This window comes from Lactobacillus sp. PV012 (assembly GCF_014522325.1).
GTDB lineage: Bacteria > Bacillota > Bacilli > Lactobacillales > Lactobacillaceae > Lactobacillus.
In genome coordinates, this window is record NZ_CP041983.1 from 1326446 (window position 1) to 1441788 (window position 115343).

At 33.0% G+C, this 115343-nt stretch carries 106 protein-coding genes, 1 tRNA gene, 3 rRNA genes, 6 pseudogenes and 1 other annotated feature (2 of these 117 running past the window's edge); of the genes and pseudogenes, 23 read left to right on the forward strand and 93 right to left on the reverse strand.

Features of this window, described 5'->3' with window-relative positions; genetic code table 11:
* From FP433_RS06450 to FP433_RS06475, 6 genes are all read right to left on the reverse strand, one after another.
* Positions 1-275: the 5' portion of a hypothetical protein gene (locus FP433_RS06450; RefSeq protein WP_265483986.1), read on the reverse strand. Its footprint begins 121 nt before the window's first position; 275 of the gene's 396 nt are visible here — the first part of the coding sequence; the start codon lies at positions 273-275; its stop codon lies beyond the left edge, outside the window.
* 8 nt (positions 276-283) lie between these two features.
* Positions 284-490 carry a hypothetical protein gene (locus FP433_RS06455; RefSeq protein WP_265483985.1) on the reverse strand — a complete coding sequence of 69 codons (207 nt, stop codon included), beginning with the start codon at positions 488-490 and terminating at the stop codon, positions 284-286.
* 64 nt (positions 491-554) lie between these two features.
* Complete coding sequence (locus FP433_RS06460; RefSeq protein WP_265483984.1) at positions 555-758, reverse strand: hypothetical protein; 204 nt, start codon at positions 756-758, stop codon at positions 555-557.
* 184 nt (positions 759-942) lie between these two features.
* Positions 943-1746, reverse strand: coding sequence for a CPBP family intramembrane glutamic endopeptidase (locus tag FP433_RS06465; protein WP_265483983.1), 804 nt, complete (start codon positions 1744-1746; stop codon positions 943-945).
* A 176-nt stretch (positions 1747-1922) separates the two neighbouring features.
* Positions 1923-2717 carry a LytR/AlgR family response regulator transcription factor gene (locus FP433_RS06470; protein ID WP_265483982.1) on the reverse strand — a complete coding sequence of 265 codons (795 nt, stop codon included), beginning with the start codon at positions 2715-2717 and terminating at the stop codon, positions 1923-1925.
* Between the two features lies 1 nt (position 2718).
* The gene (locus tag FP433_RS06475; protein WP_265483981.1) at positions 2719-4107 is read right to left on the reverse strand and encodes a GHKL domain-containing protein; all 1389 of its coding nucleotides are present in this window, start codon (positions 4105-4107) and stop codon (positions 2719-2721) included.
* A 319-nt stretch (positions 4108-4426) separates the two neighbouring features.
* Here FP433_RS06475 and FP433_RS06480 point away from each other — a divergent pair, with 319 nt between their 5' ends.
* From FP433_RS06480 to FP433_RS06495, 4 genes are all read left to right on the forward strand, one after another.
* Complete coding sequence (locus tag FP433_RS06480) at positions 4427-5581, forward strand: matrixin family metalloprotease (RefSeq protein WP_265483980.1); 1155 nt, start codon at positions 4427-4429, stop codon at positions 5579-5581.
* A gap of 159 nt (positions 5582-5740) precedes the next feature.
* Entirely contained in the window at positions 5741-6352 is a 612-nt protein-coding gene (locus tag FP433_RS06485; protein ID WP_265483979.1) for a peptidoglycan-binding protein LysM, read from the forward strand.
* A gap of 120 nt (positions 6353-6472) precedes the next feature.
* Positions 6473-6820: a hypothetical protein gene (locus tag FP433_RS06490; RefSeq protein ID WP_265486618.1), complete on the forward strand. Its 348-nt coding sequence runs from the start codon at positions 6473-6475 to the stop codon at positions 6818-6820.
* 110 nt (positions 6821-6930) lie between these two features.
* Positions 6931-7122, forward strand: a complete 192-nt coding sequence (locus FP433_RS06495; RefSeq protein ID WP_265483977.1) for a hypothetical protein — start codon at positions 6931-6933, stop codon at positions 7120-7122.
* 58 nt (positions 7123-7180) lie between these two features.
* Here FP433_RS06495 and FP433_RS06500 read toward each other — a convergent pair whose 3' ends face one another.
* The 10 genes from FP433_RS06500 to FP433_RS06545 all read right to left on the reverse strand — a co-directional run bounded on the left by FP433_RS06500 (position 7181) and on the right by FP433_RS06545 (position 16015).
* A complete protein-coding gene (locus FP433_RS06500) occupies positions 7181-8425 on the reverse strand; it encodes a NupC/NupG family nucleoside CNT transporter (protein ID WP_265483976.1) in 1245 nt (414 codons plus the stop codon).
* A 154-nt stretch (positions 8426-8579) separates the two neighbouring features.
* Complete coding sequence (locus FP433_RS06505) at positions 8580-9293, reverse strand: hypothetical protein (protein ID WP_416202985.1); 714 nt, start codon at positions 9291-9293, stop codon at positions 8580-8582.
* A 296-nt stretch (positions 9294-9589) separates the two neighbouring features.
* On the reverse strand, positions 9590-10168 hold the full coding sequence (locus tag FP433_RS06510; protein ID WP_265486619.1) for a histidine phosphatase family protein: 579 nt from the start codon (positions 10166-10168) through the stop codon (positions 9590-9592).
* Between the two features lie 274 nt (positions 10169-10442).
* Positions 10443-10934, reverse strand: coding sequence for a winged helix DNA-binding protein (locus tag FP433_RS06515; protein WP_265483974.1), 492 nt, complete (start codon positions 10932-10934; stop codon positions 10443-10445).
* 111 nt (positions 10935-11045) lie between these two features.
* On the reverse strand, positions 11046-11687 hold the full coding sequence (locus FP433_RS06520; RefSeq protein ID WP_265483973.1) for an FMN-dependent NADH-azoreductase: 642 nt from the start codon (positions 11685-11687) through the stop codon (positions 11046-11048).
* A 127-nt stretch (positions 11688-11814) separates the two neighbouring features.
* The gene (locus FP433_RS06525) at positions 11815-12330 is read right to left on the reverse strand and encodes a YbhB/YbcL family Raf kinase inhibitor-like protein (protein WP_265483972.1); all 516 of its coding nucleotides are present in this window, start codon (positions 12328-12330) and stop codon (positions 11815-11817) included.
* A 93-nt stretch (positions 12331-12423) separates the two neighbouring features.
* Positions 12424-12496 (reverse strand) — tRNA-Thr (locus FP433_RS06530).
* Between the two features lie 50 nt (positions 12497-12546).
* Positions 12547-13305, reverse strand: coding sequence for an NADPH-dependent oxidoreductase (locus FP433_RS06535; RefSeq protein WP_265483971.1), 759 nt, complete (start codon positions 13303-13305; stop codon positions 12547-12549).
* Positions 13306-13368: 63 nt separating this feature from the next.
* Positions 13369-14835: a UDP-glucose--hexose-1-phosphate uridylyltransferase gene (locus FP433_RS06540; RefSeq protein WP_265483970.1), complete on the reverse strand. Its 1467-nt coding sequence runs from the start codon at positions 14833-14835 to the stop codon at positions 13369-13371.
* 7 nt (positions 14836-14842) lie between these two features.
* Complete coding sequence (locus tag FP433_RS06545) at positions 14843-16015, reverse strand: galactokinase (RefSeq protein ID WP_265483969.1); 1173 nt, start codon at positions 16013-16015, stop codon at positions 14843-14845.
* Between the two features lie 147 nt (positions 16016-16162).
* On the opposite strand from FP433_RS06545, the gene galE reads away from it, so the two are divergent.
* From galE to FP433_RS06560, 3 genes are all read left to right on the forward strand, one after another.
* Positions 16163-17155, forward strand: coding sequence for a UDP-glucose 4-epimerase GalE (gene galE / locus FP433_RS06550; protein ID WP_265483968.1), 993 nt, complete (start codon positions 16163-16165; stop codon positions 17153-17155).
* A 41-nt stretch (positions 17156-17196) separates the two neighbouring features.
* Positions 17197-17478 (forward strand): hypothetical protein, encoded by a 282-nt coding sequence (locus FP433_RS06555; protein WP_265483967.1) that lies wholly within the window; start codon positions 17197-17199, stop codon positions 17476-17478.
* Positions 17479-17608: 130 nt separating this feature from the next.
* Positions 17609-18013 (forward strand): hypothetical protein, encoded by a 405-nt coding sequence (locus FP433_RS06560; RefSeq protein ID WP_265483966.1) that lies wholly within the window; start codon positions 17609-17611, stop codon positions 18011-18013.
* Between the two features lie 105 nt (positions 18014-18118).
* Here the strand turns inward: FP433_RS06560 and FP433_RS06565 are convergent.
* A pseudogene (locus FP433_RS06565) lies at positions 18119-19450 on the reverse strand (aldehyde dehydrogenase family protein); the annotation flags it as partial.
* Between the two features lie 200 nt (positions 19451-19650).
* On the opposite strand from FP433_RS06565, the gene FP433_RS06570 reads away from it, so the two are divergent.
* The gene (locus FP433_RS06570; RefSeq protein WP_265483965.1) at positions 19651-21051 is read left to right on the forward strand and encodes an amino acid permease; all 1401 of its coding nucleotides are present in this window, start codon (positions 19651-19653) and stop codon (positions 21049-21051) included.
* Between the two features lie 96 nt (positions 21052-21147).
* Here the strand turns inward: FP433_RS06570 and FP433_RS06575 are convergent, their stop codons facing one another.
* The 13 genes from FP433_RS06575 to FP433_RS06635 form a co-directional block, all read right to left on the reverse strand.
* Positions 21148-21978, reverse strand: coding sequence for an exodeoxyribonuclease III (locus tag FP433_RS06575; RefSeq protein ID WP_265483964.1), 831 nt, complete (start codon positions 21976-21978; stop codon positions 21148-21150).
* 164 nt (positions 21979-22142) lie between these two features.
* A 5S ribosomal RNA gene (gene rrf / locus FP433_RS06580) occupies positions 22143-22259 on the reverse strand.
* A 59-nt stretch (positions 22260-22318) separates the two neighbouring features.
* A 23S ribosomal RNA gene (locus FP433_RS06585) occupies positions 22319-25225 on the reverse strand.
* Between the two features lie 229 nt (positions 25226-25454).
* Positions 25455-27025: ribosomal RNA gene (locus FP433_RS06590) — 16S ribosomal RNA — on the reverse strand.
* The 16S, 23S and 5S rRNA genes sit together here, the layout of an rRNA operon.
* 354 nt (positions 27026-27379) lie before the next feature.
* Positions 27380-27655: a hypothetical protein gene (locus tag FP433_RS06595; RefSeq protein WP_265483963.1), complete on the reverse strand. Its 276-nt coding sequence runs from the start codon at positions 27653-27655 to the stop codon at positions 27380-27382.
* A gap of 58 nt (positions 27656-27713) precedes the next feature.
* Positions 27714-29024 (reverse strand): serine--tRNA ligase, encoded by a 1311-nt coding sequence (serS, locus tag FP433_RS06600; RefSeq protein WP_265483962.1) that lies wholly within the window; start codon positions 29022-29024, stop codon positions 27714-27716.
* A gap of 246 nt (positions 29025-29270) precedes the next feature.
* Complete coding sequence (locus tag FP433_RS06605) at positions 29271-29768, reverse strand: GNAT family N-acetyltransferase (RefSeq protein WP_265483961.1); 498 nt, start codon at positions 29766-29768, stop codon at positions 29271-29273.
* On the reverse strand, positions 29768-30367 hold the full coding sequence (locus FP433_RS06610; RefSeq protein WP_265483960.1) for a TVP38/TMEM64 family protein: 600 nt from the start codon (positions 30365-30367) through the stop codon (positions 29768-29770). The genes FP433_RS06605 and FP433_RS06610 overlap by 1 nt, the downstream gene beginning before the upstream one ends.
* Positions 30368-30470: 103 nt before the next feature.
* Complete coding sequence (locus tag FP433_RS06615) at positions 30471-31466, reverse strand: zinc ribbon domain-containing protein (protein ID WP_265486620.1); 996 nt, start codon at positions 31464-31466, stop codon at positions 30471-30473.
* A gap of 11 nt (positions 31467-31477) precedes the next feature.
* Positions 31478-32164 (reverse strand): TVP38/TMEM64 family protein, encoded by a 687-nt coding sequence (locus tag FP433_RS06620; protein ID WP_265483958.1) that lies wholly within the window; start codon positions 32162-32164, stop codon positions 31478-31480.
* A gap of 119 nt (positions 32165-32283) precedes the next feature.
* A complete protein-coding gene (locus tag FP433_RS06625; protein ID WP_265486621.1) occupies positions 32284-35301 on the reverse strand; it encodes an MMPL family transporter in 3018 nt (1005 codons plus the stop codon).
* A 22-nt stretch (positions 35302-35323) separates the two neighbouring features.
* Positions 35324-35890, reverse strand: a complete 567-nt coding sequence (locus tag FP433_RS06630; protein WP_416202986.1) for a TetR/AcrR family transcriptional regulator — start codon at positions 35888-35890, stop codon at positions 35324-35326.
* Between the two features lie 111 nt (positions 35891-36001).
* Positions 36002-36967, reverse strand: a complete 966-nt coding sequence (locus FP433_RS06635) for a serine hydrolase (RefSeq protein ID WP_265483955.1) — start codon at positions 36965-36967, stop codon at positions 36002-36004.
* 162 nt (positions 36968-37129) lie between these two features.
* Between FP433_RS06635 and FP433_RS06640 the strand changes: the two genes are divergently transcribed.
* Complete coding sequence (locus tag FP433_RS06640; RefSeq protein ID WP_265483954.1) at positions 37130-38053, forward strand: N-acetylglucosamine kinase; 924 nt, start codon at positions 37130-37132, stop codon at positions 38051-38053.
* Positions 38054-38176: 123 nt separating this feature from the next.
* A complete protein-coding gene (locus FP433_RS06645) occupies positions 38177-38548 on the forward strand; it encodes a DUF1304 domain-containing protein (RefSeq protein WP_265483953.1) in 372 nt (123 codons plus the stop codon).
* A 29-nt stretch (positions 38549-38577) separates the two neighbouring features.
* Here FP433_RS06645 and FP433_RS06650 read toward each other — a convergent pair whose 3' ends face one another.
* The gene (locus tag FP433_RS06650; RefSeq protein WP_265483952.1) at positions 38578-39411 is read right to left on the reverse strand and encodes a DNA/RNA non-specific endonuclease; all 834 of its coding nucleotides are present in this window, start codon (positions 39409-39411) and stop codon (positions 38578-38580) included.
* A gap of 96 nt (positions 39412-39507) precedes the next feature.
* On the opposite strand from FP433_RS06650, the gene FP433_RS06655 reads away from it, so the two are divergent.
* Positions 39508-40329 carry an aldo/keto reductase gene (locus tag FP433_RS06655; RefSeq protein WP_265486623.1) on the forward strand — a complete coding sequence of 274 codons (822 nt, stop codon included), beginning with the start codon at positions 39508-39510 and terminating at the stop codon, positions 40327-40329.
* A gap of 32 nt (positions 40330-40361) precedes the next feature.
* Here the strand turns inward: FP433_RS06655 and FP433_RS06660 are convergent, their stop codons facing one another.
* From FP433_RS06660 to pnuC, 3 genes are all read right to left on the reverse strand, one after another.
* Positions 40362-41324 carry an exonuclease domain-containing protein gene (locus tag FP433_RS06660; RefSeq protein ID WP_265483950.1) on the reverse strand — a complete coding sequence of 321 codons (963 nt, stop codon included), beginning with the start codon at positions 41322-41324 and terminating at the stop codon, positions 40362-40364.
* 21 nt (positions 41325-41345) lie between these two features.
* Positions 41346-41870 carry a PAS domain-containing protein gene (locus FP433_RS06665; protein WP_265483949.1) on the reverse strand — a complete coding sequence of 175 codons (525 nt, stop codon included), beginning with the start codon at positions 41868-41870 and terminating at the stop codon, positions 41346-41348.
* Between the two features lie 72 nt (positions 41871-41942).
* The gene (gene pnuC / locus FP433_RS06670; RefSeq protein WP_265483948.1) at positions 41943-42713 is read right to left on the reverse strand and encodes a nicotinamide riboside transporter PnuC; all 771 of its coding nucleotides are present in this window, start codon (positions 42711-42713) and stop codon (positions 41943-41945) included.
* Between the two features lie 263 nt (positions 42714-42976).
* Here pnuC and mscL point away from each other — a divergent pair, with 263 nt between their 5' ends.
* Positions 42977-43363, forward strand: a complete 387-nt coding sequence (gene mscL / locus FP433_RS06675) for a large-conductance mechanosensitive channel protein MscL (protein WP_265483947.1) — start codon at positions 42977-42979, stop codon at positions 43361-43363.
* A gap of 39 nt (positions 43364-43402) precedes the next feature.
* Here the strand turns inward: mscL and FP433_RS06680 are convergent, their stop codons facing one another.
* Positions 43403-44359 carry a zinc-binding alcohol dehydrogenase family protein gene (locus FP433_RS06680; protein WP_265486624.1) on the reverse strand — a complete coding sequence of 319 codons (957 nt, stop codon included), beginning with the start codon at positions 44357-44359 and terminating at the stop codon, positions 43403-43405.
* Entirely contained in the window at positions 44359-45141 is a 783-nt protein-coding gene (gene coaA, locus FP433_RS06685; protein WP_265486625.1) for a type I pantothenate kinase, read from the reverse strand. Before coaA ends, FP433_RS06680 begins: the two co-directional genes overlap by 1 nt.
* A gap of 94 nt (positions 45142-45235) precedes the next feature.
* On the opposite strand from coaA, the gene FP433_RS06690 reads away from it, so the two are divergent.
* Positions 45236-45796, forward strand: coding sequence for an SGNH/GDSL hydrolase family protein (locus tag FP433_RS06690; protein ID WP_265483944.1), 561 nt, complete (start codon positions 45236-45238; stop codon positions 45794-45796).
* Positions 45797-45805: 9 nt separating this feature from the next.
* Here the strand turns inward: FP433_RS06690 and helD are convergent, their stop codons facing one another.
* The gene (helD, locus tag FP433_RS06695) at positions 45806-48103 is read right to left on the reverse strand and encodes an RNA polymerase recycling motor HelD (protein WP_265486626.1); all 2298 of its coding nucleotides are present in this window, start codon (positions 48101-48103) and stop codon (positions 45806-45808) included.
* 205 nt (positions 48104-48308) lie between these two features.
* Here helD and FP433_RS06700 point away from each other — a divergent pair, with 205 nt between their 5' ends.
* Complete coding sequence (locus tag FP433_RS06700; protein WP_265486627.1) at positions 48309-48980, forward strand: matrixin family metalloprotease; 672 nt, start codon at positions 48309-48311, stop codon at positions 48978-48980.
* Between the two features lie 3 nt (positions 48981-48983).
* On the opposite strand, the gene FP433_RS06705 is transcribed toward FP433_RS06700, so the two are convergent.
* The 5 genes from FP433_RS06705 to FP433_RS06725 all read right to left on the reverse strand — a co-directional run bounded on the left by FP433_RS06705 (position 48984) and on the right by FP433_RS06725 (position 52003).
* Positions 48984-49415: a hypothetical protein gene (locus FP433_RS06705; protein WP_265486628.1), complete on the reverse strand. Its 432-nt coding sequence runs from the start codon at positions 49413-49415 to the stop codon at positions 48984-48986.
* Positions 49416-49463: 48 nt separating this feature from the next.
* Positions 49464-50267, reverse strand: coding sequence for an amino acid ABC transporter substrate-binding protein (locus FP433_RS06710; protein ID WP_265486629.1), 804 nt, complete (start codon positions 50265-50267; stop codon positions 49464-49466).
* Entirely contained in the window at positions 50254-50898 is a 645-nt protein-coding gene (locus FP433_RS06715) for an amino acid ABC transporter ATP-binding protein (protein WP_265483939.1), read from the reverse strand. Before FP433_RS06715 ends, FP433_RS06710 begins: the two co-directional genes overlap by 14 nt.
* A gap of 11 nt (positions 50899-50909) precedes the next feature.
* Positions 50910-51557, reverse strand: coding sequence for an amino acid ABC transporter permease (locus tag FP433_RS06720; protein WP_265483937.1), 648 nt, complete (start codon positions 51555-51557; stop codon positions 50910-50912).
* A gap of 46 nt (positions 51558-51603) precedes the next feature.
* Positions 51604-51827: a binding site (T-box leader), on the reverse strand.
* 2 nt (positions 51828-51829) lie between these two features.
* Positions 51830-52003, reverse strand: a complete 174-nt coding sequence (locus tag FP433_RS06725; RefSeq protein ID WP_265486630.1) for a hypothetical protein — start codon at positions 52001-52003, stop codon at positions 51830-51832.
* A gap of 147 nt (positions 52004-52150) precedes the next feature.
* Between FP433_RS06725 and FP433_RS06730 the strand changes: the two genes are divergently transcribed.
* Positions 52151-52840 carry an N-acetylmannosamine-6-phosphate 2-epimerase gene (locus FP433_RS06730; RefSeq protein WP_265486631.1) on the forward strand — a complete coding sequence of 230 codons (690 nt, stop codon included), beginning with the start codon at positions 52151-52153 and terminating at the stop codon, positions 52838-52840.
* Between the two features lie 67 nt (positions 52841-52907).
* Here the strand turns inward: FP433_RS06730 and FP433_RS06735 are convergent, their stop codons facing one another.
* Positions 52908-53669 (reverse strand): exodeoxyribonuclease III, encoded by a 762-nt coding sequence (locus tag FP433_RS06735; protein ID WP_265486632.1) that lies wholly within the window; start codon positions 53667-53669, stop codon positions 52908-52910.
* A 200-nt stretch (positions 53670-53869) separates the two neighbouring features.
* Here FP433_RS06735 and FP433_RS06740 point away from each other — a divergent pair, with 200 nt between their 5' ends.
* Complete coding sequence (locus tag FP433_RS06740) at positions 53870-54442, forward strand: cation-transporting P-type ATPase (protein WP_265483932.1); 573 nt, start codon at positions 53870-53872, stop codon at positions 54440-54442.
* Positions 54443-54501: 59 nt separating this feature from the next.
* Here the strand turns inward: FP433_RS06740 and FP433_RS06745 are convergent, their stop codons facing one another.
* The 17 genes and pseudogenes from FP433_RS06745 to FP433_RS06825 all read right to left on the reverse strand — a co-directional run bounded on the left by FP433_RS06745 (position 54502) and on the right by FP433_RS06825 (position 70110).
* Complete coding sequence (locus tag FP433_RS06745; protein WP_265483931.1) at positions 54502-55068, reverse strand: hypothetical protein; 567 nt, start codon at positions 55066-55068, stop codon at positions 54502-54504.
* A gap of 98 nt (positions 55069-55166) precedes the next feature.
* The gene (locus FP433_RS06750) at positions 55167-55631 is read right to left on the reverse strand and encodes a hypothetical protein (RefSeq protein WP_265483930.1); all 465 of its coding nucleotides are present in this window, start codon (positions 55629-55631) and stop codon (positions 55167-55169) included.
* A gap of 18 nt (positions 55632-55649) precedes the next feature.
* Positions 55650-56714, reverse strand: a complete 1065-nt coding sequence (locus FP433_RS06755; protein ID WP_265483929.1) for a LysM peptidoglycan-binding domain-containing protein — start codon at positions 56712-56714, stop codon at positions 55650-55652.
* A gap of 372 nt (positions 56715-57086) precedes the next feature.
* Positions 57087-58388, reverse strand: coding sequence for an Lreu_0056 family protein (locus tag FP433_RS06760; RefSeq protein ID WP_322555910.1), 1302 nt, complete (start codon positions 58386-58388; stop codon positions 57087-57089).
* Positions 58389-58644: 256 nt separating this feature from the next.
* Positions 58645-58899 (reverse strand): Txe/YoeB family addiction module toxin, encoded by a 255-nt coding sequence (locus FP433_RS06765; RefSeq protein ID WP_416202972.1) that lies wholly within the window; start codon positions 58897-58899, stop codon positions 58645-58647.
* Positions 58899-59168 (reverse strand): type II toxin-antitoxin system Phd/YefM family antitoxin, encoded by a 270-nt coding sequence (locus tag FP433_RS06770; protein WP_265483928.1) that lies wholly within the window; start codon positions 59166-59168, stop codon positions 58899-58901. Before FP433_RS06770 ends, FP433_RS06765 begins: the two co-directional genes overlap by 1 nt.
* A 227-nt stretch (positions 59169-59395) precedes the next feature.
* A pseudogene (locus tag FP433_RS06775) lies at positions 59396-59533 on the reverse strand (dTDP-4-dehydrorhamnose reductase); the annotation flags it as partial.
* 12 nt (positions 59534-59545) lie between these two features.
* Positions 59546-59626: pseudogene (locus FP433_RS06780) on the reverse strand (MerR family DNA-binding transcriptional regulator); the annotation flags it as partial.
* A gap of 401 nt (positions 59627-60027) precedes the next feature.
* The gene (locus FP433_RS06785; RefSeq protein ID WP_265483926.1) at positions 60028-60258 is read right to left on the reverse strand and encodes a DUF6290 family protein; all 231 of its coding nucleotides are present in this window, start codon (positions 60256-60258) and stop codon (positions 60028-60030) included.
* 247 nt (positions 60259-60505) lie between these two features.
* Complete coding sequence (gene rfbD, locus FP433_RS06790; RefSeq protein ID WP_265483924.1) at positions 60506-61492, reverse strand: dTDP-4-dehydrorhamnose reductase; 987 nt, start codon at positions 61490-61492, stop codon at positions 60506-60508.
* A 16-nt stretch (positions 61493-61508) separates the two neighbouring features.
* Complete coding sequence (rfbC, locus tag FP433_RS06795) at positions 61509-62117, reverse strand: dTDP-4-dehydrorhamnose 3,5-epimerase (RefSeq protein ID WP_265483923.1); 609 nt, start codon at positions 62115-62117, stop codon at positions 61509-61511.
* Between the two features lie 24 nt (positions 62118-62141).
* Positions 62142-63026 (reverse strand): glucose-1-phosphate thymidylyltransferase RfbA, encoded by an 885-nt coding sequence (gene rfbA, locus FP433_RS06800; protein WP_265486633.1) that lies wholly within the window; start codon positions 63024-63026, stop codon positions 62142-62144.
* Positions 63026-64069, reverse strand: coding sequence for a dTDP-glucose 4,6-dehydratase (rfbB, locus tag FP433_RS06805; RefSeq protein ID WP_265486634.1), 1044 nt, complete (start codon positions 64067-64069; stop codon positions 63026-63028). The genes rfbA and rfbB overlap by 1 nt, the downstream gene beginning before the upstream one ends.
* 78 nt (positions 64070-64147) lie before the next feature.
* The gene (locus FP433_RS06810) at positions 64148-65323 is read right to left on the reverse strand and encodes a MerR family transcriptional regulator (protein WP_265486635.1); all 1176 of its coding nucleotides are present in this window, start codon (positions 65321-65323) and stop codon (positions 64148-64150) included.
* Between the two features lie 93 nt (positions 65324-65416).
* A complete protein-coding gene (locus FP433_RS06815; protein WP_265486636.1) occupies positions 65417-66739 on the reverse strand; it encodes an ATP-binding protein in 1323 nt (440 codons plus the stop codon).
* Between the two features lie 496 nt (positions 66740-67235).
* Positions 67236-68366, reverse strand: a complete 1131-nt coding sequence (locus FP433_RS06820; protein ID WP_265486637.1) for a hypothetical protein — start codon at positions 68364-68366, stop codon at positions 67236-67238.
* A 262-nt stretch (positions 68367-68628) separates the two neighbouring features.
* The gene (locus FP433_RS06825; RefSeq protein WP_265486638.1) at positions 68629-70110 is read right to left on the reverse strand and encodes a DUF4041 domain-containing protein; all 1482 of its coding nucleotides are present in this window, start codon (positions 70108-70110) and stop codon (positions 68629-68631) included.
* 414 nt (positions 70111-70524) lie between these two features.
* Here FP433_RS06825 and FP433_RS06830 point away from each other — a divergent pair.
* Positions 70525-71656: pseudogene (locus FP433_RS06830) on the forward strand (IS256 family transposase).
* 284 nt (positions 71657-71940) lie between these two features.
* Here FP433_RS06830 and FP433_RS06835 read toward each other — a convergent pair.
* From FP433_RS06835 to FP433_RS06950, 24 genes and pseudogenes are all read right to left on the reverse strand, one after another.
* The gene (locus tag FP433_RS06835) at positions 71941-72849 is read right to left on the reverse strand and encodes a hypothetical protein (RefSeq protein WP_265486639.1); all 909 of its coding nucleotides are present in this window, start codon (positions 72847-72849) and stop codon (positions 71941-71943) included.
* 284 nt (positions 72850-73133) lie between these two features.
* Positions 73134-74264 (reverse strand): annotated as a pseudogene (locus FP433_RS06840) (IS256 family transposase).
* Between the two features lie 480 nt (positions 74265-74744).
* The gene (locus FP433_RS06845) at positions 74745-77684 is read right to left on the reverse strand and encodes an SIR2 family protein (protein WP_265486640.1); all 2940 of its coding nucleotides are present in this window, start codon (positions 77682-77684) and stop codon (positions 74745-74747) included.
* A gap of 316 nt (positions 77685-78000) precedes the next feature.
* The gene (locus FP433_RS06850; RefSeq protein ID WP_265486641.1) at positions 78001-78264 is read right to left on the reverse strand and encodes a hypothetical protein; all 264 of its coding nucleotides are present in this window, start codon (positions 78262-78264) and stop codon (positions 78001-78003) included.
* Positions 78265-78468: 204 nt separating this feature from the next.
* The gene (locus FP433_RS06855) at positions 78469-79875 is read right to left on the reverse strand and encodes an AbiH family protein (RefSeq protein ID WP_265486642.1); all 1407 of its coding nucleotides are present in this window, start codon (positions 79873-79875) and stop codon (positions 78469-78471) included.
* Between the two features lie 236 nt (positions 79876-80111).
* Positions 80112-80405, reverse strand: a complete 294-nt coding sequence (locus tag FP433_RS06860) for a hypothetical protein (protein ID WP_265486643.1) — start codon at positions 80403-80405, stop codon at positions 80112-80114.
* 323 nt (positions 80406-80728) lie between these two features.
* Positions 80729-80977: a hypothetical protein gene (locus FP433_RS06865; protein ID WP_265486644.1), complete on the reverse strand. Its 249-nt coding sequence runs from the start codon at positions 80975-80977 to the stop codon at positions 80729-80731.
* A 15-nt stretch (positions 80978-80992) separates the two neighbouring features.
* Positions 80993-81202, reverse strand: a complete 210-nt coding sequence (locus FP433_RS06870) for a hypothetical protein (protein ID WP_265486645.1) — start codon at positions 81200-81202, stop codon at positions 80993-80995.
* Positions 81199-81495 (reverse strand): hypothetical protein, encoded by a 297-nt coding sequence (locus tag FP433_RS06875; protein ID WP_265486646.1) that lies wholly within the window; start codon positions 81493-81495, stop codon positions 81199-81201. Before FP433_RS06875 ends, FP433_RS06870 begins: the two co-directional genes overlap by 4 nt.
* Positions 81496-81587: 92 nt before the next feature.
* The gene (locus FP433_RS06880) at positions 81588-82091 is read right to left on the reverse strand and encodes a hypothetical protein (RefSeq protein ID WP_265486647.1); all 504 of its coding nucleotides are present in this window, start codon (positions 82089-82091) and stop codon (positions 81588-81590) included.
* Positions 82092-82412: 321 nt separating this feature from the next.
* Entirely contained in the window at positions 82413-83870 is a 1458-nt protein-coding gene (locus FP433_RS06885; protein WP_265486648.1) for a flippase, read from the reverse strand.
* Positions 83871-83916: 46 nt separating this feature from the next.
* Positions 83917-85164, reverse strand: a complete 1248-nt coding sequence (locus FP433_RS06890) for a nucleotide sugar dehydrogenase (RefSeq protein ID WP_265486649.1) — start codon at positions 85162-85164, stop codon at positions 83917-83919.
* Entirely contained in the window at positions 85151-86212 is a 1062-nt protein-coding gene (locus FP433_RS06895) for a hypothetical protein (RefSeq protein WP_265486650.1), read from the reverse strand. The genes FP433_RS06890 and FP433_RS06895 overlap by 14 nt, the downstream gene beginning before the upstream one ends.
* 65 nt (positions 86213-86277) lie before the next feature.
* A complete protein-coding gene (locus tag FP433_RS06900; RefSeq protein WP_265486651.1) occupies positions 86278-87336 on the reverse strand; it encodes a glycoside hydrolase family 99-like domain-containing protein in 1059 nt (352 codons plus the stop codon).
* 26 nt (positions 87337-87362) lie between these two features.
* Positions 87363-88664, reverse strand: coding sequence for an O-antigen ligase family protein (locus tag FP433_RS06905; RefSeq protein ID WP_265486652.1), 1302 nt, complete (start codon positions 88662-88664; stop codon positions 87363-87365).
* Positions 88665-88701: 37 nt separating this feature from the next.
* The gene (locus FP433_RS06910) at positions 88702-89847 is read right to left on the reverse strand and encodes a glycosyltransferase family 4 protein (RefSeq protein ID WP_265486653.1); all 1146 of its coding nucleotides are present in this window, start codon (positions 89845-89847) and stop codon (positions 88702-88704) included.
* 3 nt (positions 89848-89850) lie between these two features.
* The gene (gene cps2T / locus FP433_RS06915) at positions 89851-91017 is read right to left on the reverse strand and encodes a beta 1-4 rhamnosyltransferase Cps2T (protein ID WP_265486654.1); all 1167 of its coding nucleotides are present in this window, start codon (positions 91015-91017) and stop codon (positions 89851-89853) included.
* Complete coding sequence (locus FP433_RS06920) at positions 91011-91946, reverse strand: glycosyltransferase family 2 protein (protein WP_265486655.1); 936 nt, start codon at positions 91944-91946, stop codon at positions 91011-91013. Before FP433_RS06920 ends, cps2T begins: the two co-directional genes overlap by 7 nt.
* 43 nt (positions 91947-91989) lie before the next feature.
* Positions 91990-92808: a glycosyltransferase gene (locus tag FP433_RS06925; protein WP_265486656.1), complete on the reverse strand. Its 819-nt coding sequence runs from the start codon at positions 92806-92808 to the stop codon at positions 91990-91992.
* A 12-nt stretch (positions 92809-92820) separates the two neighbouring features.
* Positions 92821-93480: a sugar transferase gene (locus FP433_RS06930; RefSeq protein WP_265487265.1), complete on the reverse strand. Its 660-nt coding sequence runs from the start codon at positions 93478-93480 to the stop codon at positions 92821-92823.
* Between the two features lie 11 nt (positions 93481-93491).
* Positions 93492-94262: a tyrosine-protein phosphatase gene (locus FP433_RS06935; protein WP_265487267.1), complete on the reverse strand. Its 771-nt coding sequence runs from the start codon at positions 94260-94262 to the stop codon at positions 93492-93494.
* A 1-nt stretch (position 94263) separates the two neighbouring features.
* The gene (locus tag FP433_RS06940; protein WP_265483900.1) at positions 94264-95004 is read right to left on the reverse strand and encodes a CpsD/CapB family tyrosine-protein kinase; all 741 of its coding nucleotides are present in this window, start codon (positions 95002-95004) and stop codon (positions 94264-94266) included.
* An 11-nt stretch (positions 95005-95015) separates the two neighbouring features.
* Positions 95016-95876, reverse strand: a complete 861-nt coding sequence (locus FP433_RS06945; protein WP_265486657.1) for a YveK family protein — start codon at positions 95874-95876, stop codon at positions 95016-95018.
* A gap of 3 nt (positions 95877-95879) precedes the next feature.
* Positions 95880-96917: an LCP family protein gene (locus tag FP433_RS06950; protein ID WP_265486658.1), complete on the reverse strand. Its 1038-nt coding sequence runs from the start codon at positions 96915-96917 to the stop codon at positions 95880-95882.
* Positions 96918-97120: 203 nt separating this feature from the next.
* On the opposite strand from FP433_RS06950, the gene FP433_RS06955 reads away from it, so the two are divergent.
* Positions 97121-97780, forward strand: coding sequence for a histidine phosphatase family protein (locus FP433_RS06955; protein ID WP_265486659.1), 660 nt, complete (start codon positions 97121-97123; stop codon positions 97778-97780).
* A gap of 80 nt (positions 97781-97860) precedes the next feature.
* Here FP433_RS06955 and FP433_RS06960 read toward each other — a convergent pair whose 3' ends face one another.
* Both FP433_RS06960 and FP433_RS06965 read right to left on the reverse strand, forming a co-directional pair.
* Positions 97861-98940, reverse strand: a complete 1080-nt coding sequence (locus FP433_RS06960; protein WP_265486660.1) for a P-loop NTPase fold protein — start codon at positions 98938-98940, stop codon at positions 97861-97863.
* 141 nt (positions 98941-99081) lie between these two features.
* Positions 99082-100536, reverse strand: a complete 1455-nt coding sequence (locus FP433_RS06965) for an APC family permease (RefSeq protein WP_265483895.1) — start codon at positions 100534-100536, stop codon at positions 99082-99084.
* 216 nt (positions 100537-100752) lie between these two features.
* On the opposite strand from FP433_RS06965, the gene FP433_RS06970 reads away from it, so the two are divergent.
* Together FP433_RS06970 and FP433_RS06975 are read left to right on the forward strand one after the other, a co-directional pair.
* Positions 100753-102852, forward strand: coding sequence for a putative ornithine decarboxylase (locus tag FP433_RS06970; protein WP_265486661.1), 2100 nt, complete (start codon positions 100753-100755; stop codon positions 102850-102852).
* 16 nt (positions 102853-102868) lie between these two features.
* The gene (locus FP433_RS06975; RefSeq protein WP_265486662.1) at positions 102869-104134 is read left to right on the forward strand and encodes an aminotransferase class I/II-fold pyridoxal phosphate-dependent enzyme; all 1266 of its coding nucleotides are present in this window, start codon (positions 102869-102871) and stop codon (positions 104132-104134) included.
* Between the two features lie 340 nt (positions 104135-104474).
* Here the strand turns inward: FP433_RS06975 and FP433_RS06980 are convergent, their stop codons facing one another.
* Both FP433_RS06980 and FP433_RS06985 read right to left on the reverse strand, forming a co-directional pair.
* A complete protein-coding gene (locus FP433_RS06980) occupies positions 104475-106313 on the reverse strand; it encodes an FtsX-like permease family protein (protein WP_265486663.1) in 1839 nt (612 codons plus the stop codon).
* A gap of 15 nt (positions 106314-106328) precedes the next feature.
* Positions 106329-107075: an ABC transporter ATP-binding protein gene (locus FP433_RS06985; protein WP_265483891.1), complete on the reverse strand. Its 747-nt coding sequence runs from the start codon at positions 107073-107075 to the stop codon at positions 106329-106331.
* Between the two features lie 596 nt (positions 107076-107671).
* Here FP433_RS06985 and hflX point away from each other — a divergent pair.
* Positions 107672-108919, forward strand: a complete 1248-nt coding sequence (gene hflX / locus FP433_RS06990; protein ID WP_416202987.1) for a GTPase HflX — start codon at positions 107672-107674, stop codon at positions 108917-108919.
* 10 nt (positions 108920-108929) lie between these two features.
* Here hflX and FP433_RS06995 read toward each other — a convergent pair whose 3' ends face one another.
* The 4 genes and pseudogenes from FP433_RS06995 to FP433_RS07015 all read right to left on the reverse strand — a co-directional run bounded on the left by FP433_RS06995 (position 108930) and on the right by FP433_RS07015 (position 112371).
* The gene (locus FP433_RS06995) at positions 108930-109487 is read right to left on the reverse strand and encodes a hypothetical protein (protein ID WP_265486665.1); all 558 of its coding nucleotides are present in this window, start codon (positions 109485-109487) and stop codon (positions 108930-108932) included.
* 51 nt (positions 109488-109538) lie between these two features.
* Positions 109539-110728, reverse strand: a pseudogene (locus FP433_RS07000) (L,D-transpeptidase family protein).
* A gap of 177 nt (positions 110729-110905) precedes the next feature.
* Entirely contained in the window at positions 110906-111634 is a 729-nt protein-coding gene (locus FP433_RS07010; RefSeq protein WP_265486668.1) for a C40 family peptidase, read from the reverse strand.
* Positions 111635-111807: 173 nt separating this feature from the next.
* Positions 111808-112371: a guanylate kinase gene (locus tag FP433_RS07015; RefSeq protein WP_265483886.1), complete on the reverse strand. Its 564-nt coding sequence runs from the start codon at positions 112369-112371 to the stop codon at positions 111808-111810.
* Between the two features lie 92 nt (positions 112372-112463).
* Here FP433_RS07015 and FP433_RS07020 point away from each other — a divergent pair, with 92 nt between their 5' ends.
* Together FP433_RS07020 and FP433_RS07025 are read left to right on the forward strand one after the other, a co-directional pair.
* A complete protein-coding gene (locus FP433_RS07020) occupies positions 112464-112754 on the forward strand; it encodes a DUF2187 domain-containing protein (protein WP_265483885.1) in 291 nt (96 codons plus the stop codon).
* A 53-nt stretch (positions 112755-112807) separates the two neighbouring features.
* Positions 112808-114334 carry an O-antigen ligase family protein gene (locus FP433_RS07025; RefSeq protein WP_265486669.1) on the forward strand — a complete coding sequence of 509 codons (1527 nt, stop codon included), beginning with the start codon at positions 112808-112810 and terminating at the stop codon, positions 114332-114334.
* 34 nt (positions 114335-114368) lie between these two features.
* Here the strand turns inward: FP433_RS07025 and FP433_RS07030 are convergent.
* Positions 114369-115343 (reverse strand): IS3 family transposase gene (locus tag FP433_RS07030; protein WP_265486670.1). Its coding sequence is split into 2 segments (ribosomal slippage): positions 114369-115294 and positions 115294-115343, totalling 1407 coding nucleotides (it continues 431 nt past the right edge of the window); the frame shifts between segments, so codons are not numbered across the junction.

The following is a 115343-nucleotide window of genomic DNA, read 5'->3' on the forward strand; positions in this document are numbered from 1 at the left end:
TTAGCAGAAATGAATACTTTTAAGTGGGAAGACTTTGCTTTCTTAGAGAGAATGGTTTTTCCATTATAAGAAAACACTACTTTGGCCTTCTTTGCTACTTGTAATTTATAGGTGATTCCTTTTTTAGTATGGCTAATATAATTAACCGAAGGAATTTGACTCATTCTTTCAGCCTTAGTAGTCTTAGCACTAACTTGAGTAGTATTATTAGCCATAATACTGCCTGCACCTAATAATGCTATGCTTGCTGTTATAACTAATAGATTCTTTTTCATAATTTTCCTCACTTATTGCAGGATTTGGAGTCTACTGTTAAGTTGAATTTTTCAGCTACAGCATCCCCAATTGCCAGCACATAAAAAATGGCCATTACAATGTAGATTGTACCCATAATATACATCTCTAATCTTGTATCTGGGTAATTAAGTAAACTAATCACTGTTAAAATTAGCGCAATAGCTAATTCGATCTTTACTTTTTTCAACATCATAATGACCTCCTTCTTTAATTAACTTTAGTATAGTTTATTCCACCTAAATCAGTTAAAATTTTGCTTACTGGTCTGATGGATTAGACTTTCTTTTTCTTAACATCCAACGAGTAATTGAAATAATGTAATATGCTATTACAATTACCCAGGCAATTCCCATAATGGTTCTGAGAATTGCGCTTTGGGGATGCCAAAAGATATTGAGTAAAAAGAAAATTATTGCTATTAAATTAAAAGACTTTTCTCTAAAATTAGGTTTATTTTCCATGTTTTCCTCCTTTGTGAGATGACTTCATTATATATAAGTTTTATTAAAGATGAACAACTTTTCCTAAGTGGTCGTTTTTCTTTCTTATTCTGCTAATAAAAAAGAAGATTACTCTTCTCTTTAAAAATTACTTTCCACCAACTGTATTAATTGTACTTCAGACTTCAACTTAATTTTTCTACTACTAAGTTAAAGATTTATCTAATTTCCTCAAATACATATTTAACTTTTTATTATAAGAAAACATCGCCCAACACATAATTAAAAAAATTATTAAATATATTCCTACAAATAACCAAATGGTATTCGGAGCAGTTGGCTGGACCAATTGCAACGACATATCATGCCAAGCATGTAAAACTATGCACCAAGACAAGTTATTCGTTACCATGTGAATATAAGCGTAGAGTATTCCCAAATCTGCTGCCATTATAATTTGAATAGCGGTAGTTGATGCAGGTTGCACAAATAAATTGAACCCATGACCAATCCCAAAAATAATTGCAGAGCAGACTCCTGCTAAAAAAAGAATATTTTTACTTTTAAAAAATAAGGCTATTAAAGCATTAAATATAACTCCTCGGAAAATAAACTCTTCAATAAAGGCAATTACAATCGCCGTAATTATAATTTTAGTTAATTGTTCACCTGGTATCTTAAATAAGGCTAACTTACCACTTGAAGCTAGCAATATTTCTAAAACTAAAAATATTCCAAAAACTATGCTGGAAAATTGATGATGAAATTTAATTTTTTCTAAAAAAACACGTACTGTTTTCATCACCCCATAAGATACACCACAAATTACTATTGCTCCAAATAGTAACACGGCTATTTTAAAGCTTTCGTTTTTGGGGAATACCTCACTTACCAAAGGATAGACCTCATAGAATGCTATTAATGAAATCGCTGTACCAATTAAAAAGATAAAAGTCTTTCTTCGTAATTTAGGATTTTTTAGATTAAATTTTAATGCCATTGCTAACATAATATCTCTCTACTCCTTATAAAAATAGGTCAAGAAAAATCTTGACCTCTTAAGTGAACTAAAGCAAGATTGGATCCATATGATTTTAAATTATCGCTAAACATGCTACTCTACAATCAATTTTATCCAATTGTTATACCTATACTTTTTATGCTTTTTTCCATCTTTTTCCTCACTTAATTTACTTCAAGCCAACTTTCTTTATAATTAAATTTATTTAGCAATTCTTTCATTTCTTTTTTCTTAGTACGTGAATATGGCTCTATATCACCATTTACAAACTCAACAAGTTTATTTTTCAAATCGATTGTCTTAATATTTTGCGGATTAACAAGACATGACTGACTTATTTTAACTAACATTGGATTTTCTTTTTCATACTGGTTAATTGTTCCAATGAAATCTGCCTTTCCCATAGTTTTCTTTAACAACAAACGATGGGGCAAATCAGACGTTACAATACAAATAACATCATCAATTCGAATATTATTAATACGACGTCCTACTTTATAAGAAAAAGTATATCTTTTAATTTTATTAAATTGATCTAAATTTGCCATCGCCTTCTTTAAAGCTTTCATGATTCTTTTCTTTAATTTCTGCGTATCAGAAGTCTTAATAATATAATCAACTGGCCCTAAATATCTTTCAAAAGTAATCAGAGACAAATCTTCATGGCTAGTCACAAATATAATTTGCGCTCTTTCATCACGTTTTTTAATCAATTCTGCTAAGTCAAATCCTGTATTAGAATCTGTCTTATTTTCTAATTCAACATCTAAAAAATAGATTCCACTACTAATTCTTCCTTCAGTAATTCCCTCCATTGCTCCTTGATAAGACTCATAAGTGATTAAATTGAATTTTACTTCTTTTTCATCAGAAAGATACATCTCTGCAACTTCCATAATATTCTTAAGATTAGTAATTTGTTCTTGCTCATCATCGCAAATAAATACTGAATATTTCATTTTAATTCTCACTTTCTTGCCAATCCTTAAATGGTACAATTACTAAATTAAAGATAAAATAGTCTTCATTATACCCATAATCAATCAATACATTTTTACGATACTTTTTGGCAATTTCTTTCACATTAGCTAACCCAATTCCTAAATGATCTTTTTTAGTTGTGTAACCTTTTTGACTAATTTTTTTAGTATTTTCTTGACTAAGAACTTTATTTCTTATTTCAAATTCAAACGTCCCATCTTCTTCAAGATACATTGCGGCTACAAAAGGTTTTTGATTCTTATTACGCATTTCTAAACTTGCTTCAATCGCATTATCAAAAGCAATTCCAATTATTCTAGTAATATCTAGTTCGTTAACACCTTTCGGCAAGTTTGTAACATCCTTTACACAATCAAAGCTATAATCAATCTTCAAATTATAAAGCTTCGCAAGCTTTGCAATAGCGATGCTTTTTAATCCCTCAGCCTTTACATGATTAATTCCTTTATATTTTCGCAGAGCTTTATTATTAATCTGAGAATTTGTATATTGATCTAATTTTTTAATTAGTTCATTTGCATTATCATTTTCCGCACTTACTCGCAAACTATTTAAAATATTTTGATAATCATGTTTGAACTTACGCAATTCATCTTCATTCTTATCAAGATATTCTGCATATTCTTTCAGTTTTGCATATTCTTCATTAATTTTCTGATTTTCAATTTTTAGTTGTTTAAGTTGTGCTTCTTTTTGTTCCTGTTTTGCTTTATTAAGGATATTCTTTCGAGTCCTTACAGCTACAATATACATTCCTATTAAGAAAATTAATTGGACTAAAAATATAAAAGTAGACAGCTTTGCACTTTCAGATAGATTATTTAATTTTAGGATATTTTGATATATAAAACTTACTGTAATATAAATATATAAATTTAACAGTAAAAATAAATACTTATTTTGATTTGTAACCAAATTATTCAAATAATTCTTAAATTTTAATATGAGTGTTAGAACTATTAAAGCTACTATTATTACATCTATATCAAAAAATGATTCTTTCAGTGGAATAATATCATCAATTATATTTCCTATTATTGATATTCCCAAATCAATGTTACTTACTAAGAGCAAGGTATTAATTAAATCAACCTTTGAAAAATATTTTTTGTAAAAGAAAAAATATAACCCCCAGCTTATCATTTCAATTGTATTATCTAAATAATCATTTCCTCCATGATAAAATTGCCACAACGATAAACCGCTTAAAAGCAAAATAATAATGCCAATTGACAGAAGGTCTCTTTTATCAACTCTTATTTTTAAAATAGTTGCTATAGAAATAAAATCTAAACATATTATAAAAATAGGCTGCAACCAGAATAAAATCAAGATATAATTTTTCAATTACCTCCCCCCAAAGAACATTCTCTTTTTCTTTCTATTATTAATAACCGCAAAACTATTAATAAATCCTAAATTCATAAATAAATTAAAAATAAGCATCTTTTTCTCCTTTTTTCAGACTAATTTTCATTAAACTTCTTTAATATATCTTACCGTATCTTTACTTTAATATACTTAATTTTTCTTAAATGGTCATTTTTTCATCTTATTTGTTATAGTTACTAATTAAGACACAAAATTAACCTCTTAAGAAAACTTTCCCCATTCGAAACATTCTTCACTATACTTAATTTGTAATTGATTTTTTAAGGAGATTTTTATGAAAAAGAAAACAACTATCGGAATGCTAACAGCCATAACAAGTACTTTATTACTCGGTTTTAATAAACCTCTTTCAGTTAAAGCTACCACTTGGAATCCTACTCCTATTACAAATTATCGATATCAAAAAGCAACGGCCTACTATCTCGATAAATCTACTTCTTCCCATTACAAAGAAGTTTGGCAAAAAGCTGTTAATGGATGGAAAGCCAACGGATTTAATTGGAAAGCCGCTTCTTCTCATTCTAAAACTACATTAAGCAGTTATAACGGAACTGATAATCTTAATGTAGCAGGTTATGACAATGTAGATTATGATTCATCTACAGGGCAAATTATTTCAAACGATGTTCGAATAAATCGCGCTGTATTCAATAAATATGGCTACACTTTAGACCAACAAGTTAATGTTGCAGAACACGAACTGGGACATGCGCTTGGATTAAATCATAATGCCTCTAATAGTATTTCTGTAATGAATCCCGCTAATCGGTACTACAATATTAAGAGTGTAGATGTTAATGGCATGAAAAAACGCTATTCTACTCAAGCATCGTTTGACAGTGTACCAGGTACCCCTCAAATTGTTCATCTTCACATTGTAGATTTAGTTACTCCAACCATTAACCGTATTTCTTACCACTATGATTCAAAATCAAAAGCCATTATAATTTCAGGAAAAGCTATTAATGTAAAAAAAGTAGCTATTCTTTACAACAATAAGACTGTCAAACAGATAGTTCCTAAATCTAATGGCGATTTTTCAGCAAAGATTTCTTTTAAAGGCTATAAAAACTTTAAACTTCTTGGCTTAGATAAACATGACCAGAAAGTAACTTCTACTAAAACTTTTACTGCAGATGATTACGCAGCAAAAAAACCTGAGATTACTAAAATCTCTCACACAAACAAAGGGATTACCTATAAACTCAGTACCCTACCAAAGTCTTCATTAACTTTTTACTACCAAGGGAAAAAATTCCTTACTCAAAAAACTTCCTCTACTGAGACTACTGTTTTTATTTCAAAAAGTAAATTAAAGGGGAAGAAAAATTACTTTATTATCAAACAAACTTCAAAAAATAAAAAACAAAGTCAAGGAATTAAAGGAAAAATTATTAAGCAAGGAACCATTACAGAAAAAATATTCTAATTTATTCCTTTTTTACAAAAAATGGTACTTTCGTTATTTCTTTATAATGGTATCGACTTCTTTCTGTAATCTTTCTGCAACATTCCCCCTGTAATATATAACTTGTCAATTAAAGAACAAGTAATTAATTTTTATTAAATTTACAAGGAGAGAAAAGTTTTGAATCAGTTTAAGTCAGTATTAGTTAAATTATCAGCCGGTGTTGCTCTTACAATTGGTTTAGGTGCAGCAGTTACTGCAACTCAACCTGCAACTAACGCTCAAGCAGCTACTACTCTTAAAACAGTTGGAACTATCAAGATTTCTAACAAGAATGGTACGCAAATTTGGACTAACTACCAAGGCGGTAAGACTACTGGTTCAAAAGCTCTTTACAATGCTAAGTACAAAGTTACTGGTACTGCCACTGATCAACAAGGTCGTAGCTGGTACGCAATCGGCACTAATCAATGGATTTTAGCTTCTAATACTAAGAAAGTCACTAAAAAGACTCCTAAGAAAGCTAAGACTACCACTACAAAGAAGACCGTTTCTCAAGCACCTTCAAATGCAGAAACTGCAGCTAAAAACTGGATTGCAATGCGTGAATCTGGTGGTTCATACAGCGCACGTAATGGTCAATACATTGGTAAATATCAATTAGCTGCAAGTTACCTACACGGCGACTACTCTGCTGCAAACCAAGAACGCGTTGCTAACAACTATGTAAAATCCCGTTACGGTTCTTGGGTAAATGCTAAGAACTTCTGGGTTAGCCACGGTTGGTACTAAAAACAACAATAAAAAAGATGCCCTAGGGCATCTTTTTTATCTTTTAGACTTATTTTTGTAATTCTTTCGCAATATTTTTCTTGTATTATGTATTCAACAATTATTTAAAGGAGAGATTATTTGAATCGTTTCAACTCACTATTAGTTAAAGTATCAGCAGGTATTATGCTTAGTGCTACTGGGATTATTTCTACCCAAGCACTTACTTTCCCTCAAGTTAAAGCTGCTACAACTTCTAGAATAACTATTTCCAATAAGGATGGAGCTGAAATTTGGACTAACTATCAAGCTGGAAACAATACTGGTTTAAAAGCTTTTTATCACGCAAAATATAAAATTATTGGAACAGCTACTGACCAAGAGGGCCGTCAATGGTACGCAATTGGTTATAAGCAATGGATTTTAGCTTCTGATACTAAAAAATTTCTTCTAGCTCAACTACGTCTTATGACTTTAATATCAAGCTAGATTCTACTACTTCTTCATCTAGCTCAACTAAAAAATCCACTTCTTCTACTAATTCTAGTTATACTTCAAATCTTTCAAGGAGTGAAGCAGCTGCTAAAGCATGGATTGCGATGCATGAATCAAGTAATTCTTACACTGCTAAAAATGGTAAATATATTGGTAAATATCAACTAGATTCAAGCTACTTAAATGGTGACTACTCAGCTGCCAATCAAGAACGTGTAGCTGATAATTATGTTAAATCTCGCTATGGTTCTTGGGTAAATGCCAAGAAATTCTGGGAAAATCATAATTGGTATTAATTTAGCAAAAGAAAAAGGCATTGTGTTATTTAAAACGCAATGCCTTTTTTCTTACTTTCTACCAAACAAATAATCCAATCATTGAGGCTGAAAGAAGTGATACTAAAATTCCTGAAAGAAGTAAATAAGTTACGTTCTTAGAAATTAAAGTACTCTTTTCTTTGTCAACTAATCCCTTAAATGCCCCAATAATCATTCCAATAGTAGAGAAGTTTGCAAAACTTGTTAAGAAGGCTGTTAACACAGCTTGATAGTGGGGACTGTAATGGGCAATCTTCTTAGTAACTTGCCCCATTACCACAAATTCATTTGTTACAAGCTTAGTACCCATATTCTGAGCAAAATCAAATGCTTGATCAAATGGTAGTCCCATTAACCAGGCAAATGGATACATAATAATCCCTAATAAGTGCTCTAAAGAAAGCCATGGATTAACAAATCCTAATATCTTATTAATTAAATCTGCTAAAGCTACAAATGCAATAACATTAGCAGTAATAATCAAGATTAATTTTCCTGCTCCAATAATTGAATCACCTAAGAAGGAGAAGAAAGGTTCTTTTTCCGGCTTGCCTTCTTTATTAACATCCCCAATTTCTTCTTCAGCTACTGCTGAACTACTACTCATTGTTTCAATAGTATCTTCTTTAGGGCTTACATTAATTGGATTTAGCATTGCCGTAACAATTAACGCATTGATTACATTAACTGGTACAGCTGTCAAAATATATTGTGCTGGCATCATTTCAGTATAAGATCCGATAATTGAAGCTGTTACACAACTCATTGACATCATTGCTAAAGTTAAATTACGTTGTGCACTAATCTTTTTTAATTGAAGAGATGATACAGCCAGTGCTTCTGTATTTCCTAAAAACATCATTTCTACTGAGAAAAATGATTCAAACTTTGGCTGTCCGGTTAATTTGGATAATCCTTTTCCAATCCACTTAATAACCCATGGTAATACCCCAATATATGTCAAAATATCAAATAATGGAACAACCATTAAAATTGGCATCAATACTTGGAAGAACCAATCGACTGACTTATTATTGATTTGATTTGGGAAGGCAAACTTGATTCCTTCATAAGCAACATCCATTAAGCCGTTAAACCCTGCCGCTGCTCCACTAACAATTGCTCTTCCGACTGAAAAACTTGTCAAAAACCAAGCCAAAACTAAGTTGAAAATTACCATCGTGATAATTCCACGCCACTTAATTTCTTTTCGATTTTTTGAACATAGCCAACCAATTAGTAAAAATATTGCAACTCCTAAAATATTAATGGCTAAATACACTGGTTCCACCTCTCTAGTTAATCTACAACTGTTAAACCTTTTTAAAAAATATAACCTTTTTTCTATCAGATTTCAATATTAGTTTTAAAAAATAATTATTATTTTTTCTACAAAAAAATCGTCCTCAAATAAGGACGATTTATAATATTAAATTTTAGTACCAACCGTTTGCTTGCCAGAAACTTTGTGCTGCAGTCCATGAGCCGTAACGTGACTTAACATAGTTATCAGCAACACGTTCTTGGTTTGCGGCAGAGTAGTCACCATTTAAGTAACTTGCAGATAATTGGTATTTACCAACGTATTGACCATTAGTTGCAGAGTATGAACCACCAGATTCACGATTTGCAATCCAAGCCTTAGCAGCTGCTTCACTGCCACTTACACTTGAAGTGTATGAACTTGATGAAGTTGAAGTAGTTGCATTGTTTGATGAACTTGCATTTGAAGTGTAAGTTGAAGTTGAGTAGTTACTTGTAGATGCGTTATTAGCGTTAGTATTAGTAGAAGTTGTGTGCTTAGAAGCTGCTTTGTAACTACCTACAATGTGGTAACCAGCAACAGTTTCTGAAGCTTTAACCCATTGGTTAAGACCTAAGTCATACCATTTATTTCCTTGTGCATCATATGCGGAATCAATAACTTTCCATGAAGTAGCATGTGCTAAAATTTGACCAGTTGAAGCTGAGTAATCTGAAGCACTACGCTTAACAGTTGCACCTTTAGCAACGTTGATAGTTACAACACTAGGATCGTTTGCAGTTACTGCAGCTTGAGCATGGTTATTAGTACTTGTAGCTACAAGAGTAAGTCCTGCTGCTACCATACCTGCAGCAAAAGGTTTAGATAGGATAGATTTAAAATTGATGGATTTAAAATTCTTCAAAATAAAAAGTCTCCTTTAAAATTAATTCCTATTTCAATTCTTGAATCAACATAGTTTAATAATTAATTGATTTTTGTTTTGCGTTGATTCATTTGACATCGTCTATAATACATAGTTCATGTTGCACCAACGTGACACAATCACGTTTTAATATTAAGGAAACGCATGTTTTTGTTACATTGGTGTAACATTATATTTTCTTGTAATGTTATAGTAATATTGTTACAATTCTGTAATAATTCATATAGAAAAAAGAAGGATATTACTATCCTTCTTGCTTAATGTATATTTTCTGCTGGCCAACCTGCTTCTTCAATCCTAATTTTTCCATTTTCTTCACTCATTTTTACATAAGCACAATTCTTAAATCCAGAAAATTCTAGCTCTTCTTTATACTTTCTGACATATTGTCCCAAAATATCACCATGTCCCACTACTAAAACCGTTTCTCCGTCCCTAGTTTGACTAAATACTTCTTGCATCCCTCTTTCCATCCGCTCTACTACCGCACTATCTTTTTCCATAGTTGGTTCAAAATCTCTCTCTAAGCCGCGATTCCAAGGTAATAAAAATTCATCTTGGCCTTCATAAATACCATAATCTTTTTCACGCAGATTTTTTAAACGCTTGTAAGGTAAGGAATTATGAGTAATAAGTTCTAAAGTATCATTTGCACGTTCTTGCGTAGAAGTGAAAGCTCGATCAAATTTTATATTATTTTCTTCAAAAAACTTTCCTGCTGCTAAAGCTTGTCTTTTTCCTAATTCTGTTAATGGTGAATCTATTCGCCCTTGCGTTTTGTGCCGAAAATTAAAAAGAGTTTGTCCGTGTCTCACTAAATAGATAGTTTTTACCATAATTTATCCTCATTTCATTATCTTTTCAATTAATCTTACCGACAAAAAATACTCCAAGCAAGTTTTTTCAGATTGTGGTATATTTAACTAAGAATATTAGAAAAAGAGGGAAAGTTATGACTAAATATACTGTAGAATTAACTGAAGAAGATATTCAAATGATTAAGGATTGTCACTCCAAGAATCCTTCAATCATGAAGGCCATGCAAGAAGCTAAAGAAGTTAAATAATCAAAAAAGTCGTGTCTATTAAATAAATAGCACGACCTTTTAATTTATTCATCATTCAATTTTTGCTCAAATTCAAGTGCATCTCTCAAAAAGCTGCTAACTAATTCCAATTGCTTAGGAGTATATTTATCAGTAAACTTCTTCATCATCTGTGTCTGCATTTTGCAATGCAACTCATCGTGAGCTTGAGCCACTTCTCGTCCCTTATCTGTAAGTGTGTAGTAAATATTTTTTTTATTTCCATTTTTTTTACAAGTAGTAATTAAATCATACTCACATAATTTCTTACTAGCACGACTTACTCCACCACGTGTTAAATTTAGACTGCAAGCTAGATCATTTCCCGTCTTAGATCCCTCTTCTAAGTCTGATAAAATATGCAACGCTCCTATAGAAAGCTTACTAATTGGCTCTTTTAGTTCACATCTATTCAAATGATTAGCAATCCAGGTTTGCTCCTGAGTACTATGAGTATTATCCCTAGTTAAGCGAATGTTCTTTATTGCATCATACACATCTTTTTCTGGGCTAGACATTTTCAACACCCTTTCTAATTCTTACTTCCTACTTAATAATATTTTATCAGATTAGACAGGAAAACCCATTTGTATTCCAAATGGGTTCGAAGAAAGATTCATTTTATTAGGCTAGAACATTTTTGCCTTTTCATCTGCTTCTTTCAAAGCAGCATCTAAGATGTCTTGGCGCTTATCAGGCATCATATCAGCACCTTCAATAAAGATGTGATTTACATCAGTAATGCCATAGAAGTTCATTTCATAATCAAGGTAGTTAGTACCAAAGTCGTCTTTAGCTGCTGGATCATCAAAACCATTTGCATGGTATAAACCACCAGCTGCTTGAATGTGCATAACTTTCTTTTCAGGTAATAAACCAATTACACTACCATCTGGAGCATATTTGAAAGTCTTGTGAGTAACAGCAGTTACATCAAGATAAGCCTTCATTTGTGCTGGCATAAAGTGATTCCACATTGGATTAATGAAAACATATTTATCTGCATTCACGAATTCATCAAGCCATGCGTTATGACGAGTAAGAACATCCTTTTCTTCATCATTTAATGGCATACCGTTCTTTTCTTTCTTCCAAGCTGCGAAAGTCACATCGTTTAATGGTGGAACTTCTTCACCATCAAATAAGTCACGAATCACTACTTCATCATCTGGATGACTTTCTTGATACTTCTTGATAAATTCGTCACCTACTGTCAAAGATAAACTATCATCAGTATGTGGATGTGCCTTAATAACTAATACTTTACTCATTGGAATCAATTCCTTTCTCTATTTATTAATCTCTTTTTTGTTGCTTATCAACATTACAATACTTATTATATTCCTTTATTGTTGCTTGTCAACAATAAAAGCCAAAAAAATAAAAAGATTTCTCTTTTTATCCTTGTGTAGCAGAAAAAGGTAAGTCAATTACTGCTTCTTCTAAAATATGACCCTTACTTTTATATAAAAATTCATTTAGCCAGTACGCATGTGGTAGATCTAACTTAGAATCTAAGGCATAGACTCTTAAAGTATATTTATGAACTCCTGATGGTGGTTGTGGGCCAGTATAACCAACTGGTGAACCAGAATTTAATGGTAAAAACTTACTTCGATTACTATTAGAACCTTGCACCATTTCAAAAGGTTCCTTTCGACTGGCATCTGCGGGAATTTCTCTAACATCACCTGGGATGTTTGCGGCTAACCAGTGAATCCAAGCAAAGCCACAAACAGGCACAGAATCAAAGTCGTTCATAAAAATTGCAAACGTCTTGGTTCCCGCAGGAACATCGCTAATCTTAATTGGAAATGATTTTGCAGGCTTGCCATTAATACGATCTTCTTCAGGAGCAAAAGAACCGTACTCACCTGCTAATAAACCATTAACTAAAGGTACTTGAATTTTCATATTTTTCCTTCTTTCTAATCTTATAGTAGAAAAAGGAAAATATTTTTTCAAATAAAAAACTCCTAGCTAGTTGCTAGAAGTTTTAGAGCTAAATGCTGAATGCCAGGATCGAACTGGCGACCTCTTCTTTACGAGGGAAGCGCTCTACCAACTGAGCTAATTCAGCGAATTATCGTTAAAATTATAGCAAAAGTTGGTAGAAGATTCAATTACTTTCTACTTCCAATCTAAGCAAAGCTTTTGCTTATGAAGAGCTTCAGGAATTTGATCCCGATCTGTTTGATGGTTGTCTAATTTTTTACCGGCAATTTGCTTAGTAAATGAATCCACACGACGATTAGTATCACGTAAATCATAGTAAGTCTCTACAATTTCATCATAGCCTTTTAAATCACTAATCTTAAAATCTTTAGGATACTCATTTTCAAAACAAGTAAATTCAAGTGGTAAGCGCGGTTTTAATTGGGGATCTTGATCTGGACGTCCCACCTGCATCCCTATCACTGGAAAAGTTAGTTCTGGTAAATCTAGAGTTTTAATCATTTCCAAGGGATGATCAATTACGGTACCTAGGGGTACATATCCTAATCCCATACTTTCAGCTGCATTTCCCATATTTTGTACAGCCAAAACTGTATCTTGAAGAACTTGTAAGAAAATATCTGTGGTATGTACTCGTCCATCATCTGTCCCCATTTGCTGACGAATTTGTTGATTACGATGCAAGTCTGCTAAAAAGATGAATAAATCTCCATTAGCTCCTACATATTCTTGATTACATAATTCTCTAATTCTTTTTTTCTTTGCTTCATCAGTAATATGTAAAATAGAAAATCCTTGTAAAAACATACTAGTTGGAGTGTGTTGCGCTACAGTTAATAAGGTAGCTAATTCTTCTTTAGATAAAATTTGATCTTTAAATTTTCGAATGGAGCGATGATTTACTTGTTCATCAATCGTGTTAGTGTGAATCATAAAATTCTTCTTTCTTTTAATAAGTAACACTTCCACACTATCATTTTTTAAACTACTGTGCAACTAAGCCAAATTTTGTTTTAAAGCAACTAAAAATCTTTCCCAACCTTCTTGACCAGCTTTATTATCTTTAAACACACCACTATCTGTTAGCACCTGTTCAAAAACATCTGCTAACGCCTGCTGCATTACTTGGTCTACATTATCAGCTGTAATTGTTTCTTCTTGCTTTATCTTTTCAGCCCAAGCTAAATGTGAAGCAGCAATCTCATTATTTTGATTTAACCAATACTTTTTTACTTCTTCCAATTCCTTCTTTAACCGTCCTGGCAAAATTGCCCGTCCCATTACTTCAATTAAACCAATATTTTCTTTTTTAATATGCCAAAGTTCTTGATGAGGATGAAAAATTCCTAAGGGATATTCTTTACTAGTATTATTATCTCTTAATACCAAATCAAGAATAAATTTTTCTCCTTGTCGGTGCATGATCGGGGTTACTGTATGGTGAAGCTCAGTATCATCCTTTGCCTTTATCTTAAGTGCTGGATCACTATATTTTTTCCAAAAACTAATGATCTTACTTCCCAAATCAATTAAACTAAGTGAATTACTACTTTCAAGACGCAAATCACTCATTGGCCAATCAACAATTCCAGCTGCTACTTCAGGATAGGCTGGAAAATTAATCTTTTGCTTTAACTTTGCTTTCATCATTGGAAAAACATGTCGCCCGCCCTGATAGTGTTCATGAGACAAAAGGGATCCACCTACTATCGGTAAGTCAGCATTAGATCCCACAAAATAATCAGGGAAGATTTTTTCAATTTCTACTAAATTAATTAATGTTTGCTGATTAATAACCATTGGGGTATGGACAAAATCTAAAAAAATACAATGCTCATTAAAATAAGCATAGGGGGAATACTGAAAGCCCCACTTTTTCCCTCCCAGCATTAAACGGATAATTCTTAAATTACTTCTAGCATTTTCTCCATAGCCACCAACGTATCCTTCATTTTCTGCACATAATGCACACTGAGGATATTTCTTGCTAGAGCTTTTAGCTGCTGCTGCAATTGCCTTGGGATCTTTTTCCGGCTTAGAGAGATTAATCGTAATTTCTAAATCATGTCCATTTTTTCCTTTACCGGTAAACACAATATTTTTTGCAATTGCTTCTTTTTTTACATAATTTCCTTTTACACATAAATTGTAAAACCAGTCAGTAGCTTGTTGAGAACTCTTTTGCATCTTTTCCCAAAACTGGGCATTAATTTGTGAGGGAAGGGGCATCAACAAATCATAGAGTTCATCATTTAAGACTTCTCTTGATGTAAGATCATCTGGAATTTTTTTATTATCTACGGCTATCTCTACCAACTGTTTTACTACTGGTTCAGTTTCTTGATAATTCTTATCTGTCTTTCCAACTAGCGCATAAATTTTGTTAGTGAGATAGATATCATCTATTTCTTGAAAACGTCCACTTTTAACCGCTTCACTAACAAATTTTTCAATAACTTTCATTACTCTTTTATCCCTCAATTTTCTTAGTTCCGTCTACTATTTCTGCATCATAAAAACTAGCTTCATAGCCAATCTTTTTCGCATAAATTTCTCCAACATTGTGCTTAAAAACTTCGGCTTTATCTTTTTTCACAATTGCAATGGCGCTGCCGCCAAATCCTCCGCCAATCATTCTAGCACCTACTACTCCTTCTTGTTGCCAAGCAGCTTGTACCAAAGTATCTAATTCTTTGCCTGTAACTTCGTAATCATAGTGTAAAGAAATATGCGAAGCATTTAGCAAACGCCCCAATCTAGCTAAGTCTCCTTCTTCCATTACTTTCGTAGCCCGCAAGGCTCTCTCATTTTCACTAATTGCATGACGAGCTCTTCTTAGGAGTTTGTCATCATTAATTAAGTAAGAATACTCTTCTAAAGTTTCTGTATCTAATTCCCCTAGTGAATTAATCTCTAATTTATTTTTTAATAACTTTAATGCTTCTTCGCATTCTCTAACTCGATCATTGTAAGCAGAATCTGCTAAAGTATGTTCTTTATTAGTACTCATAATTACAATTTCATAATCAGATAATTCTAGGGGCTTGTATTCATACTCCATAGTATTACAGTCTAGAAAAATTGCACTATCTTTTTTACCCATAATACATGCAAATTGATCCATAATTCCTGAATTTAGACCGACAAATTCATTTTCCGTTTTTTGTCCTAGACGTGCTAATTTTTCCCTTGAAATGTCTAACCCAAATTCTTCTTTTAAAATTATTCCCATCAGCATTTCAATGGCAGCTGAAGAAGATAAACCAGAACCTGATGGTAAATCTGCTTCAAGATATAAGTTAAAACCTTGCTTAATTTGAGTTGGAAATAGCTCTCTCAAATAAGTTAACATCCCTTTTAAGTAATTTGTCCAAAATCGATCCTTTTGTTCTACACTTGAATCTTCTAAATCAAAAGCAACTACTTCTCCTTCAATATTTCCAGAGTAAAGTTTAACTTGTTGATCACTACGTTTTCCAAAAACACCGTATACTCCTAAACTAATCGCTGCTGGAAAAACATGACCCCCATTATAGTCTGTGTGTTCCCCAATTACATTAATTCTACCTGGTGAAAAATATACTGCCTCACCTTTTTCTTTAAATATATCTTGATATTTATCTAATAGTTCACTCTTTTTCATCTTTTTCTCCTCCATTTTTTGGTAACCGCTTACAAAATTAGTATAATAGTTTTGGAGACAATTTTAAAGCTTAAGGATTTTTCAGAAAATTATTTTCTTATGCTAGAATAAAACTATAAATTATTATGTTACACAAAGGAGTTAACTATGCGTATTTTAGTTATTGGTGGAGCTGGGTATATTGGTTCCCATGCTGTTAGGAAATTAATTGAGAATGGTGATGATGTTGTCGTTTTAGATGCATTATACACTGGACATAAGAAGGCAGTTGATAAGCGTGCTACTTTTTATCAAGGTGACATCGAAGATACTTTCTTAGTAAATAAAATTTTACGTGAAGAAAAAATTGACGCTGTTATGCACTTTGCTGCCTATTCTTTAGTTGGGGAATCTGTCCAAAATCCGCTCAAATATTATGATAATAATGTAACTGGAATGATTTCCTTACTACAAGCAATGCAAGATGCTGGAGTAAAACATTTAGTCTTTTCTTCTTCAGCAGCTACATATGGTATTCCTAAGAAATTGCCAATTACTGAAGATACTCCTCTTGATCCAATTAACCCTTATGGTGAAACAAAAATGATGATGGAAAAAATTATGCACTGGGCTGATAAAGCCAATGGTATCAAGTCAATTGCCTTACGTTACTTTAATGTAGCAGGCGCTGCAAGTGATGGAACAATTGGTGAAGATCACGGACCTGAAAGTCACTTAGTGCCTAATATTTTGAAGAGTGCGCTTGCCGGTGACGGAAACTTTACTATCTTCGGTGATGATTATGATACCAAAGATGGAACCAACGTACGTGATTATGTTCAGGTAGAAGATTTAATTGATGCTCACATTCTTGCTTTACAACACCTCATCAAAACTAATAAATCTGATATTTTCAATTTAGGGACTGCTCAAGGATACTCTAACTTAGAAATTTTAGAGAGTGCAAAAAAAGTTACTGGAATTGATATTCCTTATAAAATCGGCCCTCGTCGTGGTGGAGACCCTGACAGTTTAGTGGCTGATTCTACTAAAGCTCGAACTATTTTGGGCTGGAAGCCAAAACATGAAAATGTTGATGAAGTAATTGCTACAGCTTGGAAATGGCATCAAACTCATCCAAATGGTTATGCAGATAAATAAGTTAAAAATAGAGATCAAAGCAAAAATTTGATCTCTATTTTTTGATAAAATTTATCAGTGAACCTACTAACTTATTAACCGCAGTTAGTGGGTTATATCTAGGACTGACTCTCTTTTATATTGGAATATTAATTGCCAATTATTATAATCAAGAAAAATTTAAGATTCAATTTAAAAATATCTTTGCAATTTTTTGTCTTTTAATAATTGGATATATTACTACCTTATTCTTTGATACATTTGCTGTAATTACTGTTACAACAATGATTGTGATAATTTTAATTGCCAGTATTTATGTGCAAATTTTAATGAAAAATCATTAATTTAAATTTTTTTAAATTTTCGAGGCTTTTTCTTTGCTTTTTAAAAGAGGTAATCATAAACTATAAGTGTATTAAGAAAAAGATATATCAATTCAAAGAAATCGATATATTATTTTAGGAGGTATATATTATGGCTGATTACGAAAAAAGAGAATTGAAAGCATTGGACAGAATTGCTAAGAAGATTGCTGATGCAGAAGCTCACTTAACTAAGATTGAAGAAAGTGAACCTGACAAGCGTCACCGCACTGCTCAACACGAAACTATTAAGGACATCAAGTCAATCTTAAAGCACGCTAAGAAGATTGGTGAAGATGAAGTTAAAGATGCTGAAAAAGGTGACGAAGACAAAGGTGCTCGTTACGATGCAGCTGAAGAATCAACTATCAAAGAATTAAAGAGTGCATTCAAGGAATTAGACGAAGAATTAAGTCACTTGAAGGATGAAGATGGTTACGACATTAAGCGTTACCGTTCAGAACACCACTCATTAGAAAAGGCTAAGGAAATCCTTAAGAAAGCCGGCAAACTTTAAAAAGAAGTTTGAGATTAAAAAAACTACCTCGTTTGAGGTAGTTTTTTTGTATGAAAATTTTTGTAAAAAGAAAAGCCGTTTAGGCTTTTACTAATATTACTTCATTCGATAAGCAATTGTTTTAATATTTAAGAGATCTCTTGCAGATACATTATGAGAAATAGAATTTTCCCCATAAGATCCTGCTCCTAAGGTTAATGATGGCATTAAGTTATTATACATTCCACCAATTCCCCCCATTGCCGCTGGAGTATTTACTAAAATTCGGCATGCTGACATTGCAAGGGCAAAGTCTTTTACTAATTCTTTATCAGTCGTATGGATACCTGCAGTATGGCCTCGCCCACCATAATTTACTAAAGCACTACAAATTTCAAAAGCTTCTTCTTGAGAGTTAGCCTTGTAAAGTGTAAAAACTGGTGAAAGTTTTTCTGCAGATAAAGGATGCTGACGACCTACTCCTTGATATTCAGCAACTATTACTTGAGTATCAGCAGGAACATCTACTCCACACAAGCGTGCAATTTCTACTGCTGACTTCCCTGCAATTGGTCCAGCCACTGTTCCACGCTTGGGATCAATGAAGTTCTCTTCAAATTTCTTAATCTCTTCATCATTTAAAAAGTAACAATGTAAGTCTTCAAATTTACTCTTAACTTCATCATATACATCTTTATCAACCACTACAGAATTTTCAGATGCGCAAATCATCCCATTATCAAAAGTTTTTGAAGCTACAATATCTTTAACTGCCTGATCAAGATCGGCTGTTTTTTCAATATAGGATGGTCCATTACCAGGTCCTACTCCCAAGGCTGGTTTCCCTGAAGAATATGCAGCCTTTACCATGCCAGGACCACCTGTTGCCAAAATTGTTTGAATACCATCATGATTGATTAAAGTATTAGTAGCTTCTAAACTAGGTTCTTCAATCCATTGAATGGCGTTCGCAGGACCGCCCGCTGCCTCAATTGCTGCTTGCAGCACTTCAGCTGCTCTCTTACTAGCCTGTTGGGCTTGCGGATGAAAAGCAAAGACAATTGCATTACGTGTCTTTAAAGCAATCAAACTTTTAAAAATTACAGTAGAAGTAGGATTTGTGACTGGAGTAATTCCCACAATCACACCTACCGGTTCAGCAATTTCCGTCAAACCTTGTTTGGAATCTTCTTTAATGATTCCAACTGTTTTTTCATTTTTAATAGAATTCCAGACTGTTTGGCTCGCAAAAATATTCTTTTCTACTTTGTCTGCTACTTTTCCTCTTTTTGTTTCTTCTACAGCTAATTCTGCTAACTCTTCTTTATGAGCTAAAGCAGCTTCTACCATTGCCTCACATATTTTATCAACCTGCTCTTGAGAATACTCAGCCATTTGATCTAAGGCTTTATGGGCATTTTCGACATATTTATTGATTGTCTCTTTTAATTCAGCCATAACTTTCTCCCTTCATAAACAAGCTTTTTATATGTTTAGTATACAACAATTTGTGAATAAAATCACATTTATATAATGAAGCTAAATTGTGTTCTAATGATTTTTTTTGATAAAATATAGAAGATGATTAAAAAATGTAATAATATATTTTAATAATTTATGATAAAATTTTATTACATTTAGAAAGGATGAGAATATTCATGACAGAAAAAAACTCTGCTCCCAAAAAAGAAAATAATGGGCAAATGAAGCGGAGCTTAACTAATACTCACATCCAGCTGATTGCTCTTGGAGGAACAATTGGGACTGGACTATTCTTAGGAGTAGGTAACAGTATCAAATTAGCTGGGCCTTCAGTGATTATCATCTACGCATTAGTTGGATTTTTCCTTTTTCTATTAATGCGCGCTTTAGGAGAACTTGTTCTCTCCGATTTAAATAAGCATACTTATATTGATTTTATTACTCAATATTTAGGAAAAAACATTGGGTTTGTTACTGGCTACCTTTACTGGATCAGTTGGCTAACCTTAGCTATGGCTGAACTTACAGCCTTAGGTATTTATTTCCAATATTGGTGGCCTAAACTTCATCCCTGGATTCCCGCGGTTATTACCTTAGTAGTTTTATTGGGTATTAATTTAATTTCTGCTCGAGTTTTCGGAAATCTTGAATTCAGTTTTGCAATTATTAAAATTTTAACAGTTATTATTTTCGTAATCTTAATTTTCTATCTAATGATTACTGGAAAAAGTACCCATTATGGTGCTATAGGATGGGGGAATTTTATTACCGATGGTGGCTTCTTCCCTAAGGGAGGCAAAGGGTTCCTGATGGGATTCCAGATGGTTATCTTCTCTTTCATTGGAGTAGAGCTGATCTGTTTAACTGCTGCCGAAGCCCAAAATCCTAAAAAGACTTTACGTCGAGCAATTGAACAACTACCTGTAAGAATCATCTTATTCTATGTTTTAGCTATTGTTGCAATTTTGTTAATTATTCCATGGGATAAAGTTTCTACAAGTAGTTCCCCATTCGTTCAAGCCCTTGCTGCTACTGGAATTAAAAATGCTGGTTCTATTATTAACTTTGTTGTTATTAGTGCCGCTGTTTCTTCAACTAATAGTTTCATCTATAGTGCAGGTCGTCTACTATTTTCTATTAATTACAATGGAAAAAATAAATGGAGTAAGACTTTTGGTAAGTTAAATCGTCGTCAACTACCAGAAAATGCTTTAATTTTTTCTACACTAGTTATTGCTTTAGCACCAATTTTGAACTACTTTTTAGGAGACGCATTTGAATTTATTTCATCTACTTCTACAAGTATGTTCTTGATAATCTGGTGCCTAATGATCTTTACTCACCTTCGTTATCGAGCACAAACTCCTAAAGATCAATTGCCAGATTTCAAGATGCCTCTTTCTCCATGGACCGACTATCTAGATTTAATTTTCTTCATTGCCATGATTATTGTTCTATTGATTTTCCCAGATCACCGTATTCCAATGTTAACAGCAATTATTGTTTTCTTAGTCTTAATTGCTTTAACTAAGTTTATCCGTGAAGAACAAGAAATTAAGGAAGAAAATAATCAATAAGAAAAACTGAAAACATCAATAAAATCTAAAATAAAATCGTCCCTCTATCAAGGCCTTCTCAACCGTGAAATAGGGACGATTTTTTGTAATTAAAATTTACTTCTTTAGATCAATCTCTAAAAGTATTGGAGCATGATCTTTACGAGGTGTATCACTAAAAATTTTTAGATCTTTGATTTCTTTTTTCAAATCATCGGAAACCAAAAAATAGTCTATTCTCCATCCTAAATTATATTGTTTACTCGTTGGTACACGCTGATCCCACCAAGTATAGTCTTTTCCATCAGGGTTTAAATAGCGATAAACATCAATAAACCCAGCTTTTAATATTTCACTAAATCCTGCCCTTTCTTCGGGAGTATACCCTGCCTTCTTTTCCATGCGTTCGGGATGCTTCAAATCCAGTGAGGATGCAGCCACATTGAAGTCGCCACAAACAATTACCGGCTTCTTTTTCTTTAAATTTTTTAAATACTCACAATACTTTTTATCCCATACTTCCCTATCTTCTAACCGAAGAAGATTATTTCCAGAATTTGGAGTATAGACTTGAGTGATGTAAAAACCTTCAAATTCTAAGGTTAAGATGCGTCCCTCAAAATCCATGGGAACGGGGGCAAAAATAACTGGATATTCCACAGCAGGATGATAGTTTTCTTTGATTAAAAACATTGTACCGGCATAACTTTTACGTGCTGGCTCATCAGAGGAACGCCAAATTACCCGATAATCTGGGAAAAATTCATTTAACTTTGAAAGATGGGTGGCTGTAGGGCCACTTGCTCTTAATTTGGTCTCTTGAAAAGCAATTACATCAGGAGCTTCGTGGCGAATTTTAAGTAGTAAATTTCTAGTTTCCTGAGCACGTGAAGACTCACTAGTCAAAGCAGCATTTAAAGAATCAATATTCCAAGAAATAATTTTCATTTTTTGCACCCCTTTAACATTATTTTAAACCAAATAAACAAAATCAAATAAAAAAAGACTCTATAATATAGAATCTTTTCAGAGAAGTAATGTTTAAAATAAATTTTACTAAAAGAAGGAGATACAAAAGCATATCTTTTCTTAAAAATTATACAGAAGAAAAAGCATAGCAACTACCTATCCTTGCAGGCAGTTTCCCACCAACTACTTTCGGCGTTAAGAAGCTTAACTTCTGTGTTCGGCATGGGAACAGGTGTTTCCTTCTTGCTATCGTTACTATACTTTCTTTGAGCTTTTACACTCAAAACTGAATATAATCTAAAGCCTAAAACCTAGAGCTTTGGTCAAGTGCTCGACTGATTAGTACTAGTCCGCTTCACTCATCACTGAGCTTACACTCCTAGCCTATCTACCTCATCGTCTTTAAGGTGTCTTACTGCTTTCGCATCGGAAATCTCATCTTGAGGGGGGCTTCGCACTTAGATGCTTTCAGCGCTTATCCCGTCCATACATAGCTACCCAGCGATGCCGAAGGCTCGACAACTGGTACACCAGCGGTATGTCCATCCCGGTCCTCTCGTACTAAGGACAGCTCCTCTCAAATTTCCTACGCCCACGACGGATAGGGACCGAACTGTCTCACGACGTTCTGAACCCAGCTCGCGTGCCGCTTTAATGGGCGAACAGCCCAACCCTTGGGACCGACTTCAGCCCCAGGATGCGACGAGCCGACATCGAGGTGCCAAACCTCCCCGTCGATGTGAACTCTTGGGGGAGATAAGCCTGTTATCCCCAGGGTAGCTTTTATCCGTTGAGTGATGGCCTTTCCATACAGTACCACCAGATCACTAAGCCCGACTTTCGTCCCTGCTCGAGTTGTAGCTCTCGCAGTCAAGCTCCCTTATACCTTTACACTCTGCGAATGATTTCCAACCATTCTGAGGGAACCTTTGGGCGCCTCCGTTACACTTTAGGAGGCGACCGCCCCAGTCAAACTGCCCACCTGACACTGTCCTCGACCGCGCTTAGCGATCTGAGTTAGAGGATCCATCAAACAAGGGTAGTATCCCAACATTGCCTCCGATAAAACTAGCGTCCTATCTTCTCTGGCTCCTACCTATCCTGTACATGTTTAACAAATACTCAATATCAAGCTACAGTAAAGCTCCATGGGGTCTTTCCGTCCTGTCGCGGGTAACCCGCATCTTCACGGGTATTATAATTTCACCGAGTCTCTCGTTGAGACAGTGCCCAAATCATTACACCTTTCGTGCAGGTCGGAACTTACCCGACAAGGAATTTCGCTACCTTAGGACCGTTATAGTTACGGCCGCCGTTTACTGGGGCTTCAATTCAAACCTTCGCTTGCGCTAAGCTTTCCTCTTAACCTTCCAGCACCGGGCAGGTGTCAGCACCTATACGTCATCTTACGATTTTGCAGATACCTGTGTTTTTGATAAACAGTTGTTTGGGCCTCTTCACTGCGGCTGATCTTTTACAATCAGCACCCCTTCTTCCGAAGTTACGGGGTCATTTTGCCGAGTTCCTTAACGAGAGTTCTCTCGCTCACCTGAGGATACTCTCCTCGACTACCTGTGTCGGTTTGCGGTACGGGTAAAACTACTCTGGCTAGAAGCTTTTCTTGGCAGTGTGACATCATGACCTTCGCTACTTAACTTCACTACGCATCACGTCTCAAGCTTTTAAAGACAAGCATTTGACTCATCTTAACTCTTAACGCTTGCACATGGATATCCAACACCATGCGTCATTAGCCTCCTGCGTCCCTCCATTGCTCATAACAAGCAGTTTCAGTACAGGAATTTCTACCTGTTGTCCATCGGCTACGCCTCTCGGCCTTACCTTAGGTCCCGACTTACCCTGGGCGGACGAGCCTGCCCCAGGAAACCTTAGTCTTACGGCGGATAGGATTCTCACCTATCTTTCGCTACTCATACCGGCATTCTCACTTCTAAGCGCTCCATTAGTCCTCTCGATCTAACTTCACCGCACTTAGAACGCTCTCCTACCACACATATAATATATGCATCCACAGTTTCGGTACTATGCTTAGCCCCGGTAAATTTTCGGCGCAGCGTCACTCGACTAGTGAGCTATTACGCACTCTTTAAATGATGGCTGCTTCTAAGCCAACATCCTAGTTGTCTACGCAACTCCACATCCTTTTCCACTTAGCATAGATTTGGGGACCTTAACTGGTGATCTGGGCTGTTTCCCTTTCGACTACGGATCTTATCACTCGCAGTCTGACTCCCGTGCATTGATATCTGGCATTCGAAGTTTATCTGGATTCAGTAACCCATGACGGGCCCCTAGTCCAAACAGCGCTCTACCTCCATTATCATTCACACGAGGCTAGCCCTAAAGCTATTTCGGAGAGAACCAGCTATCTCCAAGTTCGTTTGGAATTTCACCGCTACCCACAACTCATCCCCGCGATTTTTAACTCACGTGGGTTCGGTCCTCCAGTGTGTTTTACCACACCTTCAACCTGGTCATGGGTAGGTCACTTGGTTTCGGGTCTACGTCACATTACTCTTTCGCCCTATTCAGACTCGCTTTCGCTACGGCTCCGTCTTTTCTGACTTAACCTTGCAACATAACGTAACTCGCCGGTTCATTCTACAAAAGGCACGCCATTACACTTTAATGTGCTCTGACTACTTGTAGGCACACGGTTTCAGGTTCTATTTCACTCCCCTCCCGGGGTTCTTTTCACCTTTCCCTCACGGTACTGGTTCACTATCGGTCACTAGTTAGTATTTAGCCTTACGAGATGGTCCTCGCGGATTCAATCGGGATTCCTCGTGTCCCGACCTACTCAGGATCCTGCTAAGTCTTGTCGCAATTTCGCTTACGGGGCTATCACCCTCTCTGGCTTATCTTTCCAGATAATTCTGCTATCACTTCAAGTACTACATCGCAGTCCTTCAACCCCAACTGGCAAGCCAGTTGGTTTGGGCTCTTTCCTGTTCGCTCGCCGCTACTTAGGAAATCGATTTTTCTTTCTCTTCCTGCAGCTACTTAGATGTTTCAGTTCACTGCGTCTTCCTTCGTATAACTATTTATTCATCATACGATAATACCTCTCGGTATTGGGTTCCCCCATTCGGATATCTCCGGATCATCGCTTACTTACTGCTCCCCGAAGCCTTTCGTGGTTCGTCACGTCCTTCATCGGCTTCTAGTGCCAAGGCATTCACCATGCGCCCTTTTCTACTTGACCTATTTCAAGTTTGAGTTTCTCTCTTCTTCTCGGTCGCTCTTCAATCTGTTTCTCTTTCGATTGTCTCGGTTTTTTGCTTTGATTATATTCAGTTTTCAATGTACTAACTCTTGAGAACTTCTTTACTGCCCTCAAAACTAAACAAAAATTCTTCTGTGTGCCTTTTTCTTGTTTGGCTTTCTGACTTCTTTTAGTGTCTTCACACTCTCCATCAGTTGCCCTTCCTTAGAAAGGAGGTGATCCAGCCGCAGGTTCTCCTACGGCTACCTTGTTACGACTTCACCCTAATCATCTGTCCTACCTTAGACGGCTGACTCCTTAAAGGTTATCTCACCGGCTTTGGGTGTTACAGACTCTCATGGTGTGACGGGCGGTGTGTACAAGGCCCGGGAACGTATTCACCGCGGCGTGCTGATCCGCGATTACTAGCGATTCCAGCTTCATGTAGGCGAGTTGCAGCCTACAATCCGAACTGAGAACGGCTTTCAGAGATCCGCTTGCCTTCACAGGTTCGCTTCTCGTTGTACCGTCCATTGTAGCACGTGTGTAGCCCAGGTCATAAGGGGCATGATGACTTGACGTCATCCCCACCTTCCTCCGGTTTGTCACCGGCAGTCTCATTAGAGTGCCCAACTTAATGATGGCAACTAATGACAAGGGTTGCGCTCGTTGCGGGACTTAACCCAACATCTCACGACACGAGCTGACGACAGCCATGCACCACCTGTCTCAATGTCCCCGAAGGGAAAGCCTAATCTCTTAGGTTGTCATTGGATGTCAAGACCTGGTAAGGTTCTTCGCGTTGCTTCGAATTAAACCACATGCTCCACCGCTTGTGCGGGCCCCCGTCAATTCCTTTGAGTTTCAACCTTGCGGTCGTACTCCCCAGGCGGAGTGCTTAATGCGTTAGCTGCAGCACTGAGAGGCGGAAACCTCCCAACACTTAGCACTCATCGTTTACGGCATGGACTACCAGGGTATCTAATCCTGTTCGCTACCCATGCTTTCGAGCCTCAGCGTCAGTTGCAGACCAGAGAGCCGCCTTCGCCACTGGTGTTCTTCCATATATCTACGCATTCCACCGCTACACATGGAGTTCCACTCTCCTCTTCTGCACTCAAGTTTAACAGTTTCTGATGCAGTTCTTCGGTTGAGCCGAAGGCTTTCACATCAGACTTATTAAACCGCCTGCACTCGCTTTACGCCCAATAAATCCGGACAACGCTTGCCACCTACGTATTACCGCGGCTGCTGGCACGTAGTTAGCCGTGACTTTCTAGTTGATTACCGTCGAATAAAGGCCAGTTACTACCTCTATCTTTCTTCACCAACAACAGAGCTTTACGAGCCGAAACCCTTCTTCACTCACGCGGCGTTGCTCCATCAGACTTTCGTCCATTGTGGAAGATTCCCTACTGCTGCCTCCCGTAGGAGTTTGGGCCGTGTCTCAGTCCCAATGTGGCCGATCAGTCTCTCAACTCGGCTATGCATCATTGCCTTGGTAAGCCGTTACCTTACCAACTAGCTAATGCACCGCAGGTCCATCCAAGAGTGATAGAAATCCATCTTTCAAACTCTAGACATGCGTCTAGTGTTGTTATCCGGTATTAGCATCTGTTTCCAGGTGTTATCCCAGTCTCTTGGGCAGGTTACCCACGTGTTACTCACCCGTTCGCCGCTAGCTTGTATCTAGTTTCATGAAATGCAAGCATTTCAATCATCTAGGCAAGCTCGCTCGACTTGCATGTATTAGGCACGCCGCCAGCGTTCGTCCTGAGCCAGGATCAAACTCTCATTTCCTTTTTGAAATGAGCTTTTCTTAGCTCTTAACGTTTTTTTGATTTGTTATCTCAAATTTATTGCTTGCGAATTGACTTCGCTTTGTTTGGGGTTTATTTCCCCCGCACACTTACGAATTTTTGTTCAGTTTTCAAGGTACTAAAGCGTCGGTTGACTACTTATCTATTATATCATACTTGTTTTTTACTTGCAAGAGATAATTTTATTTTTCACTCTCTAAAAATATTCTTTTTCAGACAGCTATAATATCATATTACATCTCTCAAATAAATGCAAGAGTTTTTTTGATATTTTTCTCTTCGTGAGAAGCATATTATAATTTACACTCTTTTTATTAGTTCGTCAAGTACTTTTTTATATTTTTTCAAAAATACTTATTCCTACCTTTAAATTCCTTTCCTTGTTATTCTTTACCCTTACTTTATACCACCCATTCCCCTTTAATCTTATCCACTTATTTCCTTGTATTACCAACCTTTTGATTACCCCACCATTTTTAATTAATTCCATTTTCACTCTTTGCCTTTCTTGCTGGGTAATGTGAATCCAACATTCATTTTTTATACCTACTTCATTACTTTCTGCTTTTGCCATTCCATTATATATTCCACCTTCACCTATTAATTTCATTTATCTTTTCCTTTCAAAAAAAGGAACTTCTCTCGTAAGAGAAAGTTCCTCAGTTAATTTATTCACCAAGTGGTGCTTCTTTAGTAATTACCTTCATACCATGCATATATGGCTGTAAAGCTTCCGGAACATTTACAGTTCCATCTTCATTTTGGTAATTTTCCAAAATTGCTGCTACTGTTCTACCTACAGCTAAACCTGATCCATTTAAAGTATGAGCTAAATGAAGCTTACCATCTGCATCCCGGTAACGAATTTGGGCACGACGAGCTTGGAAATCAGTACAATTTGAACAACTTGAAATTTCACGATACTTGTCTTGAGCTGGCATCCATACTTCCAGGTCATAAGTTCTAGCACTAGTGAAACTAGCATCCCCAGTTGAAAGTGCAACTACATGATATGGTAAGCCAAGTTTTTGAAGTAAGTCTTCAGCATTGTGAGTTAATTTATCCAATTCATCCCATGAGCTGTCTTCATCAACAATTTTTACCATTTCTACTTTTCTAAATTCGTGCATTCTAATTAATCCACGTGTATCACGACCAGCTGAACCCGCTTCACTTCTAAAAGCAGGTGAAAAAGCAGTAACATTTACTGGCAATTTCTCTCCATTTAAAATCTTTCCACGGAAGTAGTTTACTAAAGGTACTTCTGCTGTAGGAATTAAAGTTAATTCACGAGGCTTATCTGGATCATCATTATCTACAATTGTGTAAACATCTTCAGTAAACTTAGGGAATTGGCCAGTTCCTTGCATTGATTCTCTATTTACCATGTAAGGTGGAATAATTTCTGTGTAACCAGCCTTCATGTTTTGGTCTAAGAAAAAGTTTGAAACTGCTCTTTCAAGCATGGCACCTGCACCTTTGTAGTAAACAAATCGTGCACCAGTTACTTTACCAGCTGTATCCCAATCTAAAATATCCAAATCTGTTCCAATTTCCCAGTGAGGCTTAGGGGTAAAATCAAACTTAGTTGGTTCATTCCATTTTCTAACTTCTTCATTGTAGCTTTCATCTGGTCCTACTGGCACACCATCTGCTGGAAAGTTAGGTAAACGAAGTAAAATGTAATTTTGCTTTTCAGTTAGTTCATCTACTTCTTTATCTAAGTCTTTAATTTCTTTTCCTACTTCACGCATTGCCTTAATTGCTTGGCTTGCATCTTCTTTGTTACGCTTAGCTTGGGCAATTTGATCTGAAACTTCATTACGTTTTTGTTTTAAAGTTTCACTTTTAGTTAAAGCTTCACGGCGCTTTTTATCAATTTCAACTAGTTCATCAAGCTCTTTTGCTTCAACACCTCTAGTTGCTAATTTTTCTTTTGCCCAATCAAGGTTTTCTCTAATTACCTTAATATCTAACATTAGTATGTTCCTCCTTAAAATAAAAAAAGCCGACTCATCCCCAATTGGGACGAATCGACTTCACGGCTCGCGGTACCACCCAGCTTCAGTGTATATTTACACCACACTTTATAGCAATAACGGCGCTAACCGTGTAGAATTACCTACCCACTCTTAAAATCTGGAAATGACGTTCACTTACTCTCACCAACCGTAAGCTCTCTGAAGTTGTCTTAGGATTTCGTGTTTAATTAGATTATACCATTATTATTTTTTTAGGACAAAAAACTTTCTTCTTTTTTCCATTTCACCCAAAGCATACATCTGTTTGAAACCTAATTTTTCTAGTAATTTCTCAGAAGCCAAATTACTACCAATTATCTCTGCCCATAAGACATCTTGATTCAATTGTTGAAAGGCATAATTTACTAACAACTTCATTGCCTCAAAGCCATAGCCCTTTCGCCAATAATTCTTATCTATTAAAAAACCTAAGGATTTCGCCCGCATAATTCCAGCAGCAATATCGATTGTTTGGTCATATAATTCAGCTAATCCAATCATTTCATTCGTTTCTTTTAATACAATGGCGTAACTCCATGGCCTTTCAGCATAAACTTTCGCTGCACGCTGTGCTTGGGCTAAGTTTTTAAATTTTTCAAAACCAGCTAATTGATGGTAAATCTCATCTTGGCCCCACTTATATAATGTTGGGGCATCAGCTGGGGTAACTTTTCTTAATTCTACTTTTGTTCCATTTAACATTACTTGCCTACAATCTGTAATAACCATTTTGCACCGTAAACCAGTCCTAAACTGTATGCAGCAATTGTCCAAGGTTTACCAAGTATGATAATCCAAAAGTAAGTTGAAAATTTCATCTCGGTTAAACCAGAAATCATACATAATACATCATCAGGTGCGGCAGGTGCAACAATACATATCGCAAAGATCCAATTATAGCGTTTTTGATTTTTGGTCCACTTAATGTACTTATTATAAGTTTCCTCTGAAACCAAATGCAAAATAAATGGTTTTCCATAATATCGTGCTAAAAAGAAGATAATAATCGACCCAATACAAATTCCAACATAATTATAAATAAATCCCCAAATTGGCCCAAAGAAAACCACTCCACCTAAAAGTGAAATTCCTCCTGGAATAATTGGAATTACTACTTGTACAATTTGAATTAATATAAAAATTAAGGGTCCGATAATTTTTTTATCAGCTAAATATGCATGCATTTTTTCCTGACTAGTAAAGATTCCCAATCGATACCAATAAATTGTTAACAAAATAAGTAAAATTGTACATACAATTGTCCCAATATTTATTAATCGTCGCGTAGTTTTAGTCGACATACCTGCCCCTCCTTAGTTTTATATTAATCATACCAAATTTTTCTCTTACATTATTTAATATTCGCTAAAAAATTGCTTCAAAAAAAGAGGATTTAAATTCCTCTTATTTTTCTTTTCGCCATTGTAAACTTTTACTAGCTAAAATTGTGGTTAAAATACTAGAAATAAATAGCAGATACGATGAAATTCCAAATGAAATAGCATTTTCTAGCATTTGATGTAGCTTCAAATTATTAGCGACAGTGGTAGTAATCCCCAGCTTATGGCCAGCATTCAAGAAAATTAATTCAAAAGCATAAATAAACAAAACGATTGTTTCTGCCAGTGACAGAATAAAAGCAATTTGCTGGTTATGTTTTTTATTTTTAACTGTGACTACAATTATCGCAATTGGGACTGCAACAATTATCACCCATAAACTATAGCCAATTAAACTATATTTTCCATCCATCCCTGCAATAGAGAGTAAAGTAGTTGAAATTGAATGTTTATGGAAGCTACCAGAACTTGCTGCAGAAAAAGGGCCAAAAAATACTACTATCAGACTTAACAGCGCCATCAAAACTAATCCCCATTGGGCAGTAGTATGACTTTTTCTAGATAAATTTTCTTCATGTTCTGGGGTTTTTCGCCTTCTATACTCTCTTACTTTATTTTCTTTATCCTGAATTTCATTGACAACATTGGAACTTACTTGATTTACCTTCTGTGTCAATCTTTTATCAGCAAAATATTGTTCAGGATTTTGATTTTTATCACAAACAATAAATAGCCAAATCATTAAAGCCAAAAATGTAAACCAGCCTAGTGGGCGAGAGATGCTCATTAAAATTAATAATAAAACTCCCACGCAAAAGACAATCATTGAATTTACTTTAATCCATTTAATCATTGCTTCAATTGTTGAATTAGGCTTTTTAGGTTGATAATTTTTAGCAAGAGCTTCTCTTCTAGTTTTAGTAGTACGGGCAGATACTCCCTCTGTTTGAGAACGATTTTTACTAAAAAATTCACTGCGAAACTTTTTTAAGTTAAAGCCACAATTAGAACAACTTTCATCAGTTTCTTTTACGGGATGATTACAATTTGGACAATTCATAATAACTTTCCTTAATTCTTAGATTTTCTACGGCTACTATCAGCTAGCTTGACCACTAATAGCGCCATCACTAATAAAACAAAAATTCCTACAGCTAGCCCAATTAACTTTTTGGCATCCCCTGAAAAAATTGCATCTCCACCAAATGCATAAAGATACGAAGTCGGTAACATACCAATAACTACCATTGGAAAATATTGTTTCCAAGTAATATTCAATCTGGCAGCTGCATAATTTACTAATACACTTGGAATAAAAGGTATCATAAATCCAATCGTTAGTCCAACTCGTGGATGGTTTTGGTTCATTAAGTAAGTAAGAATTTTATTTTTCTTAAAATGTTTAGAAAAATCTATCTTTCTAATAAGGGCTACTACAATTACATTGCCCAAGATATTTCCTAACCAATTAATTCCTAAACCAAGCCATGCTCCATAACATAGACCAGATAAAACGCAAAGTAGAGAATTTGATAGTCCTGGAATGGCATTTAAAATAGCAATTAAACATAATAAAAAAATACTGTCTCTTACTGCATGTTCACGTAACAAAATTAATAATTTTTCCTTTGTATCTGATGTTGGATGTAATAAAAGATTAATTTCAGGACGATAATCCCGATAAAGTAAATATGCTAAACAGATAGCCAAGATAACGCCCAAACTTATTAATAATATTTTTCGTAGATTTTTTCTCATCGATCTAATCTTTCTCTTGCTAAAACTATTTAATTTTAGTTTAGCATGTTAAGTTAGCATTTTTCCATTAGAAAAAAGCTCGCAATTTTCACTGCGAGCTCTTAGCTAAGAAAAATCTTTTAGTTATTTTGCTTATTTTTCTTTCCAAAATTGAAGTTAAGTCCTTCGTACGTAATCTTCATTGCTGCCGACATAATGATGGGCAAGAAGAATACTAGTAGTAATAACCCAATAATTACAGTTAAAGCAACTTCAATTAATGTTGGAACTCCTGATGGAATTAATGCTGCAAAAGTACCACCTAAAATAATAGCTGCACTAATTACAACTACCCCAATGTTAGCACAAGCTTGTAAAATTCTTTCACTTGGACTAAATTTAGGATTTTCAATACCTAGTTCTCGGTATCTCATCATTAAGAAGATACTGTAGTCAACTCCTAAAGCAATGATCATGATGAAACTGAAGAATGGTGTATTCCAAGCTACCATTGAACGGTGCATGATAGATTTTACAATCATTTCATTAAGAGATAATGCAGTAAAGTAAGCTGCTAATAATGTTCCTAAAATAAATACTGGTTGAAGTACTGAACGGGTAATAATGATTAAAGCAATTCCGATACCAATCAACATAATTGCAGCTGTTCTAGTAAAGTCTTGACTAGCAACTTTTTGTGTATCGTAAATCTTTTCAGATTGACCACCCATCGCAACTGTTGCTTTATCTAAATTAGTTCCTTGAAGACTCATCTTCGACATTTGTCCTAATTCATTTGCTACCTTTGCATTCTTTAATGAACTTGGATTTCCTTTTAAGATGATAATCAACTTTGTAGTCTTCTTATCTTGACTTAAGTAAGTATCAAGTGCTGGTTTAAAAGTTGAGGATTTTAGGCTCTCGCTTGGAATATAGAAAGTATCGGCAGCTGCTGACTTACTTAAAGGATTAGTGTAATCTTCAATCTTACCAAGTCCTTTATTTACCTTCTTTATTCCCTTAGTTAAACTTGGAGCTTGATCATAAAGTTTCTTTGCTCCATCACTTAATTGACTTGCGGCAGGAGCAGCTTGATTTACAGCTGTTTGAACTTGCGTTAAGCCGGAATTCATCTGTTCAATTGCACTTACGGCACCTGGAAGTGCTACATTTGAAGATTGAGCTAATTGTCCAAAGGAACTTCTTAATGTAGACATTTGACTCATTGTTCCTTGCAAACCTTGCATTGTGTTTGCCACACTCGCCATTGAATTTCCAAGTGAGCGGTTAGCAATTCCAGCAGCTTGCAAGCTTCCAGCTACTTGCTGCAATTGACGACCAGCGGCTGCTTGCTGACTATTTACGGCAGCAGTTTGTAAACTTTGTAATCCTGCACCAGCAGTAGTTAAATTAGTACCAATATTTTGTGCTTGTGTACCAATATTATTTAAGTTTGAAGAAAGAGCAGCAGTATCAGGAACAGATGAACTTTGCAATTGCCCGTTAATTTGCTGAATACCATCATTAATTTGCGGTAAACCACTTTGTAATTGCGCAATTTGTTGAGAACTACCTGAAAGTTGTTCAGTCAATTGGTCATTCATCGTACTTAAGCCATCACTAAGTTGCTTAGTTCCATCACTAACTTGACCAATTCCATTAGTTAATTGAACAGAACCTTTATCTAATTTCTTAAGACCACTCCGTGCACTAGATAAACCATCATTGACAGTTTTTAACTGATTTTTAAGATACAATTTACTTACTGGCTTACCCGTTGGTTGAGTAACTGAGTAAACTGATTTTACACGTTTATCATTTTTGATCTTTTTAGTTAAGGTATCTATTTCTTTAAGATATTCTTCTTTATTTAATTTCTTTTTATTTTGAATATAAAGAGTTGAATATTCAGCTGTACCTTTAGAAAAATGATCTTGAATTACTAATAAACCTGCCTTAGCTGGATCAGAATTTGGTAATTCATCAGCATCATCATAGTTTAATTGATTTGAATTAAGTAAAGCAACTGGAGTAATAACTGCTGCTAATACTACTAAGAAAATAACAGGATATTTTAATGAGTACTTAGAAAGGAATGTCCAAAGCTTAGAATTTGAGTCACCGTCAAAATTCTTCACTGGCCAAAACATTCTTTCCCCTAAAACCACCATGAAAAATGGATTCAAAGTCAACAAGACAATTAATAAAACTGCTACCCCAATTGCTACTCCAACAGCTGATTGGTAAATTGAAAACTTCGCCAAGCCTAAGGCACTAAAACCAATTAAAATTGATGAGCCAGAAAACAGAATGGTTTTTCCAGCCTTTTTGATGGCATCTTTCGTTGCTGCGTACTTGTCCATCCCTTTACCAAGGTTTTCCTTGAACTTATCATACAGCAAAATATTATAGTCAGTTCCCACCCCAAATAATACGATTACCATAAATACTTGAGTAAAGTTTGAAAATGGGAAATTCGAACTTTTTACTAAATTAGTTACTAATGAAAATGATGTAATAAATGAAACACCAACTGTTAAAAGTGAAATTAATGGAACAATTGGTGAGCGGAATACTAAAACTAAAACAATAAAGATAAAGATAATAGAAATTACCTCAGTCTTTTTGATTCCTTGTTGAATCTGATTTGAAAAATCATCTTGTAGAATCTTGACCCCAGTTACATAAGTAGCTAGACCTTTAGTTTTAATAGCACGTTGAAGAGCTTTCGTAGTATCAGTAACAGTTGAATGGTTATTTGGAATGTAGACTTGAATCATTTCTGTTGTCTTATCTTTAGACAAAAGCAATGATTTTGCTCCTTCATTGTCATTAACTGTTGTCATACTCTTAATACCCAAACTCTTTTTGTTATCATTCAAGTATTGAATAGTATTATTAATTTCGGCTTGATCTTCTTCGTTGATCTTACCTTTCTTCTTATTAAATACAAGTCCCACCATGTACGTATTATCTTGTCCGTGGCCCCAATGTTTTTCAATTCGAGTAGCCACTTCGGTTTCAACGTTTTTAGGTAGAGTAATATCTGAGTGCTCACGTGTCAAAGCACTGACGTTTGGAAGAGTAACTATCGCAATAATCACAATAGCAATCCAAGCAATTAACGCACCTACATGGTTTTTGAGAAAGTTCTTCATTAACCCTTTTTCCGTTCCTTTCCTAATTTTGGTTAGTTTTTACTTTTGGCCCCACTAACTGCAAAAGTAATTGATGATAATTATTATTTACCGTTCTTTCATCTTCGTCGCTAAATAGTTGAGCACGATCCAAAAATACATATCCTATTACTGCAGCCAATAAACTTTGCAAAGACACGATATTTTTTTGATCTACTTCTAATTTTTCCCCTAATTCAACTATTTCACTAATTTCTTTGTGCACTCGCGTATCTTGCCCAATTTCTTCTACATTATAAAAAATACTTGATACGGCATAATCATTTAGCAAAAAATTTCTAATAACATCCGCAAAAGTAAATACTGCTTCTGAACCTGAAAGGCCAATTAACTTGTGAATTAATTCTTCCTTCAGAATTGCAAGTCTCCTCGCACAGATTATTGATAATAACTCGCGCCGATTTGCTACATAATGATAAAGAGATTGTGAGCGAATATTTAAAAACTTTGCCAGTCGTGGCATGGTTAAGGCTCTCAATCCTTCTTTATTGATAATTTCTGTAGATTTTTGAATGACCTTATCTAAGTCAAGTGTCCGGTGTTTCTTAATAATTATCACTTCCTTTTTACTATACTTAGACAGTATATCACTTAAGATTATAGATTACAATCTACAATTTGTAGATTCTTTTCTACTTTTTGAAGTCTAAACCAATAATTACTATTTGTGAACCACTTGGTTAATACTTTTTCCTAAATCACCAAAATTATATCCTTCTTTTTCATTAATTACTGCCATTACATAGTTCTTACCCCTAGTTTCAACTAAGGCTACACTACCAAAACTTCCACTCATCTTATAAGAAGTTCCACTAATTTGGGAGCTTAATCCTTTATTAGTATCGTTAAACATATAACCAATTATTTGGGTATCATGTGTTACTCCTAAAACTTTTCCTTGGTATAAGTTTTTAATGACTGTGGTAAAATCAGCTGCGCTTGAACTACCCTCTAATTTATTATCTACTTTTTCAACAGTTGTATTTTCTGCCCCAAATTTTTTAGCAACTGCGTTAATATTATGAAGTCCTAGCTTATTTACCAAAATCATTGCAGCTGTTGTACTATCATGTCGAACCATCATATCTCGAATATAGGCATAACTGTAGTTAATTCCTGTTTTTAACATTGGATCAGTTTTTCCTACTTGATCAGATTTTTTAATTTTATAAGAGGAAGCTGAATGTAATTTATTATTTTTTACTGCACTTTGATAAGCAAGCAAAACATAAAAGCGTAAGCTTGATTTAAGTGGTAGAGCTGTTTGATTAGTATTAGTAACTTGAGCATATTTCCCAGTATTTAAATCTACATAGCTAACTTGATATGGTTGACTTTGATTTGCAAGGGTCTTTTTAATTTCCTGGGCAATTTTTTGCGTACTTCCTTTAGCAATTTTTACATTTGTTGCTGAAGAACTTGTCTTTTTTGCTACCTTTTTTGAAGTCTGAGTTGAGCTAGTACCTGAAGAAGTTTGAGAACTTTGACTACTCTTTTTTACAATTTTTGTTGATTGTCCTTGATAAACTTGGACCTCTTGTTTATTTAAATGATTAATACTTACTAAATAAAAAGCTAAACTACAAAATGCTACTAGTGCCGATATAAAAAACACCTTATTTTTCATTCCTTCTAATTTCCTCCTTTATTTTTAATTATATCTAAAATTGTCAATTTAATCTCTCTTAGTTTGTACCTTGTCTATTATAATATAATTAAAACGTTCACATTCTTAGGAATTTAAGGTAAACTAATAAAATAAAACGTTTAAAGAGGTATTAAATTACAGATGATTAAATATATGATTGGTATTGATGCAGGTGGTACACACTCAACTGCAATCGCATATGATGAAAATGGTAAAGAATTAGGTCGTGCAGAAAGCGGTCCAGGTCAAATCAACAATGATTACGAACTTGGTCTCAAAAATATTGCAGCCGCAATTAATGAATTACGCGACAAAATTGAAGGAGATCCAATGAAAGTTTTAGCCGGAATTGCTGGCTTATCTGTTGTTGGAAATGCTCCAGAAGTTGCTGCAACTATTTCTTCAATGGTAGGAAATATTCCTACTCGGGCAATTACTGACTCACTTTTAGCTCTATACAATGGTTTAGAAGGTGCAGATGGTGCTTTAGTTATTGCAGGAACTGGTTCTGTGGTTAATGGACGTCAAGATGGTTCATTAATTACTGCTGGTGGATATGGTTCCTTATTGGGAGATGAAGGTAGTGGTTACGCCATCACCAAAGCTGCTCTACAAGCTGCTCTCTTAAAATGGGATAAACGTGAAGATAGTTCCTTAGTAGATCTTTTTGTAGATATGTGGGATCTTGATTCACTTAATGATGCATCTGCTAAGTTTTACAAGATGACTAGTCCAGAAGTTGCTTCTTATGCGGTCAAAATTGCCAAACTTGCTGATTCTGGTGATGAAGAAGCACGTAAGATTATTCAAGAACAAGCTCATTTATTAGCTCGCGATATTCTTATGGTATTAGATCGCTACGAAGATCCTAAACCTATGCGTGTCGCTTTAACTGGTTCTGTTCTTTCTAATAACGCAATGATGCGTTCATTTATGGAAGATGAGGTAAAAGAAAAATACCCTGACGTAGTCTTCAGCGTTTCAAACGGTGAAAATGCTCGTGGTGTATTATTTGATAAAAGTAAGGACTATCGTTACTTCACTAATCACAATGAAAATGAATAAAATTAAAAGCTCTGAGTCTACTCAGGGCTTTTAATTTGAATTTTTTAGATAAAATATTTTAGTTTCTTTTTTAGTTTCTTTTCCGTATACTTAAATTGAATAATTTTAGAGGAGGGATGATTGTTGAATACACTTCAAATTATAGGAATAGTGTTGACAATTGCTGTAGGAATCGAACATATTGGAATTGGTTTTCTAGAAATTTTCGGTAAGCCTGCAACTCAAGCAAAAGCTTTTGATATGAGCATAGAATATGTTGAGCAAAAAGAAGCTCGCGTTTCAATGGCTAACCAAGGTATTTACAATGCCATGATTGGATTACTAATTACAGTTGCTTACTTTATGTTCCCAGTCAAATGGCTTTTTCCATTTTGGTACTTAATGTTAGCTTTAATTGTAGTAGTAGCATTATTTGGTGGCTTTACTGCAACTAAAAAAATCTTTTTAGTACAGATGCTACCTGCTCTAGTTGCTTTATTTTTCTTATTCATTTAAAAAGATCGTCCTTCTACGGGACGATCTTTTTATTCTTCTACCCTCATCGAGCGATCTCTTTGTGCTCGCCCGTTATTATAGTTAAAAACATAACCTGGTTGCACATTATAAATATAAACATTGAAATCTAAATCACCACTAGTTGAGATTGCTTGTAAATTAATACCACGTGCCATCAATTCATCCCCTCTAAAAATTGGTGTTGCTTGATAAATCACCTTTTCATTTTTTCTTAGTGCTTGACGAACTTTACTTTCATAAATAGTTTGAATTTTTTGATTGGTAAAAGCACTTTGGGTGAAGAGATTTTTAGGATTATTTTGGTCTCCTGACTTATTTCCTGGGTTATATTGCCCATCTTGATCAATCCCGGCAGAAATTGAATAAGCAATTAAGTGACCACGATTATAAATTTGAACACCATTTCTCTTATTAGAATGCCAAGCTGTAGGATTTACAAATTGCCGCACCCTTAAACTTTGATCTGCGACATTTCTTTTTTCTAAGAAAGCAGTATTAGAATTTGAAGTTCTATTTAGATTATCTAAGTTAGAATAAATAACCTTATTAACTTTCCAGGCATTTTTAATTAAGGTAGACTTATCATCATTTACATAAACATAAGCCTTGTCCCCACTTTTAAAATTTAAATTAGCTAACTTTTGATAATCTTGTTTGGATAATCCTCCATAACTAGTTTGCGCCTGATTAGCTTTTTGAATTACATTAGCTGAGTTATTACTAGTTGAAGTTCTATTCTTGCCTGTTCGCTGATAAATTACAAAGACTATTACTAAAAAAATAATAATAAAAGATAGAATTCTTTGTCCTTGGCTGTTTTTATTTTTTCGACGTGATGCCATAATCATGCCCTTTCTAAAAAAGTTTCCAATCTATTATAACCGAAAGTTCTACTTTTTTGCGCTACAATTAAAGGTGAAAGAAAGGAGATTTTTAAATTGAAATATTTCGAATTAAATGATGGCAATCGCATCCCTCAACTAGGATTTGGAACTTATCGTCTCAATGGGAGTCATGCAGTTAGTGTGATTGATAACGCCATTAATCTTGGCTACCGCCTAATAGATAGCGCTGTTTTATACGAAAATGAAGGTGCAGTTGGGCGTGCAATTGAAAATAGTAGCATTGGACGTGATCAACTATTTGTCACTTCTAAATTACCCGGTCGACATCAAGCTTACAAAGAAGCAATTACACAAATTCAAGAATCACTTTATAGTGCTCATCTAGATTACTATGATCTCTATCTTATCCATTGGCCTAATCCTAAGAAAGATCAATATTTAGAAGCTTGGCAAGCATTAATTGACGCTAAAAAATTTGGTCTTATTCGCTCAATCGGTGTTTCTAATTTTGAACCAGAGCATATTCAACGTCTAATTGAGGAAACTGGTGTTACTCCAGCAGTTAATCAAGTAGAACTTCATCCATATTGGTCTTCTAAAAAAGTCCGAGAATTTGATGATAAACACAGAATTATTACTGAAGCTTGGAGTCCACTCCAACGAGCAGGCTATGCGATGAAAGAGGACTTAATCTTACAATTAGCGAAAAAATATAATAAAACTCCTGCACAAATTATTCTTCGCTGGGAAACCCAGATTAATGTTCTTCCTATTCCAAAAGCAACTTCTATCGCCCACCAAGAAGCAAATCTTGAAATTTTTGATTTCGAACTTACACCTAAAGAAGTTACTGCACTCACCAATTTAGATAAAGATGATGGCCGCAGACTAGATCCTTATACAATGGAAGGCTAAAAAAGGTACGCTACATGTAACGTACCTTTTTACTAAGAACGAGCCCAATTATCTAAGGCATTTAAAAAATACTTTTCTGTCCATAAATGAATTTTACTTCCTTGATCTTTTAACAACTTTGCCTTATTTAATTCTGTTAAATCTGTTCTGAAGCGATCATTATCCCCGATCAGTAAATAGTCGCTATCTTCATTTATTTTTTCTTGAAGTTGACCGCCTAGATTACGAAGTGCTTGTGCAACTTCGGTTGTATTCAAATCCCAGTCTCCAGTAATAGTAATATTTTTATTTTTAAAAGGACTTCTAAAATTATAGGTCTGTTTTACAAAATCTGGCCATTCATTAGTAAGATCTACCGACTTAATCATTTCATGCGCTCTTAACAGATGATCTTGTTTAAATTGGCGATGTAATTCATCAAACACTGCTTTAGTGTCAATTGTATCTTGCAGGCCGCGATGATCTTGAGTTTGGGCAATACCCAGACGATTCAAGCAATCAATCAAACGATTGTGACGCTGGTCCGGGTAAAAACTTCGTGCTAATCGATAAACATCCACGTAATCATTACTCAAGACTGGTAAATCATACTTTGCTATTAAATCGTAAACAAAATTCAAATCAAAATTAACATTATATCCCACAATCGGATCACTACCAATGAAATAGCGAAACTTCTTAATTGCTTCGTCTACTGGCATCCCCTCAGCTTCAATTTTTGCTTCATCAATTCCGTTCAACTTACTAATATAAGCGGGAACCTTATTTGAATCAGGAAACTTCACTAATTCTGAAAAAGTTTGAATCACTTTGCCTCGTCTAACTTTTAATCCACCCATCTCCGTAATTCGACTATAAGTTGGATTAAGACCCGTGGTTTCGACATCAATTAATGTATAATTCTCAGGAAAACCTGGCTTTTCCATTCCTTTCGCACGAATTTTGTGTTGCGCACCTGGAATATTTAAAACACCCTGCATAATTGAAATGCTCATCAATCTGCTTCCTTTCTAATATTACGTCCACATTTCGCTAGCTCCAGTATCAGCATCTGTTTCTGGAAGTGAATTGGGATTATTTTCATCATCAACTAACTTTTGGCCTGTCTTTTGCAAATATAGCTGCACTAAAGGATAAATATCTTCTCTTTCTTCTAAAATTCCATTAAACTTGCCCTCTTTAGTCTTACTTGCTTGATAACGAGAAACAATAAACTGCGTTTTAGTATTATCTTCGTCTGCTAGTAATATTTCATCCTGAGGATTACTTTCTAATTGCTCAAACATTTCCTGGTACATACCTTGCAATTTAGAATCTTCAAGATAACTACCCCATGTTTCCCCTAGCTGGGGTGGGGTATAAACAAGTTTGCGATTTTGACGATAAAAAATTAACTTTTTATCTTTATTGATAAAAGAATTTAAATGCGAACTGGCTAAAAAATCTTGTAATTCACTAATTTTCACAATTCCAGCATGAAGTTTAAGATAATCTTTTTTATTTGCAAAAGTTAATTCACTTTGTTTTTCAAATCTCTCCATTTTTACCTCTTTTCTTAATTTTATCGCAGAAAAAAAGTGGACCCAAGTTTTCTGACTTAGATCCGCTTTTTCTTAATCATTTAATATTCTTAATCCTTCACGTTTACGTCCACGATTAAACCATGGTGATACAGTAAAGGCTAATACATCATTTACAATATAAATTAAACTATTTACTGCCATTGCCAAACTTGCATCCCCTTGTGCATAAGTAATTGCCCAAAGAATCAATTGGAAGACCCCACTTGCAGTCCACCAGAAGTATTGATTATTATAACGCAAGAAGCACATAATTCCTGCAGTAAGAGAAATTGAAAAACTTAAAGCATCAATCCAAGGACGAGGATCATTAGTAAACTTTCCAATTAAAAAGCCAGAAATTGCATAAACAGCAAGAGTACCTAAAATTGCAATAATCCATTCTTTAGTACAAAATTTACGCAAATGATTTTTTGTATCATCATTCCAAGAATTTACTGCCAATAAAATTGGTAAGTCTAAAGTCAAAATATAAGCAATTTGTTCAAAAATTGATAAGTAATTTTTGGCAATTAATCCTACATAAATAAAACAAGCTGCTGAAACTAACCCTAACCAGCCATTAATTGCCTTAGTAGCATTAATTGCTAAAACACAAAGTGTCCCTAGCAAAGTTCCAAAAAAGGTTACGATTGAAATAAGCGTAATCTTTCCTTCAATCAAAATTGCTAATTGGAAACCAAAAGCAAAAAACCAAAGCATATAGTTTTGGATAGGCCACCCCTGAAGTTGCTTAAACAACCATACAAAATAATTGTCTTTTTTGGTAGACTTTGAACCTTTAATTGATGTTAAATTTTCCATTCAATTTCTCTCCTTCTTTTTGATAGGTCACAAGCTTATTTCTATATCTTGTGCCTTGTCCGAATTTCTTTTTGAAAAACATCAATATCTAGTATACGGGCCAATTTTTTTAATACAAGGGTTGACTTTAAAAGGCATTTTCCAAGCCTTCAAGAAATCGGTTTCTTTCTTTAAAAAAATTTTATATTTTCTTCATAAAGTGTTCAAATAATTATTTGTATAATATTAAATATAAAATATGAACAAAAAAGGAGATGGAATTAATGATCAAAGAATTCAAAGAGTTTATTGCTCGTGGCGATGTAATGGACCTAGCTGTTGGGGTAATTATTGGGGCTGCATTTACAGCAATTGTTAACTCACTGGTAACTAACATAATTAATCCTTTAATTGGACTATTTATTGGTCAAATAGACCTCTCAAACTTGAAGTTAACCATTGGTGAAGCTACTTTTAAATATGGAGCATTTATAAATTCAATAATTAATTTCTTAATCATTGCTTTTATCGTCTTCTTATTGATGAAAATTGTTAATAAAATTACCCGTCGCAACAAAGCAAAAGCTGACGAAGAAGAAAAAGAGCTTACCCAAGAACAAGCATACCTCAAAGAAATTAGAGATTTACTTGCACAAAAGAATAGTAATTAAAAACTTAGCGAGATGCTAAGTTTTTTTCTTTATGAAATATTATTTTTCTACTACTACGACTTTTCCAAAACTATGTGATCCTTCTAGATAACGATGAGCATCTGCCACATGTTCTAAATCAAATACTTTTTCTGGTTTTACCTTAATATCGTGTTTTTCAACAAACTGCAATAATTGCTCAATCTTCTTCTGATCAACATTAGCTGAATAAAAACTCGTCAAATACCCATTTGGCGCAATATCAGTTATGGGGTCAAAATCTTTTAAATACCATTCATTGCCTAATTGTCCTGTAGAACACACAATACCGTATTCGCAGGTATGCTGAAAACTATTTTTAATAGTTTTGGGGCCAATTAATTCAAGAATTTTATTAAATTTCTGATCAGTTTTTAGCTTTCCATTTTCGTCAACTATAACCTCATCATAACCAGCTACTTTCATCTCTTTCTCTTTTCTTAAAGACCTACTAGTTCCAGCCACAAAAATATCAGGATACTTGCCTTTAATTAACTGCACAAAAGCAATCCCTACGCCACTAGTACCCCCACGCACTAAAACTTTATCAGAAGGAGCAATTTTTAAATTAAGTAAAGAGCCATAAGCAGTATAGTAAGTTTCTGGCAAAGCAGCTAAAGTAGTCCAGTCTAGATAAGTTTCAATAGGATAAAGTTGATCATTTGGAATTAAAGCATATTCTGCATAAGAACCATCAAAATCTCGTCCCATTTCTCCCATTAGTGAAATCACTTTTTGACCAACTGGTAATCTTTTTGGGTCTGTCGTTTCAGCGATAATTCCTACACATTCAATTCCAAGAATGCGAGGAAATTTAACTGTAGGAGATAATCCCTTTCTAGTAAAAATTTCTGAATGATTAATTCCAAAACCTTTTATCTTTACTAGAGACCATCCAGGTTTTAAATCTGGTTTTGGTACGTCTTGATAGATAAGCTTTTCTGGTCCTCCTGCTTCTTTTATTACTACTGCTTTCATTACTTTTCCTCTTTTCTTTTAATCATTATCTCTTTAATCTGGTGATTTTTTTCTTTTTTTACAATCACATCTGCTCTCTTTTTAGTTGGAGCAATATAAGAATGAAGATTTTTCAAATTGACCTTCTTCCACACCTCTTCCGCAAATTTATCTGCTTCTTGGCGTGGTCGGTGAGCCCAAGAATAGAAAAAATTTCCCGGGTTATTATAATTTAAATCCATCATTTTATGAAAACGTTCAAGATACCAACAATATAGGTTCTCTTCACTAGTATCCAGATAAAAATTGAAATTAATATATTTTCTTGGGGAAACAGTTTCTCCTGGAGCGTCTTCTAATAAATAAATTCCTTCTATAATCAAGATATCAACTTGCTTCAAAACTTCAACTTGATTAGGAACTAGATCAGATAATTCATGAGAATAAATGCGATAAGGAATGGTAGGATAATGATTTTTTACTGCTTCAAAAAAATTGGCTAATGCATCCCAATTAAAAGACACGGGAAAACCCTTTTGTTCCATTAGCCCTTTTTCTTCTAACTCCGCATTTGACTTTAAAAAATTATCCGCTGAAACAACTTTTATCTTTTTTAAAGGATACTTTTTTTCAAGTGCTTGCTTTAATTTGGTTGCAAAAGTCGATTTTCCACTAGCAACTGCTCCACTAACTCCAATAATAAAAGGGGTCGTTTTTATTGATAAAATATCAATAATGTCTTGCCAAGGTTGCTTTTCAGAAGCTGGAATTATCTCCCATTTACTTTCTTTTCTCTGCTCCATTTAGTCGCCTTCTCTCCAAAATTGTTATTACTAGAATTTTTCTATCTTTCAGACTAACATAATACTTGAAAGAGAAAAAGAAAAGGCGATTTACGTGAAAAAAATTATTCTTTATGGTGACTCTATTCTCGCTGCTTACCAGCATAATCACCCTACCTCATTACTATTAGCTCGCCTAACTAAAATGTTACCTAATGCAGAAATCATTAACCGTTCTATTCCAGGAGCAACTAGTGAAGAGGCGTTAGACTTTTTACCCTTAAAGGTCACAAATGAGGATTATGATTTGGTAGTGTTGGGGATGGGAACCAACGACTGTACAATAAAGCTTGGCTTATCACCAGGTAAATATTCTTGGAACTTAGACGAATTAATTTCTAAAATTGGTTATCACAAAATTTTATTAATGGGGCCTGCTTATACCAATTGGGAAATTGCAGTGGACCATTCTTGGCCACGCACGCTCCAATTCCGATTAGTGGCTGCACAAGCCGCCCATAAAAATAAAGTTCCATTTTTAGATTTAGCTAATGATATGATTCTAACCGGACATCCCAATAAATTACTACAGGCCGATGGAATTCATCTCAATAACGAGGGGCTAGATTTACTTGCATCGGATTTAGCCAACGAAACAAAAAAGGTTCTCCAATAAGGAGAGCCTTTATTTAGTTAAGTAAGTATTTTCTTTAACATGATCCAATAAATGACTCTTGGAGCCAGTATATATTAAATCTAACTTGTACATTGCTCTTGAAGCAATCGTATAAAGAAGTTTTACTTCATCATCTTGGTGATAATTTTTTTCTGAAACTTCCCAAGCTACTACAGCATCAAATTCTAGCCCTTTGGCTAAATAAGATGGCATAACAAGCGTTCCAGGAACTAAACGTTGATTTGCACTACCAATTAGAGTAACAGGAACTTTTCTTTGTTTTAGTTCTTCAGCAACTGCCTTAGCTTCTGCGAGCGTTTTGGTGATGATTGCTGTTGTTAAGTTCTGCTCTTCGTTTTCTTTTAATACATCTTCTAAAACTTGATAAGCTTGATCATTTTCATCACGCTGCCAAAAAGTTGGCATTGGACCAGTTCGATCAAACGATTCAATCTTTTCTCCTTGAAGCAGAATCTCCTTAGTAAAATCAGTCAATTCCTTTGTCGAACGATAAGATTTAGTTAACTGGACTACATCTGTCTTTTTAGGATCAAACAGCTTAGCAATTTGACCCAACAAAGTTTTGCTTTCATCTTTGGTGAAAATTGCTTGGTTTAAGTCCCCTAACATCGTAAAGCGTGCCCGAGGGAAATTATATTTTAAGTATGCTAACTGGAAAGGTGTATAATCTTGAATTTCATCAATAAATACATACCGCATATCAAAGTCAGTTCTCCGCCCAGTAATCAAATCATACAAGTAAAGGTAAGGTGAAATATCCGCCATTTGAATTTTACGATTCAAGAAGTTTTGTTTTACTTGCTCAACATGCTCTTGCCACTCTTCCTCAGTGATGTTCCACTTAGAAAGATCAATTAACTTAGGAACTGCACGTAGAAAGGCTAAGTATTGACCACGAATATTTAAAAAACGGTTGCGATGAATTTTTCGACTTACACTCTTCAATTCCTTAGTAACAATTTTTTTAGCTAAAAAATGCTCTTCCTTAGCACTAGATTCAAATTCTTGTCCCGGGAAATCATATAAACTATTTAATTGTGATTGATCTAAAGATTGAATGGTTTTACTTACCCAAGATTTTTTAGTCTCTGGTTCAACCTTTCTTGCCAGCATGTCCAAAAGCTGTTCTTTAGTAGCTTCAATTCGATTAGTTAAATGATAATTTTCATTAAAACTATAGTAAATTTCCTTTATCTTTTCTTTATCAAAAAATGGTTTCTTTTTACTCTTAAAATAAATATTTTTAAAGAGCATCCCACTCTTTTCTAAATGTTCTCCATAGCGCGTAATCGCATTAAAGAACTGCAAGGAATCTTTTAACTTAGTAATCTTTTTATCTTGGTGATTGTCTTCAAATTGTTCAAAAAGTGTCTCTACATCCATTGCTGGTACACGGCGTGAAACAAATTGCCAGTAAGTCATTTGGACCATATTTTGTTCACCCATTTCAGGAAGAACATTTTTAATGTAATCATTGAAGAGCTGATTGGGGCTGAACATGATTACCTGGCTTGAATTCAAATTACCGCGATAGCGATATAGTAAGTAGGCAACTCTTTGCATAATAGCACTTGTTTTACCAGAGCCCGCAGCTCCTTGAACAAAGAGTAAATCTGCATCTGTGTTACGAATAATCTTGTTTTGCTCACGTTGAATCGTCGTTACAATTGACTTCATTTGAGTGGAAGATTTCTCATTTAAGACATTTAAAAGCATCTGATCACCAATTGATTCATTGGTATCAAACATATTTTCAATCTTTCCATCTTCAATAATAAATTGACGCTTTTTGGTCATCTCAACTGTTTGTTCACCATCAGGAGCGTTATAGCTTACTTTACCCAATTTTCCATCATAATAGATAGAAGAAATTGGAGCACGCCAATCATAAACCAAAAAGTGGTCATCTTTATCCGCAAATGAGCCTAAACCAATATAAATCGTTTCACCCTCAGCTTCATCTTTTTCTTTAAAGTCTACTCGGGCAAAATAAGGTTTCTTTTCTAGGCGTTGCAAGGTTGAAAGTTGCTTAGTTGAATGTTGCCAAGCATGTTCTCGTTCTTGCAACATTTGTTGCTGCTGGTGGATTGAAAGTGCTGTATCCATTGAAGTAGAATAGCCATCATAATCTAATTTCAAGTCATCAAAAAAATGGGCATTTAAGTTTTTTGCTTCTGATTGGGCACTCCCAATTGACTTATTTAATTCTTTTTCCTTCTTTTGGATTAAGTTTAATACATTATCTAAATGTTTTTGTTCAAATTGTTTTTGAGATTCTTTTACCAAAGTTATATCACCCTTTTTATTCCTCAAAAATTTATTGCATATAATTCTAACATATTATTACTATTTACTAAAACAATCACTCTCTAAAACTCAAGATTTTCTTAAAGGCTATTAAGTTTTACTTTAATTAATACAAACTTTTATTTTTTTACTTTCTCTAGCGTTATAATTTACTAAAAATAATTAGAAATGTTGAGATAAGACTGTGAAAAGATTTTTTCGAAATATTATAATTTTAGGAATGTTAGCATTTGGGCTAACTTATGCTTATCATGCTTCGGGATCTGTCTTTGAGAAATATTTTGGAACTAACAATCCTATTCCTTATATCACAATGCAGGTTCAAAACTTTATCAATAATAGGCAAATTCCGCAGACTGATAATGAGGATGCTGATGATACAAGTTCCCAATATCATACTTTTAATAAGCCCAGCGCCACGGTTTACATTGCCATTGAAGATCCAACTTTACGTAAAGCTTCCCAAGACGCCATCCAAATTTGGAATAATACGGGGAGTTTTACTTTTAAAACAACTACTACTAAAAATTCAGCTCAAATTGTTATGGAAACAATGAATGATGACCAAACTAATGCTGCTGGCTTAACAAGTACCTCCTATAATTCAGTCACTGGTTATTTAGTTCACGCAGTGGTTAAATTAAACGAATACTACTTACTCAATCCACGCTATGGCTATAGTAACGCTCGCATCGTTAATACGGCTGAACATGAGCTAGGACATGCAATTGGCTTAAAACACACCCAAAGTTTATCAGTAATGTATCCGCAAGGATCTTATTACACTATTCAACCTCGTGATGTTAAGTTAGTTGAAAAAATTTATCATGAAAAAAAGGCTACTTCAAATAAGTAGCCTTTAATTTTGGATTTCTTTACTCTGAACTACTAAAGTCCAAATTTTGACACCAGCTCCAATTGCTAATAAAAGCCAAATCAAAAAGATTAAACTGTTAATCGAAATCATCTTCACTTGGCCTAAGATAGAATTATTTACTATTACATTAATATATAATCCACTTAAAAAACCTGCAATTTCAAATCCAATTAAATATTTAGTAACTTTATTCTTTAATGTAGGGTCTTTTTTGGAAAAGCTTAGCTTCCAAATATTGCGCAAACAATCGCTACTACCCCAAATCATAATGGCAATTACTAAAACACTTGTCCACCAATTTGGATTACTTTTAAATTTAATAACTAAATCAAATAGGTAGTAACCAATAATTCCAATAAAAATCCCTAAAATAGCAAGATAGCTTGCTAATGTCATTTTTTCTTTTTTCGTCATTTTTAGTTAGCTTTCTAATGGACTACTCCTATTTTACTACTTTTGAATTTATTGTGCGGTGCCAAACCATTTTGTTTTTAGCTTCTGCATTGTGCCGTTTCTTTGAAGAATATCAAATCCTTCGTTAATTTTTCTTTGTAAGGTCTTATCTCCTTTACGCATCCCTACCACAAAATAGTCAGCTGGCACTTGATCGTTAATAATTACTTGATAAGAATTTTTATCTTTTTGTTTGGAAATATAATAATTTGCATAGACTTCATCAAGTAAAATTCCTTGAATTCTACCAGCATTTAAATCTAAAAATTCATTTGGAATTGTATCATACAAAACGGTCGATTTAGCCTGGAGCAATTTTTGTTTACCATCATACCAAGTTGCTGCAGTTGATCCTGTCTGCAAACCTATAATTTTTCCTTTCATTTGTTTAAATGAATTAATATGGGATTTTTTCTTCACGACTAAGACTTGTCGATTTTTTAAATATGGTTTTGAAAAGGCAGTCTTTTTGGCTCTTTGCGGAGTCTTACTGTATCCATTCCAAATTAAGTCAATTGTACCGTTACGCAATTCTGTTTCTTTCATTGACCAATCAATCGGCTGAAAATCCACCTTGATACCATATAATTTAAATACCGCTTTAGCCAAATCAATATCAAAACCTACTAACTTTCCTGATTTTGTCCTAAAACCCATTGGTACAAAAGAATCATCTAACCCTACAACTACTGTCTTTCTTTTTTCAATTCGTGACCAAGTATCTTGTGTATCAGCCTTTTTTTGTAAATTTTGACAACCACTAGCTAAAAGAAAGATTCCCAATAAAACCGCTATTAATCTAATCTTCTTCATGATTATCACCATTTACTGGAGTAATGCGTAAGACCTCGTCTGAAACTGTTTGGGCAAAATTCATATCGTGGGTAATTATGAACTGTGTATATCCAGCCTTCTTTAAGTCTAAAATCATTTGAGTAACCTGATCACGGGTAGCCGGATCAAGTGCACTAGTTGGTTCATCATAACATAGAATCTCTGGTTTCATAGCTAAGGCACGGGCAATTGCTACTCGTTGTTTTTGTCCCCCTGATAACTGATAAGGATATTGATTTTCTCTACCAAGCATATCTAGTTGTTCTAATAATTTTTTTGCTTCTGCTTCTGCTTGTCCTTTATCTTGTTTTAAAACTAATTCAGGAGCTAAAGTAATATTTTCTAAAACAGTTAAATTTGGAAAAAGATTATAGTCTTGAAAAACAACTCCAACTTTTTGCTCTTGAGCTGGATTATATTCTTTCCCATCTAAAATCAATTTACCTTCATCTTTTGTTTCAAGTCCTGCTACAATTCTCAAAAGAGTCGTTTTTCCCGCTCCTGAAGGTCCCACAACTGTTAGAATTTGCCCATCTGGCAAATCAAAATTAATCTTATCTAAAATCTTTCTACCATTAAAACTCTTACCTAAGTTTTCTGCTTTTAACATGTGCTCACATCCTATCTATAGTAAGAAAAGTGTGCTTCAATTTTTTTCAAAATAAGAGTACAAATTCCAATTAATGCCAGATAAATTAAGGCTACTAAAATTAAAGGAACTAATGTTACATCACGTGACATAGCAATATTTCCTGCACGCAATAAGTCTCCTAAGCCAATTACATAAACTAATGAAGAATCTTTAAACAAGTTAATAACTTCATTTCCAATTGATGGCCAAACAATTTTCATTACCTGGGGAATAATTATTTTACGTAAGGTTTGCCAATGGGTTAATTTTAAAACTTTAGCAGCTTCATATTGTCCAGGGTCAATTGCTTGAATTCCACCACGAAAGATTTCTGCAAAATAAGCTGCATAATTGACTACAAAAGCAATCAAAGCTGCCTCAAATCTAGGAAAAGTAATTCCTAAAATTGGAAAACCATAAAAAACAAAAATTAATTGCAACAGTAAGGGTGTGCCCCGCACTACCCAAACATAAACACTTAAAATACTGGTTAGAATTTTTGATTTTGATGTTAATCCTAACCCCACAATAATTCCTAAGGGTAAGGAAAAAATAATAGTTTCAAAGAAGATTCTTAAAGTCATTACTAGTCCACTTAAAAGTGAAGGTAGTATTTCTCCAATATAATTTATAGACATTGTTACCTGCTTTTCTAAAAATAAAACCCCCTTAGACTTTAAAGTCTAAGAGGGCGACAAGTGACGCGGTTCCACCTCAATTCATAGTTTACTTACGCAAACTACCTCATTAAGTTTAATAAAACTCTTCGCTATAACGGGCTGAAACCGACTTTCTATTACAGAAAATAACTCACAGATGTGTTTTCACTAATGCACTCGTCTTACTCGCAGCACTATAAGACTCTCTGAAGAGGTTGATTAGTTACTTGGTCTGCTCTAAGTTATCTTGATTATTTTTTTGTCGACACTCTTCGATGATGTCGAAAGTATGGAATCCAAAAAGTAATTACATATCCAATGGCTAAACCTACAAAAGTCCAAACCATGATATTTTTGACAAAGAGACCAATAATTAAGCCAATTAAGGTACACATCCCTAACACAAAAGAATTATGTTTTTGCATGAATATCTCCTTAAAATCTACTTTTCTATTTTATTTAATTTTACACGATAGCAAGGCTATTGACTAGCCTTAAATTTGTAATTCTTAATGGTAACCAGTATGATTTAAGTAGCAAGTGATGTAATCACTTACAAAGAGGTGATATTAATGAAAGCACAAGATTTTTTTGCAAAGATTAAACATGGAATAATTGTTTCTTGTCAGGCACTTCCTGGGGAACCACTTTATACCAAAGCTGGTGGAATAATGCCACTAATGGCTAAAGCAGCGCAAATGGCTGGTGCTGTGGGTATCCGAGCCAATTCCGTTCGTGATATAAATCAAATTAGGGAAGTGGTAGATTTACCAATGATCGGTATTATCAAACATGATTACCCACCTGAAAAGCCCTATATTACTGCAACAATGAAGGAAGTTGATGAACTTGTTAAAACTGGTGTTGAAGTAATTGCATTTGATGCTACAAGTCGCAAACGTCATGACAATAAAAGTATCAATGAATTTATCAAAGATATCAAAAATAAGTATCCCACCCAACTTTTAATGGCTGATATTTCAAACTTTGAAGAAGGAAAAGCCGCCTATGAAGCTGGTGCAGATATGGTCGGAACTACTCTTTCTGGTTATACCGCTGAATCTCGCACATCTACTGAACCAGACTACGAATTAATTAAGAAATTAGTTGCTGCTAATATTCCTACTATCGCTGAAGGACGAATCCATACGCCAGAACAGCTGAAGAAAGTTGCTGCTTTAAAACCCACCGGCATTGTTATTGGTGGCGCTATAACGCGTCCTTTGCAGATTGCGAAAACATTTGTGGATGTCTTACAATAAAAAAACGAAGAATTTAAAATTCTTCGTTTTTTTGCGTAATTAATAATTTAGGTAATTTATTCAGCTGTTATTCTGCATGTACATCTGCAATTAATTCAATTGGAGCATGATCAGATTCATCAATTGAACTTAAGATTGTAGATTTTTCAACCTTATTAGCAATATCATTAGATACTAAGAAGTAATCTAAACGCCAACCAAGGTTCTTTTCACGTGCATCTTCACGGGCGCTCCAATAAGTATATGCACGTTCATCTGGGTGAAGAGTACGGAAAGTATCTTCAAATCCTGCATCAAGTAGTTCTTGAAATTCTTTTCTTTCAGTTCCAGTAAAGCTGGCATTGTGGTGGTTTTCACTTGGTTCTGCTAAATCAATTGGTTCAGCGGCTACACTCATATCACCACCAATAATGACTGGCTTGTTGTTAGCAAGTTTAGTTACATAATTTCTAAATGCTTGATCCCACATTACGCGGAAACTTAAACGTTGTAAATGTTCTCCAGAAAATGGAACATAAGTATTTACATAGTAAAATTCTGGATATTCCAAAGTAATAGTTCTACCTTGTTGATCAAATTCTGGGATTCCAATTCCATAGGCAACAGTCATTGGCTTAATTTTGGTAAATACTGCAGTACCATCAAAACTTTTTTCTTTAGAATAGTTCCAATACTTGTAGTATCCAGGTAAGTCAATTTCAACTTCATCTGGAGATAAACGAGTATCTTGCATACCAAAAATATCTGGATCTAATTCTTTGAAAGTTCCTAAAAAACCATGACGTAAGCAGGCACGAAAGCCATCAACATTCCAAGAGATGAATTTCATATTTATCTACTTCTTTCTTTAAATCTTAATTCTCTGTTTCAACTTTATTGTACAAAATCAAGGGGTAAGCGTTAAATATTTCGACTTAAAATCAGTAAAAATATTTTTAATTGTTTTTTAAGTTTTATAAATTGACAATGCTTATTTAAATAGAGTATTATGAAGAATAATAGATTTCAGAAAGGAGTGGTATATCCAAGATGGATACTCACAAACGCCCTCCAGCCTATACTCAAGACAGTGCTGGAGTTTTACAAAATTTAAGAACTAGTTTAACTGGTTTAAGTTCCCAAGAAGCACAAAGAAGATTAGAAGAAAATGGTTCAAATGAATTAGGAGAACCTCCCCATTTCTTTTTACAAAAATTTATGGATGGTTTCCGTGGCATCTTTATTCCAAAGTCACATCCAATTCGTCAAAAGAAACTTTCTTCTCAAGTAATGCGTGATGGTGAACTCAAAGAAATTTCAAGTAATCAATTAGTTGTTGGAGACATCGTTTATCTTGAAAAGGGTGATAATGTACCTGCTGATATTCGTTTACTTGAAACTAACAATTTACAAATCGAAGATAAAAAGCATCTCATTTGTCAAAAAGATGCAGATGTAATTTTACCAGTAAATACTGAATTGGATGAACATGTTAACATGGCTTATCATTCAACTTGCGTAAAAAATGGAAGCGGAGTTGGAATCGTTGTTAATACTCGCTTAGATAATGCAGAAGCTCCAATTTGTTTAACTGGTGAAAGTCATTTAATTCAAACAATTTAAAATTAGTAAACAACAAAGGCTGACTAAGTTTAATACTTAATCAGCCTTTTTAAGTTTCCTTATTCATACTTTTCAAAAGCCTTAATCATCCCTAAAATATCTTTGTCTTTATTGAGCAACTCAATTTCAACCTCAGCTTTTTTAAGAATATCATTTTCAGTAACTGGTCTTCCTTCAATTAAAGCAGCCAATTCTTGAGCAGATTTTTTTGCTTTCTTTGCCTGACTAGCCCCTACTGCCATAATTGTTGCCAGCGGGGTTACCGGCAAGATACGGATTAATTCTGTAAAATTATTAAAGTTATTGCGATCAATATAAGCTAAATACAGCGGAATTCCTAAATTCTGCGTTTCTTGCGTTATAAGTTCACCATAATAGCGTGACAATTCTCCTAAATCTTGGTTATCCACAAGCTGCACAATTGCTACGCAGTGCTGTTCATCTTCATTTAAAAAGTCAATCTGAACATGAAAATAATCATAGTTTAAGTCATCAAATCTTGCGGTAATATTCTCTATTTCACTAATTTTAACATCAGGATAAAAAGTCTTGATTACAAAACTTGCAAAGCGTGGTTCCTGCATTATTTTCGCAAAAATAATTTTATTTCCCAGGGTATATCTCACTATGAACACTCCTTTGATTTAAATTCATCTAAATCTTATCACTAACTTCACCAAAAATAAGAGAAAAAGCATTTCTGCAATAGAAATGCTTTAACAATTTATTTTATTTGGGTAAAGTTTGTTGCTTGTTTAACTACACCTTGTCCAGCGTTAGCTATTTGATAGGTAAAACTACTTGAATGCAATTTACTACCTAAAGCTAAAACGTTATTGTATTGCCAAAGTGAAACTTTACTATCTTGAGTTTTTGCAATGGTTAATTTACTTCCATCTGCTTTATAACTCCATTCTCCGTTTTTATTTTCAGCTTTATAAACCTTTTGAAAATCAGAGCTACTCTTGCTTGCTTCGATAGCCTTTTCTTTATTAGAAGTTACTATTACTTGGTCACCACTTTTAGCAAAAGTCATGTAAGCTTTTTGAGAACTAGCAGTTCCATTATATTCATAAACATGACCAGGAAGATGACTAGCTGCTGCATGACTTGCATAAATGTAAAAGCCACCACCAATTACTGCTACTGCGACAATTACTCCAATAAGAATCTTTATAAATTTTTTCATCTGTGAATTTAGCCCCTATTATTCATCATCAGTAGTTGTGTCAGTATCTTCATCGTTTGTGTCAGCTTTACTGTTATCGTCATCATCACTTTGACTGTCGTCATCGCTGCTTTGACTATCTTTATCTTCGTCGTCTTTATCGCTACTTTGGCTGTCTTCGCTAGAGTCATCACTACTTTGTTTGTCATCATCCCTCTTTGAGTAGCTTGCATAAACATGAAGATCGTCGCCATCACCATCAATAGAGATCGTTACATCTTCATCATCTTTATCGCTGTCTAAAGCACTGGTAATTTTGTCAAGAAGTGCGCTATAGTCGTCATCTTTAACAGCCTTAGCAATATCATCAGAGCTGATGCTTAATTCAGTTCCATCACTACCTTCAGTAAATGAAAGCTTGTCATTGTTATTAGCCTTCTTCAAGCCATCAACAACATCTGAAGCTGAGACTGAATCTGATGAAGAAGTATTTGAATCCGATGAAGAATTATCAGAATTTGAACTATCACTACTCTTATTTGAAGCGGCTTGACTAGAAGTATCATCACCAGCTTTGTAAATATTAGTAGTGTTCTTAGAGTTATCAGAATCGTTGTAGTACTGTTTAATAGCACCTGGTTGTACTTCAATATTTACAAAAGTCGGACCGTTATTAATTGTTACTTTAGTTTGCGCTACGATATATGGATCAACATGTGGGTGATAATCATCTGGAACATAACCATCTTTATTCAAAATTAAGATATTTCCTGCGTAAATAAGATTAGCATTTTCAATGTGATTATCGTAGCAAAGCTTAGCAACAGAAATACCAGTTGCTGCAGAAATACTAGATAAAGTGTCACCCCATTGAATCACATAGCGAACCCCATTAAGATTATTGGGATCGATGTGTTGCATTGCCATGTTATTTGAAACTTGAGCAGGGGTATTAGCAATCCAATTAGTAATATCAGCTTGCTGCTCAGGAGTCCCAAGATTATTGTTATTAGTAGTGTTTGCCATTGCGGTAGTTGCAAAAGTTGCACTTGCAATAATCATTGTCATTAACCCTGCACTAAACTGCTTTTTATTAATTTTCATAAACTTCTCCTCTTAAGTTAGTTATACCGTTATTAAATATACACCTTACTTCTTTTCAATTCAATACACGGCCTAGATATTGAATTTTTTGCTAGTTAATGGTTTTATTTTTCTTAATTTTTACGTTCTGTCTTTATTTACATTGTTAGCAAATCATTTGACGAATGGTTTGCCGATTATAAGCAGAATAATAAAAATAACTCTCACAAACATCATTAACTGGATGCAGTTAATGCAAAAACACTACCTTTGCCAAGATAGTGCTTCTCTTTTTATTGAAATTTTATTAGGCCTTTGTTCTGCTTAATTGTACTATATTTTACCGCAATATAATTTATTTTAATTAAAGCCGATTTTAGATACAACGGCCACCTATTCTTTGTAAGGTTTTAATTCTGAAACATATGTATCCACTTCGTTTTGTTGATCCTTCGTAGTGTAATAATCACTAATAAGACCATTTAACGATACACCTTTACTGGTTATGGAAGCTTCAGCAACTGTTTCTCCTTCTTGGGGATCAACATATTTTACAGTAACGTTATCACCATTTATCTTATAATAAATATAACTTGTTGGATCACCATTTGCTGTAATAAAATTATATCCCTTTGTTTTTTCATCCCCATATTTCCAGTTATCTCCATAATACATCGTTCCGCCTTTTACACCAGCTTTAAACCAATCAGGTGATTTCCAAAGCGCTACTAATACTCCGATTGTTTTAGATGAAATATTATTTTGATTATTATATCTTTGAAGAATTTCTCTATAATTTTGTGGAAAATGCATATCTTGTAAAATTCCTTCAAATCTTACCGGATGGAATTTTACCTGATAATTATCTAATAATTCAACTATTTTTCTAACCATCGTAACAAATACTTGCTTACTTTGTACTAGTTTTAAACAAATTATTAGTTCAAATACACCTACCTGATCTTTAAAAGTTAAATTTCTTTCCTCTAAGATATTGCTAATGCTTCTTATACTTGGAGATCTATATAAATACTTTGAATATGTAATTTCATTATGCGCAACTGCATTTCTAAATTGATTTACAATTTGATTAATATTCTCAATAACATTTGGAGTTATTGAATTAGTCCGCGTTAAAGAGTACTCACGTTTTCTCTTATTAGTAAAATCTTTAGCAATTTTTATTTTTATACTATCTTTACAATTACTATAAAAATAATTTAAATCACCAAAAGTTAGAAAGTTTACCAAAACCCATAATGGAACATGACCATGTCTATTAACATAATGTTTAATAGCATTATCACCATGTTTATCAGATGCCTTAATATTCAAAGTATTAGATAGAGAGCTAATTGTTTTTAAAATTTGTGGGGCCTTAGTCTTATTATCACTATAATTATTCATTTCTAAATATGAATAATTTTCTGGAAAATTTTCAGAAAATCGATATAAAAGTTCAGCTCCTAAATTAGTTTCATAGGAAAGAAGTGCATCATACAAAATAGATCTTAGTTCTTTATCCAAATTATATAGCGCCAATATTTCATCAAAATTCGTATCAAGGCTATATTGCTCTGGATTAAGAATTACACCATTTGAATCCCTAGCTAAAAATAAATGCTTATATCCATTTATTAATGAATAATACCCAATACTTTGTAATGCGTATATAGCATTTTCAGTAGAATCAATATTAAGTCCTCTACTTTTAAAATCTCTATTTGTTCTTCATAAGCTTTAAACGGTTTTGTATTTTTCATAATAACTCCCAAAAACAAAAGCCTTGATATAAAAATATACCAAGACTTCGTTTAGTTTAGAACCTACTCCCACTGCCTCTAAACTTGATCTGTTAGATAAATTATACAAATTATTTAGTATAATTGTCAAACTAAAACGTTCCAAGCAATCATACATGCTTTGAACTTTTATATCCCCTATCTTGCATCTAGTAATGATCCTTACAAGAAAATATTATTACTTGTTTATTTTCATAAGAATAAATGAGTCTATTTTTTGCATCAATTCTTCTAGACCAATATCCCGTTAAATTATCTTTTAAGGCCTCAGGCTTGCCAATACCTTCAAATGGATTACGCATAACGTCTTTAATTAAATTATTAATTCTTTTTATCTGACGTTTCTCTCCTCGAGTTTGCCAATAAAGATAGTCTTCCCATCCCTTACTTGTCCAACTGAGCATTATTCCTTATCCTCAAAATCTATTAAATCGTGATTTTGGAGTTTACCTGACTCAACTTCACGACGACCTGTAGCAATTTTTTCCATTAGATAGCTATTTGCTTGAATTTCCATCGTCTCAACTATCGCATCGTATTCATTTTTACTAAGAATAACTACATTATCTTCAGGGTTTTTATTCGTTACAATTAATGGTTCACTTCTATCATTTACCTGCTTAAAGTAGTCTTTCAAATGTTCTCTAAAATTACTATAATTTACAGCATCCATTTTAAATACCTCCCTATTAATTGTACTATTAATTGTACAATAGTATTGTGGTAATTACCAACATATTACTTTAGTCTTATCACTAATCCACTCTTTATACCCTATCTTATAATTATTTGAAAGCAGAAAATATTATGCGTAAGGACCAAGAAATTCTTAATTTAATTTCTACTTCTATTTAAAAAGTCCCAAGCACTCAAACATGCTTGGGACTTTAATTATCCTTATTACTTCCCTAATTCATCAAAGAAGCCCTGTTTTTTCAAAATTTCAATATAACGACTAACGGCATCACTCCAAGTTGGAAGTGGTTTAAAGTCATTTTCTTCAAGCTTGCTCTTATCCAATCTTGAATTAAGCAGACGATTTTAATAAATTTTTTGATCATAATAGCGAATTGTACGAACTGAACCATGTGCCTTTTTCGCAAATTCACCAATGGTGTAGTATGTTGGTATGCTTATTCTCACTAAAAAGCGTTAAAAGTTGATTAGCATTTTTCACATTGGGTACTACTGAATTACCAATCGTTCTAACTTTTCCTTTACCGAGAAATTTTTAATTTTAACTCTGTATTTTTACATCACTTATTTTTATAAATATCATTTCTTTTGCCAGCTTTAACCACAACAACTTTAAAAACATTATCTTTGATTTGAGCAATTATTCGGTAACTCCCAACTCTATATCTCCAAAGAGTAACAAAATTACCTTCTAAAGCTTTCCCCATAACGGAGGATTCTCACTACCTAAAATGTGCGTATCTAACCAAATAATAAGTCCCTTTTAAATCTGTTTATCTAATTTCTTTTAAAATCTTTTAGGGCTTTTTTATCAAACTCCCATGTATATTTTGTCATTAATTTAATCCTAGATCCTTAAGCACTTCTTCTCTAGACACCGTTTCTCCATCAGATGCTCTGAGATTAATGATAGCTTCATTATAGTCTAAAGTATCTGCTAATTTTTCAAGAATGGCATCCCTCATGAACTCAGTTGAATTTTTACCATCAAGTTTTGCCTGTTTATGTACCATTTTCAACACATCTTCATCAAATCTAATTGTTGTTGATTTCATTTTTGTTGTCATAAATCTTGTCCCCTTTCTATAATTATTACACTAGAACACATTTGCATTCTGAACGCTATAGATTGTTTCTTAAAATATATTTAACATAATTATCGCTTTTCTGAAGATAGGGACAGACAGAAAGCGTAAAATATTATGCGTAAGGACGAAGAAATCCTTAATTTGATTTCTACTTCTATTCAAAAAGAGTTTCCTTATTTAAAAAATCTCAAGCAGTTAATCCTGCTTGGGACTTTAATTATTCTTATTACTTCCCTAATTCATCAAAGAAGCCTTGTTTTTTCAAAATTTCAATGTAACGACTAATCGCATCACTCCAAGTTGGAAGTGGCTTAAAGTCATTTTCTTCAAGCTTACTCTTATCCAAACGAGAGTTGAATGGACGCACTGCTTTAGATAAACCATATTCTTCAGTCGTTACAGGTGTTACCTTAGTGTCATATCTGGCTTGACGATAAATTTCACGCGTGAAATCATACCAAGAAATATAGCCAGTCTTAGTACCATTTTCATCATGACCACTTACAGTTTCTGGTAATTCGGCGTTAGTTGCATGATAGTAACCGTACTTATCAGTTTCAATCATATCAACGAGTAAGCGTGCCAAGTCAAAAGTATAAGTTGGTGTACCAATTTGATCATCAACTACTTTTACTTCATCGTGAGTAGCGCCAACTTTGAGCATCGTCTTGATAAAATTCGATCCGTTAACACCAAACACCCAGGCAATACGGACAATGAAATATTTATCCAAAGTATTAGCAACTGCTTCTTCACCGCCAAGTTTTGTTTCACCATAGACATTCATTGGCTTAAAATCTTTGAAATCTGGTTTCCAAGGAGTAGTTCCTTGACCATCAAAAACATAATCAGTTGAAAGATAGACCATTGGGACATCTAATTGTTTAGCAACATTTGCAATATTTTGCGTTCCATTAACATTAACATTGCGAACTGCTTCAACCTTGTCATCATCTTCAGCCATATCAACTGCTGTCCAAGCAGCACAGTGAATAATTACATCTGGCTTTGCTTCATTAATTACTTGATTAACTGCTTCTGCATTAGTAATATCCAAACTCACATAAGGCGCAGTAGTAACGTAGCTTCCATCAGCAACACCAGCGTATTCAGGTGCAATATCAGAACCAATACCTTCATACCCACGCTTAGCAAGTTCATTCATAACGTCATGGCCTAGTTGACCATTAACTCCAGTTACAAAAACTTTCATCGATTTACCTCACTAATTAAAACTTGAAAGTATCTTTCAAGCCCTTCCAATTTTGATCGCGTTCAACAATATTAAGCTTAGTTCCATCTTCTAAACTGTAATCTTCAGAAGCTCCACTACCTGGATATTCTCCGACAACATGTGGCCATTCGATTCCAATTTCAGGATCATTCCAAACAAGACCACCTTCATCATTTGGATGCCAAAAATCATTAACTTTGTAGGCAAATTCTGCTTTATCACTTAAAACAAGATAACCATGAGCAAAACCTTGGGGAATTAAAAATTGTTTCTTATTTTCTTCAGTAAGTTCTACCCCATACCATTTACCATAAGTCTTTGAACCAGTTCTAAGATCAACTGCAACATCAAACACACTACCACGAACCGCACGAACTAGTTTAATTTGTGGATAGTGCTTCTGAAAGTGAAGTCCACGCAAGACACCTTTAGTTGAACTTGATTGGTTATCTTGAACAAAGTTAATGCTAAAACCAGCATCCATCATATCACGTTGATTAAAAGTTTCCATAAAGTAACCGCGGTCATCACCATGAACAGTTGGAGTGATAACTGCTAAGCCTTCAATTCCACCAACGTTTTTTTCTACTTTAATTTGTCCCATTTTACTTCTTCTTTCTCTCAAACTCTAGTAACGCAACTTACCTTCAGCAACTGATTTTAAATGTTGTCCATAAGGACTTTTTCCATATTTCTTAGCTGCTGATTTTAATTGCTCCTTATCAATCCAACCATGAATAAAGGCGATTTCTTCAGGTGCAGATACAGAAACACTTTCTCTTTCTTCGATCATTTTTACAAAATTAGAAGCATCTACCAAGCTTTGCATAGTTCCTGTATCAAGCCAAGCATACCCACGGCCTAAAAGTTGAACTCCTAAGTTGTCATCATCAAGATACATTTCATTTAAACTAGTAATTTCAACTTCTCCACGAGCACTTGGCTTAACTTGAGCTGCTCGCTCACTAACTCCTGCTGGATAGAAGTAAAGTCCAGTTACAGCGTAATTACTTTTCGGACTAGCTGGTTTTTCTTCAATAGAAACAGCTTTGCCATTTTCATCAAAATCAACTACACCAAAGCGTTCAGGATCTTTAACATAGTAACCAAAAACAGTTGCCTTACCATTTTGAGCATCGTTAGCAGCATTTTTTAATAAATTAGTAAAGCCATTGCCGTAGAAAATATTATCCCCTAATACCATCGCACAAGGCTCACCGTTAATGAAATCTTCACCCAAAGTAAAAGCTTGCGCTAAACCATCTGGAGAAGGTTGCACCTTATAAGACAAATTAATCCCAAATTGTGAACCATCACCAAGTAATTCTTTAAATCTGGGAGTGTCTGCTGGGGTTGAGATTACCAAAATATCCTTAATGCCAGCTAACATCAAAGTTGATAGTGGGTAATAAATCATTGGCTTATCGTAGACAGGCAATAATTGCTTGCTAGTTACTAAAGTCAATGGATACAAACGAGTACCTGAACCACCTGCTAAAATAATTCCCTTCATTATTTGTCCTTCTTATCTAATACTTCTTTTTTACCGTACATTTCATCGTAGTAATTTTGGTAATCACCAGAGATAATGTTTTCCCACCAGTCTTTGTTATCTAAGTACCATTGAATAGTCTTCTTGATACCATCTTTAAACATAGTTTCTGGGAGCCATCCTAAATCATTATGAATCTTTGTTGGATCGATAGCATAACGTTGGTCGTGACCCTTACGGTCAGTAACGTGTTCAATTAATGAATAAGGTTTATCTAAGTAATCACAAATCAATTTAACAATATCAATGTTATGCATCTCATTGTGACCACCAATGTTGTAAACTTCACCAGGTTTACCATTTTGTAAGATCAAATCGATTGCCTTACAGTGGTCTTCAACGTATAACCAATCACGGACATTTTGGCCCTCACCATAAACTGGTAATTTTTCATCAGCAAGTGCTCGTTGAATCATCAATGGAATTAACTTTTCAGGGAATTGATATGGTCCATAGTTGTTTGAACAACGTGAAATTGTTACTGGTAAGCCATAAGTTCTACCATAAGCACCTACTAATAAGTCAGCACTAGCCTTACTTGATGAATAAGGACTTGAAGTATGGAGGGGTGTATCTTCGTGGAAGAAAAGATCTGGGCGATCCAGTGGTAAATCACCATAAACTTCATCAGTTGAAACTTGATGGTAACGTTTGACACCATACTTGCGGGATGCATCCATTAAAACAGAAGTACCAATGATGTTAGTATCTAAGAATACTTCAGGATTTTCAATTGAACGATCTACGTGACTTTCAGCAGCAAAGTTAACTACAATGTCTGGCTTTTCTTCTTCAAATAACTTGTAAACACCTTCGCGGTCACGAATATCTAACTTTACAAATTTAAAGTTAGGATTATCCATTACATCTTTTAAGGTCGATAAATTACCTGCGTAAGTAAGGCTATCAACACAGATGATTTCGTAATCAGGATGCTCTTTCAACATGTAAAAAATAAAGTTTGAGCCAATAAATCCAGCTCCACCAGTAACAATAACTTTCATCTTAATCTCCGATCTAAAATCTTATGTCATTGTTATTATAAAACATTACGTAACGTAACTTTCAAGGGTAAATTAAAATTATTTTTTCTTTCCTACAAAAAAACCAACATCTTTAGTGATATGAAAACCATCTTTAACTTTATTTTCCACAAATTGCTTAAACTCTTGATAATGATCTAATAGAATTGAATTTTGATTCCCATGGCAAGAAAGAATATAAGAAATAATGGGAGCTGCAGTCGATAGTTCAATTGAATCTTCGTATTTATAGAGCTTTACATTATTAAAATATTTTTCTAAAATTTCTCCACCGTTCTTCAAACCAAAACGATCATACAAATTGGTCGAAGAAAGGACAATGTTGCTGTCGAAACTTTGCACTAAGTCTGTAATTTCATGCATGTGCTGTTGCGAATAAGTACTACAGTATATTAATCCACCTGGTTTTAAAATGCGCTGTACTTCTTTTAGGGCTTGATCAATGTCATTACAATAAAACAACATATGATTGGCAATTACAATATCAAAAGTATTATCAACAAAAGGAATTTTTTCTGCATTGAAAACACCGTATTGGAATTGCGACTGTTCTCCAATTTCACGTTTTGCATCTGCTAATATTCCCTCGGAAATATCTGACAAAATAATTGTTAATCCTTGGGGAAGTTGAGTAATATTTTGTGACCAAAGTGCACCATTACCAGCTCCAATTTCCAATACTTTCATTCCTGGCTTTAAGTCTAAGTGCTGAAACAGCCAAGGAAACCAGCCCGCTTGATTAGTTGAATAATCACGATGCAAACGAATTCGAGCAGCAATATTTGTTGCATTTTGGTATTGAGTACTTAAAGATTGCGTTTGAGCAGTTAGCTGCATTAGATCTAACATTTTACTCCAATCCACTTTTTGATTTTCTTTAAGTGCCTCAGTAGTTGACTCTATTGCTTGGGAAACATTTTCCATCTGCTTAAGTCTCTCTTGGATTAACTTCTTTTGAATTTGTAACGAGTCTAATAATAGTTGTTCATCCCCAGAACCAATTGTCATCTCACGAATATCGCTTAAAGAAAAACCAAGGTACTTTAAAAGGAGAATTTGCTGTAACTTAGCAAAATCACGGTCAGTATAGCGCCGTGCACCGCCACTTGTGTAGGCAGACGGTTTTAATAAATTTTTTTGATCATAATAGCGAATAGTACGAATTGACACGTGTGCTTTTTCGGCAAATTCGCCACTTGTGTAGTATGTTGGCATTGTTTTTCTCACTAAAAAGCGTTAAAAAGCGTTAAAAAGCGTTAAAAAGCGTTAAAAAGCGTTAAAAAGCGTTAAAAAGCGTTAAAAATATAACTAGGCTTTCTGGTACTGAGTATTTACAGAGACACCTATCTTCCTTACTTTTCCTTTATTAATTAGAATTTGTAATAATTTCCTTACCCGATAAGGCGTAGTATTTAAAATTTTTTGAATCTCTTTGCGAGATTGTCTACCATTTTTCTCTAAAATCAAAAGTATTGATTCTTCACTTATACTTAAATTCTCTAAACTTTGATTATCTTTCTTAGTATCTAACGCTTTGTCTTGCACCTCTCTTTTCCAGTTAACATTAGGTAAAATAACCTTAAATGAATTCTCTCTTACCTCAAAACGTGGCTCCAAATTAGCACCTTTATAAACTTCGTACATTCTTCGGATACCCGTTCCAAAATTTTCTATATATTTAATTTTATCTAAAATATGAACTAATTGAGGGTTTCTTACTGCAGTCATACCGTCTTTAATTTCTTCTAAAGTTAAACCATCAGGTATACCTCCAGGGGATAAAATTTCTAATCTATCATCAAATATTTCAATTTTTATAAATGAATGCAATAAATAATCTCTATGGGCAAATGCATTAACTATCGCTTCACGTATAGCAATTTCTGGGAAATTTTGAATTTCCTTTCTTTCAGCAGATCCGGTAATCTGAACTTTAGTTTGATTGTTCAAAGAAATATAATAAAGTAAATCATTTATCTGACTTATAATAGATCCACTGAATGCTCGTTTATCTTTAAATTCAGAAACATCACTTCCCTGATAAATAGCAACTTTTGTTTCAATCATATTTTGATCACTAACTAAATACGCAGCATTATTATAAAAATGAAAATTATCAACCATTCGTAAGGAGCCTACACTAAATTCCATATTAGTTTCTTCTAGACGTTTCTTTAATGTATTGAAACTCAGTTCTTGATTAGAAGCTTTTTCTGCGTCAAATTCTCCAGTTTCTACATTCTGTTGAATCATTCTTTTAACTTGCTCATTAGTAGCTCTTACTGAAGAACTCCCTACCCTAAGATAAACTCCCGAAGAATCTAAACCATTTTTTTCGATTGAATATGGCTTATGACGCCCTTCTTTTACCTTCAATAAAAATGGATCATTGTTAACCTGTATATCCAATAAACTAAAAGGCGTAGGATAAAAGGCATTTGTATACCAATGATTTAATGTCTCTTCCCACTCATGTTTTTGTTCTTTAGTTATATCTAAAGGCTCCAAAGTTTCATCATCTACACCTAAATATATTTTTCCGCCTTTTGTATTCAAAAAAGCAACTATTTCTCTTTTTAATTTATTAGTTAATTCTCTTTTATATTCAACAAAATTATCTTCATTTTTCATTATTTTTCCTCAATTTTAAAATTTGAAATTGATCATATAGGCCTATCTTTTATTTTTATACTAAATAGATGATTATACTTTTATACTATGTGATTATAATATATTTTCTATTAATGCAAGACTAGGCACTTGGGCTAAATTTAACACTAACTTAAGTCAATTTTTCTTAAAAATCTTATTAACTTCTACAATGGCAAATCTTAAATTCTGATCAACTGCAAATATATCTTTAACCCAATTTGTAATTTCACAATATCTATGCAAACTTTTAGCTATAGCTTCTTTATCATGAAGTAATAAATTTCTTAATTTTAATATTTCTATTTGTTCCTTTACTCTTTTAAATGGTTTATCAATATTCTCTTCTTGATAAACAAAAAAAGGCCATACTCACGTATGTCCCTTTTGTGATCGCCTAGCAATCAATAAAACTACTAACTTTATTTTAAGTGCATAGCCTCTGCTTGTCAAACCAACAATAGCGTAGCTTCAAAACTTATTTCTTACGACGTACATTCTTTTCCTTACGCGCCTTCTTCACATGCTTCTTAGCCTTCTTATTGTTCTTTTTCTTAGCTTTCTTGACTAATTTTTTATTTTTAACTTTCTTCTTAGATTTTTTGACTGTTTTTTGTTTTTTATCTGCTTTTTGAGCTGCCGCTAATTCCTTCTTGGCCGTATTAACCTTGGTCTTTGCCACTTTTACTTGATCAGGTTTTTCCATCTTATTGTAGTAATCAGTGACTAGCTTCTTGAACTCATCAACTGTAAAAGCTGGATCACCGTAATCTGAGTCCCAAGCTTCAGTATCATGAATTTCTGTATTTAAAGCATAGCCATAGCTACTAGTAGAAGGATTAGTTAAGTTAAGATAATGGCCTACTCGTTCATAAAGAGCAGGATCAGCCTGATATAACCCCACACCATCATTCTGATATTGGGCCAAGGATGGCTTCGTCTTCACCGCATCATTCCAAATTTCTTCCTCACTCATCCAAAGAGCATTTGGATCAGATAAACCTCCCCAAGCCAAATTTTCATTAGCCCTATAATGACGAGCATGATCTATGATATGAGTACTGTAATCAGCATCCATCATGGCGACAGCAACATCAGCCAAGGAAATCTTTGGAACATTCAAATTGTTTTTTTGACGAATCTTATTATATTGATCATAATACGGCAAAGTTGCGTAAAGATTCTTCACACTTGTCGAATCATTCGCCCGACCTAAATGAACATCTTTATTGTACCAACTTGGGGCATCAAGGGCACCTTTTACGATTGCATACGCAGTAGTAGCATCATCTTTTTGATTTTGACTCATGCTAGAATTTTCGGCAATTTCCTTAAAAAAGCCGGCTACTCCACCAGTAACGATTTCATTACCCTTGATATTACCTTGAAGCTCAGATAGCTCATTTTGCGCCTCAATTAAGGCCTTGCGCTTAGCGTTTACTTTAGCACTTTCCTTGTGATTGTAAACAAATACTTTTTTCGTGATGGAAATAGTATTGTTAGAATTCATGCCTTCTAGTAAGCTATCAGCTTTCACTTGAGTAGTAGAATTCATCAAGCCGGTTAAAGTCAATAACCCGATTCCCATTAATAGACTTCTTCTTTTCATTTATATTCCTCCAAAAAATTATAAAATTATACCTTTAATATTTAAAGATAAATAGTTGTTAATTGCAATGTTAATCTATCAAAATCTCAATCTGAAAAGAACTTTATTGCTAACTATTACTTATCTCTCCCTAAAACAACCCAATTAAAGTTTTGTTAGTTAAAATCTGGGATTTTTCAGTAATATTCTGATTTATTGATGCATACGCCTCTAACTACATGTTAGTACACTATTTTTCTCTCTACCAAACTTTTAATTTTACTTAATTTTTAATTTTAGTAGTGGCAGATTGCTTTTCAAGAAGTAGAGACTCTCTATATTCTGGAGCCTCTGGCGTCTCATGAAAATCAAAAGTAAGTTCTTTATGTTTGTTCAGGATATTTTTTATTTCATCAATATCTAATTTAAAGAATTCTTTTCGCTTATTAACTTTATTAATTCGCTTACTATCGAAATAATTATGTAATTCTGTTTCTAATTTATAAGCATCTTCACTAAAAATAAGAGCATGGACATCGAATTTAAAAGGTACAGATGCACTTCCTAATTCATTTATTCTGTCCATTGGATCTAAGCGCCTAGTTACACCGATTTTGAAGACACGTTCTCCAAATGATCCAATGTTTGAAATAATATAGACATAACCTGCAGTAGGATTATCAGCTCTATTAGTTAATTTAGCTTTCTTTTCATTAATAGCATTAAGCTTGTCTTGAAGATTTGCTAATTCTTTTTTTAGAGATTCGACTTCTACATCACTTGTAGACTTTTGAATTTTATCTTCTACTAATTCTTTTACCTGTTCAAAGTGAGTAGCATCTTTTTCATATTTACGTTTTTCAGCTTCTAGCTGCTTTCTAAACTGACGTTCTTCATTTTCTCTTTGTTTTTGCTCACGAAGTATTTCTTTTTCTTCTTCTTTTTTTAGAGCATATTCAAGTGCAATTCTCGCTTCATCTAACTTACTATCAAGATATTCTGTACTAATTCTTATTCCATTTGCATCATTAAGTTTATTCAAATTATCAAATGAACTACTAATACGTTTAGCTATTCTATCATAATTAGACTTTGTAACTTTAGAAATAGCTGCTTCACAATCACTATTGAAAGATCTTAATAATTGTTTTATATTCTTCTTTTGTGCTTTTTTTCCTTCAGATTCGGAATAATTTAAAGTTAAAGTTTTAATAATCTTGACAGCAGATCCATCTTTAATCATCGATTTTTGTTCATCTCTAACCTCAGAAAGTCGTCCTTTAAATGTACTAGAATTTGCAAAATTATATTTTGGAGTATAAAGTCCATTTTCTTCATAACTCAATTGATCACTAGTATCTATTATCTGACTTCTTAAAGTAGTAATCTTTTTATCTAATTCCTTAAATGTATTATCTCTTTCAGAAATAGTATCATTTAAGTGAGATAATTCTGACTGCTTTTTAGAAATTTCCGTTTGTAATTCTAATGGAGTCATTTGTTGCAACGTAAGTTTTGTATTTGCTTGTTTTTCCAAAACTTTATTCTTTTCTTGTATGGAAGAGTTTTCTTTGTTTAATTTATTATTACTTTCTTCTAAAGTGTTATTTTTTTCTTTTAATTTTTCTATTGACTTTTTTAATTCACTTTTTGTATTTTCTAACTCTTTCTTTTGACTCTCAACCTCTTTGAGATTAATTTTTCTCTTTCTTAGTGCTCTCCACATAAAAAAGATAATTACCAAAAATATTATAAAATCTAACATTACTTCCTCCACAAATTTATTTCAGCTTTTTTAGTCGTCAGTATTTGGACTAGTAAAGTTTAAATAATAATGTTTCATAAAATTTCTTCAGTACCTATGCTTGTTGCACTATTTCATTAAACAATAACTATTCTTTACATAAAAAAACCTCCACTAACAGAAAATTTTGTCCTCGTGAAGGTGTAGTCTAATTAATATTATACAGAAAATTTATAAATTATAAGAGATAGAATACAACATTAAGCAAAAGAAACGCAGATTAATTAATCTACACCTTGTTCCTCGAGACCGTAAAATATTATGTGTAAGGATGAATAAATCCTTAATTTAATTCCTAATTATATTAAAAAAGAAGCTTTCCTCCTGTATGATTGATTTGAACAAAAACACATACAGAAAAGAGGAAACTTCTTCATGAATAATTTTACCAAAAAGGTGGCTTCTGCTCTATTTAATCCTGAAAAAATTAATGATTTATTCCGCTCAGAACTTGAACAGATTATTAATGATTTTCTTGAAGCTGAATTAACCGCCTTCTTAGCTTATGATCCTTATGACAGAACTGGTTGGAATAGTGGTAATTCTAGAAATGGTGCTTATTATCGCAAGATTGATACTCAATTAGGTCAACTTGAGATTAAAGTTCCTCGTGATAGAAAAGGTGAGTTTATTCAACACACTCTACCTGTTTATAGACACCACACTGATGCCTTAGAACAAACAATTATTAAACTCTATTCTAAAGGCGTAACTACTAGAGAAATAGCTGACTTAATTGAAAAAATGTATGGTAGTTACTATAGTCCTACAGCAGTATCTAATATCTCCAGACAAATGCTTCCTAAGATTCAAGCCTACCATCAACGTAAGCTAACTAATAAGTTCTTTTGCGTGTATTTAAATGACACATATATTTCTTTAAAATGAGTTACCTATGCAAAAGAAGCTGTTTATATCGCTATTGGCATTGAACCTACAGAAAATGTTGAAATCTGGTCTGAAATGCTTAATGACTTTAAGAATCGTGGCTTAAAGCAAGTTGAACTATTTCTTTCAAACAGAGTTGTAGGTATGAAAGAGGCTTTAGCTACAACATATTCCTAAAGCTCATTTCCAACGTTGCTTAGTGCATGTGTGATGCGCAATATCTGTGCCAAAGTAAGAGTAGCTGATCGCACAAAAACCATGGAAAAATTCAAACAAATACATCAACAGAAAGATAAAGAATCTGCAGTTAATATGCTTCATCAATTCTACCAAATTGGGAAAAGAACATGGTTAAGAGTCTTAAAGAAATTGAAGAGGATCTTTTAACCTTTTACAACTACCCTAAACAAATTAGAGGCTCAATTTACTCAACTAATATGATTGAATCCTTCAATAATGTGCTTAAGCGCAAAATAAAGCCGAAAGCAGAATTCCCAACAGAAGAATCTTTAGATACCTTTATGGCATTCAAGCAACAGAATATGATACATGTTTTTATCGCAGAGCACATAAGGGTTTTAAAGAAGTTGAAGATACATTAGAATCATACTTTGATTAAAATTTAGATTAAAAATCAATCAACCAGAGAAAAGTTATTTACACAAAATATTTGACAGTCTCAACATTACTTTTAACATTCGCTACTTTAAGAAAAAAAGACTCCGTAGACATGAAATTTTGCTCAAAACCTTTCTTTATTCTTTATAATGAAGAAAATCATTTTCACGCTTCAATACAAACTTAAGCAAGTTCAGGCTAATTATTCACTTTGATAACTCAAGTATATAGCAGCAAGCTGATGAAATTATACATACTACAAAAAAGAAGAGATTTTTATCTCTTCTAATCATCAAATCTGTCGCTGTCATTCTCAATCATTTCATTTATTTCTTTTTCTAGTCCATTAATATTATTGGTTAGCTCATAACTAAACGTATATTTGATTTTGAAATTTTTGCTACTTACACCATTAGTGAAGGTAAAATCTTTACCTGTTAATATCAAATCTTTATCCTTACTAAACTTTTTGATATAAGGGTCATTATCGTCATCAGTTAACTCTGGCCATTTATTGTACATTGCTTGCACCTTAGCTTTTCCAACCCTGGTGAGTTTGATAATTTGCTTGTGCTCACTTGGAATAGCATAAGTATTTGCCACATAAAAAGGTATATTTTTAAACTCTGTAAAGTTATACTCTGGATGGGAACCAGACTTATAAGTATAGGTTGACGTACCATAGGTTTCTTTTTGCTTTTTATAAGCCTTTAAAAATTTTGCTTTAGAAGCGTACACAGATTTTATGTTTTCCTTTCCTCTATCAGTATATGACAGTGGCATAAACACGACCTTATTTAAGGCAACAATTGCGCATAAATCCCTGTATGATTTTTTGCTGTCAGAATCTGTATCCGCATAACCTAACTTAAATGGAAAATTTTCCAATTTATTCTGCAAATTTCTCTCTTCTTCACTATTTTTAAGTTCTTTGCCGTTTTCAGTGATTTTAGGGGTACTAACTGATGTACCTACTTCCAACAAAAAAATATGGGGGTCATACTTTGTTTGCTTCACAGCTTCTCTTACGTCTTCATCAGATGCCTCAGAAGAACTAGATGCGGAACTAGTAGAGCTAGACTCAGAGCTTGATTGTGATGATTTAGAACTTGAAGAATTCGTACTACATCCAACTAAAGTAAAGACTAAAACTAAAACTAAACATAAGGCTAGTATTTTCTTGATTAATTTCATATTAGTTTTCCTCCAAAAGTATTTATACAATGCAATAAGATTAATTATAAACCTATTTTTCTCAAAAACTTAAATTATTCTATAATTGGAATTTTTTAAAGCTACTTAAGTATATTTTTATTTATTCAAAAAAAGATGAGTAAGTATGACAATAATTGTAATATAAGAAATAGCTAAAAAGGTATTATTTTTGACTATTAATTGTTATCCAGTTAGACAATGGAGACTGTCAAAGATTTTGTGTAAATAGTTTTTTTCTTGTAGATTAATTTTTAATTTAAATTTTAATCAAAGTACGATTCTAATGTATCTTCAACTTGTTTAAAACCTTTATGTGCTCCGTTATAAAAGCGAGCATTGTGTTGCTTGAACTCCAATAAAGATATCTCAGGATTCTTCGCTTGGAAATTCTGCTTTAGGTTTTACTTTATGTTTAAGCACATTGTTGAAGGATTCAATCATCTTATTTGACTAAATTGATCTTCTAATCTGTTTAGGATAGTTGTAAAAGGTTAAAAGATCCTCTTCAAATTCTTTAAGACACTTCATGTTCCTATAGACTGGTGCCCAATTTTGGTAAAATTGATGAAGCACTTTAATTGCAGACTCTTTATCTTTCTGTTGATGTACTTGTTTGAATTCTTCTATAGTTTTTGTGCGATCAGCTACTCTTACTTTGGTATAGATATTGCGCATCCCATGCACTAAGCAACGTTGGAAATGAGCTTTAGGATATGTTTTAGCTAAAGCCTCTTTCATACCTACAACTTCGTCTGAAAGAAATACTTCTACTTGCTCTAAGCCACGATTCTTAAAGTCATTAAGCATTTCAGACCAGATCTCAACACTTTCTGTAGGTTTAATGCCAATAGCGATATAAATAGCTTCTTTTGCATAGGTAACTCTTTTTAAAGAAATATATGTGGCATCTAAATACACGCAAAAGAACTTATTAGTCAGCTTACTTGGATGGTAGGCTTGCATCTTAGGAAGCATTTGTTTAGAGATATTAGATACTGTTGTAGGACTATAGTAACTACCATACATTTTTTCAATTAAGTCAGCTATTTCTCTAGTAGTTACGCCCTTAGAATAGAGTTTAATAATTGTTTGTTCTAAGGCATCAGTGTGGTGTTTATAAACAGATAGAGTGTGCTGAATAAACTCACCTTTTCTATCACGAGGAACTTTAATCTCAAATTGAACTAATTGAGTATCAATCTTGCGATAATAAGCACCATTTCTAGAATACCTGTGTTCCAACCGTTTCTATCGTAAGAGTCATATCCAAGAAAAGCTGTCAACTCAGATTCAAGTAGATCATTAATTATTTGTTCGATCTCAGAACGAAATATATCGTTGATTTTTTCTGGGTTAAATAGAGCATCAACCATCTTTTTGGTAAAATTATTCATGAAGGAGCTTCATCTCTTCTGTATGTTTTTCGTTCAAATCAATCATACAGGAGTAAAGCTCCTTTTTAATATAATTAAAAATAAATTAAGGAATTATTCATCCTTACACATAATATTTTACGGTCTCGTGACACTAGGCACTTGGGCTAAATTTAACACTAACTTAAGTCAATTTTTCTTAAAAATCTTATTAACTTCTACAACGGCAAATCTTAAATTCTGATCAACTGCAAATATATTTTTAACATAATTTGTAATTTCATAATATCCATATCTATGCAAACTTTTAGATGTAGCTTCTTCATCATGAAGTAATAAATTTCTTGATTTTAATATTTCTATCTGTTCCTTTACTGTTTTAAATGGTTTATCAATATTCTCCTCTTGATAAACAAAAAAAGAGACTTACTCACGTATGTCCCTCTTCGTGATTGCATAACAATCAATAAAACATCACACTATAGTTGTCAAGCAAAGAAATTAATCAGCAAAATAATCAAAATAAATATTTAATAAATTCCTAGTTATATTACCTTTTTTATATTCTTTTTTAAACTTCTCTCTAATTTTTAACCTTATCTCTGTTTTTGCAGATACAATTTCTAATAGAGCCTTATTATAATGTAGTAACCAATCAATTTTAAAATCATCATAATTAAATTCTTCTAATTCAGTAGTCCATTTCTGTTCTACCGTACCATATGTGTTGATTACTTTCTTTATTTCTTTTTTATTAACAACCTTGTTAACAAGATACAATCTAGAAAAATTACTAAGAATATTTTCTATGTAGTTGGGCATTTGTGTAACTTCATCTGCTTTTTTATCCTGTAATTTTAAATAATCAATTATCACCTGTTCTAATTCTCCACTTGGCTCGAGAATTTCATTCCCTACAACTATTGAATAGAATTCAGAGTAATCTGGATAATTCTGAATTTTTGTTTTATTTAATAATCTTTTCTTAAAATAATTTTTAAGACCAGCTTTAGTTAAATTTTTACATAACGGATAAATAATGGTAAGAATTAAATAATAATCTTTCTTTTTAAATTGGTTTATTTTTTCTACATTGCCAAAAGTAAATTTCAGCTTCTTTAAACATACTGTAATTACATTTACTAAACGAATATAAATATATGATTCATCACTATTCTGTGATAAAACTTTTTTAAGCACAGTTTCTAATAAATTATCTAAAGCCTCTCGTTGTTCATCTACGATTAGATTTTGTCTTAAAGCATTATTTATAACATTTATCATGTAATCAAGATAAAAGGCCATATTATAAGAGCTTATTTTTGACGCAAAAGATTTTAAAAGTTCCATTACAACATCAGTATTCAATTGAATATGTCCACATAAAGCAATTAGCTTCCAATATATATTCTCGATATATGTATTATTATCGATTGCGTCACTTTTGCTAAAATTTTTAATTATAGTTTTAAGATACTCTAAACCGCTATCACTAATCTTTACTAAACTTACAGTATCATAAAAAAGTTTGTCAACTTCTTCATGACTACCAAAAAAGCTTAAAATAATATACAATTCAAATTCATCAAAATTTTTTAAATGTAAATTTTGTCCTTTAAGATGACCGGCAAATAAAGTATCCTTTTTATCTGAAGCTTCTGCAGATATAAGCATATTTCTTATATACATTTTATAAACATTTATATTTTCTACGAGATTATCAAGTAAAAGATAATTTTCTAATTCATAATTAAAAAAATCGTCCACATCATTTCTTAATAGTCGATAATTAGGGATAGTGTACCCAAAATATACATTATTGCTTTCATTTTTTATTTTTGGTCCTTTATCATAGACATCTTGGAGTAAGCCATAACTAAACTTAAAATTTGTTAGCTCTGTTAGAAAATCATTATTATTTCCCAAATCGGGAAAACTATTTAACGTCCGAGTAAAATTAATACTTGAAATTTCCTCTTCTATTTTCGAACGAATCTGACTAGAACCTAAATAATTATCTAAAATAAACTGTCCCACCCATTTTCGATTTATTTCTGCAATTAAATAAAAGGGATAATTATGTTGTTTATATAAGTATTTACTGGCCTGCTGCAAATACTCGTAACATATTACATAGTCTCTTAAATAATAAGAAATCGCTGCTTGAAGTAGATATTTTTTAGGATTATTTTCACTTAGAGATATATTATTTTCATCTCTAATAGATCTTAGTTTTTTAAAATCAAAATTTCGAACTGCCTTACTCCATTCAATCGTTTTACCTTCCTCTCTATCAGCACGCTCTTCTTTTTTATAAAAACTTTCTTCCTCCCCTTTAGAATTCGTATATCCTTCCACTCTACTTTTCCTAAGAGTTTCCTTTATTTTTTTTGTTTCTTCTGTCTCCTCAGTAGTTAATATGTTAAAAATATTCTGTGCTTTTCCTTTACTTTCGTAATTTTTAGCTTCTAATAAATTATTTTCGTTAAGAATAATCCCTACTTGTGAAAAAGCCAGATTAATATATTTACCAGAAATATAGTTAAAATCTTCAAACCCTTTTAAATTTTCATATACTAAATCGAGTGCTGAACCTTTTTCATCTAAGATTTTATCTAAAGTTTGATTTATTAGTGTAGATGGGGAAACATCCTCTTTACCTTTATTTTTAATCCATGATTTAGCGAAAATTACATTAATACCAAAGTTTTGATAATCATCTTCTAATTCTCTATCGTATTCATTATCAATATTAATCAAATATGATCTTCTTATATCATCTTTTAAAATTTCTCTTGACCATTTAAATACTTGTTTAATATCAGGATCATTAAAAGAATATCCAATAAATAAAACTACCTTTGTTCCTATAATAGATTTAATATAATTTTCTATTAGCTTAAAATTAGAAGAATAGTTTAAATAATCATCATCCTTAAGAACAAAATTATCATGTTCAAAATCTCCATGCATTTTAATTAGTTCTTTGCCTAAGTTTTTATAGGCCAAATCAGTATCAGAACTAATCACCTGCATAGCCTCACCATTTTCTTCAGCAGCCTGTTCAATTAAATGATCATAGTTTGTAGTAATAATAGTTGAGGTATTAAATTTCATTAACCTTTGATGAAGACTAGTTGTTGGAAGCGTTTCACCATATTTAAAAATTTCACTCATCAGTCTTTTGTACTCATTTTTCCCCCGTTGATTGAAATAATATTGTGGAATTTTAAGTGGATTGTCGGGTATTGACCTCTCCTCTTTTTCTTCATATCCTAATCTCTTCTTTATTTTATCCAGGGCATTCCTCCACGATGGCATCCCTGAATCAATAGAAGCACCAGCTCCAATAAATAAAACTAATTGATTATTCTTTTGTGCTTCTTGAATGATCCTTTTTGACTCTTCATATGAGCGACGAATAGTTTGATTAATATCCATTTTTACTCCAACTTGGTTCTATTCTAAATTTTCCATTAATCTTTATATAGTTAATATATAGTAATTTTATTATTCTGTAACTCTTTTCTACTAAAATAAACAATTAAATTTTTAGCTTTTTTCTATTAACAAAAAACAATAAAAACATTCTACTGTTTCTATTTGCCCTTCAATTCTCAATAATTATGACTATAAATTTTAATAATTCCAATTATCTTATTTTCGGGTTAGATATTACACTTAATTTTTGCTCTAACATTAATTTATTTACAATATTCTCTCCATGTTCATTTTTAAGAGTAGATCCATAAGAAGCTTAAAGTTTAAATATGTTCTTCATCATTTTTCTCTCTTCTTGCTTACTTATTGCTTTTCTTTCAAACTCTGAATGTTTTAAAGTAATATTTCCTGGATAGTAATAAAATTCTACTTTCACATTACTATGAAAAATATCATATTGATCAAATCTTGATTCAAAATAAGAATAATCGGCTTGATTAAGAGAATGACCAATAAATGTAATTACATTTACTTTATCCTGAAATATATTATTTCTAATACTATTACCATGCTTATCCATTAATTTAAATGATTTAGTAAAAATACTCCTTTAATCATCTAAATTTAAATTTCGCCGATTGTAAAATGAAGTTGGGCATTTCAGCTTAAATTAAAAAATCAATTTACGAGAAAGATCTATGTACACACCCTATTGATAGTCTCCTTTTTATGGATAATTAAATTAAAAAATCTTTTATTTTATTTATGATTAGTTGCTTAATAATTATTTTATGTCTGGACTGGGTAATAAATTTAATCTTTGCTCTAAAACTAATCTATTAACAATATTTTCACCATGTTGTTCAGGTACCGTCTCCCCATATGATGTTAATAAATTAACTATTCTTTTTAGTACTAACCTTTCTGCAATTCTATTTTCTAAGCTTTGCTCATGGTGATGATAATAGAATTCCAACTCAACATTACTATTAAAAATATCACATATATCAAATAGGCTTTCAAAATAGGAATAGTCAGCATGACCAAGTGAATGGCCAAAAAATATAATTTTATCCATTTTACTTTGAATTTGATGTTCTCTATCCCTCATTAAGTTAATTTTATTATCAATTAATCTAAATGATTTTGTAAAAATAATTCTTGGATCATCTAAATTTAAATCCCTATTTATCTTAGAAGTCAAAATATCATGTCCATCTATTCCAAAGATCGGTGCGGCCATTTTTCCTTGTTTTTTACCATGTATTTTATTTATATTGGCTCTTGTTTTTGCATTATTCCATAATGCAATACCATGTATATTAGTCCAACTATGAATTTCAATATTAGGAAGATAATTTTTTCTTTTCATATAGTCAATTAAATTTTCATCAAGAGAATAATTAAAATTAATTACATCTAGTTTCACTTTTTGTTTCTGAGATGCTCGTGTCAATATTTCTAATAATTTACTCGCAGCTGGTAAATATTTATCCCATTTTTCATTTAATTGATCTCCAATATAATCAGCAAAGGACTTTTCAAATTTAACTAAACTATCCAACATACTAGTCGAAATATCTTTTTTCTCTCTGAAACAATATTTGACTATGCCTATAAACTTATCTTTTGAATATTTATTTAGAAAATCTTCCTCTGAAAAAACATCTTTTTTTTCTAGCAAAACTGTAGTTATAACTTCAAAAATTGCTTTTTCAATATCAATCCATTTAAATTCATTACCCTTCTTCATTAAAATGTATGAACTGATAAAGACTATATCCCAATTTGTAAATTTTGTCTTTAATTTTTTATTTCGTTTATCTCTTAAATTATTGTTAAGGTTATCGGGGTCTATAGTGTGTAAGATTGATTTGAATCTTTGAGAAAAATAATTTACTAAATATCCATATGCATCTTTATTTTCTTTTATCAATCTATTAATATCTAACTGCTCGTTAATTGCCTTTGAAAATTCTTTAATAAACTTTTGATTGGCTAACTTTTGATAATGCTCGAATTCTAACTCGCTATTTTTTTCACTATCAATCTCAGCAATCAAATTAATTCCATATTTTTCAAAGAAAAAATCCTCATATTGAGTTTTTAAACCACATTCAAGATCAAATCCATTTCCAATTACTAATAGTTCTCTTTTATTTTCAACGCTCTTTAAATCATTCTTCTGCATTATCTTTTATTTCTCCATCTTTCCTTTTATTCTTATACTCCACAAAACTATTTAATATTCTTTAGATGTCCGATATCCGCAAAAAAGAAATCTAATACATCTACTGTATCATAATTATACTATGACATTTACTTCCCATTTACTTCCATCCACCATTATTTCCAAACATTTTATCTAAGGAAAAAGAACTTTAAATGTAAGTGTCATATAACCTAGTGTATTGAAAAAGTACCGTTTTAGTTACTAAACAGTACTTTTTGCTTTCTATTTACAAATAGTCTGCCATCCAGACCAGCAATTTCTACAATATCGTTAGGCTTAACCTTATGAACAGTTAAATTAAATTGATCGGGATACTTAAAGATTGCAACATCTTCCCAATAAATATCATAATTCTTAGCTTCAAATTCTTGCTCAACTAATTTAGCCAATTTTGAGCTATCAGCTTGAGCCCATTTGGAAACGCCATAATCTTGACTACCATCACGATCACACGAAATAACATCATTATCATGATCATCTACATGCATGATCCATTCGTCCTGCCAACCTTTGGTTCAAGAACCATCGTATCCAGATTTAACAAATTCTGGATTTAGCACGTTAAGATTATTGATCAACTAATCGCCATCAAGAATAATCGTATTTTTAATTCATTGCGTGCCGCATATAAACATATAATCAAGAAATATTATTGTATTTTTGATAATATGAGTTTTAACTTTAACCCCGAATATTTATCTGTTAAAAATTCAATTTTTTTGCTAAATAACCTGTAATTACAGAAATATCAATAATTTCATTGTCCTTAAGCCTACCGCCATAATAATTGCATTTTCTTCTTTAGGCATTCTTATTCTTCAAATAATTTACTATATTCTTTTGCATAACGATATTGTGATAATAAATATTCGCCATAATCTAAACCTAATGACTCCTTATATTCACACCAATTATTCCAGAGTAATCTACCAACTGCGGCATATGCATAAATCTTGTAACGAATAACTTCATCACAATTATTTTTATAATAAAGATCAATTAAATGATCAAACGCATTTTGATCATATCCTGCATATATTGCATTCCAGCATATTCCCAATCAATTAAGAAAATATTATTTTCGCCAATTGTAAAATAAAGTTTTCCCCTCCATATCAGTAGGATTTGGCTTATGAACATAAATCTTTCCAGCAGCTTTAATTATTTCCTCAGTTTTAGCTTTATTTTCTCTTACTTTTTTAATTATTTGAATTATATATTCTTTATCTTTTGTCTGATAATCCACAAAGAAACGATATATTCCTTTATCTAACCCAATATTCATTGGAATAATTTGTAATATTTCATCAATATTTGTATCTTTTTTATCCTATAAGTATTTAGTATTTTTAATTTTGCAGTATGTTCCTCCTGAAATTTTTTTCTAGTTTCATTTTGTGCCGTCAATGCAACTACAACAGCTAAAATAGTTCCAATTCCACTATACCAAGTTCCCATATCTCCAATTTTATTCGAACAACAATACGATAGTATTCCTCCCACTATTTCACCTATTACTCCAAGAGCTAGCAATAATATTACCCAATATTTTTTAATCCAGATCTTTATGTTCTTCATCAATTATCCTTTTCCTTTTATTTTTCTTATTCTCCACCCTTACCATCCTAGAAAAAACTATTCCTTCACTAGTTTCAAATATCAACTCAATATCACCAGACTGCTTTTTCAGGTTTCTTTTCCTTCCACTCTCTACGTAATCCTACTAAATCGAAATATATCGGCGTACTATCTTCATGTGGCTTTATTTTTACATAATTACCTCTTGCGAAATTTTGTCCCCATAATGCTTGCTCATACCTCTTACTCTTATTTTTTATTTCATCTAAATCTTTTTCAAAGCAAACTCCTCTATATCTTATAAAACCAGTATTTTCTCCATCTAAGATAATTTTTATAAATAGAGTTTTTATTTGTTTATTTATTAAAAAATTTTCGATATCAAAATCCTCATTAAGAATATTTATCTGATATACTTCTATTTTCTTAAAATATCCAAACCATGCCAAAAATAAAGTTACATCTAAAGAAATAATAGTTAATACATTTTTACCAGCAAAAATACTAGGAAAAATACTAGGAAAAACATTAATGGAGTTAGTGGAGTTGCCAAAATAAATAAAATTATTATATGAATTCCCACCATTATTCTCCAAAATTCTATTTTATATGTTTGTGATAAGACATCGATTCTTTTTCTATTTCTGTAAATCAAAAAATAAACTTACTACCATTAATTCAAAAACTATAACCAATGCACACCCTTTTACTCTATTATTGTCCATAGAAATGCTAAATATTCCAACTACTAGAACAATTGTTAGCATTTCACTCAAAAATATTAGCTAATTTTCTCTATTATTCCAGATATATTTCCTCTTTAAATTTTCCCACATCAAGATAAAAACCTCGTTCATCTTTTTCAAATGAACGAGGTTTTAAAGTAAGTATATGCATTATTCCACTACCATTATACCTTATTTATGAAATCTTTGCTTAATTTTTTCTAAATAATCATAAGCAATTTTATTCTTACATAAAACTAAAATTGCACCATAGATTCCAACCGAAAGAACAACAGACAAAATAGTTCTTAAAATTAATGATGAAATACCCATCTTTAAAAGCCAACAAATCAAAATAATTCCTAAACATCCTAAGATTGAATTCAACAAATTTTTTCTTGTTTGCTTTGAACGTAAAATTGGACCTACATAATCTCTAGCAGACCATCCATTTAGTGTCATAATCATAAATTCAGCAATTACTGTACTCAAGGCAGTTCCATCATATGACCAAAGAGGAATTAAAATAAAGTTTAATCCTACATTGATTAACCCAGTAATTAGAGTATTTCTTAAAGATTTTCCCTCTCTTTTTGTTGGAATTAACACACATTGATTAAAAATCATAGAAAAGTTAGAAAAAATCATTGCCCAGGTAATTATTTGAAGTGATAAAATTCCATTTAAATATTTCTTTCCGGCAATTATTAAGATTACTTCTTTACTTAAACTTACTAATCCAACTGCAGCAGGTAATCCTAAAACTGAGAGAGTATCAATTACCGATTGGAGAACGTTTCGATATTCTTTAATCCGACGCTTACCAATTAACATCGCTAATCTAGGAATCGTTACTACCAATAAACCACTAATCATGCTACTAACAATTGCGTAGACTTTAACTGATACACCATAGATTCCAACGGCATAATCATCCTTTAATAATCCCAAAATTGTTGTATCAGAAGATACATAAAGCGTTACTGCAACTGAAGATGCAAAAATTACAAAAATAGGTTTCAAATGAAAATGCCAATTTGTATTTTTAGTAAGTTTAATTGAAGTAAAAGATTTTGCATGGAAATAATTTAAAATATTAGATCCTACATTAGCAAAAACTGTGATACCCGCATACCACAAATAATCATTTGGTTTCCTCACTAAAGCAAACAATAAAACTATCGAGAGAATTTTAAATATTATGCTTCGAACGGTAATATAACTGTATTCCTCATAGATAGTATAAATCCATTCAGTACCAATTGTTGTAAATAAGATTTGAATAGAAAAAACTAAAATAGTCGAAACATAATTATGTAAATTACCAAAAATAATTAAAGTTGCGAATAATAATAAATAGGCAATTATTGTAGCAATTATATTAATAGTAAAAATCTGACTAGAGAATTCTCCAATTTTTTCTCGATTATCGCGATATTTTGCACCTTCACGAACCGCATAAGTGGAAATTCCTAGACCAGCTAACAGGACAAAATAGTTAATATAAGTACTTGAAAAATTATAAATCCCCATACTATCAACTGATAAAATACGTGATACATATGGAAATGTTAATAAAGGGAATAATAAATTAAGTGCACTCCGCAATCCATTTAAAAGTGCATTCTTCCCTAAGGATTTTTTCTTCATAAAATTCTCTCTAATTAAAAAGGCTTCAAAAAATGAAGCCTATTTATCAATCTTTTCTAAAAATATCTCTTGTATAGACTTTATCTTTTACATCCTCTAAATCATCACTATACCTATTAGCAATAATTCCATCAGCTAAAGATTTAAATTTTTCTAAATCATTTACTACTTTGTTACCAAAGAAAGTAGAACCGTCTTCAAGAGTAGGTTCATAAATAATTAAATCTGCACCTTTAGCTTTTACACGTTTCATGACCCCTTGCACAGAGCTTTGACGGAAATTATCGCTGTTAGCCTTCATTGTTAGACGATAAACTCCGATAGTAACCTTCTTTTCTTTACTTGCATCAAAAGTATTACCTTTATCATAAGAATAGTATCCAGCCTTATCTAATACTTGAGCAGCAATAAAATCTTTACGAGTATCGTTTGATTGAACAATAGCACTTATTAAGTTTTGAGGTACATCTTGGTAGTTAGCCAATAACTGCTTAGTATCTTTTGGTAAACAATATCCACCATATCCAAAAGATGGATTATTATAATAGTCACCAATACGGGGATCCAATCCAATACCATCAATGATTTCTTGAGTATTTAAGCCCTTTTCTTCTGCATAAGTATCTAATTCATTAAAGTAACTTACACGAAGAGCTAAATAAGTATTAGCAAATAATTTAACCGCTTCCGCTTCAGTAAATCCTAAAATTAAAGTAGGAATATCTTTATCCTCTGCTCCTTCTTGTAATAATGATGCAAAAGTATTAGCTGCTTCAACTAACTTAGGATTTTTTAAATCAGTTCCTACAATAATTCTAGAAGGATGAAGATTATCGTAAAGTGCATGACCTTCACGTAAAAATTCTGGACTAAAAATAATGTTTTCAGTGTTAAATTTTTTACGAGTTGCTTTAGTATAGCCAACTGGAATAGTTGACTTAATAATCATAATTGCATTTGGATTAACTTCTTGCACTAGCTTAATTACTGCTTCTACAGCAGATGTATCAAAAAAGTTCTTTTCACTATCATAGTTAGTAGGAGTAGCAATTACTACAAAATCCGCATCTTTATATGCAGTTGCTCCCTCAGTAGTAGCCTTTAATTTTAAATCCTTACTTGCAAGAAAATCTTCAATCTCTTTATCAACAATTGGAGATTTGTGATTATTTATCAAATCAACCTTTTCAGGTACAATATCTACCGCTGTTACTTCATTATTCTGTGCTAATAAAGTCGCCAAACTTAAGCCAACATAGCCTGTACCCGCTATTGTTATTTTAAACTGTTTCATTTTTTCCTCTTCTACTCTCTACAGAACATATAACATTCTTAAAGGTATCTATATCTGAATCAAAGTTATTTATTTGAGAAATAGTCTTTTCTCTGTATTTATTGTAATAATGTGTATAATCTGTATAGTTTTCACACATATCAACAATTAATTTACAAATAATCGGAACATTTTCTTTTTTTAAAGAAAATTTAAATTTTTCAGGAATTGGTACATCTACTTTATTAGCAGCCGCTCCAATATTTGATGTAATTATATTACAATAATTTACTGCCGCTTCTCTAGGCATTCTTTCTGGACCAGGAAAGTATCCCAAATCTAAATAAACTTTTGCCTTATTGAGGTTTTTTAATACTTCTTTATGCTCCATCCCTTGTAGAGGTTTAAATTTATATTTTGGATAATTTTTTTTCATATATGTCAAAATTTTAGTTAATATATATTTAGATGCTTTAGCTGGATTATAAATAATAAGATTTTCCTTATCTGAAATCTTTACTCCATCATTTACATCTATATCAATAGGACCACATAAGTAGCTCATATCTGAAGATTGTACACCATGCTTTACTAAATATCGGCGTACATATTCGCAATTATATAAATGATAATCAATTTTTGGCAAATCATCAGGATTAACATTATTAATATGTGGCTCTTTTATCTTTGCTTTCGCATATCTCATATATTTAAAAAACACCGGTTGATGCAAGAAACGAGTCCAAAAATTTGCACGCCACCAAATATTATTATTTAAATAAAAATGTAAAGAAAGCCACCATATAACTTTTCGAATATTTTTATAATTATTTAACCACACTGTATCCATTTCTGGGACAATAATGATATTCTCTGATTTATCTTCAATTTTTGATGCAATTTTTGCTTTACTATCTAAATAAAGCACATTCTTAGCATCAATTTTTTTACCTCTATATCCATAATACATATATACATCTAAATTTCGATCTATTAATTTATTTCCTAATTGATGTAAACTGCGTGGTCCTCCACTTTTAGTATATGGACAAACAATATATACCTTCATATTCTAATTAAATCTTTCTACTTTTTATTTCTTAAATTGCTCTCTATTAGCAGCTCACTATGATATTATTTATTATTTAATTTTTCTAACCATTCTATATATTTATATCCATTTTCAACAGTAGGCTCTATCATCATTCCTTCAGCCCATTCGTTCCAAGCATTGATAAATAAATAATCTTGTTTCTTTACTAACTCCATATATTTAGCAAATTTAGAATAATCATATGGTGTTATTACATACCCACGATATTTGTGACGTGGCGTATTATCCCACTCGAACCACAGTCCATTTGCAATCTCTTTACCTAATGGTTCATTATTCAATTTCATATCCATCATTTTATTTCCATCTATGATATATGGCTTATGTATATAACCTTTTTCTCTCATCTTTTTATTTAAATGATGATAAACACTTCTTAAGAAATTTTTTTTGATATATGCATATTGAGATACAGTAGGTTCTCTATAAAATGTGAACTCCGTTGATTCAGCTTTATTTTGTTTAAATTTTTTAATATCTTCACCGCCGTATGTCTCAATTAAACATAACCCATTGAATCCTTCTTCCCTACATCGCATATCAAAATAGGCAAACATTTTATTTTTCTCTTTAAAATATGGATCAAATACCATAAATAATGGTTCATTATTTTTCTTTTCATATCTGCTATCTCGGAAAAAAGGTAGCAAATACTGAAAATGCTTTTCCCAATCTTTTTTTTCACCATATGTTTGATTGAGTAAAACTTCAGATGTTCCTTCCCATGAACGCTTCCACGTATGATTAGCCCAGCAAAAGAAAAAATTCTGGGGTATGTCTTTCCATTTTAATAAGTTTTCTGCAGGTTTCTCTAACAATAATTTACCTGTAAAATAATAATGATAATAAATAAAACCATCTAATCCAGATTTATTCATTAATTCAGTTTGCCACAACATAGTTTGCTTATCCAATAAGTCATAATAATTATTATTAAGTGAATGCTTTGGCTGCTTATGTCCCTTAAAAAGTGGTTTTGCCCTACGAACATTAGTCCACTCAGTAAATCCTTGTCCCCACCACTTATTGTTTTCGGGTATTTCATGAAATTGTGGTAAAAAGAACGCAAATTTTTTCATTTGTATCTCCTTTTAATTAATATTTACTATAGCATCTTATCTTTAGGATTATTTACATCTTTCTTACGAATAAATGCAATTAAGATAAATAAGAAATAATTTACATACATGTTTATATAAAATTCAAAGAAATAACTTGCCATCAATATTACTAAAACAGATAATAATATCACTTTATTCAAAGCATCATTCGTTTTAAACAAAAGATGTACACACTTAAAAACAAACCATATAAATATTACTAATCCGACTACACCATAATCCAAGAAAAATGTTAGATATTGATTGTCTATAGCGTGCGTCCAACCATCAACCGTCGGGTGAGAAGCCAATAATCCTAAACCATATCCAGTTCCACCTCCAAAAAACTTGACAAATACATTTGGAACATAATTAATTAAAGACAAATTAGCTACTCTCGCACCAGAAGAAGTCTCAGGGGAATTTATTACGGCATTAATTCTATCAGAAAATATCATACTTAGATTTTGGAATAATGTAGGCTTAACTAATTTAATAAGAAAGATTACTATAATTCCGATAAACAATATAATAGATCCGCGTCCTATCCCCTTTAAACTTATCTTCTTTATATTCTTAGATACAAAAAGATACAAAATTAAAACAATTCCAAAGGCTATCCAAACAGATCTAGATTGAGTTAAAATTAAGCAAATTAAACCCAAAATAAAAAATGAAACATTAATAGGTCTTACTTTAAACGGTATATACAACAAAATGAATAAATAAATTGCTATAAATAATGCAAACATTATAGGGTGGCCAAAAAACAACATTAGACGATAATTTGAGGATCCGAGAATCCCATAAATTTGATATGTTCTCTCAATAGCATCTACCGTAATAAAGCTTCTATAAAATTGAAAGTTAGTTATATATTCGATTACTCCCAAAATGGAGCATATTGCCATAAAATTTCTAAATAATTTAAAAAAATATAATCTATTACACAATTGTACAAAATAAAGTATAAAAATAAATAATATCAAAAATACCAAGGGTGTTTTATATGATCCTTTTTTAATCACATTGAACATATCAGTGCTTAATGTAATTAAAAAAGTATAACTTATAAAAAATAACCAATACTTTTGTATATTGTTTATTTTTAATGATAAATATTGTGTACTAAACAGACCTACACAAAAAATAAAACCAAAGGCAAGAATATAATATGTTAACGGATTATTCACCCTAATATATAAAATTAAAGTAAAAAGCCATACAGTAAATAAAACTCCTGACAATAATTTTGATTTTCTTTCATTACATGGTAGTTCATCTAACTGATACTTATCGTAATACATGATTCTCCTAAAAAAGTACTGAGTAACATATTATGAATTACTCATAAAAGTTCGAAAAAGCACATATGAAATTCTTAAAAGAAAACTTTTCTACTAATCGCTTTCTTGAATTTTTTCCCCACTGTCTATAATAGTTACCTTTTATACTATTCTTTACAGCTTTTTTTAGTGCAACTATATTATTTGGCATAATAAGTTTACCATTATATCCATCTTTTACCATTTCAGTAATTCCACCGTGATTATATCCAATTATTGCTCGACCACATCCCATTGCTTCTAAGACAACAGTTGGAAGCGGATCTGGTGAAATACTTGGCAAAATCAAAATATCAAAAAAATGCTCTACAGCATAATTATCTTTTCGAAATTCAGAAAAAATAATTCTATCATGATGTGGATAAGATGATATTTTCTTTTTTAAATCATTAATTCGCCATTCTTGACCTTTAAAGGCACTACCTACAATAATTAAATATAAATTATCAAATTCATCAAGTAATGGAGCTAATGCTTCCAAAAAATCATTTTGACCTTTCCATGCATTAACTCTTCCAATCATACCTACCTTAATTGCATTTTTCGGAATATTCCACTCTTTGTACAAATAATCAGAGTTAACATTTGGAGAAAAGATGTTAGAATCTATACCGTTATGAATTACAACCACTTTATTGGCGGATACTCCGTTTTTTACCAAATGTTCTTTTACAGGACCTGATACAACAATAGCCTTATCTGCATAACGATTTACACAGTAACACAGAAATCTATTTACTACTTGTGGATGGGTAATTATTTCATGAATATGCCAATAAAGTGGAACATGTAATTTTTTCTTTAATCTAATCCCTTCAAGAACTGCTAAAGTATTAATATGTAGAATATCAACTTTTATGTTTTCTTTCTTTAACCAGGTTACGATTTCGTCACTTTTATTTTTATAATTAGAAATATAGTCTACAATACCCTTAGGCTTAAAATATTTTCTTCTTAAAATTGGATAATTAATCACATGAACTAAAATCCCTGCTTCTTCTAATTTTTGCTTCAAAATTCCATCAGATGGTAATATGACAACCGGCCTAAACTTAGATTTATCCAAACCAGTAGTTAATTCTAATAAGATTTTATCTGCACCGTACATTTCGGCACCTGCATGTAAATAGAGAATCGTCTTCATTAATTACTTCTCCAAAAAAGTATTTTCATAATCATTGACTATCTTACTCCATGAATATCCATCAATTACACGGTGTTGTGCCCTTTTACCCAAATTATCTATTTGTTTAGTAGTCAATGTTACAGACTTTTCTAATAAGTCTTTTAAAAAGCCCGGGGTCTTACTCCAATATAACGCCGCATCTTCACCAACTTCACGGTTAAAGCCTACATTATATAATAGATTCAATTTTGTAATTGCAAGAGCTTCAAGCAATGACGGATTAGTACCACCAACAGAGTGTCCATGAAGATAGCCAAATGCATTTTGACGGATATATTTCAATAAATCCTTATCATATACTGTCCCCACAAATTTAATTCTAGTATCCCTATCAAAATGGGTCTTTTCCTTTAATTCTCCATAGAACTTATTCTTTTCAACATTAGTAATTATAACTAAATCTTTATCAACATTACTTGCCATAAATTCTCGAATCATTGTTTCATAATTATTTTCTGGAACAAAACGTCCCACAATTAAGAAGTATTCATTTTTCTTTACATTATGCTCTTTATACCAATCGATAACTTTTTTATCATTATCTTTTAGTTTAGACGGGATAATATCCGCACCATAAGCAATAAAAGTAGTATTGGGAGTATACTTTAAATAAGATGAATAAATGTACTTTTCAATATTTTTACTATCGCAAACTAGTAAGTCAGCATTTTTAACCATACCACCTTCACTAACTTTCCAATACTTACGTACTGGTTTAGACCATTTGGCGCGTAACCATTCATGACCATCCGGATTTACCCATACTTGAAAGCCATATTTGTGAAATTTAGGAATATAATTGTGAATAAAAGGTCCAATTCGACAAGCTAGAATATAAATAATCCCATCTCGCATATTATTCTTTTTAATTTCATCTAAAGCCCAATTTAAAGCTTTTAAATCATAAATAATTGCCTTAGCTCCACCAATATTAGGAATACTAATTTCTTGGCATTCCGCACCATTATAGTCATAATGTTTAGTCTCTTTATTAAATGTCATACAGGCAACATGATATTTAATATTTTTATCTTGTTGACGAGTTACTAATTCATCAACAAAAGTTTCGTAACCACCATATTGAGCAGGAATACCTTTTGATCCGACTATAAATATATTCTTTACCATTTCCTACCCTCCCAAATTTTAATTAATATTACTAGAACTTTTAATTTATATGAAGAAATATCTTGTAATTTAGCTTCATATATAATTTTTTTTGCCATGTTGTCATATGACCTATTTCGTAATTTTCCGCAAAATAGTAAATACTTTGAGGCTACTTCAATTAATGAAGGATATGCTACCTTGATAGCATCATTATAGCCATTTTCTTTAAAAAATAAGTATTGGCCTATTTTTGCTTCATACAAATCATATCTATTCTTTTTTGAAGGAGTAGATGTAATGCTCCCTGAATGAATTACATAAACATAGCCTGGGTTAGAAACATAAAAGAAAGTATTGGCGTACTGAAATAATTTATAACATTCTCTTATATCTTCATAATTTTTTCCAGAATCTAATTTAAAATACCTCATAACCTTTCTTGAAAAAATTTTATTGCAAAAAAAGTCTCCAAATCCATCTTTAAGTAAATCTGACATCGCTTCAGCTTTTTGGATAGAAAAAGATCTGTTACTTAATAAATGTTTTTTTAGATTTCCATTTTTCAATGTGCTGTATCCGCTAATACATATATCACAATCATATTTACATATAGCTGCTATATAGTCTGATATATATGTAGGAAGGATGTAGTCATCAGAATCTACAAAAGTAATATAATCTCCTGTAGAACATTCAACTCCCCTTTCTTTGGCAACAGCTACTCCTAGATTTTTTTGCGAAAAAATTTTTATATTTTTATATTTTTGGGCATAGTTTTTTGCAATTTCAAGTCCTTTATCCTTTGATCCATCATTTACTAGCACAATTTCAATGTTTTCATATTCTTGTTGTTCAATACTAGTTAAACATTTCTCTAATGTTCTTTCAGAATTGTAAAATGGTACAATTATAGACACTAACGGAGCTTTAATATTATTTTTCACCATACACTCTATTCCTGTTAATTATTAATATATAATTACCTAGACACTATCCTAATTGTTTACGCAATCCATCTTTAATGCCCTTCATAACCGATTTAATTCTTAACTTTTTTTTAGGAAGTCGAAATTGAAACATGAGCTTGCCCGAATTTCTAACAATCATAACTATCTTAGCCTTTATTGGTATTTTTTCATATAAAACCAAATACGTAGAATTTCTAAATATATAATATAAGCGAAAAATAGGATCAACTGTATGTCCCCTATATCTATTTACACCAGTTGTTTCATGATTCATTTCTACTAAATCCGTTTTATACACTTTATACCCTTGCTTTTGTGCACGCCAGCACCATTCATAATCAATATAGTCTATAAAAAATGCTGACTTATACTTCCCTATTTTCTCAAATGCAGCTTTTTTTACTAGCGAACCTGAACTAATCAATTTATCGGTTTTCTCCACATGATTATTTAGTACATCATAATCTTGAGCAGGTCCTATAGCTACAACATTCTGATCATTAATCTTTTCAAATATTTTTATTAATTTTTTTAAATTGAATAGTGTTATACTACTATCTTGATCTAGGAAAAGGTAATAATTTTCTACTTTATTATTCAAATATTCAATACCAATATTTTGAGCATAACCAATACCTTTATTCTCAGATAGTCTAATTATACTTAAATTAGAATAACTTTCTTTTAATTGTTCTATTCCACGATATATTTGATCATTTGAATTATTATCTACTATTACTATATTATTACTCAAAGTAGAAATTATTTTCATATTTTTATAAAAATCATTAATATTGGGATTATAAGTTACAACTACTATTCCAAGTTTTGCCTTATTCATTTATTAATATCTTTAATACGCTCCATTAGGATGAATCATGACACCAATAGTTCTAACAATAAGACCTAAATCATAGAAAAAACCACTATGATTAATATATTCGATGTCTAATTCAACCATTTCATCAAAATCGGCTTCATTACGCTTAGTTACTTGCCAAAGCCCAGTACAGCCAGGCTTAACAGTTAAACGTAATTTATCATAATCACTGTATTCTTCAACTTCTGAAGGTAGCGGTGGACGTGGTCCAACTAACGTCATATTTCCAATTAAAACATTCCACAATTGTGGCAATTCATCAAGACTGTATTTACGAATTACATGCCCAATCTTAGTTACCCGCGGATCGTCTTTAATTTTAAACATGGCTCCATCAATTTCGTTTTGATCTTCTAATTCTTCGACCATTTGGTCTGCATTAGGTACCATGGAACGAAACTTATAAATCTTAAATTTCTTGCCATCCTTGCCAACTCTCTCTTGGCTATAAAAGACTGAACCACCATCTTCTTTATGGACTTTATAAGCTAAGTAGCCAAATAAAGGAGAAAGTAGTACCAACCCGGCCCCACTTCCAACTATATCTACACTTCTTTTAAAGAAACGATAGAAAGGACGTTTCTTAACTTTTTTAGGGTTAAGTTCAACTTTTGCCACGTCCTCTTCCTCCATTCCTTGACTTTCTAAAATATCCAAAATCTTTTCTTCCTTCTAAGAGGTTGCCAATCTAAACTAACATTTTCTCCATTAATAATATCTTGAGCATTTTGCTTAAAAGTGGCTGCTATGTCACTTCCAACCTCTTTACTCAACTTACCATATGCTTCAGTCATCTTGCTCTCACGCTTAGCTAAGCTATGAGCATCTGACGCAAATGTTGCAACTTGACCCGCTGCAATTAATCTCTCACTTAAATCTGCAATCTTGTTACCAAAGACTCCCACATAAGAACTGGCAGTAACTTGAGTTAAACAACCTTGTTCCAAAAATTTCTGTAGTAGCTCTGGCTCTTTTAAGATGCGGCTGTTTCGTTCAGGATGCACGATTATTGGCGTAATTCCTCGTGCCAACAACTGATAAGTCATCTCTTTTGCATATAATGGAACATCTTCACTAGGCATTTCTAATAACATATAAGTTCCATCTTCATCACAAAATAGAATGTCATCATTATCTAACGCAGCTGGAATCTCACTACTTAACCGAACTTCTTGACTAGGGAAAATGGTTAAGTCAATTTTTTCTTGTTTTAATTGTGCTTGAAACTGCTCAGTTAACTTAATTACATCTTTTTTGTGATTGCTATAACGCCCATTTAAATGGTGAGGTGTCATTAAAGCATGAGTAATTCCATCTTCAACTGCAGCTTTTGCCAGCTGAAGTGAGGTTTCCATATCAGGTGACCCATCATCAATCCCTGGCAAAAGATGAGCATGAATATCAACTAAAACCATTTTATTTTCCTTTGTCATCGTAGCCATAGCCATATCCGTAACCATAGCCATTTGCCCCTGTACGCACATCATTCATAATATAACCCAAGATACGTGTCTTAGTCATCTTTAGTAATTCAACTGCACGCGCAATTCCAGCTTTTTGGGTTACTCCTTCACGCACAACTAAGATTACCCCATCCATTTCACCAGCCAAAACTTGACTATCAGAAATTTCTAAGACAGGTGCCATATCAATGATTACCATATCATAATGGTTTGAGACATTATCCAAAAAGTCATGCATTCTCTTAGAACCTAGTAGTTCTGAAGGATTTGGTGGAATTGGACCAGATGGTAATACTGATAAATTATCTACTACTCCTGATTTAACTATATCGCTTAGATTTATTTCCGCTGATTCAGAAGTTAAAATTGTTGTTAACCCTGCTTTATTAGGAATATTAAAGGTTTGATGAAGAGTTGGACGGTGTAAGTCAGCATCAATTAGTAAGACCTTTTTACCAGATTGTGCCATCGTTACAGCTACATTCGCAGTAACGGTTGATTTCCCTTCAGAAATATTAGCCGAAGTAAAAGCTAATTTTTTAATTTGTTCATCAACACTCATAAAATTGATGTTAGTTCTTATTGTTCTAAATTGCTCTGCAACAGGGCTTTTGGGTTTGGCAACTGTAATCAGTTTAGCACCATGTTGCATTGTTTCATTTGTACCACGTTTATTACGTCTAAATCCTGCCATTGGGTGCCTCCTTAAACACGCTTACCTTTGCTTTTATCATCTTTACCATTAACTTTAAAATTATTAGATAAGCGGAAATGAGTAACTGTTCCTAAATTAGTTAATCCAAGATCTTGGGTTAAGTATTCATCGCTTCTAACAGTAGTATTCATTGCATCCCGAATAATAATTATTGCAAAACTAATCAATAATCCAATTACAAGACCTGCCGCTGTAAACAACTTAGTATTTGGAAAACTTTTTGCTCCTTTGTTAGCAGTTGAAACAATTGTCACGTTATTAACGTCCATGACGCTTGTAATCTTCTTCTTGAAAGAATTTGCTACTGCGTTAGCTACTGCTTGAGCTTTTTCAGGAGTATTAGCTTTAGCAGTAATTGTAAACACTTGGGAATTTTGCTGAGTTTGCACTGAAATCATCCCTTGTAACTTTTGGGCACTAATTTCATAACTCTTTCCATCACGTTCAACAACTGCTGGTGTAGCCTTTGAAACTAAAACTCGATTACCAGCTGCATTACGACGATAGACAGCTTTTTTAGCTTTTTTAACTACTTTAACTGGATTTGCTAAGTAAGATGATGCATCTTTTAAAACCACTGGACTGGTAATTAAATCCTTATAAGTATTAATTACTTGAATATTGGCTTGTTGCATTGTATATGCAGCGTTTGGATCGTTGCGATCCTTTTTTTGGTTAACAAGGATTTGCGTACTTGAACTATATTTTGGTGGAATTACAAAAGCAGCGACTGCAAAGCCAATAATTCCTAAACCAATCGTCCAAATAATAATCCGCCAAATATTGCTTTTGACTAAATTCCAGAGATATTTTAAGTCAATTGTATTTGTTTGTGTTGCCTTTTCTTCCATTAATTAATATTCTCCATCGTCCATTACGTTAATTCTATTAATTTCTAAGGATTGACGAATTTCGTTGTTGATACGTTGACGTTCTTTCTTATCAACCACTTCAACTTCCATTTGACCATATTTTTGATTGTTGATCATCTTACTTACTCCTTGAGCATGATCTGTTACTTCATGCTTAGTAGCTTGGCGATAATCTGTTCCAATCTTATACATTTGGGATAGAGTTAAATCGGTTTGCATTTGAGTTGAAATTGACTCTAAGAAATCCTTATTCAAAAGTGTCTTAGGGGAGACAGACTTCTTAAGTAAACCAACAATAATTCGACGATCACGTTCTTGACGGCCATAATCTTGGTTAGGGTCCCCATGGCGCAATTGGGCAAATGCCAGAGCTTGTTTACCCATCATATGGTAAGTCTTACCTTCTACAAAACTATATCCCATGTTGTTAAAGGTAAGAGGAGAAGTTACAGTAACTCCACCTACTTGATCAATGGCTTTCTTTAAGCCACCCATATTCATCAAAATATAACCATCAATTGGAACACTATAATATTTATCAAGTGTCTTAATTGTTTCACTTACTCCACCCAAAGTATAAGCAGAGTTAATCTTAATTGGTGAAACATTTGGATAATCAGGTAAACTTGCCTTCATATCACGTGGAATTGAAGTGATTCTAGTTGTTTCAGTCTTAGGATTAATTGAAAGCATCATAATGGTATCAGTTCTACCCTTCCAATGCCGATTCATTGCTCCTGTATCAATTCCTAGTAATAAAATATTAATTGGCTTCTTTTCTGCTAGTAATTTATCCAAATTACTTCTTGATTTATTGCTTTTAGTAGTTTTAGATACTGGCGTATACATATTATCACTAGCATCACGTAAGTTCTTATACATGTACCCAGCAAAGAATAATGCTACTACTGCAGCTAAGCCAATAATAATCCAAAATACCCGCCAAAACTTCTTACGTCGATGATGGTGTCGATGCCGATGTTTTGATGAATTTCCTTTTTTATTTTCTTGATTGTCCATTACTTACTCACTTTCAAAGTAAAACAATTTTTGCCATTTAAGTGAATAGCTATTACTATAGTACACTATTTTTGGCAATAATATCGGTAATTTTAACAATAACTACTGTATTTTAATACTATTAGCTAGTTTACACAAGTTGTCAATTACCTCAAAAGTGTTTAGACTTGAAAGAAAAAGAAAATTTATTGAGGTTTTATTTTATGAAAACAATTTATTTAGTTCGCCACGGACAAACTTTTATTAACCGCTATGATAAAATGCAAGGCTGGTGCGACACCCCTCTTACTGAGCAAGGAATTGCGGGGGCAAAAAATGCTGGTAAAGAATTAGCTAATGTTGATTTTGATATTGCGATTTCTAGTGATTTAAAACGTGCTAGCGATACATGTGAATATATTATAGAAGAAAACATTAATCGTAATGAACTTCAGCATATTGCTACACCATTTTTTAGAGAGCAATTTTATGGCTTTTTTGAAGGAATGAACTCTGATGAAGCCTGGCGGATGATTGGTGGCGGCCATGGCTATCCAAGACGAGAAGACTTGTTTACTCATGTGGACATTGATACTGTGAAAGATTACATGAAAGAAGCAGATCCTTATCATGATGCTGAAGATGCTCAAGAATATTGGAAACGTGTTGACAAGGGATTTGAGATGATTAAACAAATGGAAGGTGCTGACAAAATTTTACTTGTCAGCCATGGTTTTACCATTCGCAGTATTGTATCTCGCTTTGCACCTGGACAATATAACTTAGCTCACGGTCCACAGAATGCTTCAATTACCATTTTAAAGATGGATGATGAAGGAAAGATTAATGTAGATAGTTATAACAAAATGACACTAGATGCCTAATTCTAAAATATTTATCCCACTATTTTTACTTAAAAACCTCGCTACTAACTTATCCAAAAGTTGATAGCGAGGTTTTATTATCATCCCCAATTTAGCTCATCATATTTTCTTTGAATGAATTCTTTAAACAAAGGAAGTGTATAGCCTAACTTGCCTCGAATAATAGGTTTGATTAAGCCATATTTAATTAATTTAGTCCGGTAGCCATTTACATATTGCTTACTCTTGCCCATGTCTTCAATTATAGTACTAATTGTTCCATCTTTACCCATTGCATACAAAAATTGAAAGTCTATTTCTGTTAATTCGTGAGCAATTACATCATAGGCTTGGTTAAACAAAATATCTTTGAAGGCTAACTGTGAATAGTCCCATGCCTGAGCAAAATCTTTTCTTTCTATTAAATTTTCAAACATCAAGTCTCCAATTAATTGGAAAGCGTAGGCGTATCCTTGAGTAGCTACAGCCATTTTTTCAGCTTCTCTACTACTAATACCTAATACCTTCATGTAAGTTTGAGCCATTGATAGTGGTTGTAGGTTCTTAATATGAAACCGATCAGCACGAACTAAGAAAGTTAAGTTGTGAGTACTAGACAGTTCAGAAACTTCTTTTAATAATCCCGTCATAATAATCGAAACTTGAAGTTCATTGAGACTCCAATCATTGAATTCTTCTGCTAGTTTCTGGATTGCAGGTGTATTCGAAACCTCATCAATACAAAATGCCACTCTCAAATTTGCTTGTTTTAATAACTTTAGAATTTTTGTTATTTCAGTTTTATAGTATATTTCATCATGTTTTTCACTGGCTTCTGCAAAATTCACCGAAATGAAAGGAAATTTAATTGAGATTGAAGTATTCCACTTTTTTACTTTTTCTAACATCGGAGCTAATTTAATATACATTATTCTAAACAAGTCATCAGTATTGTGAAGAGTAATCACAATAGTATCTTCATACTTGTTCAGTTCTTGTCCTATTTTATTCATGAAAACGGTTTTCCCTGAACCACGTACACCAGTAATGAAAAGAGAATAGGTAGGATGTTTTTTTGAGCGATGAATTTTATTAGCATATTTTTTTGCATCTTCATTAAAATCTAAATACAATTCTGGAATTCCACCAAATTCTGCATCAAATGGATTTTCTTCGTACATTAATTTCACCCTCTTACTTTACTTCATTTTACTTTTTCATCTAATTCTTTACTTCATTTTACTTCATTTTACTTTTTTGTCCAATTCTTTACTCCATTTTACTTAGCAAAAAACTCTAGCTAAAAAAGCTAGAGTTTCAACCTACATTAATTCTTCACGTGCTTGTTCACGTTTTCTAAGCCATGGCATTACAAAGCCGAGACCAAACAACACAAGGACAGTAATTATATTCATAATTAATTGGTGACTAAAGCCACTAGTTCCAAAAGCTACATTTTGTGGAATAAAACCTAGTGTTGCACATACAAACGTAAAGATTAGACACCAGAATCCTACAGTTAGCGCACCAGTTTTATTTTTGATGAACACATAACTTGAATGATATTTTTCTTGTTGCATCCGCATTGCTACAAAGGCAAAGAATACCCAACAAGTTTTATATGGAGAAATGATACCATTAACATTCAAAAGCCAATTGTAGATGGTATTAATATTAGGCAAAGTTCCAGTTAACAATAGTAAAAATAGGCTAAGTCCTGCAGTAATAGTATAACTATGGATTGGGCGGCCGTTTTTATTCTTTTTTGTTAGCCATTTAGGCATGAATTTATCCGCAACATCCCCTGCAAATACTCTACTTGAAGCATCTAGCAACACTGCTAGTTGCGCCATCATAAAGACTGCCTGCACTACTGCAAAGATATACATCAAAATTTTACCCATTCCCAAACTTTGTCCTAGTAGCTGAAAGGCGTAGTAAGGGCCATTCATCTTAAAGTCATTTGGAATATGGTGAGCATTGAAAAACATCGCTAAAGCTAATGTCCCAAAAATCGTCAAAAATCCTGTCATCAATGCCAACATCCACATTGACTTAGGGAAATCACGCTTGGGATTTTTCATTTCAGAGACATAAGGTGCAGCTAATTCTGCCCCAGAAATTGCAAAAATCAAAAGTCCTGTTGTTGAAAAGTAATTCAAACTAAATGATGGCTTAAAGGCACCCCAGTTAAATGGTTGGGTAGCAATATGGTGTCCGTGCATTACCGCATAACCTGCCAAAAGCACAAATAAAAATGACATGATAAACATTGCCCCACCACCAATTAAGGAAAGGACTTCAAGAGAATTTTTTAATAAATTTTCTAGCAAAATAAAAGCCAGAATGATTACAAAAGTTAAGATTCCAAACCAGAAGGTGGACATCTTTTTGTCTAAAGAATTATTTCCTAAAATCATCCAACTAAACGAAACAATAACTGAGTTTGAAACATCCACAATATAAGGCACACTTTGCACCCAATACATCCAACTTGTCCAGTATCCTAAAGTGTCATTACTACTATGCCGGACCCAAGATGCAAGACCTCCAGCTTGATTATCAAACGTTAAGCTCATTTGTGCAGAAATTAACGCATAGGGCAAAACGTATGAAAAGAATAGAAAGATCCATGAGATAACTACTGAAAGCCCTTGGTTTTGAAAAGGATAAAAAATATTTTCAAAACTAATAATTGTTACAAAGTCAATTAAAGCAATAATTGGCCACGCCATATAATGCTTCTTCTTAGGCTCAATATACTCCATATGTTCCATAATTAAATATTTACCTCCAAAATAAGTTTATTTTAATATTTCTGGGAAATACTTCTTACTTTGGTGGCTTTAATGGCAGCAATGGACTCAAAATTTTCACTTGTACTGCTCTCCAAAATCTATATAATTTATCCATGAAAGGACATCTGTCCAAATTATATAGATTTTATAAAATTATTCAAGACTATTTTTCATTTAGACTAATCGGAGGTTTTTGTGAATTATTTAGATATTGCTCTAGGCAAAAATATTACCTTACCCCAAACTTCACAATGGAATTTTGTAAAGCTTACTGCTGATGTCAATCCAGCCACGCTAGCTGCCATTGTAATTGATGGTAAAAATCAAGCTGAACTTGAGCTAATTCAAAAATTAAAAACTACTAGTGGTCTCAATCCTACCCTTATTAAACTTCCTTCTAATCCGGATGAACAAATGTTACAGAAAGTCTTTGCTCAAGCCAGTGCTTACTATGAAAAGATGGTACCCCAATATTTGCAAGATTTAATCAGCTTTTCTCAAACTCAACCAATAAGTTTTACTACTCCTGGCCACCATAATGGTCAATACTACGATAAACATCCCTCAGGAGTCGTCTTCAATCGCTTTTTTGGCAAAAATTTAATGTACGCTGACACCAGTGACACTGTTCCCCAACTTGGTGATATGATGACTCACGAAGGTGGGCCGCTAAGTGCTGAACAACAGGCTGCAAGGACATATCATGCGGACAAAGTTTATTTTTGTACTAATGGAACAACTAGTGCCAATTCAATTTGTAGTAGTGCCTTGCTAACAGAAGATGATTTAGTATTATTTGATCGTAATAATCATAAATCTCTTTACAATAGTGCCTTAGTAATGACGGGAGCACGTCCTGTTTATTTACCAACCGACCGTAACGCTTTGGGACTCATTGGCGAAATAAATTCTCAGGCTCTTAATGAAGAAGCAATTAGAAAAGAAATTGCCAAAGTTGATCCCCAGCGTGCTAAAGCTAACCGGCCCTTTCGTCTAGCAATTATTCAACTAGAAACCTATGACGGAATTTTTCAAAATCCAAAATATATTATTGATAAAATTGGATCTTTATGCGACTATATCTTATTTGATTGTGCCTGGGCTGGGTTTGAAAACTTTTTACCAATTATGGCAAAGATATCTCCGCTTAATTTAGAATTAGGCCCTGACGATCCAGGATTTTTGGTCACCCAATCACTCCACAAACAGCAAGCAGGAATGGGCCAAGCCTCACAAATTTTAAAAAAAGACAGTCATCTCAAGGGGCAACGCCGTTATGTAGATCATAAGCACTTCAATAATGCCTACCTTAAATTTGTAACAACTAGTTATTCTTATCCGCTTTATGCTTCACTAGTTGTTAACTCTGCTTTGACTGCTGGTAGTGGCAATAAGTTATGGTGGGATAAAATTCTACGACTAGGGATTGATTTTCGCAAGCAACTTTTAGCTAAATCACAGCTTTTCAGACCTTTTGTTTCTGAGAACTTTGCTAACTACACTACAGAAGAGCTAGCAACTACTCCCCAACTTTGGGAACTTACTCTGCAAGACAAGTGGCATGGTTTTAGCCAAATTGCTCCTCACCAAGCAATCATCGACCCAATGAAAATCACCCTTGCTACACCAGGAATTGATAATTCTGGAGCAAAATACACTGCCACTGGCTTACCGGCGCCTATTGTTTCTGAATTTTTAATGGAAAAAGATATTATTCGTGCGAAAAATGACCTTTATTCTTTGCTTTTCTTATTGACCCCAGGTGATACTGAACAGGATTTAACTATCTTATTAAATGCGCTCTTAGAATTTGAAGAACTTTACTTACACGATGCTGCTTTAAGCCAAGTTTTACCAAAGTTAGCTGCACAATATCCTGAACGTTATCGTGACTATACCATCCAGCAATTAGCGAATGAAATGCACAAATACTATTCTACGAACAAAACTTTTTCTCTTCAAAAAGATTTATTTGCAAAAAAGGACTTTCAAAATTATTCTTTGACACCAAAAATTGCTGACCAAAAGTTTATGAAAAATCAAAGTGAGTTAGTGGACTTAGCGCAAGTAAAAAATCGCATTGCTTTAGAAGGAGCTCTACCTTATCCACCAGGGATTTTTGTAGTTGCACCAGGAGAAATTTGGACTAAGACAGCTCAGCAATATTTTGAAGTTCTGCTAGGCGCAATTGAACAATTCCCTGGATTTGTACCGGAAATTCAAGGAGTCTATTTTAATAAAGATAAAAATGGTACACTAAAGGTCCAAGCGGAAGTTTTGAAAGAAAATAATTAAGGAGAAATTGCAAATTATGAGTTTATCTTGGAAAGAAAACTTACCTCAAGAATTACAAGAAAAAGTTGCTACGGTTGAAAAGAAAATTCAACCCCGATTAGAAGAAATTGACAATCAAGTTCTTTATAATCAACAACGTGTTTTAGACTTATTTAGAAAGCATCATGTTGCCGAAGAAGATTTAGTTTCATCAACTGGTTATGGTTATGATGATGCTGGGCGTGATAAATTAGAAAAAATCTACGCAGACTACTTTAAAGTTGATGATGCCTTAGTACGTCCTCAATTTGCTTCTGGTACGCACGCTATTACTGTTGGACTTTTCAGTATGCTCCGTCCCAAAGACACCCTTTACTACTTAACCGGTACTCCTTATGATACAATTCAACAAGTAATCGGTTTAGTTGGTGACAAACCAGGTAATATGCAAGAATATGATATTAATTTCAAAACCACTGAATTGAAAAATGGCGAAGTTGATTACGAGCAAGCTCGTCAAGATATCATGGATCCTACTATCAAGGTTGTGGCAATTCAACGTTCTCTTGGCTATTCAACTCGTGCAAGTTTTACCGTTGAAAAAATTAAAAAAATGATTGAATTTATCAAAGAAGTTCGTCCTGATGTGAACATTTTTGTTGATAACTGCTATGGTGAATTCTCCGAAAGTATTGAACCTACCTTTTACGGTGCTGATTTAATGGCCGGTTCTCTTTACAAAAATGCTGGTGCTGGTATTGTAAAAAGCGGTGCTTTCTTAGTTGGCCGTCAAGATTTAATCGATGCAGCCGGCAGTCGCTTAACAGTTCCCGGAGCTGGTAAAAGTGAAGGTGCTACATGGGGCTATCTACGTGATATGTATCAAGGTTTCTTTATGGCACCTCACACCACTGGTGAAGCAATTAAAGGAATGATTTATACTGCAGCTTTATGTGAAGAAATGGGAATGGATGTAGCACCAAAATGGGATGCACCAAGAACTGATATTGTTCAAACTGTTACCTTTGGTAAACCTGACCCAATGGTGAAGTTTTGTGCTGCTATTCAACACTATTCTCCAATGAACTCCTTTGTTGATCCTATTCCTTACCATCAAGAAGGATATGAAGATCAAGTGGTAATGGCTTCTGGGAGCTTTATTGAAGGTTCTACTATTGAACTATCTTCTGATGGACCACTTCGTGACCCTTACATGCTTTATATTCAAGGCGGTCTCTCTTATGCTCATGACAAAATTGCCATTACCCGAGCAGTAAAAGATACTTTTTATAATGATAAATAGCAAAAAATGATCATCTAATCTAAATAGATGATCATTTTTTCTATAGAAAAGTAATAACATGTTGTTTCGGTCGTGAGGATACTCTTTTGATAATAATTTATCCCCTTACCTAAGCTCATTATTGATAAAACTACTATTTTGTTAATAATTATCCCGTTACTTCAAGTTCATTATCAACAAAACCACCATTTTGTTAATAATTATACTGTTGCTCTGCACTCATTATCGACAAAAACCCTATTTTGTTAATAATTATGCCGTTACTCCAGGTTCATTATCGACAAAAACTACCATTTTGTTAATAATTATTCTTGATTAGAAACACTATTCTCAACAAATACTACTTTTGCACGTTATACTTTTCCCCACTTAGCACAATTGCCCGATATATTAACACGGTAATAATGTAATAAATTACATATAATACTCCAAAAAGAGTAAAGGGAATCCAAATTTGATTATACGGATTAGCAAAAATTATCTTAAAAAGTTGTAAACCACAAATTACATCTAATACTCCTAAAAGTGCCGGTAAAGCAAATAGAACACCAATCTCTTGGAAAATAGATACTGTTAACATTCTGGATTGAACACCAATTTTTTCTAACATCCTATAGCGAGGTACATCTTGGGCAGCACCGCTTAATACCTTAAACATTAATGTAGAAGCAAGCATTGCTAAAAATGCTAATCCTAAAAAGAAGCCCATAAATTCAAAGCCTGCTGCTAAACCTGAAATTGTCTCATAAATATCTACTTTTGTGTTGAGAGAATTTTTGAAATCAGTTGGCATCCCTGCTAACCCCAAAGCCTGCAATTTTTTAATATTAGCAAAATTTTGCTTAAAATGTGCAAGCTTAAGTAAGTATATCTTCTCAGTTTTGCCTTTTGTCTGAGCAAACTTTTTAGTTGAAACTACTGTAAATTTTGCTCCCAATTTTGGTAAAAATTGTGCAAATTCGATATTTTGATCAGAATTCTCAGTCATTACTTGCTTAAGTGAATAAGTAACTGTTTTGAACTTATACTGACCATTTTTTTCATAACTTTTTTGCGTTTTAATTCCTTGGTCAATACTCTCTTCTGACACATAGTAACGTGCATTTCCTTCTGAATCTTTGCCTACTTCTTTGACTGAAATTACGGCTTGATGTTGCACCTCTATTTTTTTCAATTGTTTTTTAACTGCTGCATCTTTTTGGTACAAAATAGCGTCATAGTAAACAGACTGTAATTGTTCATCAGTCAAGCGATTAAAATTCAGCCCAACAGTAATCGCTCCTAAGGCTAAGGCAAAAAGTAAAGAAATAACTGATAGCAACCGTGTATAACTCTTTAGACGAAATTTCAATTGTCCTAAAGTAAAAGAGTGGAGCTTGTGATAGTGAAATTGCTTAGTGGTACGTAACATATCAATTACCACACTAAAGACAGCATCAAAAGTAAAATAAGTTCCAACAACAATCGCAAAGAAACTAATTCCAATTCCCGCATTCTTGAGCTTAATAATATTAAAAATTGCCCAATATCCTAATGCTAAAAGTCCAATTCCTAATAAAGCTTCAATACCATGCCAAATCTTATTTTTGCTAAATTGCACCGGCTTGGTATCTTCTTTTAAAAGTAAGATAATCTTGGTGTTAACTAACTGACGACGATTCCAAAGAGCTGCCAAAAAGAATAATGCTGTAAAAAATATTCCTGTGCCTATTATTGCCGGGAAATAAAAGCCAATGAATTGATGGATTAAAAGACCCAACGACTTCACTAAGAGAGTTGCTACCCATTGAGTAAGTCCTATTCCAATAACAATACCAATTCCTGTTGCAACTAACCCTACAATCAATGTCTCTACGAAAATTAATATTCCTATTTTTGCTGGCCGTGCTCCTAACATCATATAGGTGCCATATGTCTTTTTACGCATACTTAGCAAAAAATTATTGGCATAGATCAAATAAATTAAAATAATAATGGCTAGCAATGCAATTCCAAATTTAAAAATTTGCTGCGTCATTGAAAATTTTACAACTGCTACGTTACTCTTTAAAAAGCTTTGATTAAGGGCAATTGACAAAAACATATAAAAAATTGCACTAGCCAGCGTTAACCCAGAAAATAAAATTAAGTAATCTTTGAAACGAGTTTTAATGCCATTGAGAGCTAATTTAATAAGCATTTATTTTCCTTTCTTTTATCGTTGACCTAATTTACTAATAATCTTTTGATAGAATTCTTCCCGACTCTCATTATCCTTTCGCAGTTCTTGACCGATTTTACCATCTTGGATAAACAAAATTCGATCTGCATAAGAAGCAGAATAAGGATCGTGGGTAACCATTAAGATCGAAACCTGATCATTTTTATTTAAATCACTCATTGTATTTAAGAGTTCAGTCGCACTTTTTGAATCTAAGGCTCCTGTTGGTTCATCTCCAAACAAAATTGCTGGATCATGAATTAATGCGCGGGCAGCAGCGACCCTTTGCTTTTGACCACCAGATATTTCGGCAGGATATTTTTCCAAAATTTTTTCAATTCCCAAGCGTTTAGCAATTTTTCTAACTTTTATTTCTATTTGTTTGGTTTTTACATTTTGCAAAGAAAGTGGCAAAGCAATATTTTCTTGGTTAGTTAAATTATCTAGCAAGTTGAAATCTTGAAAAATAAAGCCTATTTCTTGTCCACGAAAATCTGCTAATTGCTTTTTCTTTAGTTGAGTAATATCTTGGCCATTGATGACTACTTTCCCACTTGTTGGCGTATCCAGTGTTGATAAGATATTTAAAAGAGTTGTTTTACCAGAGCCAGATGCTCCCATAATTCCCACAAACTCTCCTTTTTGTACTTCAAAATTGATTCCTCTTAATGCTGTATATTGTCTCTTTCCCTGTTTTCCATAAGTTTTCACAAGATTCTCTACTTTAACAATTGTTTCCATACTTCACCTCATTAAATTGATATAGTGTAATACTTATCTCATACACTAATATAATACAGATCAATAAATCTCTTGTAAAGTATCCAAGGCCAATTTTTTGACTTATTTTTAATTTGGATTATTATGAAAATGAGAAGCATCTCATAAAGAATTAAAAAGTAGTTAAAGAGATCACTATAAAGTTGGACAATACCAATTAAATCCACGTAGTCAGCTTAATAATTACTATGTGTTAGTGTATTTTTTCTACAATTACTACAAACTAAATTTAACAACAATTTCGTTTTAACGATTATGATTATTCAGGTAGAGGTAATCATAGCTGGACAATTTTCTATGTATTTTTTTATAAATAGGAAATAATAGAACTGGCATTTCCTCAACATTCTAACCTCAACCAAAGGTAAATTTCCTTATTCAATTTTATTTTTTAATACTTTTTAATTCTTTACTCTCTGAAGGAGTCTTATGCAATCTAGCTAGTCAGATTGCATAAGACTCTTTCTTTTTGCTTGAATGAGTTTTCTCAACTATAATTATTTAAGCAATCACATAAAAAGTAGGTGAAAATAAATTTGATAACTAATAAAATACAAATGAAAAAGGCCTTTTTGGCCGGAGTCAACATTAATGAGCCTAATTTTGATTACTACATGACTGAATTAGATGAATTGGCTCAAGCTAATAATTTAGAAGTAGTAGGACAAGCTAGTCAAAATGCCGAAAGCATTGTCGCAGGAACATATTTTGGCAAAGGAAAAGTTAATGAAATTAAGCATTTAGCCCAAGGCCTTGGAGCAAAAGTTCTCATCATTAATGATGAACTAACTCCTACTCAGATTCGTAATTTAGAATCACTAACTAAACTAGAGGTTCTAGATCGCACAGAGTTAATTCTAGAAATTTTTTCAAATCGTGCCAAAAGTCGCCAAGCTAAATTACAAGTCCAACTTGCTCGCCTTCAATATGAATTACCACGCTTGCACCCATCCGAAAATAATTTGGATCAGCAGCGTGGTGGTGGCGGATTTGCCAACCGTGGTGCTGGTGAAACTAAGCTTGAAATGAATCGTAGAACAATTGGAAAGCAAATTAGTGCTATCAAGAAAGAACTTAAAGCTATCACTAGACAAGAAGAGATTAAATCATCAAGACGTAATAATTCAAATCTTCCTAAAGTTGCCTTAGTTGGTTATACGAATGCTGGTAAATCAACTACAATGAATAACTTATTAGCAACTTTTACTGAAAATTTTGAAAAGAAGCAAGTCTTTGAAAAAAATATGCTTTTTGCTACCTTAGATACTAGCGTTCGGCGAATTGACTTAAATGATGAATCTAGTTTTATTCTTTCAGATACAGTCGGCTTTATCTCTAAACTTCCACATAATTTAGTTGAATCATTTAAAGCTACTCTTCAAGAAGCTAAAGATGCAGATCTTTTAGTAAACGTTGTAGACAGTGCTGATCCAAATATGGTTCAAATGATTGATACCACCAAAAAAGTCCTGGCAGAATTAGGGATTAGTAATATTCCCATGATTACTGCATACAATAAAGCCGATTTAACCGCTAGAAACTTCCCTCAAATTGAAGGAGATGACATTCTTTATTCCGCAAAAGATCCTCATTCAATTAACTTGTTAGCTGATCTAATTACTAAACGTATATTTGCTAGCTATGAAAAAATTGATCTCCTCCTACCACTTAACGCTGGTAAAGAAATCTCTTATTTGCATGAACATGGTCAAGTAAGTAAAGAGGATTACCAAGATGATGGCATTCATGTTAGTGTGCGTTTAAGTCAAAAAGACATGCAAAAATTTAAACAGTACATAAAATAAAAAGTCAGGATTATTTCCTGACTTTTTTAGTATGTTGCTTATTCTTCTTTGTTTTCTTAGCATGATGTTTTTTATGGGGCTTATTTTTTACTTTTACTGAGACTACAACACCTGGGCGCATCATCCATCCACTTAAGACTCCACTTTTGTTAGCCTTGGCGGAATTGTAACCCATATTCATCCCTTCAGTACGAAACTTATATTCCGCATGGGGAGTCAATTGTTCTACATCCGTAGAAATAACTGCTTTTAACTTCATTCCCTTTACAAACTCCACATAAGCACCAAAGCCACGATAAAAGTTCACTTTTCCCTTTTTAGTTTGATAATAAAAATCTATGGTAGTTGTTGAACCAATTTTTCCTTCATTTAGGTACAAATCTGAAAAAGTTTTATGCTTACTACGATATGCTTTTACTGTTTGTCCTGCATAAACTGTAATTGATTTTTTTGATTTGTAGAGTTTTAAATTACTGGTAGCAGCACTTGCAGAATTACTAAAGATACAAAGTGGTAAGATAGCAGCAAGTAAAATAATTAATATTCTAGAGATAGTTTTCTTTTTCATAGTTCAAAGTAAAAATACGCCTCAACAGCGTATTTTTTAGTTTAATAAATTTTAGTATACAATTACAGGTTCATGAGTTGAAACATTATCCCAAACACTCTTAATTTCTGCTGGTCGAACGTTTACACACCCATGAGATCCACCTTTAAGATATGCAGTCTTAGACCAATCGGTTCTCCAACTTGCATCATGGAAACCACAGCCATCAACAGTAAATGGCATCCAATAACTTACTTTAGAGGCATAGCTTGAACCATCATCATTGGTTCCTCTTAATACACTAGGAGTTTGCTTATAACCAATGTACCAAACACCAGTTGGTGTAGCATCTGAGTCACCTTTGGAAGTAGTTACAGTACCAGTTACTACATCATCTAGCGTAACCACTGGTTTATTATTTTTGTAGATCCATACTTTTTGAGCACTCAATGAAACTACAATATAATCTTTTCCTAAACCATGATTTGCTGTGATACCATACCCTGTTCCTTCATCAGTAAAGCCATCTCCAAAGATAGTACTTTTACCATCTACAGTTTTAGCACCACTACTCAAGCCATCTTCAATTGCTTTTACTGCTTGCGGAGTATTAATTGCCCAACCATAACTTTTATTTTGGATAGTAATGGTTTTACCAGTTGGGGTTTTGAAAGGATAAGAGGTACGTAAAGTATTTACCTTTGAAGCAATAGCTTTAACTTGTTTAGTCAAAGTAGAAGCATCCAAGTAAACATATTTACCATCTTTGTAAGTTACCTTATTTAATACATCTTTAGCTTTAAAAGTATAATCTTTGCCAGCTAATTGATAAGTAGTGCTTCTCTTAGCAAGAGTAGATAATTTTTTGGCAGATTCATCAAGGTCTTGACTACCATAATTACGCTTAGTAGCATTTGGCATTCTGGTATATTGTTCATCAAAGTAAGTCTGAATTTGTTTTTTAGTAACCTTTTCTTCTCCTACTTGACTATAGATAACTTTTCCATTTTCTAAAGTTACTTGATTTTTACCAAGTTTATTAACTTTTTGTAGGCTTGGTTAACAGTCAACTTACCAACACTTACGTCCATAATTTTAACATTTTCATTAAAATGGGACTTGTTATATTCTTGTGCAGCAGCATCTTGTTGAGCTTTTACATGCCCAGCAATTAAGCCTCCAACAACAAGCACTACTACCAAACCAACTATTGAAATTATCCAGGGAGTATAATTTCTAGCCTTTGGCATTTTCTCATTCATTATTCTTCTACCTTCTTTAAATCAATTCTACTTAGTCAACAATTTACGCTCTCATAGAACTTTTCTTTCCAGAATTTGTTTCTGATGTAGTTCATTATACCATCTCAAGCTAAGCAAGAATAGAGATACAGTAAAAAAGACCACTGATCGCATCGCCCAGTGGTCTTTCTCTATTCATTAAAGTACACGCACTCCGTATGATGGGTAGAAGTAGCTACTAATAGTAGCAGTAGTTACATTTTGACCTGGTTGTGGAGCATGAATGTATTGGTTGTTACCTAAGTAAATACCTACGTGGTAGTTACCCCAGAATACTAAATCACCTGGTTTTAAGTTTGAAATAGAAACTCTCTTACCAGCATTTAATTGTACATAAGTTGTACGACCAATATTCTTACCAGCAGCTTTGCTAAATACATAGGAAGTAAGTCCTGAGCAGTCAAAGCTAGATGGACCAGTAGCACCCCATACGTAAGGTTTACCAATTTGTTTCTTGGCTAAGTTAATAACTTTTTGAGCAACAGCTGAAGTATTAGTAGTGGTTGCTGCTGGAGCTTGAGAAACAGCTTTAACTGCCTTTTTCTTAGGCTTAGTCTTAGTTACAGTGTAAGTTGCGTCCTTTTCAGATACCCAAGCATCAGTTCCGATCTTGTACCAATGAACACCAGTTGAATCAACGGCATTATCAGTTACCTTATAAGTAGAACCAACTGCTAAAACTTTTGCAGTAGCTTTGCCGTGGTTGTATGAAGAACTGGCATTAACTTGTTTGTTAATCTTAACAGTCTTCTTTGTAGCTGCTTGCACATTGTGATGAGAAGCATCATTGTGTGAAGTAACTGCTACACCGGTTAAAGTTAAAGCAGCTGCGGCAGATAATTTGATAAAGTGACGTTTGATATTCAAAAAAATTCCTCCAAATAGGTTAGTTAAATTTGTAAATTTGTTTAAATTCGTAATTTCTTAATTGACAATTTTCATTGTAGACGTTCTTTGTTACAAAACTGTTACAAACATAAACCGAGCTAATTACAAAAAGCCATAAAAAATTACAAATAGATAGCAATTTTTTCAAATATTCATGATTCGCTCTTTTTGAGCTTATTAATTACTTTATCAAGAGCAATCTTTGTTTCTTCCCAGTCATTATTTTCTAACATATGAGCTTTCTCGGCTAACTCATTATTTAAATGTAAATCTCTTTTAAACTCCGCACTAGATAATCGTTTTTTAATTTCCACAACATCATCACCACGTTCGAGCAAGCGTTGCGTCAAAATTTGCGGCTCATTGACGGTTAAATAGATGAAATAAACTTTATCTCTTAAAGCATCTAAATATGACTTTACTCCATCTGTTTCAACTATTAGTGAAACAAGATCATTTTTTTCCCAGGCGCGTTTTAAAGCTTCTTTACTTGAGCCGTATTGATAGTCACCATATTTCACATGTTCAAAAAAGTGTAGTTTTTCAAAACTTTCATCACTTTCAAAGTAATAAGATTTTCCATCTACTTCTCCTTTTCTTTTAGGTCTTGTGGTATGAGTCACTACCCTAGGAATTTGATATTTTTCTTGCAAGTATTGCGACACCGTTGTCTTCCCTACACCACTTGGTCCCGCAATAATGATAATTCTACGCAAGCTACTACCCCTCTTTCTTGAAATACGATATTATATATATTAGTATTTCAGTGTTATTGAACACAAGAATTTTTTGAAAAAAGGTGTTAATTATGAAAAAATCTGAAGTTAAATTAGGACAAATTGTCGCTGCTACTTCTGAAGAAGAATTAAAATATCCTTTTGAAGGAAAAGTAGATAAAATTTATGAGAACTCTGCTTTGCTTGCAATTACCTCTTACGATCCTAAAGATGAAACTGCTGTTAGTGAATTAAATCATAAGATGGTTGTTAACTTTAAAAAATTGAAAAAAGTTAAAGCTCCTGCTAAAACAAAAGTAGCAGCTACAAATGATATCAAAGTTTCAAAAGTTGATGAAGATGATAAAAAATCTTCTAAGTAATTTAAAAGAGCAAGAATTCTCTTGCTCTTTTGTTATAAAAGGAATTCAATTTTATGCAAAAAAAAATTCAGAAATTTTTATTTTGGTTTATTTTAATTCAACCCTTTTTAGATTTCTACTGGCTTAATACTCCTCCACTATCAGAAATCTTACCTTTTTCGTTTCCAACCATCATTCGAATCATTGGAATTATATTTTTGGCAGGGATGTATTTAAGTAAAAAACAAAGCTGGCGACTTCTTAAGCGGCAATGGTGGATAATTGGTTACTTGATTATCCTTACTCTGTACTGTATATGTCACTTAGTACATGTAGCTCAATTTAAGTCACTTTCAGCAACTAGCTATCATTACTCACTAACTGCAGAAATTTTCTATCTTGTTAGAATGTTTTTACCGTTAATAGTTTTATACATTACTAAATATTTAAAATTCAGCGAGCAAACTATTGAGCACCTAGTACAAATTTTAGTAGGAACTTTTTCGGGAATAATTGTAATTACCAATCTTTTAGTAATTTCTTTACGCTCTTATGGTGATGGGCGAATTGGTGCTAACTTTTTTGCGTGGTTTACTCCCCACTACCTTTCCTACACTTTAACTGCTTCAAAAGGATTTTTTTACTTTGCTAATACCCTATCTGCTATCTTATTTATGCTAGCAGCTTTAATGATTTACTTTTTTATCAAAAATTTCAATTGGATCAATGGAATTTTGGTATTTTTATTAGGTTGGAGCATGTTGATGCTGGGGACTAAAACTTCAACTCTTGGTTTTATTATTGTCCTTGCAGCTTGGTTTATTCTTTATTTTATTCATGCTTTTATCTTTAAAAATATTCACTTTTCTTGGAAAATTATTACTTGTCTAATTGCACTTGGAGGAATTTACTTAGCTATTATTCCTGCTAGTCCAATGATTGCTCGTCAAAAGGCTGATGCGATGATGTTAGAGCGTGAAAAGGGAACAAAATACAGTGAACCTGTCCTTAATAAGAAATTAGCTACCGGTCTTAAAAAGACTAAAACAAAATCTGAGCGAGAGCAGTATTTAAAGTCTTTCATTAAGGAAAACTACCGCCACTACAGCTTAGATGAAAAATTTGTCAAAAAATCATACTCCTATAAAAATGATCCTGAATTTTGGTATAGTTTGATGACCGGGACTTCAACCTTAACTCGCCTTAACAACCGTTTTACTGAACAAGCAATGTTAAATCAGGTTGTAAAATATAACAACAATTCCGGCGACCGCTGGCTAGGAATTTCCTATGCTCGGACTTCTAATATTTTCAATTTGGAACGCGATTTTATTTATCAATCCTACAGTTTAGGTTGGATAGGAGCAATCCTATTTCTTGGAATATATATTATTAGTGAAATTTACGCTCTTATTGCCTGGGTCAACAATAAAAATAATCATAAATTATTAAATTCAGCTCTGTTACTGGCAAATGGAATTTGCTTAGTGGCTGCCTTTTATTCAGGAAATGTGATGGACTTTTTAACCGCAACTATTTTATTAGGATTTTTCACCGGTTATATGTTAAGTTTAATTACAAAAAAAGAATCTGCAGACTGAAGTGCCATAAGAAAGTTAGACACTTTATAAAATTTTAAATACTTGATAATACACGATTTCTGTATTTTACAGGAGTCGTGTATTTTAATTTATTGGAACGACGAATATTATTAAACCAAGTGACATACTTACTTAACACTTGCTTCATCTCTTCAAGAGAGCCAATCTTAAGTCGATTTAGGCATTCTCTTTTCATTAGGTTGAATATAGTTTCACCTGGCGCATTATCATGACAATTTCCTTTTCTAGACATGCTTTGTGTAATATTCATTTCTTTAAGACGGGCTTGATAACCAGCATTTTGATATTGAAAACCTTGATCAGAATGTAAAATTGGTCGTGCATCTTTTGGTAAATTTACTTCAAGTTCATCAAGCATCCTATAAATAGTCTTCATCTCAGGAGAGTAACTAACTGCACAAGCCAGTATTTCCAGAGATGCTTCATCAACTATTGGTGAAATATAGACTTTTTTGCCATTAGTTAATTTGTATTCTGTTACATCGGTATGCAAGACCTTATAAGGGATAGTCTCATCAAAGATCTGATTAAGAATATTAGGAGCCTTTTTGCCAACGCTACCTTTATAAGAACTGTACTTAGCTGTATTCTTATGATAAATCATGGTTTTAATACCCATATCACGCATAATTTTACGAACAGTTTCCTTAGCAAGATTGATACCAGTATCTTTTAAAGCGCCCCAAATACGCCGATAACCGTATGTTTCATTACTTTCATCATAATAAATATGATTAATTTCTTTCTTAACTTTAGCGTATCTATCGCACTTATTAATTCGATTTTTTAAGTTATCATAATATGTTTTTCGATTAAGCTTAAGCAGACTAAATAAGGTATTCAGCTTTACAGTTGGCACTTTAGCCCGAATATCCTTGATAATTAGCGTTTTTTCTTTGTTGGATAGCGAGGATAACGGGCAGCCACTTTTTTTAAGACAAGATTCTCCAGTTTTAATTTTTCGATTTCCGCTTCTTGTTTAATAATC

Excerpts from the sequence above, each read along its gene's own strand:
- FP433_RS06455 (WP_265483985.1), bottom strand. The coding sequence starts at position 490 with ATGATGTTGAAAAAAGTAAAGATCGAATTAGCTATTGCGCTAATTTTA.
- FP433_RS06460 (WP_265483984.1), bottom strand. The coding sequence starts at position 758 with ATGGAAAATAAACCTAATTTTAGAGAAAAGTCTTTTAATTTAATAGCA.
- FP433_RS06465 (WP_265483983.1), bottom strand. The coding sequence starts at position 1,746 with ATGTTAGCAATGGCATTAAAATTTAATCTAAAAAATCCTAAATTACGA.
- FP433_RS06470 (WP_265483982.1), bottom strand. The coding sequence starts at position 2,717 with ATGAAATATTCAGTATTTATTTGCGATGATGAGCAAGAACAAATTACT.
- FP433_RS06480 (WP_265483980.1), top strand. The coding sequence starts at position 4,427 with ATGAAAAAGAAAACAACTATCGGAATGCTAACAGCCATAACAAGTACT.
- FP433_RS06495 (WP_265483977.1), top strand. The coding sequence starts at position 6,931 with ATGCATGAATCAAGTAATTCTTACACTGCTAAAAATGGTAAATATATT.
- FP433_RS06510 (WP_265486619.1), bottom strand. The coding sequence starts at position 10,168 with ATGGTAAAAACTATCTATTTAGTGAGACACGGACAAACTCTTTTTAAT.
- FP433_RS06515 (WP_265483974.1), bottom strand. The coding sequence starts at position 10,934 with ATGTCTAGCCCAGAAAAAGATGTGTATGATGCAATAAAGAACATTCGC.
- FP433_RS06520 (WP_265483973.1), bottom strand. The coding sequence starts at position 11,687 with ATGAGTAAAGTATTAGTTATTAAGGCACATCCACATACTGATGATAGT.
- FP433_RS06525 (WP_265483972.1), bottom strand. The coding sequence starts at position 12,330 with ATGAAAATTCAAGTACCTTTAGTTAATGGTTTATTAGCAGGTGAGTAC.
- FP433_RS06535 (WP_265483971.1), bottom strand. The coding sequence starts at position 13,305 with ATGATTCACACTAACACGATTGATGAACAAGTAAATCATCGCTCCATT.
- FP433_RS06540 (WP_265483970.1), bottom strand. The coding sequence starts at position 14,835 with ATGAAAGTTATTGAAAAATTTGTTAGTGAAGCGGTTAAAAGTGGACGT.
- FP433_RS06545 (WP_265483969.1), bottom strand. The coding sequence starts at position 16,015 with ATGAAAAAGAGTGAACTATTAGATAAATATCAAGATATATTTAAAGAA.
- galE (WP_265483968.1), top strand. The coding sequence starts at position 16,163 with ATGCGTATTTTAGTTATTGGTGGAGCTGGGTATATTGGTTCCCATGCT.
- FP433_RS06560 (WP_265483966.1), top strand. The coding sequence starts at position 17,609 with ATGGCTGATTACGAAAAAAGAGAATTGAAAGCATTGGACAGAATTGCT.
- FP433_RS06570 (WP_265483965.1), top strand. The coding sequence starts at position 19,651 with ATGACAGAAAAAAACTCTGCTCCCAAAAAAGAAAATAATGGGCAAATG.
- FP433_RS06575 (WP_265483964.1), bottom strand. The coding sequence starts at position 21,978 with ATGAAAATTATTTCTTGGAATATTGATTCTTTAAATGCTGCTTTGACT.
- FP433_RS06595 (WP_265483963.1), bottom strand. The coding sequence starts at position 27,655 with ATGAAATTAATAGGTGAAGGTGGAATATATAATGGAATGGCAAAAGCA.
- serS (WP_265483962.1), bottom strand. The coding sequence starts at position 29,024 with ATGTTAGATATTAAGGTAATTAGAGAAAACCTTGATTGGGCAAAAGAA.
- FP433_RS06605 (WP_265483961.1), bottom strand. The coding sequence starts at position 29,768 with ATGTTAAATGGAACAAAAGTAGAATTAAGAAAAGTTACCCCAGCTGAT.
- FP433_RS06610 (WP_265483960.1), bottom strand. The coding sequence starts at position 30,367 with ATGTCGACTAAAACTACGCGACGATTAATAAATATTGGGACAATTGTA.
- FP433_RS06615 (WP_265486620.1), bottom strand. The coding sequence starts at position 31,466 with ATGAATTGTCCAAATTGTAATCATCCCGTAAAAGAAACTGATGAAAGT.
- FP433_RS06620 (WP_265483958.1), bottom strand. The coding sequence starts at position 32,164 with ATGAGAAAAAATCTACGAAAAATATTATTAATAAGTTTGGGCGTTATC.
- FP433_RS06625 (WP_265486621.1), bottom strand. The coding sequence starts at position 35,301 with ATGAAGAACTTTCTCAAAAACCATGTAGGTGCGTTAATTGCTTGGATT.
- FP433_RS06635 (WP_265483955.1), bottom strand. The coding sequence starts at position 36,967 with ATGAAAAATAAGGTGTTTTTTATATCGGCACTAGTAGCATTTTGTAGT.
- FP433_RS06640 (WP_265483954.1), top strand. The coding sequence starts at position 37,130 with ATGATTAAATATATGATTGGTATTGATGCAGGTGGTACACACTCAACT.
- FP433_RS06650 (WP_265483952.1), bottom strand. The coding sequence starts at position 39,411 with ATGGCATCACGTCGAAAAAATAAAAACAGCCAAGGACAAAGAATTCTA.
- FP433_RS06660 (WP_265483950.1), bottom strand. The coding sequence starts at position 41,324 with ATGAGCATTTCAATTATGCAGGGTGTTTTAAATATTCCAGGTGCGCAA.
- FP433_RS06665 (WP_265483949.1), bottom strand. The coding sequence starts at position 41,870 with ATGGAGAGATTTGAAAAACAAAGTGAATTAACTTTTGCAAATAAAAAA.
- pnuC (WP_265483948.1), bottom strand. The coding sequence starts at position 42,713 with ATGGAAAATTTAACATCAATTAAAGGTTCAAAGTCTACCAAAAAAGAC.
- mscL (WP_265483947.1), top strand. The coding sequence starts at position 42,977 with ATGATCAAAGAATTCAAAGAGTTTATTGCTCGTGGCGATGTAATGGAC.
- FP433_RS06680 (WP_265486624.1), bottom strand. The coding sequence starts at position 44,359 with ATGAAAGCAGTAGTAATAAAAGAAGCAGGAGGACCAGAAAAGCTTATC.
- coaA (WP_265486625.1), bottom strand. The coding sequence starts at position 45,141 with ATGGAGCAGAGAAAAGAAAGTAAATGGGAGATAATTCCAGCTTCTGAA.
- FP433_RS06705 (WP_265486628.1), bottom strand. The coding sequence starts at position 49,415 with ATGACGAAAAAAGAAAAAATGACATTAGCAAGCTATCTTGCTATTTTA.
- FP433_RS06710 (WP_265486629.1), bottom strand. The coding sequence starts at position 50,267 with ATGAAGAAGATTAGATTAATAGCGGTTTTATTGGGAATCTTTCTTTTA.
- FP433_RS06715 (WP_265483939.1), bottom strand. The coding sequence starts at position 50,898 with ATGTTAAAAGCAGAAAACTTAGGTAAGAGTTTTAATGGTAGAAAGATT.
- FP433_RS06720 (WP_265483937.1), bottom strand. The coding sequence starts at position 51,557 with ATGTCTATAAATTATATTGGAGAAATACTACCTTCACTTTTAAGTGGA.
- FP433_RS06725 (WP_265486630.1), bottom strand. The coding sequence starts at position 52,003 with ATGCAAAAACATAATTCTTTTGTGTTAGGGATGTGTACCTTAATTGGC.
- FP433_RS06730 (WP_265486631.1), top strand. The coding sequence starts at position 52,151 with ATGAAAGCACAAGATTTTTTTGCAAAGATTAAACATGGAATAATTGTT.
- FP433_RS06735 (WP_265486632.1), bottom strand. The coding sequence starts at position 53,669 with ATGAAATTCATCTCTTGGAATGTTGATGGCTTTCGTGCCTGCTTACGT.
- FP433_RS06740 (WP_265483932.1), top strand. The coding sequence starts at position 53,870 with ATGGATACTCACAAACGCCCTCCAGCCTATACTCAAGACAGTGCTGGA.
- FP433_RS06750 (WP_265483930.1), bottom strand. The coding sequence starts at position 55,631 with ATGAAAAAATTTATAAAGATTCTTATTGGAGTAATTGTCGCAGTAGCA.
- FP433_RS06755 (WP_265483929.1), bottom strand. The coding sequence starts at position 56,714 with ATGAAAATTAATAAAAAGCAGTTTAGTGCAGGGTTAATGACAATGATT.
- FP433_RS06765 (WP_416202972.1), bottom strand. The coding sequence starts at position 58,899 with ATGCTCAGTTGGACAAGTAAGGGATGGGAAGACTATCTTTATTGGCAA.
- FP433_RS06770 (WP_265483928.1), bottom strand. The coding sequence starts at position 59,168 with ATGGATGCTGTAAATTATAGTAATTTTAGAGAACATTTGAAAGACTAC.
- FP433_RS06785 (WP_265483926.1), bottom strand. The coding sequence starts at position 60,258 with ATGACAACAAAAATGAAATCAACAACAATTAGATTTGATGAAGATGTG.
- rfbD (WP_265483924.1), bottom strand. The coding sequence starts at position 61,492 with ATGAAAGTTTTTGTAACTGGAGTTAATGGTCAACTAGGCCATGACGTT.
- rfbC (WP_265483923.1), bottom strand. The coding sequence starts at position 62,117 with ATGGGACAAATTAAAGTAGAAAAAAACGTTGGTGGAATTGAAGGCTTA.
- rfbA (WP_265486633.1), bottom strand. The coding sequence starts at position 63,026 with ATGAAGGGAATTATTTTAGCAGGTGGTTCAGGTACTCGTTTGTATCCA.
- rfbB (WP_265486634.1), bottom strand. The coding sequence starts at position 64,069 with ATGAAAGTTATTGTTACTGGTGGAGCTGGATTTATTGGCTCAAACTTT.
- FP433_RS06810 (WP_265486635.1), bottom strand. The coding sequence starts at position 65,323 with ATGCCAACATACTACACAAGTGGCGAATTTGCCGAAAAAGCACACGTG.
- FP433_RS06815 (WP_265486636.1), bottom strand. The coding sequence starts at position 66,739 with ATGAAAAATGAAGATAATTTTGTTGAATATAAAAGAGAATTAACTAAT.
- FP433_RS06820 (WP_265486637.1), bottom strand. The coding sequence starts at position 68,366 with ATGAAAAGAAGAAGTCTATTAATGGGAATCGGGTTATTGACTTTAACC.
- FP433_RS06825 (WP_265486638.1), bottom strand. The coding sequence starts at position 70,110 with ATGTTAGATTTTATAATATTTTTGGTAATTATCTTTTTTATGTGGAGA.
- FP433_RS06835 (WP_265486639.1), bottom strand. The coding sequence starts at position 72,849 with ATGAAATTAATCAAGAAAATACTAGCCTTATGTTTAGTTTTAGTTTTA.
- FP433_RS06845 (WP_265486640.1), bottom strand. The coding sequence starts at position 77,684 with ATGGATATTAATCAAACTATTCGTCGCTCATATGAAGAGTCAAAAAGG.
- FP433_RS06850 (WP_265486641.1), bottom strand. The coding sequence starts at position 78,264 with ATGGATAAGCATGGTAATAGTATTAGAAATAATATATTTCAGGATAAA.
- FP433_RS06855 (WP_265486642.1), bottom strand. The coding sequence starts at position 79,875 with ATGCAGAAGAATGATTTAAAGAGCGTTGAAAATAAAAGAGAACTATTA.
- FP433_RS06860 (WP_265486643.1), bottom strand. The coding sequence starts at position 80,405 with ATGCATGTAGATGATCATGATAATGATGTTATTTCGTGTGATCGTGAT.
- FP433_RS06870 (WP_265486645.1), bottom strand. The coding sequence starts at position 81,202 with ATGAATATTGGGTTAGATAAAGGAATATATCGTTTCTTTGTGGATTAT.
- FP433_RS06875 (WP_265486646.1), bottom strand. The coding sequence starts at position 81,495 with ATGAAGAACATAAAGATCTGGATTAAAAAATATTGGGTAATATTATTG.
- FP433_RS06885 (WP_265486648.1), bottom strand. The coding sequence starts at position 83,870 with ATGAAGAAAAAATCCTTAGGGAAGAATGCACTTTTAAATGGATTGCGG.
- FP433_RS06890 (WP_265486649.1), bottom strand. The coding sequence starts at position 85,164 with ATGAAACAGTTTAAAATAACAATAGCGGGTACAGGCTATGTTGGCTTA.
- FP433_RS06895 (WP_265486650.1), bottom strand. The coding sequence starts at position 86,212 with ATGAAGGTATATATTGTTTGTCCATATACTAAAAGTGGAGGACCACGC.
- FP433_RS06900 (WP_265486651.1), bottom strand. The coding sequence starts at position 87,336 with ATGAAAAAATTTGCGTTCTTTTTACCACAATTTCATGAAATACCCGAA.
- FP433_RS06905 (WP_265486652.1), bottom strand. The coding sequence starts at position 88,664 with ATGTATTACGATAAGTATCAGTTAGATGAACTACCATGTAATGAAAGA.
- FP433_RS06910 (WP_265486653.1), bottom strand. The coding sequence starts at position 89,847 with ATGAAGACGATTCTCTATTTACATGCAGGTGCCGAAATGTACGGTGCA.
- cps2T (WP_265486654.1), bottom strand. The coding sequence starts at position 91,017 with ATGGTAAAGAATATATTTATAGTCGGATCAAAAGGTATTCCTGCTCAA.
- FP433_RS06920 (WP_265486655.1), bottom strand. The coding sequence starts at position 91,946 with ATGGTGAAAAATAATATTAAAGCTCCGTTAGTGTCTATAATTGTACCA.
- FP433_RS06925 (WP_265486656.1), bottom strand. The coding sequence starts at position 92,808 with ATGAATAAGGCAAAACTTGGAATAGTAGTTGTAACTTATAATCCCAAT.
- FP433_RS06930 (WP_265487265.1), bottom strand. The coding sequence starts at position 93,480 with ATGGAGGAAGAGGACGTGGCAAAAGTTGAACTTAACCCTAAAAAAGTT.
- FP433_RS06935 (WP_265487267.1), bottom strand. The coding sequence starts at position 94,262 with ATGGTTTTAGTTGATATTCATGCTCATCTTTTGCCAGGGATTGATGAT.
- FP433_RS06940 (WP_265483900.1), bottom strand. The coding sequence starts at position 95,004 with ATGGCAGGATTTAGACGTAATAAACGTGGTACAAATGAAACAATGCAA.
- FP433_RS06945 (WP_265486657.1), bottom strand. The coding sequence starts at position 95,876 with ATGGAAGAAAAGGCAACACAAACAAATACAATTGACTTAAAATATCTC.
- FP433_RS06950 (WP_265486658.1), bottom strand. The coding sequence starts at position 96,917 with ATGGACAATCAAGAAAATAAAAAAGGAAATTCATCAAAACATCGGCAT.
- FP433_RS06955 (WP_265486659.1), top strand. The coding sequence starts at position 97,121 with ATGAAAACAATTTATTTAGTTCGCCACGGACAAACTTTTATTAACCGC.
- FP433_RS06960 (WP_265486660.1), bottom strand. The coding sequence starts at position 98,940 with ATGTACGAAGAAAATCCATTTGATGCAGAATTTGGTGGAATTCCAGAA.
- FP433_RS06965 (WP_265483895.1), bottom strand. The coding sequence starts at position 100,536 with ATGGAACATATGGAGTATATTGAGCCTAAGAAGAAGCATTATATGGCG.
- FP433_RS06975 (WP_265486662.1), top strand. The coding sequence starts at position 102,869 with ATGAGTTTATCTTGGAAAGAAAACTTACCTCAAGAATTACAAGAAAAA.
- FP433_RS06980 (WP_265486663.1), bottom strand. The coding sequence starts at position 106,313 with ATGCTTATTAAATTAGCTCTCAATGGCATTAAAACTCGTTTCAAAGAT.
- FP433_RS06985 (WP_265483891.1), bottom strand. The coding sequence starts at position 107,075 with ATGGAAACAATTGTTAAAGTAGAGAATCTTGTGAAAACTTATGGAAAA.
- hflX (WP_416202987.1), top strand. The coding sequence starts at position 107,672 with ATGAAAAAGGCCTTTTTGGCCGGAGTCAACATTAATGAGCCTAATTTT.
- FP433_RS06995 (WP_265486665.1), bottom strand. The coding sequence starts at position 109,487 with ATGAAAAAGAAAACTATCTCTAGAATATTAATTATTTTACTTGCTGCT.
- FP433_RS07020 (WP_265483885.1), top strand. The coding sequence starts at position 112,464 with ATGAAAAAATCTGAAGTTAAATTAGGACAAATTGTCGCTGCTACTTCT.
- FP433_RS07025 (WP_265486669.1), top strand. The coding sequence starts at position 112,808 with ATGCAAAAAAAAATTCAGAAATTTTTATTTTGGTTTATTTTAATTCAA.